102 protein-coding genes and 1 riboswitch (2 of these 103 running past the window's edge) are annotated in these 115,343 nt (G+C 47.3%); of the genes, 59 read left to right on the plus strand and 43 right to left on the minus strand.

Features of this window, described 5'->3' with window-relative positions; translation table 11 throughout:
• The 5 genes from ccoN to D1627_RS06565 all read right to left on the minus strand — a co-directional run.
• Nucleotides 1-1,533: the 5' portion of a cytochrome-c oxidase, cbb3-type subunit I gene (gene ccoN / locus D1627_RS06545; RefSeq protein WP_119431430.1), read on the minus strand. Its footprint begins 654 nt before the window's first position; 1,533 of the gene's 2,187 nt are visible here — the first part of the coding sequence; its start codon is at nucleotides 1,531-1,533; the stop codon falls past the left edge of the window.
• Nucleotides 1,534-1,813: 280 nt separating this feature from the next.
• Nucleotides 1,814-1,990 carry a cbb3-type cytochrome oxidase assembly protein CcoS gene (gene ccoS, locus D1627_RS06550; RefSeq protein ID WP_119431431.1) on the minus strand — a complete coding sequence of 59 codons (177 nt, stop codon included), beginning with the start codon at nucleotides 1,988-1,990 and terminating at the stop codon, nucleotides 1,814-1,816.
• 126 nt (nucleotides 1,991-2,116) lie between these two features.
• Nucleotides 2,117-4,519: a heavy metal translocating P-type ATPase gene (locus D1627_RS06555; protein ID WP_119431432.1), complete on the minus strand. Its 2,403-nt coding sequence runs from the start codon at nucleotides 4,517-4,519 to the stop codon at nucleotides 2,117-2,119.
• Between the two features lie 285 nt (nucleotides 4,520-4,804).
• Complete coding sequence (locus D1627_RS06560) at nucleotides 4,805-5,347, minus strand: plastocyanin/azurin family copper-binding protein (protein ID WP_158607154.1); 543 nt, start codon at nucleotides 5,345-5,347, stop codon at nucleotides 4,805-4,807.
• A gap of 27 nt (nucleotides 5,348-5,374) precedes the next feature.
• Nucleotides 5,375-7,072, minus strand: coding sequence for a L,D-transpeptidase family protein (locus D1627_RS06565; RefSeq protein ID WP_233555531.1), 1,698 nt, complete (start codon nucleotides 7,070-7,072; stop codon nucleotides 5,375-5,377).
• Between the two features lie 502 nt (nucleotides 7,073-7,574).
• Between D1627_RS06565 and D1627_RS06570 the strand changes: the two genes are divergently transcribed.
• Nucleotides 7,575-9,377, plus strand: coding sequence for a M1 family metallopeptidase (locus D1627_RS06570; RefSeq protein ID WP_119431835.1), 1,803 nt, complete (start codon nucleotides 7,575-7,577; stop codon nucleotides 9,375-9,377).
• A gap of 139 nt (nucleotides 9,378-9,516) precedes the next feature.
• On the opposite strand, the gene D1627_RS06575 is transcribed toward D1627_RS06570, so the two are convergent.
• Nucleotides 9,517-10,008, minus strand: a complete 492-nt coding sequence (locus tag D1627_RS06575) for a YciE/YciF ferroxidase family protein (RefSeq protein WP_119431434.1) — start codon at nucleotides 10,006-10,008, stop codon at nucleotides 9,517-9,519.
• A gap of 304 nt (nucleotides 10,009-10,312) precedes the next feature.
• Here D1627_RS06575 and D1627_RS06580 point away from each other — a divergent pair, with 304 nt between their 5' ends.
• Nucleotides 10,313-11,218: a cyanophycinase gene (locus D1627_RS06580; RefSeq protein ID WP_119431435.1), complete on the plus strand. Its 906-nt coding sequence runs from the start codon at nucleotides 10,313-10,315 to the stop codon at nucleotides 11,216-11,218.
• A gap of 10 nt (nucleotides 11,219-11,228) precedes the next feature.
• On the opposite strand, the gene D1627_RS06585 is transcribed toward D1627_RS06580, so the two are convergent.
• Complete coding sequence (locus D1627_RS06585) at nucleotides 11,229-12,158, minus strand: isoaspartyl peptidase/L-asparaginase family protein (protein ID WP_119431436.1); 930 nt, start codon at nucleotides 12,156-12,158, stop codon at nucleotides 11,229-11,231.
• 174 nt (nucleotides 12,159-12,332) lie between these two features.
• Here D1627_RS06585 and D1627_RS06590 point away from each other — a divergent pair, with 174 nt between their 5' ends.
• The 3 genes from D1627_RS06590 (at nucleotide 12,333) to D1627_RS06600 (ending at nucleotide 15,222) form a co-directional block, all read left to right on the plus strand.
• A complete protein-coding gene (locus tag D1627_RS06590; protein WP_119431437.1) occupies nucleotides 12,333-12,707 on the plus strand; it encodes a DUF3127 domain-containing protein in 375 nt (124 codons plus the stop codon).
• Nucleotides 12,708-12,825: 118 nt separating this feature from the next.
• Nucleotides 12,826-13,446, plus strand: a complete 621-nt coding sequence (locus tag D1627_RS06595) for an AlbA family DNA-binding domain-containing protein (protein ID WP_119431438.1) — start codon at nucleotides 12,826-12,828, stop codon at nucleotides 13,444-13,446.
• A gap of 330 nt (nucleotides 13,447-13,776) precedes the next feature.
• Entirely contained in the window at nucleotides 13,777-15,222 is a 1,446-nt protein-coding gene (locus D1627_RS06600; protein ID WP_119431439.1) for a PhoH family protein, read from the plus strand.
• Nucleotides 15,223-15,306: 84 nt separating this feature from the next.
• Here D1627_RS06600 and D1627_RS06605 read toward each other — a convergent pair whose 3' ends face one another.
• Nucleotides 15,307-15,861, minus strand: coding sequence for an SRPBCC family protein (locus tag D1627_RS06605; RefSeq protein ID WP_119431440.1), 555 nt, complete (start codon nucleotides 15,859-15,861; stop codon nucleotides 15,307-15,309).
• Between the two features lie 256 nt (nucleotides 15,862-16,117).
• Between D1627_RS06605 and D1627_RS06610 the strand changes: the two genes are divergently transcribed.
• The 6 genes from D1627_RS06610 (at nucleotide 16,118) to D1627_RS06640 (ending at nucleotide 22,895) form a co-directional block, all read left to right on the plus strand.
• The gene (locus D1627_RS06610) at nucleotides 16,118-16,516 is read left to right on the plus strand and encodes a YkvA family protein (RefSeq protein WP_233555532.1); all 399 of its coding nucleotides are present in this window, start codon (nucleotides 16,118-16,120) and stop codon (nucleotides 16,514-16,516) included.
• 236 nt (nucleotides 16,517-16,752) lie between these two features.
• On the plus strand, nucleotides 16,753-19,026 hold the full coding sequence (locus D1627_RS06620) for a S46 family peptidase (protein WP_119431443.1): 2,274 nt from the start codon (nucleotides 16,753-16,755) through the stop codon (nucleotides 19,024-19,026).
• Nucleotides 19,027-19,122: 96 nt separating this feature from the next.
• Entirely contained in the window at nucleotides 19,123-19,932 is an 810-nt protein-coding gene (locus tag D1627_RS06625; protein ID WP_119431444.1) for an alpha/beta fold hydrolase, read from the plus strand.
• A gap of 132 nt (nucleotides 19,933-20,064) precedes the next feature.
• Entirely contained in the window at nucleotides 20,065-21,243 is a 1,179-nt protein-coding gene (locus D1627_RS06630; RefSeq protein WP_119431445.1) for a dipeptidase, read from the plus strand.
• A gap of 15 nt (nucleotides 21,244-21,258) precedes the next feature.
• A complete protein-coding gene (locus tag D1627_RS06635) occupies nucleotides 21,259-22,005 on the plus strand; it encodes a class I SAM-dependent methyltransferase (RefSeq protein WP_119431446.1) in 747 nt (248 codons plus the stop codon).
• Nucleotides 22,006-22,265: 260 nt separating this feature from the next.
• Nucleotides 22,266-22,895 (plus strand): hypothetical protein, encoded by a 630-nt coding sequence (locus tag D1627_RS06640; RefSeq protein WP_119431447.1) that lies wholly within the window; start codon nucleotides 22,266-22,268, stop codon nucleotides 22,893-22,895.
• 87 nt (nucleotides 22,896-22,982) lie between these two features.
• On the opposite strand, the gene D1627_RS06645 is transcribed toward D1627_RS06640, so the two are convergent.
• Nucleotides 22,983-23,858, minus strand: coding sequence for an SDR family oxidoreductase (locus tag D1627_RS06645; RefSeq protein ID WP_119431448.1), 876 nt, complete (start codon nucleotides 23,856-23,858; stop codon nucleotides 22,983-22,985).
• 125 nt (nucleotides 23,859-23,983) lie between these two features.
• Here D1627_RS06645 and D1627_RS06650 point away from each other — a divergent pair, with 125 nt between their 5' ends.
• Nucleotides 23,984-24,388: a nuclease A inhibitor family protein gene (locus D1627_RS06650; protein ID WP_119431449.1), complete on the plus strand. Its 405-nt coding sequence runs from the start codon at nucleotides 23,984-23,986 to the stop codon at nucleotides 24,386-24,388.
• A gap of 61 nt (nucleotides 24,389-24,449) precedes the next feature.
• Here D1627_RS06650 and D1627_RS06655 read toward each other — a convergent pair whose 3' ends face one another.
• Nucleotides 24,450-25,337, minus strand: coding sequence for a DNA/RNA non-specific endonuclease (locus D1627_RS06655; RefSeq protein ID WP_119431450.1), 888 nt, complete (start codon nucleotides 25,335-25,337; stop codon nucleotides 24,450-24,452).
• A gap of 150 nt (nucleotides 25,338-25,487) precedes the next feature.
• Entirely contained in the window at nucleotides 25,488-26,942 is a 1,455-nt protein-coding gene (locus tag D1627_RS06660; RefSeq protein ID WP_119431451.1) for a phytoene desaturase family protein, read from the minus strand.
• Nucleotides 26,943-27,021: 79 nt separating this feature from the next.
• Between D1627_RS06660 and D1627_RS06665 the strand changes: the two genes are divergently transcribed.
• The 3 genes from D1627_RS06665 to D1627_RS06675 all read left to right on the plus strand — a co-directional run bounded on the left by D1627_RS06665 (nucleotide 27,022) and on the right by D1627_RS06675 (nucleotide 29,727).
• Nucleotides 27,022-27,852 carry an SDR family oxidoreductase gene (locus D1627_RS06665; protein WP_119431452.1) on the plus strand — a complete coding sequence of 277 codons (831 nt, stop codon included), beginning with the start codon at nucleotides 27,022-27,024 and terminating at the stop codon, nucleotides 27,850-27,852.
• Nucleotides 27,853-27,953: 101 nt separating this feature from the next.
• Complete coding sequence (locus D1627_RS06670) at nucleotides 27,954-29,192, plus strand: BaiN/RdsA family NAD(P)/FAD-dependent oxidoreductase (protein WP_119431453.1); 1,239 nt, start codon at nucleotides 27,954-27,956, stop codon at nucleotides 29,190-29,192.
• A gap of 82 nt (nucleotides 29,193-29,274) precedes the next feature.
• Nucleotides 29,275-29,727: a ferritin-like domain-containing protein gene (locus D1627_RS06675; protein WP_119431454.1), complete on the plus strand. Its 453-nt coding sequence runs from the start codon at nucleotides 29,275-29,277 to the stop codon at nucleotides 29,725-29,727.
• A 410-nt stretch (nucleotides 29,728-30,137) separates the two neighbouring features.
• On the opposite strand, the gene D1627_RS06680 is transcribed toward D1627_RS06675, so the two are convergent.
• Nucleotides 30,138-31,970 carry a DEAD/DEAH box helicase gene (locus D1627_RS06680; protein WP_119431455.1) on the minus strand — a complete coding sequence of 611 codons (1,833 nt, stop codon included), beginning with the start codon at nucleotides 31,968-31,970 and terminating at the stop codon, nucleotides 30,138-30,140.
• 671 nt (nucleotides 31,971-32,641) lie between these two features.
• Between D1627_RS06680 and D1627_RS06685 the strand changes: the two genes are divergently transcribed.
• The 10 genes from D1627_RS06685 (at nucleotide 32,642) to D1627_RS06730 (ending at nucleotide 47,792) form a co-directional block, all read left to right on the plus strand.
• Entirely contained in the window at nucleotides 32,642-33,178 is a 537-nt protein-coding gene (locus D1627_RS06685) for a hypothetical protein (protein WP_119431456.1), read from the plus strand.
• 171 nt (nucleotides 33,179-33,349) lie between these two features.
• Nucleotides 33,350-36,748 (plus strand): UvrD-helicase domain-containing protein, encoded by a 3,399-nt coding sequence (locus D1627_RS06690; protein WP_119431457.1) that lies wholly within the window; start codon nucleotides 33,350-33,352, stop codon nucleotides 36,746-36,748.
• 168 nt (nucleotides 36,749-36,916) lie between these two features.
• On the plus strand, nucleotides 36,917-39,148 hold the full coding sequence (locus D1627_RS06695) for an ATP-binding protein (protein ID WP_119431458.1): 2,232 nt from the start codon (nucleotides 36,917-36,919) through the stop codon (nucleotides 39,146-39,148).
• 43 nt (nucleotides 39,149-39,191) lie between these two features.
• Nucleotides 39,192-39,626 (plus strand): VOC family protein, encoded by a 435-nt coding sequence (locus tag D1627_RS06700; RefSeq protein ID WP_119431459.1) that lies wholly within the window; start codon nucleotides 39,192-39,194, stop codon nucleotides 39,624-39,626.
• 58 nt (nucleotides 39,627-39,684) lie between these two features.
• Nucleotides 39,685-42,588, plus strand: coding sequence for a PD-(D/E)XK nuclease family protein (locus tag D1627_RS06705; protein WP_119431836.1), 2,904 nt, complete (start codon nucleotides 39,685-39,687; stop codon nucleotides 42,586-42,588).
• 106 nt (nucleotides 42,589-42,694) lie between these two features.
• Nucleotides 42,695-43,306: a hypothetical protein gene (locus D1627_RS06710; protein ID WP_119431460.1), complete on the plus strand. Its 612-nt coding sequence runs from the start codon at nucleotides 42,695-42,697 to the stop codon at nucleotides 43,304-43,306.
• Nucleotides 43,307-43,625: 319 nt separating this feature from the next.
• Nucleotides 43,626-43,826, plus strand: coding sequence for a hypothetical protein (locus D1627_RS06715; protein ID WP_147383231.1), 201 nt, complete (start codon nucleotides 43,626-43,628; stop codon nucleotides 43,824-43,826).
• 443 nt (nucleotides 43,827-44,269) lie between these two features.
• Nucleotides 44,270-45,721 carry a M48 family metalloprotease gene (locus D1627_RS06720; RefSeq protein WP_119431462.1) on the plus strand — a complete coding sequence of 484 codons (1,452 nt, stop codon included), beginning with the start codon at nucleotides 44,270-44,272 and terminating at the stop codon, nucleotides 45,719-45,721.
• A 160-nt stretch (nucleotides 45,722-45,881) separates the two neighbouring features.
• On the plus strand, nucleotides 45,882-46,907 hold the full coding sequence (locus tag D1627_RS06725; RefSeq protein WP_233555533.1) for an N-acetylmuramoyl-L-alanine amidase family protein: 1,026 nt from the start codon (nucleotides 45,882-45,884) through the stop codon (nucleotides 46,905-46,907).
• Nucleotides 46,908-47,186: 279 nt separating this feature from the next.
• Nucleotides 47,187-47,792 (plus strand): hypothetical protein, encoded by a 606-nt coding sequence (locus D1627_RS06730; protein WP_119431464.1) that lies wholly within the window; start codon nucleotides 47,187-47,189, stop codon nucleotides 47,790-47,792.
• An 18-nt stretch (nucleotides 47,793-47,810) separates the two neighbouring features.
• Here D1627_RS06730 and D1627_RS06735 read toward each other — a convergent pair whose 3' ends face one another.
• Nucleotides 47,811-49,073 (minus strand): alkaline phosphatase family protein, encoded by a 1,263-nt coding sequence (locus tag D1627_RS06735; RefSeq protein ID WP_119431465.1) that lies wholly within the window; start codon nucleotides 49,071-49,073, stop codon nucleotides 47,811-47,813.
• 188 nt (nucleotides 49,074-49,261) lie between these two features.
• On the opposite strand from D1627_RS06735, the gene D1627_RS06740 reads away from it, so the two are divergent.
• From D1627_RS06740 to D1627_RS06765, 7 genes are all read left to right on the plus strand, one after another.
• On the plus strand, nucleotides 49,262-51,139 hold the full coding sequence (locus D1627_RS06740) for a M1 family metallopeptidase (protein ID WP_119431466.1): 1,878 nt from the start codon (nucleotides 49,262-49,264) through the stop codon (nucleotides 51,137-51,139).
• Between the two features lie 139 nt (nucleotides 51,140-51,278).
• Nucleotides 51,279-52,055 (plus strand): MBL fold metallo-hydrolase, encoded by a 777-nt coding sequence (locus tag D1627_RS18505; RefSeq protein WP_233555534.1) that lies wholly within the window; start codon nucleotides 51,279-51,281, stop codon nucleotides 52,053-52,055.
• A 12-nt stretch (nucleotides 52,056-52,067) separates the two neighbouring features.
• Nucleotides 52,068-52,655: an MBL fold metallo-hydrolase RNA specificity domain-containing protein gene (locus D1627_RS18510; protein ID WP_262697026.1), complete on the plus strand. Its 588-nt coding sequence runs from the start codon at nucleotides 52,068-52,070 to the stop codon at nucleotides 52,653-52,655.
• 104 nt (nucleotides 52,656-52,759) lie between these two features.
• On the plus strand, nucleotides 52,760-53,485 hold the full coding sequence (locus D1627_RS06750; protein WP_119431467.1) for a tetratricopeptide repeat protein: 726 nt from the start codon (nucleotides 52,760-52,762) through the stop codon (nucleotides 53,483-53,485).
• A 111-nt stretch (nucleotides 53,486-53,596) separates the two neighbouring features.
• Nucleotides 53,597-54,325 (plus strand): tetratricopeptide repeat protein, encoded by a 729-nt coding sequence (locus D1627_RS06755; protein ID WP_119431468.1) that lies wholly within the window; start codon nucleotides 53,597-53,599, stop codon nucleotides 54,323-54,325.
• Nucleotides 54,326-54,420: 95 nt separating this feature from the next.
• Nucleotides 54,421-55,296, plus strand: coding sequence for a methylated-DNA--[protein]-cysteine S-methyltransferase (locus tag D1627_RS06760; RefSeq protein ID WP_119431469.1), 876 nt, complete (start codon nucleotides 54,421-54,423; stop codon nucleotides 55,294-55,296).
• A 136-nt stretch (nucleotides 55,297-55,432) separates the two neighbouring features.
• Nucleotides 55,433-56,311: an OmpA family protein gene (locus tag D1627_RS06765; protein ID WP_119431470.1), complete on the plus strand. Its 879-nt coding sequence runs from the start codon at nucleotides 55,433-55,435 to the stop codon at nucleotides 56,309-56,311.
• Between the two features lie 78 nt (nucleotides 56,312-56,389).
• Here D1627_RS06765 and D1627_RS06770 read toward each other — a convergent pair whose 3' ends face one another.
• Together D1627_RS06770 and D1627_RS06775 are read right to left on the minus strand one after the other, a co-directional pair.
• On the minus strand, nucleotides 56,390-56,863 hold the full coding sequence (locus D1627_RS06770; protein ID WP_233555536.1) for a DUF2062 domain-containing protein: 474 nt from the start codon (nucleotides 56,861-56,863) through the stop codon (nucleotides 56,390-56,392).
• Nucleotides 56,864-56,930: 67 nt separating this feature from the next.
• On the minus strand, nucleotides 56,931-57,152 hold the full coding sequence (locus D1627_RS06775; protein ID WP_147383233.1) for a hypothetical protein: 222 nt from the start codon (nucleotides 57,150-57,152) through the stop codon (nucleotides 56,931-56,933).
• Nucleotides 57,153-57,269: 117 nt separating this feature from the next.
• Here D1627_RS06775 and D1627_RS06780 point away from each other — a divergent pair, with 117 nt between their 5' ends.
• Nucleotides 57,270-60,044 (plus strand): outer membrane beta-barrel protein, encoded by a 2,775-nt coding sequence (locus D1627_RS06780; protein WP_119431472.1) that lies wholly within the window; start codon nucleotides 57,270-57,272, stop codon nucleotides 60,042-60,044.
• 105 nt (nucleotides 60,045-60,149) lie between these two features.
• On the opposite strand, the gene D1627_RS06785 is transcribed toward D1627_RS06780, so the two are convergent.
• Nucleotides 60,150-61,259 (minus strand): AI-2E family transporter, encoded by a 1,110-nt coding sequence (locus D1627_RS06785; RefSeq protein WP_119431473.1) that lies wholly within the window; start codon nucleotides 61,257-61,259, stop codon nucleotides 60,150-60,152.
• 88 nt (nucleotides 61,260-61,347) lie between these two features.
• Here D1627_RS06785 and dbpA point away from each other — a divergent pair, with 88 nt between their 5' ends.
• The 7 genes from dbpA to D1627_RS06820 all read left to right on the plus strand — a co-directional run bounded on the left by dbpA (nucleotide 61,348) and on the right by D1627_RS06820 (nucleotide 70,823).
• The gene (dbpA, locus tag D1627_RS06790; RefSeq protein WP_233555537.1) at nucleotides 61,348-62,763 is read left to right on the plus strand and encodes an ATP-dependent RNA helicase DbpA; all 1,416 of its coding nucleotides are present in this window, start codon (nucleotides 61,348-61,350) and stop codon (nucleotides 62,761-62,763) included.
• Between the two features lie 75 nt (nucleotides 62,764-62,838).
• Complete coding sequence (rmuC, locus tag D1627_RS06795; protein WP_119431475.1) at nucleotides 62,839-64,182, plus strand: DNA recombination protein RmuC; 1,344 nt, start codon at nucleotides 62,839-62,841, stop codon at nucleotides 64,180-64,182.
• A 159-nt stretch (nucleotides 64,183-64,341) separates the two neighbouring features.
• A complete protein-coding gene (locus D1627_RS06800; RefSeq protein ID WP_119431476.1) occupies nucleotides 64,342-66,168 on the plus strand; it encodes a M2 family metallopeptidase in 1,827 nt (608 codons plus the stop codon).
• A gap of 174 nt (nucleotides 66,169-66,342) precedes the next feature.
• Nucleotides 66,343-67,005: an SIR2 family NAD-dependent protein deacylase gene (locus tag D1627_RS06805; RefSeq protein WP_119431477.1), complete on the plus strand. Its 663-nt coding sequence runs from the start codon at nucleotides 66,343-66,345 to the stop codon at nucleotides 67,003-67,005.
• Nucleotides 67,006-67,203: 198 nt separating this feature from the next.
• Nucleotides 67,204-69,486, plus strand: a complete 2,283-nt coding sequence (locus D1627_RS06810) for a TonB-dependent receptor (RefSeq protein ID WP_119431478.1) — start codon at nucleotides 67,204-67,206, stop codon at nucleotides 69,484-69,486.
• A gap of 183 nt (nucleotides 69,487-69,669) precedes the next feature.
• On the plus strand, nucleotides 69,670-70,290 hold the full coding sequence (locus tag D1627_RS06815) for a trimeric intracellular cation channel family protein (protein WP_119431479.1): 621 nt from the start codon (nucleotides 69,670-69,672) through the stop codon (nucleotides 70,288-70,290).
• A 71-nt stretch (nucleotides 70,291-70,361) separates the two neighbouring features.
• Nucleotides 70,362-70,823, plus strand: a complete 462-nt coding sequence (locus D1627_RS06820) for a DoxX family protein (protein ID WP_119431480.1) — start codon at nucleotides 70,362-70,364, stop codon at nucleotides 70,821-70,823.
• 22 nt (nucleotides 70,824-70,845) lie between these two features.
• Here the strand turns inward: D1627_RS06820 and D1627_RS06825 are convergent, their stop codons facing one another.
• Nucleotides 70,846-71,151: a ferritin family protein gene (locus tag D1627_RS06825; RefSeq protein WP_119431838.1), complete on the minus strand. Its 306-nt coding sequence runs from the start codon at nucleotides 71,149-71,151 to the stop codon at nucleotides 70,846-70,848.
• A gap of 87 nt (nucleotides 71,152-71,238) precedes the next feature.
• Nucleotides 71,239-71,823: a riboflavin synthase gene (locus D1627_RS06830; protein WP_119431481.1), complete on the minus strand. Its 585-nt coding sequence runs from the start codon at nucleotides 71,821-71,823 to the stop codon at nucleotides 71,239-71,241.
• Between the two features lie 214 nt (nucleotides 71,824-72,037).
• On the opposite strand from D1627_RS06830, the gene D1627_RS06835 reads away from it, so the two are divergent.
• The 3 genes from D1627_RS06835 to D1627_RS06845 all read left to right on the plus strand — a co-directional run bounded on the left by D1627_RS06835 (nucleotide 72,038) and on the right by D1627_RS06845 (nucleotide 73,967).
• On the plus strand, nucleotides 72,038-72,697 hold the full coding sequence (locus D1627_RS06835) for a protein-L-isoaspartate(D-aspartate) O-methyltransferase (RefSeq protein WP_119431839.1): 660 nt from the start codon (nucleotides 72,038-72,040) through the stop codon (nucleotides 72,695-72,697).
• Between the two features lie 100 nt (nucleotides 72,698-72,797).
• Nucleotides 72,798-73,337: an acyl-CoA thioesterase gene (locus D1627_RS06840; RefSeq protein ID WP_119431482.1), complete on the plus strand. Its 540-nt coding sequence runs from the start codon at nucleotides 72,798-72,800 to the stop codon at nucleotides 73,335-73,337.
• The gene (locus D1627_RS06845; protein WP_119431483.1) at nucleotides 73,338-73,967 is read left to right on the plus strand and encodes a hypothetical protein; all 630 of its coding nucleotides are present in this window, start codon (nucleotides 73,338-73,340) and stop codon (nucleotides 73,965-73,967) included. It begins immediately after the preceding gene.
• 77 nt (nucleotides 73,968-74,044) lie between these two features.
• Here D1627_RS06845 and D1627_RS06850 read toward each other — a convergent pair whose 3' ends face one another.
• From D1627_RS06850 to alaS, 3 genes are all read right to left on the minus strand, one after another.
• Nucleotides 74,045-75,157: a TlpA disulfide reductase family protein gene (locus D1627_RS06850; protein WP_119431484.1), complete on the minus strand. Its 1,113-nt coding sequence runs from the start codon at nucleotides 75,155-75,157 to the stop codon at nucleotides 74,045-74,047.
• 9 nt (nucleotides 75,158-75,166) lie between these two features.
• On the minus strand, nucleotides 75,167-76,624 hold the full coding sequence (gatB, locus tag D1627_RS06855) for an Asp-tRNA(Asn)/Glu-tRNA(Gln) amidotransferase subunit GatB (RefSeq protein WP_119431485.1): 1,458 nt from the start codon (nucleotides 76,622-76,624) through the stop codon (nucleotides 75,167-75,169).
• 74 nt (nucleotides 76,625-76,698) lie between these two features.
• A complete protein-coding gene (gene alaS / locus D1627_RS06860) occupies nucleotides 76,699-79,335 on the minus strand; it encodes an alanine--tRNA ligase (protein ID WP_119431486.1) in 2,637 nt (878 codons plus the stop codon).
• Nucleotides 79,336-79,534: 199 nt separating this feature from the next.
• On the opposite strand from alaS, the gene D1627_RS06865 reads away from it, so the two are divergent.
• Complete coding sequence (locus D1627_RS06865; RefSeq protein WP_119431487.1) at nucleotides 79,535-79,882, plus strand: MerR family transcriptional regulator; 348 nt, start codon at nucleotides 79,535-79,537, stop codon at nucleotides 79,880-79,882.
• A 23-nt stretch (nucleotides 79,883-79,905) separates the two neighbouring features.
• Nucleotides 79,906-81,021, plus strand: coding sequence for a DNA-processing protein DprA (dprA, locus tag D1627_RS06870; protein WP_119431488.1), 1,116 nt, complete (start codon nucleotides 79,906-79,908; stop codon nucleotides 81,019-81,021).
• 7 nt (nucleotides 81,022-81,028) lie between these two features.
• Here dprA and D1627_RS06875 read toward each other — a convergent pair whose 3' ends face one another.
• From D1627_RS06875 to D1627_RS06885, 3 genes are all read right to left on the minus strand, one after another.
• Nucleotides 81,029-81,958, minus strand: a complete 930-nt coding sequence (locus tag D1627_RS06875; protein WP_119431489.1) for a ketopantoate reductase family protein — start codon at nucleotides 81,956-81,958, stop codon at nucleotides 81,029-81,031.
• An 11-nt stretch (nucleotides 81,959-81,969) separates the two neighbouring features.
• Nucleotides 81,970-82,971, minus strand: coding sequence for a cation diffusion facilitator family transporter (locus D1627_RS06880; RefSeq protein WP_233555538.1), 1,002 nt, complete (start codon nucleotides 82,969-82,971; stop codon nucleotides 81,970-81,972).
• Nucleotides 82,972-83,185: 214 nt separating this feature from the next.
• Nucleotides 83,186-83,473, minus strand: coding sequence for a GIY-YIG nuclease family protein (locus D1627_RS06885; RefSeq protein WP_119431490.1), 288 nt, complete (start codon nucleotides 83,471-83,473; stop codon nucleotides 83,186-83,188).
• Nucleotides 83,474-83,718: 245 nt separating this feature from the next.
• Between D1627_RS06885 and D1627_RS06890 the strand changes: the two genes are divergently transcribed.
• Nucleotides 83,719-84,147: a hypothetical protein gene (locus D1627_RS06890; RefSeq protein WP_119431491.1), complete on the plus strand. Its 429-nt coding sequence runs from the start codon at nucleotides 83,719-83,721 to the stop codon at nucleotides 84,145-84,147.
• Between the two features lie 37 nt (nucleotides 84,148-84,184).
• Here the strand turns inward: D1627_RS06890 and D1627_RS06895 are convergent, their stop codons facing one another.
• Nucleotides 84,185-84,385: a hypothetical protein gene (locus D1627_RS06895; protein WP_119431492.1), complete on the minus strand. Its 201-nt coding sequence runs from the start codon at nucleotides 84,383-84,385 to the stop codon at nucleotides 84,185-84,187.
• A 162-nt stretch (nucleotides 84,386-84,547) separates the two neighbouring features.
• Here D1627_RS06895 and D1627_RS06900 point away from each other — a divergent pair, with 162 nt between their 5' ends.
• Nucleotides 84,548-85,294 (plus strand): pseudouridine synthase, encoded by a 747-nt coding sequence (locus D1627_RS06900; protein ID WP_119431841.1) that lies wholly within the window; start codon nucleotides 84,548-84,550, stop codon nucleotides 85,292-85,294.
• Here D1627_RS06900 and D1627_RS06905 read toward each other — a convergent pair.
• From D1627_RS06905 to D1627_RS06935, 7 genes are all read right to left on the minus strand, one after another.
• Nucleotides 85,284-85,637 (minus strand): hypothetical protein, encoded by a 354-nt coding sequence (locus D1627_RS06905; RefSeq protein WP_233555539.1) that lies wholly within the window; start codon nucleotides 85,635-85,637, stop codon nucleotides 85,284-85,286. The two genes, D1627_RS06900 and D1627_RS06905, sit on opposite strands and share 11 nt — an antisense overlap.
• A 26-nt stretch (nucleotides 85,638-85,663) precedes the next feature.
• Nucleotides 85,664-86,602, minus strand: coding sequence for a DnaJ C-terminal domain-containing protein (locus tag D1627_RS06910; protein WP_119431493.1), 939 nt, complete (start codon nucleotides 86,600-86,602; stop codon nucleotides 85,664-85,666).
• Nucleotides 86,603-86,762: 160 nt separating this feature from the next.
• A complete protein-coding gene (locus D1627_RS18645; RefSeq protein ID WP_317125197.1) occupies nucleotides 86,763-87,392 on the minus strand; it encodes a YqaE/Pmp3 family membrane protein in 630 nt (209 codons plus the stop codon).
• Nucleotides 87,393-87,555: 163 nt separating this feature from the next.
• The gene (locus D1627_RS06920) at nucleotides 87,556-88,257 is read right to left on the minus strand and encodes an N-formylglutamate amidohydrolase (RefSeq protein WP_119431494.1); all 702 of its coding nucleotides are present in this window, start codon (nucleotides 88,255-88,257) and stop codon (nucleotides 87,556-87,558) included.
• Nucleotides 88,251-89,498: a carboxylate-amine ligase gene (locus D1627_RS06925; protein ID WP_119431495.1), complete on the minus strand. Its 1,248-nt coding sequence runs from the start codon at nucleotides 89,496-89,498 to the stop codon at nucleotides 88,251-88,253. Before D1627_RS06925 ends, D1627_RS06920 begins: the two co-directional genes overlap by 7 nt.
• Nucleotides 89,491-90,963 (minus strand): RimK family protein, encoded by a 1,473-nt coding sequence (locus D1627_RS06930; protein WP_119431496.1) that lies wholly within the window; start codon nucleotides 90,961-90,963, stop codon nucleotides 89,491-89,493. Before D1627_RS06930 ends, D1627_RS06925 begins: the two co-directional genes overlap by 8 nt.
• A gap of 2 nt (nucleotides 90,964-90,965) precedes the next feature.
• Nucleotides 90,966-91,688 (minus strand): peptidase-C39 like family protein, encoded by a 723-nt coding sequence (locus D1627_RS06935; RefSeq protein ID WP_119431497.1) that lies wholly within the window; start codon nucleotides 91,686-91,688, stop codon nucleotides 90,966-90,968.
• A 159-nt stretch (nucleotides 91,689-91,847) separates the two neighbouring features.
• Between D1627_RS06935 and D1627_RS06940 the strand changes: the two genes are divergently transcribed.
• Nucleotides 91,848-92,534 (plus strand): MCP four helix bundle domain-containing protein, encoded by a 687-nt coding sequence (locus tag D1627_RS06940; protein WP_119431498.1) that lies wholly within the window; start codon nucleotides 91,848-91,850, stop codon nucleotides 92,532-92,534.
• Nucleotides 92,535-92,583: 49 nt separating this feature from the next.
• Here D1627_RS06940 and argH read toward each other — a convergent pair whose 3' ends face one another.
• From argH to D1627_RS06980, 8 genes are all read right to left on the minus strand, one after another.
• Nucleotides 92,584-93,921 (minus strand): argininosuccinate lyase, encoded by a 1,338-nt coding sequence (gene argH / locus D1627_RS06945; protein ID WP_119431499.1) that lies wholly within the window; start codon nucleotides 93,919-93,921, stop codon nucleotides 92,584-92,586.
• 69 nt (nucleotides 93,922-93,990) lie between these two features.
• The gene (locus D1627_RS06950) at nucleotides 93,991-95,064 is read right to left on the minus strand and encodes a M20 family metallo-hydrolase (protein ID WP_119431500.1); all 1,074 of its coding nucleotides are present in this window, start codon (nucleotides 95,062-95,064) and stop codon (nucleotides 93,991-93,993) included.
• Nucleotides 95,064-95,852: an acetylglutamate kinase gene (argB, locus tag D1627_RS06955; protein WP_119431501.1), complete on the minus strand. Its 789-nt coding sequence runs from the start codon at nucleotides 95,850-95,852 to the stop codon at nucleotides 95,064-95,066. Before argB ends, D1627_RS06950 begins: the two co-directional genes overlap by 1 nt.
• Nucleotides 95,853-95,959: 107 nt before the next feature.
• On the minus strand, nucleotides 95,960-96,910 hold the full coding sequence (locus D1627_RS06960; RefSeq protein WP_119431502.1) for a Rossmann-fold NAD(P)-binding domain-containing protein: 951 nt from the start codon (nucleotides 96,908-96,910) through the stop codon (nucleotides 95,960-95,962).
• The gene (locus D1627_RS06965; RefSeq protein WP_119431503.1) at nucleotides 96,910-98,064 is read right to left on the minus strand and encodes an aspartate aminotransferase family protein; all 1,155 of its coding nucleotides are present in this window, start codon (nucleotides 98,062-98,064) and stop codon (nucleotides 96,910-96,912) included. The genes D1627_RS06960 and D1627_RS06965 overlap by 1 nt, the downstream gene beginning before the upstream one ends.
• 86 nt (nucleotides 98,065-98,150) lie before the next feature.
• Nucleotides 98,151-99,155, minus strand: a complete 1,005-nt coding sequence (argC, locus tag D1627_RS06970) for an N-acetyl-gamma-glutamyl-phosphate reductase (protein ID WP_119431504.1) — start codon at nucleotides 99,153-99,155, stop codon at nucleotides 98,151-98,153.
• Nucleotides 99,143-100,345: an argininosuccinate synthase gene (locus tag D1627_RS06975; RefSeq protein WP_119431505.1), complete on the minus strand. Its 1,203-nt coding sequence runs from the start codon at nucleotides 100,343-100,345 to the stop codon at nucleotides 99,143-99,145. Before D1627_RS06975 ends, argC begins: the two co-directional genes overlap by 13 nt.
• 27 nt (nucleotides 100,346-100,372) lie before the next feature.
• Entirely contained in the window at nucleotides 100,373-101,059 is a 687-nt protein-coding gene (locus D1627_RS06980; RefSeq protein WP_119431506.1) for a GNAT family N-acetyltransferase, read from the minus strand.
• Nucleotides 101,060-101,626: 567 nt separating this feature from the next.
• Here D1627_RS06980 and D1627_RS06985 point away from each other — a divergent pair.
• Nucleotides 101,627-101,914: a hypothetical protein gene (locus D1627_RS06985; RefSeq protein ID WP_119431844.1), complete on the plus strand. Its 288-nt coding sequence runs from the start codon at nucleotides 101,627-101,629 to the stop codon at nucleotides 101,912-101,914.
• On the opposite strand, the gene D1627_RS06990 is transcribed toward D1627_RS06985, so the two are convergent.
• Nucleotides 101,911-103,167, minus strand: coding sequence for an aspartyl protease family protein (locus tag D1627_RS06990; protein ID WP_119431507.1), 1,257 nt, complete (start codon nucleotides 103,165-103,167; stop codon nucleotides 101,911-101,913). The two genes, D1627_RS06985 and D1627_RS06990, sit on opposite strands and share 4 nt — an antisense overlap.
• 138 nt (nucleotides 103,168-103,305) lie before the next feature.
• Nucleotides 103,306-104,661 carry a voltage-gated chloride channel family protein gene (locus D1627_RS06995; RefSeq protein WP_119431508.1) on the minus strand — a complete coding sequence of 452 codons (1,356 nt, stop codon included), beginning with the start codon at nucleotides 104,659-104,661 and terminating at the stop codon, nucleotides 103,306-103,308.
• 46 nt (nucleotides 104,662-104,707) lie between these two features.
• Nucleotides 104,708-104,776: riboswitch (Fluoride riboswitch) on the minus strand.
• 349 nt (nucleotides 104,777-105,125) lie between these two features.
• Here D1627_RS06995 and D1627_RS07000 point away from each other — a divergent pair.
• Genes D1627_RS07000 through D1627_RS07010 form a run of 3 tightly spaced genes read left to right on the plus strand, consistent with a single transcriptional unit; the run spans nucleotide 105,126 to nucleotide 108,332 of the window.
• Entirely contained in the window at nucleotides 105,126-106,865 is a 1,740-nt protein-coding gene (locus D1627_RS07000) for a sodium:solute symporter family protein (RefSeq protein ID WP_119431509.1), read from the plus strand.
• Nucleotides 106,805-107,257 carry a GNAT family N-acetyltransferase gene (locus tag D1627_RS07005; RefSeq protein ID WP_119431510.1) on the plus strand — a complete coding sequence of 151 codons (453 nt, stop codon included), beginning with the start codon at nucleotides 106,805-106,807 and terminating at the stop codon, nucleotides 107,255-107,257. Before D1627_RS07000 ends, D1627_RS07005 begins: the two co-directional genes overlap by 61 nt.
• A 1-nt stretch (nucleotide 107,258) precedes the next feature.
• Nucleotides 107,259-108,332 (plus strand): alanine racemase, encoded by a 1,074-nt coding sequence (locus D1627_RS07010; RefSeq protein WP_119431511.1) that lies wholly within the window; start codon nucleotides 107,259-107,261, stop codon nucleotides 108,330-108,332.
• A 120-nt stretch (nucleotides 108,333-108,452) separates the two neighbouring features.
• On the opposite strand, the gene D1627_RS07015 is transcribed toward D1627_RS07010, so the two are convergent.
• Nucleotides 108,453-109,376 (minus strand): universal stress protein, encoded by a 924-nt coding sequence (locus tag D1627_RS07015; RefSeq protein WP_119431512.1) that lies wholly within the window; start codon nucleotides 109,374-109,376, stop codon nucleotides 108,453-108,455.
• 146 nt (nucleotides 109,377-109,522) lie between these two features.
• On the opposite strand from D1627_RS07015, the gene mbhE reads away from it, so the two are divergent.
• From mbhE to mnhG, 7 genes are all read left to right on the plus strand, one after another.
• Complete coding sequence (gene mbhE, locus D1627_RS07020; RefSeq protein WP_119431513.1) at nucleotides 109,523-111,829, plus strand: hydrogen gas-evolving membrane-bound hydrogenase subunit E; 2,307 nt, start codon at nucleotides 109,523-109,525, stop codon at nucleotides 111,827-111,829.
• Nucleotides 111,826-112,362: an MnhB domain-containing protein gene (locus D1627_RS07025; RefSeq protein WP_119431514.1), complete on the plus strand. Its 537-nt coding sequence runs from the start codon at nucleotides 111,826-111,828 to the stop codon at nucleotides 112,360-112,362. The genes mbhE and D1627_RS07025 overlap by 4 nt, the downstream gene beginning before the upstream one ends.
• Before the next feature lie 6 nt (nucleotides 112,363-112,368).
• Nucleotides 112,369-112,734: an NADH-quinone oxidoreductase subunit K gene (locus D1627_RS07030; protein ID WP_119431515.1), complete on the plus strand. Its 366-nt coding sequence runs from the start codon at nucleotides 112,369-112,371 to the stop codon at nucleotides 112,732-112,734.
• A 243-nt stretch (nucleotides 112,735-112,977) separates the two neighbouring features.
• Complete coding sequence (locus tag D1627_RS07035; RefSeq protein WP_233555540.1) at nucleotides 112,978-114,279, plus strand: proton-conducting transporter transmembrane domain-containing protein; 1,302 nt, start codon at nucleotides 112,978-112,980, stop codon at nucleotides 114,277-114,279.
• A 10-nt stretch (nucleotides 114,280-114,289) separates the two neighbouring features.
• A complete protein-coding gene (locus D1627_RS07040; RefSeq protein WP_119431517.1) occupies nucleotides 114,290-114,787 on the plus strand; it encodes a Na+/H+ antiporter subunit E in 498 nt (165 codons plus the stop codon).
• Nucleotides 114,784-115,053 (plus strand): monovalent cation/H+ antiporter complex subunit F, encoded by a 270-nt coding sequence (locus D1627_RS07045; protein WP_119431518.1) that lies wholly within the window; start codon nucleotides 114,784-114,786, stop codon nucleotides 115,051-115,053. The genes D1627_RS07040 and D1627_RS07045 overlap by 4 nt, the downstream gene beginning before the upstream one ends.
• A gap of 6 nt (nucleotides 115,054-115,059) precedes the next feature.
• On the plus strand, nucleotides 115,060-115,343 hold the 5' portion of the coding sequence (gene mnhG / locus D1627_RS07050; protein WP_119431519.1) for a monovalent cation/H(+) antiporter subunit G. 157 nt of this gene lie beyond the right edge of the window; 284 of the gene's 441 nt are visible here — the first part of the coding sequence; its start codon is at nucleotides 115,060-115,062; its stop codon lies beyond the right edge, outside the window.

Here is a 115,343-nt window from a genome sequence, read left to right on the forward strand (position 1 = left end):
CCAGGCGTGCCAGTGACCGGCATTGTTACTAACCGTCGGTACGATTACTGGAGCTTCGGTGCGCTCATTGGCAATCAGCTTGCCCGCTTTTGCCGTTTTCACGAGGTTATAAACCATCAGGAACACGCCGCTCAGGTAAAATAATCCGCCAATGCCCCGCAGGTAGTACATCGGTACAATCTGAAGCACGGTTTCCAGGAAGTTTGGGTATTGCAGCAAGCCGTCTTCCGAGAACTGCTTCCACATAAGGCCTTGCGTAAAACCTGCCCAGTACATCGGTATGGCATAGAAAAGTATACCCAGCGTGCCTAGCCAGAAATGCGCATTTGCCAGTTTAACCGAGTGCAGCGGCGTTTTGTAGAGGCGCGGGAACAGCCAGTAAAGCATGGCAAAGGTCATAAAGCCGTTCCAGCCCAAAGCGCCCACGTGCACGTGCGCCACAATCCAGTCGGTAAAGTGCGCTATGGCGTTCACGTTTTTAAGCGAGAGCATCGGTCCCTCGAAAGTAGCCATGCCATAGGCGGTTACGGCCACTACCATAAACTTCAGGATCGGGTTCTCGCGCACTTTGTCCCAGGCGCCGCGCAGGGTTAGCAGGCCGTTAATCATGCCTCCCCAGCTTGGAGCAATCAGCATAATAGAGAACACCACGCCCAGCGATTGTGCCCAGTCGGGCAGTGCCGTGTAAAGCAAGTGGTGCGGGCCAGCCCAGATGTAAATAAAAATTAGCGACCAGAAATGAATGATAGACAGGCGGTATGAGTATACCGGGCGGTTAGCAGCCTTGGGCAGGAAGTAATACATTAGGCCCAGGAATGGCGTTGTCAGGAAGAAGGCGACGGCGTTGTGCCCATACCACCACTGCACCAGTGCATCCTGCACACCAGCGTAGCCAGAATAGCTTTTCAGGAAGTTTACCGGCATCTCATAAGAGTTAACAATATGCAGCACGGCAACAGTCAGGAAGGTGGCGATGTAGAACCAGATGGCTACATAGAGGTGCTTTTCGCGGCGCCTGGCAATGGTGCCAAACATGTTCCAGCCGAATACCACCCAAATCAGCGTAATGGCAATATCTATCGGCCATTCCAACTCGGCATACTCCTTGGAGGTTGTGATGCCCAAAGGGAGCGTAATAAGGGCGGCAAGTATGATCAGTTGCCATCCCCAGAAGTTTATGCGGCTCAGCTTGTCGCTGTACATCCGGGATTTGCAGAGGCGCTGTAAGGAGTAATACACACCCATAAAGATCGCGTTGCCCACAAAAGCGAAGATCACGGCATTGGTGTGCAGTGGCCTGATGCGCCCGAAGGTAGTATACTGGTTGCCCATGTTCATCTCCGGTTTGGCCAGCTGAAAGGCGATGAGCGTACCGATGATCATGCCGGCCAGGCCCCAGAAAACCGTAGCGATACCAAAATCCCGAACAATCTTGTTGTCATAGAAAAAGGTGTCGGTCAGGCCGGGGTCTTTGCCCGCTGGCACTTTCTCGCTGGGCGCGTTCTTTAAAGCTTCTGCTACATTACTTGACATGTGCGGTGTCCTACAATTAGTTAAGTGATAATATTAGCGGTGTTTGGCCATAGACCGACAGCAATCTGCCACGCTGTGTTATACTTGGCGGCACCAGGTCTCTGACAGGTCAAAGTTGCTTAGGAATGCTTGCTAAAAAGATGACGAATGTCATCGGGAGGATTGATTGATATCAGCTACGGGCTATATTCTGAAAATGCCTTTGTGAAGGCAGTGTTGCTAACCCTTAGCGCAGGTTTTACCTTGGAATAAACCATTGACCATGAGTTGACTATTAAATTTATATTTTGCTTTTGAGGGATTTGGAATCATCTGGCGCTTCATTCTCGAAAAGCATGCGCACGGCAGGTGTATAATCGTCTTCGTATTGGCCAGATCTTACTGCCCATAGAAAAGCGACAAGAAAGCCTGTGGCTACTGTTATACTTATTCCTATCAGCAGAAATATGATTAGCATAGGTATTAGCTTTTATAGTTGCGTTGAAAAATACAGCATTAGTGTTAAATATTATATTAAAATACTTGGATATAAATTATTGGTATACAGGTGTTATTGGGTTTTATGCATCAGCACAAAGTTTACTTATAAGCCAGCCCTTTTAGCAGCAAAGCGTACTGAAAGCGTGGCAAACACGATGACGCTGATAGAGCTGATCGGCATAAGTATGGCCGAAACAATAGGCGTAAATAGGCCTTGCACCGCAAGCGTAAGACCCACCACATTGTAGACCAGCGATACACCAAAGCTGGCAAGTATAATCCGCATGCTTTCTTTAGAGAAATCTATAAAGAGACTAAGCTTAGCAAAAGCGCTGGCATCAAGGATGGCGTCGCAGGACGGTGAAAAGTTGGTGATGCTGTTAGTCAGTGCTATGCCAACATCGCTTTGCTTTAGAGCACCTGCATCGTTTAAGCCATCTCCTAGCATGAGCACGTGGCGTTGCTGTCTTTTCAACTGCTTAATATACTCTAGTTTCTGCACCGGAGACTGGTTGAAATTAAGCTCCGCAGCCGTGCCCAGCAGTGCCTGCAAACGCTGTTTCTCAAAGGCATTATCGCCAGAGAGTACGGCTAACCTATCAATCTTAAGGCCTTTCAGTACTTCCTGTAAACCTTGTCGGTATACATTTTGGAACGTATAGTGGCCCATTATCACACCATCCAAGGAAACATAAACCGCGGTTTGGGCAGCATCTGCCGTATTGGGTACTATGCCGAGGTAAGCCGCAGAGCCTGCACGAACAAAAACACCCTTGACCTCTCCTGACAACCCTTTTCCGGAGATTTCTTTGAATTCACGCACAGTTTTTACTTCGCCTTCTAATTCCTGAAACAAGCGCTGACTTAGGGGGTGCGTGGAGTGGCTGAGCAGGGATTTTACAATCATTTCCTGGAGGGCACTCAGTTTTTTCCCTGTATAGCAAAGCTCGGACAGGCTCGGCTCCGTTAGCGTGCCTGTCTTATCGAAAACCAGGGTATCGACTTTCGCAAGCGACTCTACCACCCCCGTATTTTTCACAAATAATTTGTGCTTTCCAAAGATGCGCAGCGTGTTGCCCAGCACAAACGGTGAGGAGAGTGAGAGGGCACAGGGGCAGGCAATGATGAGCACGGAGGTAAATGCCTTCAGTGCCATACTTGTATCGCGGGGTACCCAAAATACTAAAGCGCCAGACGCAACGAGCAGTGTAACAATAATAAACCATTTGCCGGCCGTGTTGGCATAACTCTCCATACTTGTTTCCTCCTTTTTAGAGAAAACCGCGTTATTCCAAAGCTGCGTCAGGTACCCCTGCGATACTTCCTTAACCACCTCCAGTTCTATGCGCTCGCCCACCTGCCGCCCACCCGCATAAATAACCTCGCCGGCCACTTTCTCAACGGGCTCAGACTCACCGCTTACAAAGCTGTAATCTATGAGTGCGTTGCCTTGCAAAAGTATGGCATCCGCCGGAATCAGCTCCTGGTTTCTGATCCTGATCCTGTCTCCGATTTCAAGGCTGCGCACGGCTACTGACTCTTCCTGCCCATCTTGTTTAAGCTGTGTTACAGACACAGGAAAGTACGATGTGTAATCTCTGTCGAAGGAAAGTGTGTCATAGGTTTTCTGTTGAAAGTATTTCCCGATCAGCATGAAGAATACCAGGCCTGTAAATGAATCCAGGTAACCGGCACCTGTGTTGCTGACAATTTGGTAAAGGCTGGTAACGAATAGCGCCAGCAACCCCAGGGCAATTGGCAGGTCTATGTTTACCATCCGCTGCCGGATGCCTTGCCAAGCCGAATTGAAAAAGCCTTGGCCACTATAAAAAAATACAGGTAGCGAAAGTATAAGGCTCAGGTATCCGAAGAAGCGCCCATACTCGTGCTGTACTTCTTTGCCGACGGACAGATACTCTGGGAAAGCAAGCAGCATGACGTTGCCAAAGCAAAAGCCGGCAACGCCTAATTTAAAGATCAGGGAATAATCTGTTTTGGATTTCTCCTTTCCATCTGTATCGGCTAAAGTTATGGAGGGCTCGTAGCCAATGCGGGCTAACAGTGCAACTACTTCGCGCAAACTCACTTTAGGATGATGATACGTAATAGCCACTTCTTTCCGCATAAAGTTCACCGTAGTTTCGGTAATGCCAAGGTTTAGCTTATAGAGGTTTTCCAGTAACCAGATGCAAGAGCTGCAATGCATCTGAGGGATGTAGAAAGTAAGCTTGCTGATTGTATCATTCTTGAAATCCAGCAACCGGGCTTCCACGTCGGCATCATCTAGGTAAGCATAGCGCGCGTCACTCAATCCTTGCTTACCTGCAATACCAGGCTGAGTTTCTAGGCTATAATAGGTGCACAGGTTGTTCTCCTGCAGCAGCTCGTAAACGTTTTTGCAGCCGGCACAGCAGAACGACTTCTGGTGAGCCAGCAATTGTTCATTATAACAAGGCTCGCCACAGTGGTAGCAGGTTAGTACGTTATGCTGGGTTGCTGTGCTCATACCTATACTTTTAGCGGTTAAGCCCAAAGGTATAATCACTGAAGCCCAGATAGGATGACCAATGTCATATTATAGCATGACGTTGGTCAGTGTGTGGCTTGAGCCTGCCCTGTATCTTTGTAAGTATAGAATGGCAGCATGGTAGGCTTTTTTTGCATGTTAGCTCCATTTTAGAAGCAGAAGTTTATTTAATATGGTGCTGGCGTGTTGTGTAAACCACACAATACGCAGAAAGGCAGACTGCCATGCAGTCTGCCTTTCATACTTTTAATGATTAGAAATATGTTACTTTACTATTAAAACACCATTCATCTTGCTCCAATGGCTTGGGTAGGTGCAAACAAAATCGTACGAGCCCGGCGCTGTTGGTGCTGTAAACTCCATCTCTACGGTTTGCCCAGGCAGCGCTATCGGCGAGCTTGCCACCACCAGATCATTTTCTGGTACATATCCTCCTGAAGCACCTACTTTATCGCCGGCTAATGCAACCTGCTTAAACTTGCCAGGGGCAGTAAAAACCACATTGTGCACCATAGGCATGTCTACACCCTCGTTTACAAACGTGAGTTTAACAAGAGCACCAGCCTTTACTTCCAAGGTGTCCTTGCTGAATTTTATTTCATCCAGGGAGTTGCCAAGCGCATGCAGGCTGAGTTCCTGGATTTTCTGCAAAGTAGTGTCCTGGTCCTCGTTTAGCGGGGCGCTGGCAGCTGTGGCCGAATCGCTCGCCATGTCGTTTACATTTAGATTGCCATCAGCCTCAGGGGGGCTACAACTCCAAAGAAGCAGCAGTAACAGAGGCATTAAAGTATGAAATCTCTTTTTCATGTGCTTCTCCATCATCGTGAAATGTTCTTACCCGAAATATTCTTGAGCCAGCTTTTTATCATGGCCATAAATATCCTCTCTGAAATGGATTTCACCTTCCTCATCAACCCAGCTTGTAAAGTATACTAGGTATACTTGCACGCTTTTAGGTAAAGTTACCCAGGTTTCCTCGCTACCGTGCATTGTTTCATGAATGCGCTGGTCTGTCCACTCTGGCATGTCTTTCAGCATATAACGGGCTAATTCCTCTGGCTTCTCTAAACGCACACATCCATGGCTGAAGTCTCGGTTAGTTTGGCTGAACAGCGCATCAGCTGGTGTGTCGTGCAGGTATACGGCATACTCATTAGGGAACAGAAACTTAACAAGACCAAGAGAATTGGTGCGTCCCGGTTTTTGACGAATCCTATACTTAAAGTTACTTTCGGTTACCTCCGACCAATTAATAGAATACGGAGAAACCTGAGTGGCGCTCTTGTCTTTGGTAACGATCTCCATGTTTTGAGACGCAAGCCAGCCTGGGTTCTTAAGCATGTGTGGCTTTATTTCGTTTTGCACAATGCTGTTTGGCACGTTCCAGTATGGCGCCATAACCACATATTCCAGCTTATCACTGAAGATTGGGGTAGAATGCATGGTTTTACCTACAATAACGCGCATCTCATACGTCTTCTTATACTTACGCTCCGCTTCCGGGTCGTTGTCCGGGTCTTCGTAGATATACAGTTTATACTCTGGTATATTTACCCAGATATATTTTTGGTCAAGGCTTTTAGGTACCATGCGCTTTGGAATCCATCGCCAACGCTCCATATTAATCATAATTTGGCGTATGCGGTCTTCGATAGGCACGTTCATGGTCGCCAGCGTGTTGCCGCCAACAACGCCATCCTCTTTAAGCCCGTGCAGTTTCTGGAAATGCTTCACTTGCTGTTCAAGCTTGGCATCATATACGCGCAGGGCTTTGTTGTTTGGGTCATACTTTTTACCTGGGTTAAGGCGCTGGCGCAAAGCAATAACCGCAGCAGATGTGTCTCCTTTCTCGAGAACCTTTACCTTGCCGAGGTCCACTTTAGGCCATCCGCCTTTTTCTTCCAATGCACGATACTCTTGTAACTTATCACGAAGACGGGTATAACCGGCATGTAACGCTTCAAACTCATAGTATGGGTAGGTGCTTTCGCGTTCCTTCAGGATGGTTTGCAGCGCCTTATGAAGCTTGATTTTATTGCGTTTCACATCCCACTTCACGCTATTGTCTTCTAGTTGTGGGTTAGCGCGGCCACGGTAAAAATCCGAAGCGTAATTAAAGTATGATGCCGTTAGGCCAAGGTCAATTTCCTCCTGCACTTTCAGGCGCGTTGAATCCATAGGGTCCAGTTGTTCATACTTCTTGAAGAGCTCCTGGAAGTTAACTAGTTTATACTTTTTAGGGTCAAGGCCTTCAGCGCTTGCTTTATCTATCACGCTAAGGAATTTTTCTGCTTCCGGCACCAGGTCATTGTCTCGAAACCAGGCCAGCGTATAGTCGCGGTCGCCGTAGAACAAGTACATCAGTTCCTCCTGGTTTTTGAAAGCAGCTTGTTTCTTGAGGTAGGCTTTAATGGCCAAGCTATCGGTGGTTGCCTGTGGCAGCTCTTTGCCCCCTAACAGGTTAGAAGCAATTTCACCGAGGCCTTTTTTTTCCGATGTGTTTTTATCATCACTGCCATTGTTACAGCTCATCAATACTGTTAAGAGTATAGGAGCCATCAGGCATTTCGACATCTGTTTATACATATAAGGGCTAATTATCTATTAAAACTTATTCTGATACTGCAGTTAAGCTCACATGCTATACCATTACTGTAGATGATTACCGAAGTCTATTGGTAAAGTGCAATTTATATGCCTGCGAGTTGGTTTTTCTGGCGTTTCAGCATTATGTACTTCTAAATGATACAAAAAGTTATAAGTCTAGTATCTGCTGGAAAATCAAAATTCGCTTAGCTTGCCCAAGCTAAGGGTCATTCTCTCTTTCGCCCGCACAAAACATTTCTTAGCTTGTACCTGTGTGATAAATGCAGGAGCTGTTTTTAGGATTAAGGCAGAATCTTTAACTTACACCAGAATATATCAATCTAAACCTATGAGATTTCACCACCGTTGCTTATTTGGCTTAGGCCTTGCCGGCAGCTTACAGCTTGCGGCTTGCTCTACCCAAAACGCTAACTCAGACCAACAAACTATGACTACCGAACAAAGTGCCCTGGCCAGTGCCTCGGCTGATGTCCATAGCTTTGCCCAGCCCGCCGAGGCCGTGGCTCAGCACTTGGACCTTGATATTACCGTTGACTTCAGTAATAAAATATTGAGTGGCACGGCTTCCTACCTTATCGAGAATAAAACTGGTACGGATAGGATTATCTTTGATGCCCGCAACCTGCAGATCGAAAAAGTATATCTGGGCGATAATCAGGAGGAAACGACTTTTGAGCTTGGTGACGAAAAGGAGTTTTTGGGCCAGCCTTTGATCATTAAGATCAAGCCGGATACCAAGAGGGTTACCATAAAGTATAAAACCTCCCCGGATGCAGCTGCCCTGCAATGGCTTAACCCACAGCAGACTGCAGGCAAAAAACATCCTTTCCTGTTTACACAGTCGCAAGCCATACTTGCCCGCACCTGGATTCCGATTCAGGACAGTCCGGGCATACGCATTACCTACAGCGCGAAAGTGAAAGTTCCGAAGGAGCTGCTGGCGGTTATGAGTGCAGAAAACCCAGTGCAGAAGAACGCCAACGGCGAGTATTCTTTTGAGATGAAGCAGCCAATACCGTCTTATTTAATGGCACTGTCGGTAGGAGACTTGGTTTTCCGGAAAATAGGTGACCAAACGGGTATTTACGCCGAGCCTGCCACCATTGATGCCGCTGCCTATGAGTTTGCGGAAATGGATAAGATGCTGATAGCAGCCGAAAAGATATATGGTAAGTACCGATGGGACCGCTACGACCTGCTGGTGCTTCCACCATCTTTTCCGTTTGGAGGCATGGAGAACCCGCGCCTGACTTTTGTAACGCCTACCGTGCTGGCTAAAGACCGCTCACTTACAAGCCTAATTGCTCATGAACTGGCACACAGCTGGAGCGGCAACCTCGTTACCAATGGCACTTGGGATGATTTCTGGCTGAACGAGGGCTTTACCGTATACTTTGAGCGCCGCATTATGGAGGAGATCTATGGCAAAGACTACGCGGACATGCTGGAGGTGTTGGGCTATCAAGACCTGAAAGGCACCATAGAAGATATAGGCCCGGACAGCGAGGACACGCGCCTGAAACTTGACCTGGAAGGCCGCGACCCGGATGAAGGCCTTACGGATATCGCTTATGAGAAAGGAAACTTCTTTTTGCGAAACATAGAAATGGCTGTGGGCCGTGAGCGCTTCGACGCCTTCATCAACAAATACTTTGACACCTTTGCTTTCCAGAGCACCAACACCGATAAATTTCTGGATTTTCTGCGCACCGAATTAATAAAAGGTGATGAGCAACTAGCAGAGAAGATTAACATTGAAGGCTGGGTTTACTCACCTGGTCTGCCTGAAGGATTTGAAGCGCCAACCAGCAGCCGTTTTGCTAAAGTTGAAGCAGCTTTTCAGAGTTGGAAAAACGGTAAGCCTGCGGCACAGCTTAGCACAAAAGATTGGTCGAGCCACGAATGGCTGCATTTTATAAGAATGCTACCTGAAACCATGAGCCAGGCACAGCTTGCCGAGCTTGACAAAGCTTTTAACTTCACTAATTCGGGTAATTCGGAGGTGCTGGCTGCCTGGTTCATTCATACCATCCGGAACAACTATACTACGGCGGATCAGGCACTCGAATCATTCTTGACTAATGTTGGGCGCCGCAAGTTCCTCGTGCCAATCTATAAGGCATTGATTGCTACGCCTGAAGGCAAAAAGAAAGCCTTAGCCATTTATGCCAAGGCTAGGCCAAATTACCATGCCGTATCCACGGTTACGCTGGATGAGATGCTGAAGTAGCAAATTCATACTTAACGCAATAAAAAAGGGTGGCCTTGTAAACGGTCACCCTTTTTTGGTTTTTGAAAGGCTCTGTACCCTTCTTACCTGCTGGTTAAGCCAGGCGAAGGTACAGAGCCTTTCCAGTATTTTTTGAGCCTTACTTTTCAGCTTTTATGTTAACGGCCTCTTCGGCAATTGCTGTAAGCTTTTGGTCTGTGTTCTTTTCCTCTTCCAGCGTAATACCCAGTTGGTCCGCCACATCATTCAGCTTTAGTTGCTTGGCGTAGGTGCAAACGGTGCCATAGGCTGCAATTTCATAATGCTCTACACGCTGAGCACAAGCAATAAGGGCTGCATCCATCACGCTTGAATCGGCTTTCTCGCTCATCATTTCGTCGCACTCCCGGATAATGCCTTCCATGGCCTTACACTTTTCGCCGGATGGCTTCTCTCCTATCATTTCAAATACCTGCTCAAGACGCTGTATTTGGTCTTTTGTCTCATTTAAATGCATTTCGAAAGCTTGCTTCAGCTTATCTGATGAGCATGCTTTCATCATTTTTGGCAAAGCCTTGGTTATTTGCTGCTCTGCATTATAGATGTCTTTTAGTTCGTGTACCAAAAGATCGTTTAAGTTACTTAGTTTCATAGCTTGGAAAGGTTACGCGTTAAAAATCCCATTTAAATAAGATGTTCAGACCTACTATACGACTGCCTAGGGTGCGAGTTTAGATAATAGAATTTATTATTAGTAAATCGACTAAATTTGACAGCAGGAGAATCTTAAAATATAACATTATATATATAGCTGCATGTTTATGGCTCAGCCGGCTGCCAGAGGCACACACTTTAGGTCTGATCTGACTATTAAATTGAAACGATTTTGGCTAAAAGCTGTAATCATAGTGTGAGTGTATTAAGTGAACCCATTAATTAAATTACCTATAGCACCCGTGGAGATACCTAAAGGAAAACTTATAGCAGTGGGAGGCAACGAAGACAAGGGCTCCTATCCTAACCCCGGAAAAAAAAAGAAGTACTACCTCGATTTTTTTGAGTTAGGCATCCTAAAGCGCTTTCTGAAAGAGATTCCTAAAAAACAGCCGCATATTGAAGTAATCACTACAGCTTCTATGATCCCAGAAGAAATCGGGGAACGCTATGTCAGCGCATTTGGGATTTTGGGTGTTGAGAACGTAAAGCTCATGCACATACGCAACGAGGAAGACGCCGCCAATAAAGCTTACATTAAGCGCATAAAGCAATGCGATGGGGTAATGTTTAGTGGCGGAGATCAATCGCGGATAACGCGCATGTTTCTAAACACAGAGATTCTGGGGGTATTGAAACACCGCTACATGAATGAGGATTTTGTGATAGCAGGCACGAGCGCGGGCGCCATGGCCATGTCGAGAGAGATGATTAAGGGTGGCAGTGCTACAGAGTCTTTATTGCGGGGCGCTGTAAAGATGGGCCAAGGCTTGCACATGATAGATGGTGTGATTATCGACACCCACTTTGTGATTAGAGGCCGTTTCGGCAGGTTGATGGAGGCGGTTGTGTCGCATCCCAAAACTGTAGGCATCGGACTTGGAGAGGATACAGGTGTATTAATAACTGAGGGCCATATGATTGAAACCATCGGCTCCAACCTTGTAGTGATAGTGGATGGCCATGAGGTTAAGTACACGAATATCAACGAAGTGGAAAAAGGTCGCCCTGTTGCCATTGACCATATGGTAATGCACGTGCTAGCCAAAGGCAACCTATTTGATATGCACGCACGCAGATTTTATCAGGATGAGGAAGCCTATAAGCATGCTCAGTTGTCATTAGCTTCGGCCAATGGCCAAGGTTAGTCGGCAGGTTTTATTTATAGATTGCTGTAAATGTTTTTTGGTCAGCTGTTTTGCTGGCTCGGTACATGCCTTCCGAATTAAATGGCAAGGCAATTTCACCAGCATTAGTAACTGCAATCAATCCTCCTTCTCCACCCAAAGCCACCAGTTTTTTCATAACCACTTCCTCGCAGGCCTGTTGCAAAGTATAGCCTTTGTACTCCATCAGGCAGGAAACATCATAGGCCACTACGGCTCGCATGAAGTACTCTCCGTGCCCGGTGCACGAGATGGCGCACGTTAGGTTATTGGCATAAGTCCCTGAGCCAATGACAGGTGTATCGCCGATACGGTTATAGCGCTTATTTGTCATGCCGCCAGTGGAGGTGGCAGCAGCTACATTTCCGTGTACATCCACAGCCACAGCGCCTACAGTGCCGAATTTCTTGTCATGGTTCTCGCTATGGTCTAGTTGGTAAGTATCTGAATCGCGAACCTGGCTCCATTGCTCAAATCGGAATGTATCGAAAAAATATCGCTCAGGGGCAAACGCAATCCCATGGTTAAGCGCAAACTCTTCCGCGCCATATCCGCTCAGCATCACATGCTCTGAATGCTCCATAATGGTGCGCGCCAATAGAATCGGGTTTTTTATACTTCTAACGCCGGCAACTGCACCGGCTTTAAGCGTTTTACCGCACATAATGGCAGCATCCATTTCGTGCTTGCCTTCTTTTGTAAATACACTACCCCTGCCTGCATTAAATAAAGGGCAATCTTCCAGGCTGCCTACTGCTAGCGCAACGGCTTCCACGGCTGATTTACCCTGGGTCAGTGCCTTGTGGCCAAGTTCTATGGCCTCCTGCAAGGCGGCTTTATAGGCTGTCTCCTGAGTGGACGTTAACGAGGACCTTGTGATGGTGCCCGCTCCTCCATGGATAGCTATTGCGGTTTTGTTCATATTAGGTATATACCAATCTGGATGTGCTCCCCTTTACGCCATGCTTGTTCTCACCGTTTTGCTATCCATACTTTTTTAGCATTTTTGTGCACCTGTGCCTGGGCTTTGAACCCATTTCCGGTGAAAATTAGTTATCTTTGTATAGAGTAAAACAACCTATTTAATTATTTCATTATGTCTTTTGATATCCAAGGTAAGCTGTACGAAATCTTTGAGGAGCAGCAGATCAGCGACAAATTCAGGAAGCGCGAGTTTGTGCTGGAAATTCCGGATGGCTCTTACACGCAGTATGTTAAGTTTCAACTGACGCAGGATAAGTGCAACCTGCTTGATTCATATAAAAACGGCGACGAGGTGAAAGTTACGTTTAACCTAACGGGTAAGCCATTCACCAAGAACGGCCAAACGATGTACTTCACCAACCTGCAAGCTTGGAGAATGGAGCCAGCCGGCAGCGAGTTCGGAGGTGCACCAGCCGGCAATGCCGCCCCACAGCAGGATGCCCCGTCGTTCTACAGCAGCGACGCAGACAATGATCTGCCATTCTAAGAACCTGTTTTTATTTTTATAGACGGAAAGCGAGCTTTTTTAAGCTCGCTTTTTGTTTGTTTATTATCAGTACTCACTTTAAGTCCGGCTGTTGAGCTTGGCATCAGATAACTATACTATGGATGAACTGCAGCGCCTCATCACGTATGGGGAGAACGATAAGGTGGATTTTAAACAGCGCGTTACCAAGCCCGATAAAATTGCCCGCACCATTGTGTCATTTGCCAACACACGGGGTGGGATAATACTGGTTGGTGTGAAAGATAACGGGTATGTATGCGGTGTGGATCCGGAAGAAGAAAAACATACCATTCAGCTTGCCGCAGACTTTTACTGCAACCCACCCGTGCCGATCAGCTATGAGGAGGTTGAACAGGAAGACCGAACAGTTCTGAAAGTCATCATTCCGGAGAGCAGCCGCAAACCGCATTTTGCAAAACTTAAAGAAGATGACTGGCGCGGATACGTGCGCGTGAACGATACCAGCGTGCAAACTAGCAGAATGGTGAATAAAGTGCTTGAGTCGTCTACGCCAGCTTTTGAGCAATTGCCGCTAAACCGCCACGAGCTTAGTGTAATTGATTATCTAAAACTACACCCCCGGATTACCTTGAGGCAGTTTATGAAAATGGCTAACCTTTCAGAGCGGCGCGCCTATCGTATCATGGTTAAGTTGGTGATACATGGCTACCTGCTATTGCACGATAAAGAGAAAGAAGAATTCTACACTTTGGTTTAAGCGCCTATCCAGCGGTAAAGTATGTGGAGCACCTTAAAATCGGATGCGTTTATACTTTGAGCGCACTCTTAATAATAAATTTTATACTTTTCAAAAAAACATTTCATTATAAAAAAGTTAAAAGCCTGCGCATAACATTTTAACTATCAGACATATATAGTATTTATTCGATGTTTTGGCTCTCAACAACTTGTTTCTAAAGAGATAAGGCTCACTTCTTGAGGCGTCCGGTAATGGGTTTGGTACGTAAACCTTAGTAAGCGATTAACCAGCGCAATGCTGCGCGTAGCTTAGTAAACAAGCAAAGGTTTCACCCTAATCCTTACGCTCATGCCAAAAGCAACTAAAGAATCGAACGCCTCCACCCCTTCTGGCGCCAAACCTTCTCGCAAATCTGGTAACCCCAGTAAAGCAGCCAAAACCTCTACCAATTCCCTGAATGGCCAGCAGCCTGTAGTGAGCAGGAAAGTTTTTGTTTTAGATACCTCCGTCATACTTTATGACCACAGCGCCATCCAGAATTTCCAGGAGCATGACGTTGCCATTCCGATAACAGTTTTAGAGGAACTTGATAACTTTAAAAAGGGCAATGATATCAAGAACTTTGAGGCGCGTGAATTTATTCGTTTCATAGATAAGTTGTCGGCTGAGCACCGCTTGCAGGAATGGCTCCCTTTGAATGGTAAGAACAAAGGCTTTTTTAAGGTGCTGATGAACCATGAGACGACAGAGGTAAACGCTATTAATATCTTCGGGGATAAAAACGACCACCGCATACTTAACTCGGCACTACGCCTGCAGGAAGAGAAGCCAGAGAGCAAAGTTGTACTTGTCACCAAAGACATTAACCTCCGCCTGAAAGCACGGGCACTAAATATTACATCGGAGGATTACGAAACCGGAAAAATTCAGGATGTTGCCGGCCTTTACACCGGTAACGATACCATTGAAGACGTGCCAGCCGCTGCCATTAATGAGCTTTACGAACACAATACATGCGAACCGCATAAGGTGCTGGAGGCCGCCCCGACAGATAACCATTTCTTCATCCTGAAGAGTTTTAAAAATTCTGTACTAGCCTTTTATAACGCCTCCGAAAATCTGTTGGAGCGTGTTGATAAAATATCTGCCTATGGCATTAAACCACGCAACGCCGAACAGGCTTTTGCCTTGCACGCGCTCCTGAATCCTGCCATTAAACTAGTAAGTATACAAGGTGTGGCTGGTACTGGCAAAACCTTACTGGCCCTGGCCGGAGCCCTTGAGCAGCGCCGCGAGTATAAACAGGTATACCTGGCGCGCCCGGTTGTTCCGTTGAGCAACAAAGACATTGGTTACCTTCCCGGCGATATCAAATCAAAGTTAAACCCATACATGGAACCCCTATGGGACAATCTGAAATATATACAGAATCAGTTTCAGGAGTCGAGCAAGGAGTTTCAGAAGCTGCGCGATATGGTGGAGCTCGAAAAGTTGCTAATTACGCCGCTGGCCTACATCCGTGGTCGCAGCTTATCCAATATTATTTTTATAGTAGATGAGGCTCAGAACCTTACGCCGCACGAGGTGAAAACCATTATTTCGCGGGCCGGGGAGAACACTAAGATTATCTTTACAGGAGATGTTTACCAAATTGATACACCTTACCTGGATTCGCAGAGTAACGGCTTATCTTACCTGATAGATAGAGCCAAAAACCACCCGCTCTACGCTCACATCACCTTGCTGAAAGGCGAGCGCTCAGAACTGGCAAACCTGGCTAACGAGCTGCTGTAGAGCAAGAACATGCGCCTGACTTGATTTTATACTTTAAATTTAAAATTTGCTCTTTTAGCGATTTAAACGGAGAAACTGCTGTTATTAAAGCGATGCCCTCTTCTTGCCTTTGCTATGAATCAGAGTCTTCAGGCCTAATAAGCCTTGCGTAGTTTCCTGCTCCATCTTATACTTATAAAGCAGCCCGGAGATTCTCTCCAAAGGGGTGGGGCCAAGTATAAGTTGCTGCTGCCATACTACTTTGGTGCTATCGCCTCCGTCTGTTAACTTGAATGACCCTTGGATAGCTTTGTCACTGTTGGTGCTTTGGCGCTGGTAAGAGATGCTGTCGGGATCTATGCTTTCGGTAAAAATGATGGAGCCGTTGCCAGCTCTGTCGCCGCTCCATTGCAGCCGCGATCCTTTGCCGCGCAGGGGGCCTGCGTAAAGGTGGATGATGCTTGGATCGTGTTTCTTGCTTAGCACGCTCCAGTTAGCCCATTGGGTTGGGTCGTTTAGGTATGGGTATACTTCTTCGCGGGGTTCTGGCAGGTAAATGGCCTGTTGCACATGAATTTGGGTTGGCAACAGGTAGCTGGCGCCAAAGGCAGCTGCACACAAAAGTAGCAGCAATAACAGCACTGTTCGGAGCAGCTTCATCGTGTAACGTCAGGTTAATTAGATGTTTGTATTATAAACAGGAATAAGTGCACCAATTTTAAGGACGTTTAGTGAGCTAAACAAGCGGTTTAGGTATAATTATTTTTTAATTTAGGGCACTAAATTTGTAAGAGACAAATGCAGGCAGCTTTTAGCCGCCGACTCACGTACAGGTGAATAAAATTTTAACTTAACATATTATGTATATATGCTGAACGATTGGATAAAGAAAGGTATGAAATTCTCCCAAAACCCCATGTTCAAAAAGTTCACGGGTAAGGCAGGTGCGCTCCTTTCTAAGCCCATGAAACTGGGCTTGCTGCTTACAACCGCCTATGGCAAACTGGTAAACGTAGACAGTAAAGAAAATGGTTTTGAGCAGCTGAAGCGTTTGATGCAAACTTTTATCCGGTTGGTTCGGGCTTATATGCGCGGCGATTACCGTGATGTATCTAAAAAGTCGTTAGTGCTGGGGGTGGCTGTGCTGCTTTACCTGGTTACTCCACTGGATATCATTCCGGATTTTATACCCGCCTTTGGTTTGCTGGATGACATAAGCTTGATGGCATGGTTTGTTGATGCTTTCAGTAAGGAGCTCACCAAGTTCAGGGAGTGGGAAATCGATACTACTTATGAGCATATAGGCGGATTCTAATTAACTACCGGCTCATTATTAATACAGTACCCTCCTTTACAATAAAGTTTATTTATTGTAAAGGAGGGTTTCTTTTTGCGCTTCAATAAGTATAAATGCCTCTTCTGGCTGCTAGTATGCCTTAGCCGCTCCTTCATTAAATAAGCACTTATCCATACAGGCTGGTACCTTAATTGCTCTGTCTGGATTAAATAGCTAACTTCAGCGCAAATTTTCATACAACATTAATAACATCCATGATCAGCAAACGCATATTATCTTTTTTTGCGGCTGCTTTCCTGAGTATTGGCATAACTGCTGCCCGCCCCGACGAGGGCATGTGGTTACCGATGCTTCTGAAACAGCTGAACGAAGCCGAAATGCAAAAGAAAGGCATGAAGCTCACCGCCGAGGACATTTACAGCGTCAATCAGTCGAGTTTGAAAGACGCCATCGTGTCGTTTGGAGGGTTCTGCACCGGTGAGATGATTTCTCCGGAAGGACTGTTGCTTACCAACCACCACTGCGGTTACGGCGCTGTGCAATCGCACAGCACCGTGGAAGACGATTACTTAACCGATGGCTTTTGGGCCATGAACCGCGCACAGGAATTGCCAAACCAAGGCCTGACAGCCACGTTCATCGTGCGGATGGAAGACGTGACCAAAGACATTTTAGCCGGTACCGATGCCGCTAAAACAGAAGCGGAGCGTGAGTCTATTATTCAGCGCAACATTTCTAAGGTTGGAAAAGCGGCCACCGCAGGCTCTCATTACGATGCCGTTATCAAGCCATACTTCTATGGCAACGAGTATTACATGTACATCACCGAAACGTTTAAGGATGTGCGCCTGGTAGGTGCCCCGCCTTCGTCTATCGGTAAGTTTGGTGGCGATACGGATAACTGGATGTGGCCACGCCATACCGGCGACTTCTCGCTGTTCCGCGTGTATGCCGGCCCTAACAACGAGCCAGCCGATTACTCGCCGGATAACAAGCCGTACAAGCCAAAGCATCACCTGCCTATTTCCTTAAGTGGTATCCAGGAGAAAGACTTTACAATGGTATTTGGTTTTCCGGGAAGAACCAATGAGTACCTTACCTCGCAGGCTGTAAAAGAGATTTACGAGGTTTCTAACCCTGCCAAGATTAACATTAGAGAAACTAAGCTGAACATCCTGGACAAGGATATGAAAGCCTCTGCCGAGGTGCGCATCAAGTATGCCGCCAAGTATGCCAGCATTGCCAACTACTGGAAAAAGTGGATCGGTGAGAACCGCGGTATCCGTAAGGCCAACGCCATTGAGGAGAAGCAGAAACTAGAGCAGCAGTTTGCCGGCTGGGTCGCCGCTGACCCGTCGCGCAAGGCAAAGTATGGCAATCTGCTCGCTGAGTTTGAGAAAAACTACAATGCACTGGAGGGAGTCACCATTTCCCGCGATTATATCAACGAAGCCGCTTTTGGCGTGGAGATCGTGAAACTGGCCAATAACTTTACCAAGCTGCAGGAGCAATTGGCGCAAAAGGCCCCGCAAAACGAGATCGATGCCCAAGTGGCCAGGTTGGAAAAGTACTCGGCTGAGTTCTTCAAAGACTATAATGCCCCATCAGATAAAAAGGTATTTGCCGCCTTGCTGAGCCTGTACTACAATAACATAGACCAGCAGCTGCACCCAACGGCCTTTGCCATGGTGCGCCAAAAGCATAAAGGCGATTTTTCAACGTATGCCGATGATGTCTTCAAAAACTCTGTGTTTACCTCAGAGGCTGGCGTGAAGAAAGCTTTGGCTGATGCCAAGGCCGGTAAGGATGTGTTCAAGAACGACCCTGCATTTATACTTGCAAGCAGCATAGCCGATTACTACCGCGTTAATATTATGCCGACCTACACAACGGTAAACGATAACCTGAACCTGCTGTACCGCACGTATATGGCTGGCCTGCGCGAGATGCAAAGCGATAAGAACTTCTATCCGGATGCCAACTCTACACTGCGCGTGGCTTACGGCGTGGTAGAGCCTTACGAGCCCGTAGATGGCGTAAAGTATAAATACTATACTACGCTGGAAGGAATTATGGAGAAAGCCGCTTCTGGTGCTGCCGAAGACTATGCCATTCCAGCTAAGCTGCGCGAGCTTTATGAGAAGAAAGACTATGGCCGCTACGGCATGAACGGCGAGATGCCGGTTGGTTTCATCGCCTCAAACCATACCACAGGCGGAAACTCAGGCTCACCGGTAATCAATGCCAATGGTCAGCTGATCGGCACTAACTTCGACCGTAACTGGGAGGGCACCATGAGCGACATCGTATACAACCCGAACCAGGTGCGTAACATTGCCGTGGATGCCCGCTACATGCTGTTTATAGTAGATAAATTTGCCGGTGCTGGCCATTTAGTGAATGAGATGACACTGGTAACCGACGATACCTCTGGCCTGCCGCAGGTTGATGCACGCAAAACCAAAGAAAAGCCTTCAAAAAAAGATAAGAAGCGCAAGAAAAAAGAAAAAGCAGAAGTTGGCCAATAGGCTCTCTTTCTGTTAAGTTTAAAATCCCCGGTCGATTCTTCGGCCGGGGATTTTTGCTTTCACGGATCTGTTGTAATTTGAGCAAAAGCTTACCTTATGTCTACGTTTCATACTTCTGAGCAGCTGCTCTGCTTCCAGGACCATCAACTTCAGGTTAAAACCTTCACGCCGGAGCATATAAAACCGGAGTTACCAAAACTGGTGCTGCTGCACGACTCGCTGGGGTGCATTAGCCTTTGGCGCGATTTCCCCGAGAAGCTGGCAGAACGAACCGGACTGGAAGTAATGGTGTACGACAGGCGCGGCTACGGCAACTCCACTCCTTTTGCAAATACTGCCCGACAACCGGATTACCTGGCGCGCGAAGCCGATGCACTGCATGAATTGCTGCAGCAACTTGAAATCTCCAAAGCCATACTTTTCGGGCATAGCGATGGCGGAAGTATAGCTTTGCTTGCCGCCGCGAAATACCCTGAAAAAGTAGCTGGGGTTATCACCGAAGGGGCGCATGTATTTGTGGAGGAGATTACCTTGGCTGGCATACGTTCCGCCGTGGAAGCCTATCAGCAAACCAACCTGCCTCAGAAACTGCAAAAGTATCACGGCGATAAGACCGATGCCGTTTTCCATGCCTGGGCCGATATCTGGCTTTCTGACCGATTCCGGGATTGGAATATAGAACTTTTCCTGCCTGCCATACTTTGCCCAAGCCTGATCATTCAGGGCGAGGAAGATGAATACGGTACGCTGGCCCAGGTCGAAGCCATTGTGGAGCAGGTTAAGGGTAAGGCTCAAAAACTGATCATACCCAAGGTTGGCCATACGCCGCACCGCGAAGCAACGCAGCAGGTGCTTACGGCTACAGTGGATTTTATACTTCTACGTGTGCTTGCAAGCCAAACATAGCCCTTTAATGTTCGGATTCTCCGGATAAAAAAGCTATATTTAATAGTTATACCTTTGCTAACCGCAGGCCTCCAGGTATACTTAAATCATACCTAAGACTATAAAAATGTGCTTTTTGCACAACGCCATACTATGAGAAAACAACGCCTGACCTTACCCTTAGCATTGCTTGCAGCCATCCTTAGCAGCACATCAGTTCTTGCCCAGGATTACAAGAAAATCCATCAGGATGCCATACTTGTAGACACGCACAACGATGTGCTAATCGCAGTTATGGAAGGCCTGGACATCAGCAAAGACTTGACCGGCAAAACCCACTCAGACCTGGCCAGGTTTAAGCAAGGCGGCGTGGATGCGCAGTTCTTTTCGGTTTGGAGTGATGAAACCGGCACATTTGCCTATGCCAACCAACAGATAGATTCTTTACAGGCGATTGTGAAGCGCCACCCTGACCAGCTGATGTTGGCAAACAACGTCAGTGATATTCGGAAAGCGGTGAAGGCTGGTAAAATGGCTGCGCTTATCGGTGTGGAAGGCGGCCACATGATCGAAGACGACATTAAAAAGCTGGAGCAACTGCATAAACGCGGTGCCCGCTACTTAACCCTTACCTGGAACAACTCTACTTCCTGGGCAAACTCTGCCATGGATGAGCGCTCTGGAAAGTTAAAGGATTCTGAGAAAGGATTGAACAAGCTGGGTCGCAAAATCGTGCAACGTATGAACGCGCTGGGCATGATGGTGGACTTAAGCCATGTGGGCGAAAAAACGTTTTGGGACGTAATGGCGATCACTAAAAAGCCTGTGCTTGTGTCGCATAGCAGCGTGTATGGCATCAACCCTGTTTTCCGGAACCTGAACGATGACCAGATCAAGGCTGTGGCAAGGAATAAAGGCGTGATTCAGCTAAACTTTTACTCCGGTTTCCTGGACCCCAATTTTACTACCCGGCTGGATGATTTCAACAAAGCGCATAAACCTGAGATAGACTGTTTAAAGGCGTCGGGCCAAAACAACGAGGCTGTCATGGATTTCCTGGCTAAGACCTATCCAAAGGAAGTTATGGAGCTGCGCCCCCCGCTCTCGCTGCTGCTCGACCACCTGGATTACGTTGTGAAGCTTGTTGGCGTGGATTACGTGGGCATGGGCTCAGACTTTGACGGCATCAGTTCGGCACCGCAGCAACTGGATGGCGTGCAGGATTACCCGCTGATAACCAAAGAGCTTTTGGCCAGAGGCTACACCGAAAAGGAAATTCAGAAGATTCTGGGTGAGAACCTGTTGCGTGTTTTTAAAGCAAATGCCGGTTAATTTATACTTACGAGCATGGCAACGCCAAAAGATAACTTCTCAGCGCAAGCCGCAGCGTACGCTGCCTTTCGGCCGCATTACCCAAAAGAGCTTTATGATTTTCTGTACAGTCTGCCGGGCGCAAAACAGGCTGCCTGGGATTGTGGCACCGGAAACGGACAGGTAGCCGTAGAGTTGGCCGAGAAGTATGAAAATGTTTATGCCACCGACATCAGCGAGGCGCAGTTACAGCGAGCACCCGAGCGGGCCAACATAAAATACATACTTTGCCAGGCCGAGCAAACGCCCTTGCCAGCTGCCTCTGTAAATATAATAACGGTAGCGCAAGCAGTGCATTGGTTTGACTTTGAAAAGTTTTATACTGAGGTGCAGCGTGTGGCACGTCCAGATGCCTGGTTGGCCATTTGGGGCTACGGACTTTTGCAGATCTCTCCAAGTATTGACCCAATAATTAACCGCTTCTACTTTGATATTGTTGGCCCCTATTGGGATACTGAGCGTAGCTACCTGGACCAAAAGTATACTTCTATTCCCCTCCCTTTTCCGGAGCACCCTGCACCTGCATTTGGCATAGACCTACGCTGGACGCTCAATCATTTTATGGGGTACCTCAGCTCATGGTCAGCTGTGAAGCATTACGAGCGAAAGCACGGCAAATCTCCTCTGCCGGACCTCCAAAGACAACTACAGCAAGTGTGGCCAGATAATGCAACACAGGCTATTGAGTTTCCGATCTTTATGCGGCTTGCTGCCGTTTGTTGACTAATTCCTCTACCCCTCACTCCCATACTTTCCTCCCTTTTTTGCGCTCATCCTAACGCTGCCCGTGTCATCAAATCTTCAAGCTTTAGTATAGAATAAACATTTTAGCTGCTTAACGCTTTAAGCATAATTAAATTTTTAACAAGCCCTGGTGACTAGCATCGCCAGGGCTTTCTTGCTTTTAGAAGAAGCATAATTAGCTTTTGCAAATATTTCTAAAAGTATATACATTTGAGTTTATACACTTCTAAAACAAACTTATGAAACAGCTTTTACTCGCAGTACTTCTTCTTTTACTTGTTATTCCGGTCAGCCTTGCTCAGGATATCATCATGAAGCGATCCGGTGAAAAAATAGAAGCAAAAGTGCTGGAAATCACACCCACGGAGGTCAAGTATAAGCGCCACGCCAGCCCCGATGGACCTGTTTATACAGTGCTTAAGAACGACATCTCCGTGATTCAGTATGCTGACAACACGAGCGAGTCTTTCGAGATAACGGATGTTGCACAGCCCATTGCCACAACCCAGCCTATAGAATCTTCTACTCCTGTTGTGCTTCCGTCTAGCGCTGGTAATAATGTAGACCTTTACGCTAAAGGCCAATCCGATGCAATAACTTATTATGATGGGTACAAGCCAGCCAGTACGGGGACGCTGGTTACAAGCTTGCTTAGTCCTTTGATCGGTTTGATACCTGCCGTAGCCTGCTCTGCCACAACGCCCCGCGATCATTCTTTGGATGCACCCTCGCATGAGCTGCTGGCCCAGCCCAACTATAAAACGGGTTACAAAAAAAGGGCGCGTAAAATTAAATCAGGCAAAGTTTGGAAAAACTGGGCTATTGGGCTTGGTGTAAATGTGGTGCTTGCCGTACTTATCGCTCAATAGATTTAGACTATGCATCTATGCTAAAACAGAGGGGCCTGGCAAACTAGTATTGCCAGGCCCCTCTGTTTTGCTTTATTAAAGAATTCACTACTGCCCTTTGCCGCGCATTTGCTTTTCCATGGCATCCCACATTTCCTGCGGTATCTGATCGAAAGAATTGAACTCTCCTGCTCCGTGCAGCCACTCGCCGCCATCAATGGTAACCACCTCTCCGTTAACGAAGGCAGCATAATCTGAAACCAAGTAAGCGGCCAGGTTGGCCAGCTCCTGATGCTCTCCAAATCGCCCAACTGGGATACGCTTGAGCGGGTCCAATTTTTCTGCCAGCTGCTTCGGGAATAGTCGGGTCCAGGCGCCTTCAGTAGGGAATGGCCCGGGCGCAATGGCATTGGAACGGATACCATACTTGGCCCACTCAGAGGCAAGCGAGCGCGTCATGGCAAGTACGCCGGCTTTGGCGCAGGCCGATGGCACCACATAACCGGAGCCAGTCCATGCATAGGTTGTCACGATGTTAAGTATAGCTGCCTCCTGCTTCTGCTCTAACCAGTGCTTGCCTAATGCCAGGGTGCAGTTATAGCTGCCTTTCAGCACAATATCGGTTATCACATCAAATGCCTTGTGGCTAAGCCGCTCTGTGGGGCTCACGAAATTGCCCGCAGCGTTGTTTACCAGCACATCTACCTTCCCAAAGCGTTTAAGCGTAGTTTCCAGCATGGCTTCAATCTCGTTATACTTGCGCACATCGCAGGCAATGGGCAGCACCGTGCCGCCAGTTTCCTCGGATAACTCTTTGGCGGTTTGCTCCAGCACATACAGCTTACGGCTGCAGATTACGGCATTTGCCCCTAACTCAAGAAAATATTTGACCATGGAGCGGCCCAGTCCCGTGCCTCCACCAGTTACGATGATAGTTTTATCTTTTAGAGCGCCCTCTTTTAACATAGGTTCAGCTTTAATCATACGTATAGGTTTATTAGTGATGCCGGAGGAAAGCCCGTCGATCCTCCATTTAAACTAAAGATAAGCATACTGATGCATTTAATGCAGCAAAACCACTTCTTTTACAAACTGAACAAACTAAAACTATGGAAATCGAAGAATTGAAAAAAGAACTGATGCAGGCCAGTGAAGGCTTACTGATGCAAAGCGAAACAGACGCCCCTTTTGAGTTTTATTACCACGAAAAGCCGGAATCGGAGCCATTTACCGAAGATACCATAGTAGAGTGGGACGGCAAACCCGGAGGCGCTAAAGTAGAGATAGTAGCAGTGGAGGAATTTCTGAAGAATATGACTCACCCTGATTCGGATGCCGCTCAAGAACAACACGAGAATGCTGAACGATTCAGGTTGCTGCAAGTTAAACTTAAAGAATTACTGCAGGATGTTAAAGTGTTTAAAATAAGCCAAGTATCGATGCCTGTTTACCTGATCGGAAAAACTGAAAACGGCGATTATGCCGGGCTCAAAACGCTTGTAGTGGAAACCTAAAAACACAGGGCCTCCGCTAAGTATAACGGAGGCCCTGTGTTTTTTAAAGTCGCTGTAATTACTACTGCGTTGGGCCATTGTCAACCTGCGCTTCAATTACATTCTGCACCGATGTAGACACATTTGAGAGTAAGTTATACCCCATTTTTGCCTCAATGGCATCTACAGTGGTGCGGTAACTACCCCAGCTACTGCTTGCCGAGTTAGAGTTTGGTGTATCTATGGCAATTACACGTGTGCTGGTAGTCACGCGGCTCACATCGTTGGTGCCAACAGGTAGCACTACAATTACTTTCCAGACACGGTTCGGTACTGTTACTTTTCCTCCGGCAATGGTCGTAGCGTAGCCGTTGCTTCCGTCTCCTCCGGTGCCGTAGCTTCCCATAATTACATAGAGCTCGTTACCTTGGTTTACTAGCGTGCGGCAGTAGTTCTCCAGGTTGGCCCAGGTTTTCTGGTTGTTGTTCGGAGCCTGCGGGATCATGTTAGTCATCAGGAAGGTAGCTGAATTATCTGCCACAGTTAAGGTTCTGTCTGCGGATGGGCAATTATGTCCCCTATCAAATCCGCTGCCTGTGTAGTCTGTTGAGGTTACTTTGTAAAAACTGCTTGGCAATGAGGTGTCCGAGCGAAAATCGTCCTGCCGCGGCGCCGACCCGAGCCATGCACTGCTCAGGTGCCAGCTTACCCAGTTGGGTGTGCCCCGGTAGCTGTTGTAAGACATGCTGTACTGCGGTTTGGTAACAAGGTAGTTCGAGTAACTGGTGCCCGCACCGCTTGGGTTACCCATGGCCAAGTTACTGTCCTGCGTGGCACTTGCGTTAGCAGCCACACTCATACCCTTCAACTCCTGAGAGTCAGTGTCTGGTTTTACACTATCTTTAGAACAGGAAACCAACATCCATCCGGTTAAGGACAGGTACATTACACGTTTTAAATACTTTAACATAGACATATAGGTTTATTATTATACATCAAATATGCTATGAGTTGCGGAGATTTATGTTACCGGTATGTAAATATTTTATGAAACTCCAATAATCTTTATTGTGGTATAATTTGCAAAGGTTTAATACTACAATAAGGCCAGTTTTTGCTGCTAAAAATGATCCTGAAGTAACTTCTCTACTGCAATTATCCCACTCAAACAGACGCCCGGTATGCCCTGCCCGGGGTAGGTTGAGTCCCCACAGATGTAAGCTCCGTCATGATCAAGCCGTGCATCTTTCATCTGCCAAGGTTTTATTTGCTTGTATTGCGGATAGCCGCCTACCGCTCCATAAGCACGGTGTGTCCAGAAGTTCCAGGCGCCCGGCGTGGCAGAATGCTTTACAAGTATAGATTTTAGATCAATAAGTCCTGCTTTGCAAAGTGCCGTAAGTATGGCATCTTCCAAAATGTACTTTTGTTCTATGCGTAGATTTTCCGGATCGGGTACGTGCGTGCTGATGCTGGCAACCATCTGTCCGGCCGGGGCGCGTAAGGTATCGTTAGGGTCACTGAAACTGATGAAGAAGCTTTTACTGCCTATCAGCGGTAAACCCTCTGGCACGTGTACCTGGTGGTGCAACACCGCTGGCGGCTGCTTTAACTTAAGCACTAGTCCCATGGTAAATGCTCCGTTCAGTTTTTCAGAAGGGAGTATATACTTCCCTAATTTGCTTTTTAATCGTTCATTTTTAAATAGCTGAAGTGTGTTGTTTAAAGGAATGCCTGAGATTACATACTTGCTTTGGAAGGTTTGATTATTCGTTTTGATCCAGTACATCCTACCTGTTTTTTTTACAGACTCGACCTGCTGTCCATACTTTATCTCGCCATTGTTTTCTGTAATGTAAGCTTCTACAGGCTTCACAAGGTTTATTAAGCCGCCAGGCACATAGTAGTTGCTGTATAACGTATAGCAGAGCGCTGTAGCACCGAACAGCTCGTTAACTTCGTGGATGTGATTCTGCGCGGTAATTAGCAATTGTTCATTTACAAAGTCTAAAAAGGGTTTGTTTTGCAGCAAATCATACTTCCGCAATACGTCTTCCATTGTCCTGAAAGCCGCAGGTAATAAGGCAAGCTGGCCAGGCCGGGCCCTGCACACAGAAAGTATAAGGTCTTTGGTGTTTGAGATCGGGAAGCTGCGTTGCTGCAGCGAGGCTTGCCATACCTGCTGGCTCACCTTAAAGCAATGCTGCCAGAATGGCCGTTGGTTATACTTCCCGAAAACACGTTCAGCCTCCGCTAACCACGCCTCAAGGTTTCGATAACGCGTCAGCATTTGCCCTGAGGGCAGATGCACTTGCATGGGGAGTTCCAGTTTCTGCGCTTTGATTTGTATACCTGTTTTATCGAGTAGGTAGCGCAGCGGCATGTTTTGGTCAAGGCCTACAAGTGTAGTGGCGCCTGTCTCAAACCAGTACCCTTTACGCTTGTAACTGCTGGCGCAGCCCCCTGGGTACTTTGCCTGCTCCAGCACACATACACGGAGCCCTTGTCTTGCAAGTAGTGCCGCCGCCGAAAGTGAGCCAAACCCTGAGCCTATTAAAACAACATCATATTCCATTTATACTTTTCTTTGTACCCGGAAATGATTTTCTAACAGAAGCCATTGCTTTTTGTTAGTAGCACATGTAATAATAACTATGGATACGAAGCAAACAATAAGTATTATGGGGTGTGGCTGGCTCGGCTTACCGCTTGCCGAACAATTGCTGCAGCACGGCTACACTGTAAAAGGGTCTACCACTACACCGGGCAAAATCGAGTCGCTATTGTTAAAAGGCATTACGCCGTATCTTCTGGACCTAAGCGCCGATACGTTAGATGAACCCGCCCTAATGGATTTTCTGGATGCGCGCGTGCTTGTATTGAACATTCCGCCTCACCTGCGCTCAGATGGTGGGGAAAGCTATATGCACCAAATGCATCTGCTGTTAAAAAAACTTTTAGCGTCATCGGTAAGCAGGGTGCTTTTCGTTTCATCCACTTCGGTGTACCAGGATCTCAACCGCGTAGTTACCGAAGAGGACATCATTTTTACCGAGGAGCAGCAACCTAACCACATGCTTTTGCAAGCCGAGCAGCTATTTCAGGAGCGTGAAGACTGGATGACAACCATTGTGCGCTTCGGTGGCCTGGTTGGGGGCAGCCGGCAGCCGGGTCGGTTCTTAGCCGGAAAAACAGGTGTGCCAAACGGAGATGGCCCTGTAAACCTTATCCATTTAGATGACTGCGTGGCCATACTGCAGCGCATAATTGAGCAGGAAAAATGGGGCCAGGTTTATAATGCTTGTGCCGATAGCCACCCTTTGCGTAGGGAGTTTTACAAGGCCGCTGCAGAAGCGCTTTGTCTCACGCCGCCTGTTTTTGCAGACATGTCCGAAACAGAGTTCAAACTGATCAATAGCCAGAAGTTAAAGGATGACCTGGCTTATCAGTTTATTCACCCCGACCCTATGACATTCTTTTCGTAAATTTGCGCAGTGCCAATTTTAAAGCCATTCCTGAATGCAGTTGCCATGTTAGCTTCAGGTGCGGGGCATTTTGCTTACATAACTAAACAAAAAACATAAGAATGCAGGTAGCAGTGATAGGTGGCGGAGCAGCCGGTTTTTTTGGAGCTATTGCATGTGCCGAAGCTAACCCGAACGTAAAGGTGCTGCTCCTCGAGAAGTCCGGCAAATTGCTTTCCAAAGTGCGCGTTTCCGGAGGGGGGCGCTGTAATGTCACGCATCACTGCTTTGTGCCTACGGTCTTCTCCCAGAATTACCCGCGAGGCGCTAAACCGCTTAAAGAGGCTTTGAAGGTTTTTGGTGCCCAACAGACGGTAGATTGGTTTCAGCGGCGCGGCGTGGCTTTGAAGGCTGAGGCAGATGGGCGCATGTTCCCGGTAACTGACTCTTCTGAAACCATCATAGACTGCCTGATGCGCGAAGCCAAACATGTGGGTGTGCAGATCAGGACCAATGCCGGGGTTCAGAGTATAACTCCAATGCAGGATGAAGACGGCAATCAAAAATTCATACTTCATTTGCTAGGCGGTGAAAGTATAGCCACTGATAGAGTAATGGTAGCCACAGGCGGAAACCCCAAGAGCCAAAGCTATGATTGGTTACGCCAACTTGGGCATACGATAAAAGAGCCAGTACCCTCTTTGTTTACTTTTAATGTGCCGGGCTCACCTTTAAAAGAGTTGCAAGGCGTTTCTGTGCCTCATGCCCGCGTACGAATTGCAAGTCAAAAGCTGGAGTATGAAGGGCCATTGCTCATTACTCATTGGGGCTACTCCGGACCTGCAGTGCTCAAGCTTTCTGCCTGGGGAGCGCGGTATTTTCATGATCAGAACTATACTTTTACTGGCCTCATAACTTGGGATGCTGGATTTACAGAGGAAAACTTACGGGATCAGCTGCATCAATTCCGTACGGCTCATCCCAAAAAGACAGTCGCCAGCAATGCTCTTTTTGGCCTGCCCCAGCGGTTATGGCGTGGGCTGTGCCAGGTGTCGGAGATTGAAGATGATACGCGTTGGATGGAAATGCCGGCAAAAAGCACGAACAAGTTAATTGAGGCGCTTTTGCGCATGCCGGCAGAGGTAAACGGAAAAACAACTTTCAAAGAAGAGTTTGTTACCTGCGGCGGAATAGATTTAAGCGAGGTAAACATGAAAACGTTGGAGAGCCGCAAACAATCAGGATTGTTTTTTGCAGGTGAAGTACTTGATGTTGATGGTATTACCGGTGGTTTTAATTTCCAGGCAGCTTGGACTACCGGATACCTTGCGGGCCAGCAAATAGCCTCTTCCTTCTCCTGATAAATTCAGCTGCCTTAGTTTGGCAACAAAAAAGATTCCTTAGCAGTATTACAGCATATAGAAACTAATATGTGTAATAACTATGGAAATTAATAAAGAAGTTTACTCTACCGTACACCACCTTATCGAGCGTTGTAAGGATGGCGCCAAAGGTTATAAAACGGCTGCTGAAGATGTGGAAGATAAAGACCTGAAAGATCTTTTTAGAAAGTATGCCGTGCAACGCGACAGCATGATTACCGAACTGCAGGATCAGCTGCACAAAATGGGCAAGACCGACGACGAGTCCAGCTCAATTGAAGGCACTATGCACCGCGCTTGGATTGACATCAAATCGGCACTCACTTCTAAAGATAGACATCGTGTACTGGAGGAATGCGAGCGTGGCGAAGACTATGCTGTGAAAGCCTACAAAGAGGCTCTTGAAAAAAACTTGCCAGGAGATCTCAAGCCAATTGTAGAGCAGCAGTATAATGACGTAAAAAGCGCTCATGATCATATCCGCTCCTTGCGTGATGCATCTAAAAATGCTTAACACCTGAAACTTAAAAAAGGAGCTGTAATAGGCTCCTTTTTTTATGTCCGCTTGGGTAGCTTTTTTCAGTAGTACACTTTTTTGAGTCTCTTCTTTGCAATCCGCGAAGTTATGCAGCGCAGGTGATAGTTTAATAGTGCTTAAAAAGCAATAAGGGTAACATCCGTCTGATGTTACCCTTATCAAATCTAACTGTATAAACAGTTAGCTTAATCTTCCAACCTTTTTATGATACTCCTTTTACGGCCTATGCTAAGCCTAGGTTATTAAATTTTTAAATTATTTTTAAATCAAAAAGGCCGACGTTTCAAGTCGGCCTTTTCTTTCAACTTTAAAAGGTTTTAAACTTCTAAAGCTGTAATACTATAATATACGGCAGTACTCTGCCTGAGTTACAATTTCAACAGAAATTAGAATCTTCTTTTGCGGAATCCGCCGCCACCGCCGCTTCTTCTATCGCCTCCACGATCTCCGCCACGATCACGATCTCCGCCTCCGCGTCTGTCGCCGCCACGGAATCCGCCACGGTCGCCACCACGATCACGATCACCACCGCGGAAGCCACCGCCGCCTCTACGGCCGCCACGGTCTCTGTCACGGTCACCACCGCCGCCAAAGCCGAAGTCTTCGCCTCCTTCTTTCGGGCCTGAACCTTTCTTCTGCGATTTCTCTACAACAACCATACGGCCATCATATTCCACGCGTCCGATGCTTTCTACAATTTCTGCGGTATATTCAGTAGGAACTTCAACAAAGCTGAACTTATCATACAGGTCGATATCGCCTACGCGTCCTTCCGGAATGCTGGAGTTCTGAGCTAACAGATCGATCAGGTCACGAGGGTGTACACGGTCTTTCTTGCCGATCGTGATGAACAAACGGTCCATGCCTTCCTTAGCTGCGCTAAGGCCTTTTTCGGCTTCAGCACCTTTTTCCTTAACTTTCTGCTCCTTTAGGTTCATTTTCAGAAGCGCAGCAGCAAGATCAAGCGGCGTATAACCATCAGTTTCGTTTACGAAACGCTCGATGCGTGCAACATGCTTGGCAAGGTGTCCTTTTTCAAGTACTTCCTTCACCTTGTCAAAGAACAAGTTCGTGCGGATCTCATTCACATCTTCCAGTGATGGAACTTGCTGCAACACGATTTTGGCTTTCGTGTAACGCATGATGTCCTTAAGCTTGTAACCGTCTGAACGGCCACCCACGAAAGAGAATGCTTTACCTGACTTACCGGCACGACCTGTACGGCCAATGCGATGTACATAAGACTCTTCGTCCTGCGGCAAATCGTAGTTGAAAACGGCTTCCACATTGTCCACGTCCAGGCCACGGGCAGCAACGTCTGTCGCTACCAGTATTTCCAGGGTGCCATTACGGAATTTATTCATTACAGCAGAGCGCTGGTTCTGGTTAAGGTCTCCGTGCAGGGCATCAGAGAAATAACCGCGTGCCTGAAGGCCACTAACCAGGTCATCGACCATACGTTTGGTATTACAGAAGATGATAACCGACTTCATGTTGTACATATCCAGAAGGCGGGAAAGAACTTCCTGCTTCGCGCTGTTACGTACTTCAAAGTAAGCCTGGTCAATGTTTGTTACCGTAAGTTCCTGGTGTACTACCTTAACTAGTACAGGATCGGTTTGGTAACGCTTTGTCATTTCCATGATCGGCTTTGACATAGTAGCCGAGAAGAAGATCGTCTGGCGATCTTCCGGGATGCGCTCCAATACATACTCAATGTCTTCACGGAAGCCCATGTCAAGCATTTCGTCCGCTTCGTCAAGTATGATTTTCTTCACACCGTCCAGCACCAAAGTGCCACGGTTAATATGGTCCATTACGCGGCCTGGCGTACCGATTACAATTTGAACGCCCTGCTTAAGTGCACGCAGCTGACGGTCGTAGCTTTGGCCGCCATAGATTGGCACCACGCTGATGCCTTGCTTATACTTTGCCAGTTTCTGAATTTCACCGGATACCTGGATAGCCAACTCACGCGTAGGGCACAGAATAAGTGCCTGTACGCTTCTGTTGTTGGTGTCAATAGATTCGATGGTAGGGATGCCGAAAGCGGCAGTTTTGCCTGTACCTGTCTGGGCCTGGCCAATAATGTCTTTACCTGCTAAAACAACCGGGATTGCTTCTGTTTGGATGGGAGAGGCTTCTTCGAAACCCATGTCAGCGATTGCACGCTGTACTTCCGGCGAAAGCGGAAGCTCTTCAAATCTGATTTTGTTCATCTAATTTTTTAATAACTGATATATCTGGAGGCAGCCTGGTAATCAACCATTCTCTACTGTATACGAGAGCGACAAATAAATAAAAACAACTAGGTTAGCCAACAGAGGAATATCCAGTTATCTGTAAATCAGACTGTTCCAAATCAAGCCGCAAAGGTAGGGATTTTTTTTGGTATTAGCTAAATATATCTAATCATTATTAATGTGTTCTACTGCAATTAACATAAAGTGCACTTAACCCTAAAAATTGCACCGTTTACTCAGTATTATATAAAATATTTATATAATTAAATTTTATTAGTAACTTAGTGATTAAGTTAAATAAATTATTAAAATATGGTAACTCTTTAATGGTGTACTCGTAATAACAGGCTATTAACCCTTAATATCAATACTTTAACCATAAATTTAATTTATAGGCGAATAAATAGAATAAATCAGCCGTAGTATACTTTATCGCTCCAAAATCATTTAGTAATCACACAGTTTTTCACCCGTATGTACCGATCAGATTTTTGCACCAGCGCTTGTCTGTTTTATTATTTGCCCCATACGTGTAACCACATTTAATAGCACCCAACATATTTAGCCGTTGCCGAGGTAGGCATGAGCTAGCTATTTAACCAAGACTTATAAAAATATATATCCCCTAACCCCTAAGTCCCTATTCTATGTTACACTTCTCCAAAATCTCAACAAAAGGTAAAGACTTTAACATGATCGCCTCAGGCGCATTGGCTTTTAAGATTCATAATAAAATCCTGAAAGACGAAACGTTCCAGAACGGTGCGAAAATTACGCGCAACATGCTACTTGGCAGTGTGCCAGCCCGCAATCTAAACGCCGACCGCCGTAACGTGTTCTATGTGATCCTGTCGGATGTGGATAGAACGAATATTGAGGCACTCTGCGAAATGATTGCGCAAGAGCGTAAAAAGGGAAGCTACGCAGTTTGCCAGGTAATACCAGTGTATTACAACGAGCCTTCTTTTAAAGCCTTGAAAATGCTTCGTCATAACTTCGATGAGGTTATTGAACTTAACAAATTTAACCTAGGCAGCAGCAAAGCCCTGATGAGCGCCGAACAGCAGCATTGCCTGATTACGGACTACTCCTTATCTATGGCCCGTATCATGTATCATGTCTGCGTGAAAGATTTTGTGCCTCTCAAACAAGAAACCAAAGGCGAGTTGGTGTACGCAAATTAAGCTACGTTATACTTTCTATACTCCGAAGGCCTCTGCTATTTGCTAGCAGGGGCTTTTCTTTTATAGCTAGCTTTACCTCTGCTGCTTATGCATGCTGTGCTAATATATATAGTCTATTGCTTGGTCGGTGGCATGCCAATGGTGTATCTTTAAAGTATAGATATCTCGCAAATGCCATCAGTTTTCAAAATCTACTCCTCCTCTGCCGGCTCCGGTAAAACCTACCACCTAACCAAGGAATACCTGAAGCTGGCGCTACACACGTCAGACCCGGACTATTACCGCTCTGTGCTGGCGATAACATTTACCAACGATGCCGCTGGCGAAATGAAAGAGCGTATACTGGGTGCGCTCCGAGGTTTCAATGATAAGTGCCTGACAGAGAAAGAAAAGCAGAAAAGTGAGGGGCTGCTTGATGGCATAACACAGGATCTTCAGCTGGAATACCCTGACGAAATGCTGGATAAAGAGGAAGTACGCCGGCGAGCCGCTAGTTTGTTCAGGCAAATTCTTTATAATTACTCTGAGTTCAGTGTTAGTACCATCGATAGTTTTGTGAATAAAATTGTGCAGGCCTTTACGCGCGAGCTTAACATTCCGCAGAATTTCGAAGTTGACCTGGACTCTAACTCTCTGCTAAGTACAGCCGTTTCGCTGCTGCTTGATAAAGTGACAGACTCGAAAGACGATCTTCTGTCGCAGACGCTGGAGCAGTATGCCCTGGAGAAAGCCCGCGAGGGTAAAAGCTGGGTGATGCTGCCCGAGGACCTGATGGATTTTGCGCGCAACCTGCTCAACGAGCAAGTATACGAAGCCATCACAGACCTGCAGCAGCTCAGCCTAGAGGACTTTAAACTGGTGCGCGAGCAGCTTTTTTTGGTGCAGCAGCAGGTATCCGAAATAGTGCAGGAAGCTGCGCAGCAAGCCATGCAACTCTTTGAGCAGGCCAACGTCTCCCCTGCCGACCTATTCCAGAGCACACGAGGCATCTACTCATACTTTAACAAGTGGTTGCAACACGTAGACCTGAACTATGGCAACAATTACGCGCTGCAAACCATTGAAAACGATAAATGGTATGCCGGCAAAGCCACCAGCTATGCTAAAGCGCAGATTGATAGTATAAAACAGCCGCTAACCGAGCTGTACTTTCACATTGAAAGTATAAAAGAACAATACGCGGCAACCTTCACGCTGATCCAGCAGATTGTGCCGCACCTTTATAAAATCTCGCTCCTAAACGAGCTGGAAAAATGCCTGCAGGAAATAAAGCTCGACCGCAATACTGTTCACATTTCAGAGTTCAATAAACGAATCATTGATATTGTGTTAAAGGAGCCAGTGCCGTTCATCTATGAGCGGCTTGGCGAAAAGTATAAGCACATCCTGATCGATGAGTTTCAGGACACCTCCGTTTTGCAATGGAACAACCTACTGCCGCTGGTAGACAATGCGCTGGCTTCGGGCCACTTCAGCATGGTGGTAGGCGATGCCAAGCAAGCTATATACCGTTGGCGCGGTGGCGAGATGGAACAGATTCTGCACCTTTACAAAAATAATACCCGTCAGCTTTACGAAAACCGTAGGCATGGCCCGCTGATCAAGGAGAGGTATGAGTCGGTGGACCAGGCACTGCAACCCAATAACCTGAGCACCAACTACCGGAGCCGCTCCGAAATCATCGATTTCAACAACGAGCTTTTCACCTTTATCAGCCAGGGGCATCCGGAGTTTGAGATGTTTACCTCGATTTATGATAAGGACTTTGCGCAGCAGGTGCCGGCTGGCACCGATAAAAGCGGCGGCCACATCCAGGTGCTCTTCACGCACGATGACGATACCAACCAAGCCTATGACCTCAACAGTTGTGCCCGCACGGAGCAACTGTACCCTGAATACAAGCATGAGAAGCTGCTAACCTACGATGAGAGCACGCTGAACATGGTGTTGCAGCTGGTTACGCTGGCCCAGGCAGATGGGTACGCATTAAAGGACATTGCTATACTTTGCCGCACCAACAGTAAGAGCAAGCTTATTGCTAACTTTCTGAAAGAGCGCAAGTATGACATTATCTCACAGGACTCGCTCTCGCTTCAGTTTGCTGAGGTTATAAATCTGGTGATTGCCTTGTTCCGAGTGTTTAACCGGCCAAACGATACGCTGGCTAAATCGGAGGCGCTATACCTTGTGTGTAAGGTGGCGCTTGATACCATCCCGGATGTAGAAATGACCAAAACCATTGCTGCCATTGCCAACGATAAGGAAAACCAGCAGTTTTTTGACCAGTTGCGGGTGCTTGGATTTGATGTGAAGGAGCGCGAAACCGGAAACCTTTCCATTTATGAGCTCACAGAAAAGCTAGTCCGCATTTTTAACCTGCTCGGTAAAAACAACGAGAGCGAGTACCTCTTCCGGTTTCTGGATTTGGTGCTGGAGTATAGCCTGAAGCACAGCAATAACCTCAATAACTTTTTAGCTTACTGGGATGTGCAGAAGGACAAGCTGAGCATCAACACGCCCAAGGACCGCAACGCAATTACCATTACCAGCATCCATAAATCGAAAGGGTTGGCCTACCCCATCGTGATCATACCTTTTGCAGATTGGGGCACCGAGCCAAAACGAGGGTCGCTGATGTGGAGCCAGCTGCCCGACAGTATTAACGTTACGGGTAAACTGCGCAGCGTGGCAGTTAACATAAGTTCCAAACTGGAGACTACTGTTCTCACCGATCAGTACCATACAGAAATGGATAAGACCTTCATCGAGAACATGAATATGCTGTATGTGGCGCTTACCCGCCCAATCGACCGCCTTTACCTAATCGGGAGCGCAAAGGACTTGCTGGAAGAACGTAAAGCCCCCAAACTAGACGGGCCAGTTAAAAACGTGAGCCACCTGCTCTACCGCTACCTAGTGCACAAAGAGCTCTGGGAATTCGGAAAGCACTGTTACCAGCTGGCTCTGGGCGCACCCAAATCAGGAAACACCCAGGAGCATAGCAACCGGACGTACTACCTGGATCACCTCACCTCCACTGACTGGGAAAAGCGCCTCAAGATTAAGCAGCACGCCAACAACGTGTTCGATTTTGAAACGCAAACCGAGCAGCGCCAGCAAAATAGAAAACTGCATTACGCCCTGGCCCGTATTGCATTTGCCACAGAATTAAATAAGGTGTTGCAGCAAATGGTGTACGAAGGCATTATCAGCGACCGTGAAAAAGCTGGCCTAGGCAAAAGGCTGCAAGCTGTGGTAAACCACCCAAAGCTGAGCCCATACTTTGGAAACCAAATAGCTGTGGAGCACGAGAAAGAGATTTTAGATGCCCGCGCATACTTATACAAGCCCGACAGAATTGTGTTTGCTGGCAGTAAAGTAGTGTTGATGGATTTTAAAACACCGCCTCCTGAGCCAGATCACAAGTATAAACTAGATCATTATGCCGTCCGTTTCAGGCAGCTTGGGTATAAAGATGTAAAGTGCGTACTCTATTATTTTGATACCGAGGAAGTGATAACGTGGCAATATGGCGACCGGCATGCCGAGCAATTGGGGGTAGGCTTTTAGGTTAACTCCAAAAAGGCCTATAAATATTTATTGGGTAAAGGCACAAACAAACCGTAACTTACCCAAACTTGCCCTACAACTAATTTACAAATAACTCCAAAGGCAAGTGCAAACCAATCAAATTTGCGCCAGGATACTGCAAATTTGTACTAGCATACTAATAGTTGCATGCAGAATTATAAAGACCTACAAGTAGACTTATCTAACTGTGACCGTGAACCAATACATATTATTGGCCGGATACAGCCCCATGGCTTTTTGATGATACTCGACCAGCATACACTTCATGTAGAGCAGGTAAGTGTCAACGTCGCTGATTTCCTGGATATGGCATCAGACAGCCTTTTAGGCAAAAGTCTAGCATTGTTGTGCTCTGAAGAAGGATATTTGATACTTCAAAAGCAACTGCGCAATGCGATGCAGCCAGACCCGCAATTGCTGCAAATAAACGGCAAAATGTTTTTCGGTTTTATACATGAGTCGAAAGGTAAGCTAGTTGTAGAATGTGAACCTGCTGTGCAGCTGGAAGAGCAACAACGACTGGAAAATAGTTACAGGTTTTCCCAATTTCTGACAGAGCTAAGCCTGAAAGAGGATATGGTGGGCCAGTCGCAGCTAGTGGTAGAGCAAGTGCAGGAAATACTTGGCTATGACCGCGTGATGCTTTATACTTTTGACAAGCACTGGAATGGTGAGGTGATTGCTGAGAAAACCATAAATGGCGTTCACTCTTACCTGCATCATCATTTCCCGGCCAGCGATATACCAAAACCAGCGCGTGAGTTGCTTAAACAAAAAACGGTGCGCCAGATACCTAATGTTCATGCCGCCGCCGTGGACATTGTGCCTTACCTAAATCCTACCTCTGGAGAGCCTTCCAATATTTTGCGCTCCGAATTAAGAAACCCATCGGAGATACATTTGGAGTATCTTCAGAACATGGGAGTAAGTGCCACGCTGTCATTCTCAGTGATTGTAAAAGGTGAACTTTGGGGTTTAATTGCATGCCACCATATGCAGCCCGTTTGCATCGATTACTGGAAACGCCAGCTTTGCCACTTGATGGCGAAAAGCTTTGCCAACGCACAGATGAGCAGCCGCGACAAGCTTAATTACGACACACTCGCATCCTATAAAAAACTGGAAGAGCAGTTGGTAGACCAGGTAAACCGCTCAGAGAATATAATTGACGGCCTATTTAAGGGCGAAGTAAACCTTACAAGTTTAACAGACTGCGCTGGAGCCGCCGTGTATATAAACAAGCATTTAACTTTAGAAGGCAATACACCTTACGAAAGTGAGATAATGCAAATTATTGACTGGTTAACGGAGAACAACACTGACAGAGTATTTAGTTCTGAGCACCTTTCGGAAGTAATGCCAGCCGCCTATGCCTTTCGGCATAAAGCCAGCGGGTTACTTGCCCTGGAAATCTCTAGATACAATAAAGAGTACATTTTATTCTTTAAACCTGAAATTAGCGAGACAAGGATTTGGGCCGGAAACCCCGAGAAACCGCTGCAAGAGGCTGGTTCTTACATACATCCGCGGAAGTCGTTCCAAAACTGGGCAGAGGTAGTTAAGGGAAAATCAAACCCCTGGACGATGAATGAACTGGAGGTAAGCCAGATGCTACTGAAAGATATCACGGCTATTATACTGCGCAACCAAGCTAACCAACTCACGCAGTTTAACCGTGACCTTAATATGTATGCCGGCGAATTGCGGACGCGTAATAGTCGGCTCGAGGATTTTACGAATATTATTACGCATAACCTGCGCTCTCCGCTCCGTAACATCCAAGGGCTACACGACTTATACATAGCCGAGCCAAGCCACGAAACCGCTTCAGAGATTTTGCCACGCATTGCCCGTATGGTTGGCAACATCTCTAATACCATCGACGACCTAAACCTGATCTTGAAAACAACGATCAACCAAAATATGTCGCAGGCGCCGGTGCACCTGGCAGCAATACTGGACAAGGAAATCCAAAACCTGGAAACTGAGATTCAGCAAAGCGGAGCCGTGATATATAATTCGCTGGAGGTAGAAACACTAAACTTACCCAAAGTATACCTGGAGAGCATTGTGCACAACCTGCTTTCGAATGCTATAAAGTATCGGAACCCGGATAGAAAACCAGTAGTTGAGCTGCGTACTTGGCAAGACGACACCACAGTATACTTATCTGTTTCTGATAATGGACTAGGCATGGACCTGAACAGAGTTGGCCCAAAAGTTTTTGGACTGTATAGAACATTCCATCCTCATAAAGATGCAAAAGGACTAGGCTTATACCTGACGAAAATGCAGGTAGAGGGCCTCGGCGGTACTATAAACGTTGTAAGTGAACCTAGCGAAGGCACTACATTTACGGTTAGCTTGCCGAAGCACTAGAATTGTAAACGCTATAAGCAAATCCAACTAAATACCTAGCAACATGGAACCAAGGCTCACACTAATTACACTTGGCGTCAGAAACCTGCAGCGCGCAAAAGAGTTTTACCAGCAGGTATTTGGGTGGCTGCCCGCCGAAAGCAGCACCGAGAGTATTGTATTTTTCCAGCTTGATGGTCTGCAGCTAGCCTTGTTTCCGCAGGAGTCCTTGGCTGATGATGCTGGTATATCGGCGGAAGGAAGCGGTTTCAGAAGGTTTACGTTGGCGCATAACGTTGGCTCTGAGCAGGAAGTAGACGACCTGGTTGCCCAGCTGGAAGAGCGCGGTGCCACCGTTTTAAAACAACCTGAAAAAGTGTTTTGGGGCGGGTACAGCAGCTACATCTCCGACCCGGATGATAACCTGTGGGAAATAGCTTACAATCCGTTTTTACCAACAGCAGAGGGCAGTAAAGATAGAAACCCATCAATCCACTAGCCTGTTGCGGCTAAGGCAGAATTGCAATCACTTATTCACCCATTCAACAGTATTGTTAGTGCAGACTTTCCTGGAGCTTACCGCCAAGTATATTTACGAAAAGTATAAAGAGCATATTAGTGAGCTTTGTATCGTGCTTCCTTCTCGGCGTGCGAGCTTTTTTTTCAAAACCGCGCTGGCCCAGGCTGCCGATGAGGCCATCTGGTCGCCGGAGGTGCATGCCATGGAAGACTTTATTCGGAGCCTTTCCAAGACTGATGTACTGGAGCCGATAAACCTGCAGCTGGAGTTGTTTGACCTGATGCGCGAGCAGGATCCAAAGCTGGATTTCGATAATTTCGTGACCTGGTCCGGAACGCTGCTGGAGGATTTTAGCCGCATCGATCAGAACCTGGTTGATACCGGTAAGTTGTTTGAGTATTTGGGCGAGGCGAAGGCGCTGGAGCGCTGGGATCCTAAATTTCTGGGCAAGGAGCTCTCTCCTACCCTTAAAAAATACTTCAGCCTCTGGGATAACATTGAGAAGACATACCATAACCTGCAAAAGCGCTTGCTGGCAAACAAGCAGGCTTACACGGGTATGGCTTTCCGGAAGGTTGCCCGAAATATTGAGAATATTGCCAAAGAAACGGAGTGCCATCAATTTATCTTTATCGGACTCAACAGTCTGAGCCGCTCTGAGGAAAAAATTATCCGGACGCTGCTGAAGCACGAGAAAGCCGAAGTGCTCTTTGATTCGGATGATTTCTACATGGAGGAAAACAGCGCAAACAAAGCTGGCGGGTTTCTGCGTAGCTACAAATCTGGCTGGGGTTTACCCGAGTGGCGCTGGCAGCAAAACCTGCTGCTAACCGATGAGAAGGAAATAAACGTGATTGGCGTGGCAAATGCCAGCATGCAGGGTAAGCTGGCGGGCCAACTGTTGCAGGAGATCAGGCAAACGTACAAACACAGCCAAACGGCTATTGTGTTGCCCGATGAAACGCTGCTACTTCCTGTGCTGCACTCCATACCCGATGATATTCCGACGTACAACGTTACCATGGGCCTTAGCTTTAAGGGCACACCACTGTACAACCTCATCGACTTGCTGTTTGAGGTGCACCTAACCGGCGTTACGCAGTTACAGAACACAGGCTACAAAGTATACCAGTACCACCACCTGAGTGTTACCAAGTTGCTGACGCACCCTTTTATCCGAAGGTATGAACTCTACCTGAACGACCAAGCGGAGCAGGAGCAATTTCATGGCATGATCCAGAAAGTACTGGATAAGATGGTGAAGGAGAACCGCGTATTGGTTACTGCCCAGGAGTTGCTGGAGCTTAGCAACCATCACCCGCTCTTCGAGTCGCTATTCCGCACCTGGCGCGACTGCGACGACATTATACTTGCCATGTATGAGCTGATCGAGCTGTTGCGCGAAGTATATACGCACGGGCGTAACAGCATCGAAACAGAGTATCTCTACATTTTCTATACTTTAGTAAAGCGCCTCGATACGATCTTCGATTGCCGGGAGCATAAGATTTCGGTGCGCAGCTTCCGTAAGTTTTTGTACGAGCTGATCTCACAGACGCGCCTGCCGTTTAGTGGCGAGCCAATCTCTGAGGTACAGATCATGGGTATGCTGGAAACGCGCGCCCTCGATTTTGAGAACCTGATCATACTTTCGGTGAACGAGAATGTGCTGCCTGCACCCAAGCGGCAGGAGTCGCTGATGCCGTATGATGTGCTGCGCGAATTTGGCCTGCCCACTTACGCAGAAACTGAAGGCACCATGGCGTACAACTTTTACCGCTTGCTCCAACGCGCAAAGCGCATAAACCTGCTGTATGTATTGCCTTCTGATACGTATGGATCCGGCGAAAAAAGCCGGTTTATACTTCAGCTCCAAAACGACCTGGCTTTACGCAACCCGGGCATCACCTTCCGCGACCTGACCGCTGCTGTGGAACAACAGGAGACCCGCAAGTATGAGCAGGACATCCTGATAGCTAAGACACCAGAAACTATTGCCCAGTTGCGTGCCGAGCTGGAGCGCGGCCTCTACCCTTCCCATTTCAACATGTATGTTAACTGTTCGCTGCAGTATTACTTCACGCGCATTGCCAAAATGCAGGAGATGGATGAGGTGGAAGAGCAATTGGGCGCTGATCAATTTGGCACCATTGTGCACCAGGTATTAGAGGATTTCTTCAGGCCGCACGAGCAATCCGGCGAGCCAATACAGGCGCACCATGTGGAGCAAATGCTGCAAGCCTTGCCTGAAAAAGTGAAGGCTGAGTTTAGCAAGGTTACACTGGGTGCTAAACCGGAGCGCGGCATGAACTACTTGCTCTATAAAGTAGCCGTGGAAGTGCTGGATAAGTACCTGCAAAACCTCAAACGCTCCGATGAACTGCCGCTATATGTGCTACGCCTGGAAGAAACTTTATCGGCTACGCTTCCGGTGCAGGTTGGCGATGAAACCATACATGTGCGCGTGGCAGGAAAAGCTGACCGTATCGATTTGACAGGCCATGAGCTACGCGTGATCGATTACAAAACAGGGAAAGTAGAGCAAAACCAACTGCGCGTGAAAGCCGAGGATTTGGAGCTGCATTTCCTGACGGATACGAAGTATGCCAAGGCGCGGCAGTTGTGGCTATATGAGTATGTTTTGCTGCGCACGCTGCAGCAAGAGCCGCAAAAAATTCTGCGCAATGCCCAACATGTGCTATTGCAAAGTATAAATGCAAAGTCAGGTATACTTTCTTTCAGGAACCTGGATGCGGGCGTGCTTCCTTCGGATCTTAATTTTCGAGCCACGGATGGGGCGGAGCCAGACTTCATGCTAAAATCAGAAGAACTACTAAGCACGTTCGTAAACCGCATGCTGGACCCAGAAGAGCCCATCCGCAAAACCAAGGACTTAGATGTGTGCCAGTGGTGCGCCTATCGGGGTATCTGCGCCAGGTAATTTTAAAAGGGTTGATTTAGAGCGGTTTATTCGTATATTTAGTCAGGTGCATGCAACGTAAGCAGCAAAGTATGGCTCTTGATAACATACCCAATCCTGAAACCCTATGAATAACAAAATTACACTTGCCCTAGCACTGCTGTTACTTGTATTTGTTTCTATAAGCTGCCAGAAAGATGAGGACGGGGAACCTGAGGAGCAGTTAATGCCGCTGCAGGTTGGTAATGAGTGGGTATACGACCTCACCGATTTTGATAACGCCGGCAACGTTTTAAACAAAAACCGAATTTACCGAGCAGTGTCCAAAGACACGCTGATTAACCGCGCAACTTACTATGTTTTAAACGATAGAACCATTGTCCGGAACACCCGTGAGGGTTATGTATACTATAGCATTGCCGGCAACATGGATGTGATACTTTACCAGAGTGCCTCCTACGGAGGGATTGGCTACGGTTATCAATACCCGAACTATCTCTTGTATGTGCTAACTTCCAGAAGCACGGAGCAAGCGCCTATTGTTGGCTCGGTCTTTAATTTATCAGGTTACGCCTTCGAGATAAAGCGAGAGTATCAGCAAACGAATTCCTCTACCATTACTACTATCCAGAAAGACTATGTTGCGCCGGGCGTTGGGCTGGTGCGCTCCGATACCTACTACGGCGACTCTAACGTGCTGATGCGCAGGCAGGAATTGGTAAGTTATCAACTGCGATAACCTCAAAGCAAAGCGCATATGCTAACGTTTAGGTGGTTTCGTACGTCCGTAGGCATCAATGTAAACTAACCATATCATATGTAACAAACTTTTATACTTTTTCTCTTTCTTTTACTTTGTTGCCCTCCCCTACTTTTTGCACAAGCCAATTTCCAACCTGGCTATGTCGTAAATCTCACAGGCGATACGCTGACTGGTTACATTGACTATCAAGAGTGGCTTCAAAATCCTGATGTCGTTGCTTTTAAAGCAGATTTATTGACAAGCGGAAATAGCACCTTTACAGTTAAAAAATTGCTTGTGCATTGAAATTACAGGTATGGAGGCTTACCGGCGTTATGTAGGTCTGGTGAGCATGAACCCAGTTGATATTAGCCGTTTGCCGATAACCAGTCAGCCTGAGGTTGTAACTGATACAGTTTTCCTGATGCAGGTTGCCACTGGCCCAATCATAAGTCTGTATAAGTACACTGATGCAGTGTTTACCTCGGCTACACACTATCACTCAAACCGGGGCTGAATAAAGATGTGGTGTTAAACGCTGCGCAAATAGGCTTTAATTACCTATTTAACAAACAATAAATTCTTGGTGCATCCGTAAAACAGAAAGCGCAGGTTATTTGGCCTGCGCTTTCTGTTTATACTTACAGTTAAATAAACCACTCATTTAAGATCGGCATCTATTACTTTGTAATAAAAGGCTGTAGCGGCTGCCCGTTTTGGCTGGGCTGTATCCAATTGTATCTGCTCATTCCTATTATAGAAAGTATACAGCATTGCAGCATTTTCTTTTAGGCACTTTCTGCTTGGCAGTTGGTGCAATGCTGGTGTTCTGTATCAGCAGCCAGAGCCTGTTGCATCTGTAACTATTCATTTTCTCGTACGTTGCTAGTTAAAAATTAAAGTTGCTTAATATTGATGGGTTTACAATCAGGTTGTTAAGTTACCCAAACTTAGATTCTCATGACTAAACATACTTCTATTGCATTAGCGACGGCCGTGTTGCTAATGTTTAATTCTTGTGCCACCAACCCAGTTACTGGCAAAAAGGACTTAGTGCTGATGTCGGAAGAGCAGGAAATCGCGCTTGGCAAGCAATCAGACCCGGCTGTGCTTGCACAATTTGGCCTTTACGATAATCAGCAGCTACAGAAGTTCATACAAACGAAAGGCGAAGCGATGGCTGCAGTTTCGCACCGCAGCAACCTGAATTATCAGTTCAGAATTGTAGACTCGCCGGTGGTTAATGCATTTGCCCTGCCTGGTGGGTATATTTACTTTACAAGAGGCATTTTAGCGCACTTCAATAACGAGGCACAGTTCGCGGGCGTGTTAGGCCACGAAATTGGGCACGTTGCGGCGCGCCATTCTGTGCAGCAGCAGACCAAGGCAACGCTAGCTCAAGTTGGCTTAATTGCGGGCATGATTATATCGCCGGAGTTTGCGCAGTTCGGAGATGCAGCCTCTCAGGGGCTGGGTTTGTTATTCCTAAAGTTTGGCCGGGACGACGAGCGCGAGTCAGATCGGCTTGGTGTTGAGTATTCTTCTAAAATAGGCTATGACGCCGAAGAAATGGCAGACTTTTTTCTGACGCTTAACCGGTTGCAATCTCAAAACGGGCAAAGCATTCCAGATTTTATGTCTACGCACCCAAACCCAGCCGACCGTTACGAAACCGTAAATCAGCTTGCCTTCGATTGGAAAAAGAAACTGAACCTGACAGTGGCAGATATTAACCGTAACAGCTATCTTAAGCTAATCGACGGGTTAGTTTATGGCGAAGATCCGCGACAAGGTTTTGTAGAGAACAACTCTTTTTACCATCCAGAGCTAAAGTTTAAGTTTCCGATACCAGCCAACTGGCAACATCAGAACTCGCCGATACAATTCCAGATGGCTCCCAAAGATGGCAAAGCGATTATGAACCTAACATTAGCCCCTGGTGAAACTCTAGAAGCTGCCGCGCAGCAAACCCTAAAGCAATATAGTCTGCAAGTAGTTGATTCTAAAAGCACCACTGTAAACGGCCTGCCTGCACTGGCAGTAATTGCTGACCAGCAACAGCAAGCGCAGCAACAACAAACACAAGTTATCCGAACACTTACTTATTTCATAAAGTATGGCGGAAACATATACAGCATTATGGGTATTTCAACGGCTAACGACTTTAACAACTACTTACAGTCATTCACAAATACCATGGAAAACTTTAGTGTACTCACCGAGCCCGATAAGCTGAACAGGCAACCTGAGCGCATTAAGGTTGAAACAGTGAGCCAGGCCGCTACCCTAAGCCAGATTTTCCAGCGTAACAACATCAAGGAAGACCGCATGCAGGAACTGGCTATACTCAACGGCATGGAGCTGAGTGACCGCGTAGAAAAAGGAACCATGATTAAGCTGTTTTCAAAATAAGCAAGTATGCTAAAATAGCCACGCTCGCTTGTTATTATTGGATAGTTGGATCATTAGAACCGTATTTTTCAATGCTTCCTTTCTGATTTTCTTTTATCCCTCCCAATTTTTTTATACTATCGCTTTGTAAGCGTTGAGCGGGATGATAACATTTAAAGATTTGCGTACATATTTACTATTATTACTCCTTTGGCTGGGCATTGCTGATTTGCATGCCCAAAATTATCCCAAGGTAATTGCTAAAACTGGCGATGGTGTCTATGTGTTATTGCGCCGGCATGGCCTTGACCCTACTGCGCACTTTAAAGCATTCGTAGACCTGAATAAAAAGAACATTGGCGAAGGCAATAGCCTGTATGCTGGCCGCGCCTATCTGTTGCCCTTAGCAAACCCTGCTGCCTCTGATGCTCCTGGGGCAGCCAAGAAAACTACAAGTGCCAGTGTATTGGAGGTGCCCCTCTTTGGGAAAGATTACGAGCGGGTTAAAATTATTGATCGCAAATTGCAGGGTGCGGTATATTACCTGATGGCGGGTCATAGCGGTCCTGATCCCGGTGCAGTAGGTAAGTATGGCCCATACATGCTGAGCGAGGATGAGTACGCTTACGACGTTACGATCCGGTTAGCGCGAAGGCTGATGGAACATAGCGCTACGGTATACATGATCATCCAGGACCCGGACGATGGCATCCGGGATCAGACAATACTCAAAATGGACCGGGATGAGGTGAGCTATTCCGGCAAGCCTATTCCCTATGATCATAAACTGCGCCTCCGCCAGCGGGTAAATGAAGTTAATACACTTTATAAAAAGCATACCGGGGCTTATCAGCGTATGCTCTCAGTGCACGTAGACAGCCGAAGCAAGGGGCAGAACATTGATGTATTTTTCTACCACCATGAAAACAGCCCTTCGGGATTGGCCTTAGCTGAAAGTATACATAAGGTATTTACAAGTAAGTACCAACGGTATCAGCCTAACCGCGATTACTTCGGGAGTGTTTCGCCGCGCAGCAGTTTGTATGTGGTTAAGTATAGTCACCCGCCCACTGTTTTCGTAGAGCTCGGAAACATACGTAGCGAGAAGGACCAACGCCGATTCGTTACACCTAATAACAGACAGGCGCTTGCCAACTGGATTTGCGATGGAATTTTAGCTGATTATGCAAGCCATAAAGACAAATAATTGAGACATTCTAGTGCTTTAATTAGATAAGCCCTTTTAACACACATAGTGTTGAAGGGGCTTTTTTAATGTACTTACAACTGAATATAAACCCATTTAACGATTGCAAGTTGTGATTGAGTGCAATGTTATCCACTTGCCTTTTTAAGATAAATACATCTGCAAATCAGTGGTTTACCATGTTTTTAAACTAGCAGTATGTGGGATCGTTTAGTATAAGGTAATGGTTTATGCCAAAGTAGTGCAATAACCAATAGTGGATTTAAATGAGCAAGGTCTATGAAAAGATTTACAGTAATTACATGCCTGCTGGCCATAATCAGTTTTACCGCAACAGCACAGATAGAGGAGCAATTTAGGCAGCGAGGGCCGCAAACAACCGCGGCTGTGGCCTACGATGCCGTAAAAAAAGGCAACTGGATTGTTGGCGCTAACATAGCTGACATCGGTTTTAATTTTGATTCAGATTTTTTTACCCTCAATCTTAATCCGCGCTTTGGCTACTTTGTCAGCGATAATGCTGCCTTGGGCGCGGAGCTACAACTTGGGCTGGATATATATAATGGCGGCGAGACTTTTCGGTATGGTGTTACTCCGTTTGCGCGTTACTATTTTCCGGAGGGAGCCGCCCCTACACACCGCTGGTTTGGAGAGGCGCTGGTTGGCATTGGCGGCAGCTCCGAAGAGGACAGCGAGGGCGATAAAGTATTCTCTGGTGTATTCGGGCTGCGGGCAGGCTATGCGCATTTTGTTGCATCAAACGTAGCTCTTGAAGGTATATTGGGTTATACACAAACCAGTTCCGATATATCCGTTGGTAATGGCTCATCAGGGCTTAACCTGGCATTTGGCCTGCAAGTATACCTCCCGGGGCGTAACCAATAAACAGTAGTAAGCGCCTTTTTACTTCAGGATCTGTTTGGCAACGTGATTGTTCCCATCAATCTTATGCGTGTACTTTAACCCGAGTATTTTGGCCACGATAGCGTATACCTGTATGTTTTTAAATGAAGCCACCTCCATACCTTCTTTAAAAGCGGGGCCCCAGGCATAGAATGTTGTATGCATATCTTTCACTACATCCGGGTCGAAACCATGATTGCCAGGTGCTGGCTTACGCTTTGAGAAATTAAAAACGGTAGGAGCATCGGTTAATAAAAGTATGTCTCCCACACGCTTGTAGTCATCATCCTTTTTGCCGTAGTGTAAACGGCGGGGCATGTTTTTGCGGGTATAAACCTTGTACTTGCCGTCTGCTTCTTTCTTCAGCTTACGGTAAGTTGGTTTAATGGCATTTTTATCCTTGGCATGCAATTCCACAATCATTCCATCCCCAGAAACCATAAACTTAGCTGTATCTATGGCTGCTGGCATGGGCAGGTAATTTTGTTGGTCGATATTCGCCATGCCGTGATCTGAAACAAATATGTAGTTTACGGGCAATCCAGTCTTGGCAACGGCATCCGTCAGTTGCTTAATCTGTTTGTCCAGCTGCAGCACGGCTTTCTCGGTTTGGGGCGCGTCTGGGCCGTAAGTATGACCTGCATGATCAACATCAGAAACGTAAAACGTAATGAGGTGCGGCCGCTCTGCCTCAGGTAGTTTCAACCATTCCACCACTGTCTTGATACGCTGCTCTAACGGAATTTTTTCGCTGTAAGTATACCAGTAAGTTGGTCGGATACCCTGTATCGGCGCCTCTGAACCTACCCAGTAATAGCTCGCGGAAAGCATCTTGTTCTGCTCAGCCAGCACCCACAATGGCACGCCGCCATACCAGCTACCGTCCTCTACTTTCTCTCGATCACGGATAGTATAGTGGTCTTTTCGTTGCGGGTCGTAAAAGTAGTTATTTATTAAACCATGCGTGGCCGGGTACATGCCTGTAACCAAAGAATAATGGTTCGGGAAAGTTTTCGATGGAAACGATGGGATCATTGATGCTGCCGCTACACCCTGCGCACGCAAAGCCTGGAGATTTTTAGCCTGAAATTTGTCGGCGTAATCATAGCGGAAACCATCAGCGGAAATCATGATCACATAAGGTTTCTTTAACTGCGAGTCGCTGTTGCGCCGGCCTTGCTCTATATGCTGAAGGCTATCCGGTTGCGCTACCGCAACAGAAGCCAGAAAGAGCGCTAGAAATATTAGTTTGATGCGGATCATGCCGCTAAGTTAATCTGCTTTCTACTAATACCACATACTTATAGTTTATTTAAATGTTAAACCATTGGTTACTGTTTTTAAGCGAGGTATGAGTAGCGGCCAGTAATAGGTTTAGTTTATAAGCCATCTAAGCATGCTGCGCTGCAAATGTATAAAAATGCTAGCTTTGCACTTTAATAAAGCTAGATATGATCATTAGAAAACTTATACTGTCCGGTACACTACTGGCTGTTAGCCTGGGCGGCTTTGCGCAGCAATTGCCAATGCCACGCAATATTGAGCAGGCATATACTAGAGGTACGCGCGCAGAAGACGGGAGGCCAGGAAAGAACTATTGGCAAAACACCGCCGACTACCGCATCAAGGTTGATTACCATCCAAAAACCCGGCTGCTTTCGGGCACAGTAGAGATTTCCTACACAAACAATAGCCCCGATACACTGAAGCAGATATTATTTAAACTGTACCCAAACGTGTATCAGAAAGGAGCAGCGCGTGCCAGCAGCATTTCACCATCAGATGTATCGGAAGGCGTGCAGATTTCTGAATTGCGCATCGATGGCAAAGCGGAAGATATAAACAAGCTGCGCGTGAGCGGCACAAACCTCCCGGTGCCTGTTAAAGGGCTAGCTCCGAATGGTAAAAGTATGATTACGATTAAGTATAGCTATACTTTAAATGAGGGCTCGCATAACCGTACCGGTCAGGTTGATGCCGATGGTGCCGCTTTTATCGCTTATTTCTTTCCGCGCGTGGCTGTTTACGATGACATTGATGGCTGGAACCGCAACCCTTACAACGGCTCGCAGGAATTCTACAACGACTTCAGCAACTTCCATATAGAGATCACGGTACCTAAAGATTACCTTGTTTGGGCAACCGGCGACCTGGTAAATGCCAAAGACGTGCTACAGAAAAAGTATGCAAAGCGCCTAGAGCAGGCCGAAAAGAAAGATGGTATACTTTACGTGATCGATTCCACCGACTTGAAGCAAGGGAACATCACCGCCCAGAAAGCGAGCAACACCTGGGTGTTCGACGCGAAAAACGTAGTTGACTTTGCCTTTGCCACCAGCGACCATTACCTGTGGCAGGCCACCAGCCTGGTGGTAGACCCAAAAACAAAGCGCCGCACCCGCGTGGATGTAACGTATAACCCGACGCATAAAGACTTTGAAGAAGTGGTGCATTTCGGCCGCAAAACCGTGGAAGCCATGAGCTATACATTCCCGAAATGGCCCTTCCCGTACAGCCACATCAGCGTGTTCGATGGCCTGGACCAGATGGAATACCCAATGATGGTAAACGACAACCCACTCGATGACCGCGCCGATGTAATCATGCTGACCGACCACGAGATCTTTCATACTATGTTCCCCTTCTACATGGGCATCAACGAAACTAAGTATGGCTGGATGGACGAAGGCTGGGCAACCATCGGTGAATGGATCGTTACCCCGATTATCGACAAAAGTATAACCGACGACTATGGTGTAGCACCGTATGGGGCTCTAGCCGGAACCGAGGTAGATTTGCCGATCAGCACGCTGACCACGCAGCAGAGCGGAACCAGCATGTTCCTTAACTCCTACCCAAAACCAGCGCTTGGCTATCTGTATGTAAAAGATATGCTGGGCGATGCTCTATTTGAGAAGGCGCTGCACTTTTATATTGAGCAATGGAATGGCAAGCACCCGCAGCCCTTCGATTTTTTTAACGCAATGAATACCGGAGCCGGCCGCAACATGGACTGGTTCTGGCAGCGTTGGTTCTTCGATGGCGGCTACCCGGATTTGGCGATCGCCAAGGTGCAGGAACAGAACGGTGGCTACCAGGTTACCGTGGAGGCGGTTGGCTCTAAGCCAGTGCCTGTCAACCTGATCGTAACTTACACCGATGGTACCACGCAAGAGCTGCACAAGGATGTATCGGTTTGGGAGAAGGGAAATAAAACCACATTGCTTACAGTGAAAGCCGATAAAGCCGTTAAGAAATTTGAATTGCGCGGCACCCACATTCCGGATAGCAACAAGGCAAACAATGTATATGAGGTAAAGCAGCAGTAGCGTACCGGCAAGTATAAAAGCAAGAGCCACACTTAGTTAAATAAGTGTGGCTCTTGCTTTTACAAGTTTTAAGGAGGTCGTTCCACAAGATATGTCCGTATAAAAACATATATGTTTCACACCCTAACCTTCTCCTACAATGGCTGCTTCCTCCTTTCCTGTTACGTTACAATTTTATGGCGGCGCAGGTACTGTTACAGGCTCTAAAATGATGCTGAAAACCAAAAACCACCAGGTGCTCATCGACTGCGGGTTGTTCCAGGGGCTGAAAGAGTTGCGGCTGAAAAATTGGGAAAGTCTTCCGGTCGACTTTACTAAGCTGGACGCAGTTATACTTACGCACGGCCACCTTGACCATTGCGGGTACTTGCCTGTGCTGGTAAAGAATGGTTACAGCGGCCCGATTTATGCCACCCAGCCCACCCGCGATGTAACCGAAATCATACTTCGGGACAGCGCCAAGCTGCAGATGGAGGATGCCGAGCAGGCGAACAAGGGCGGCTACTCGGTGCACCATCCGGCCAAACCACTCTACGACGAGAATGACGTGGATATAACAATGCCCCTATTTGTGCCGCAGGATGAAGGAGAATGGGTTATTATTAACGAGGATTTTAAGTTCTGTTTCCGGAAAAGCGGTCACATGCTTGGCTCTGCCATTATTGAGCTAAAATGCCAGAACCGCATCTTTGTTTTTACGGGTGATCTAGGGCGAAAAAAGCCATTGCTTATGCACCCGCCTGCTTTTATTAAAAAAGCTGACTACCTAATTGTAGAATCCACTTACGGGGACCGCCTGCACGAGGAGCGCTCCCCATATGAACAGTTGCAGGAAGTGGTGCAATATACGTATGATAAGGGCGGCATACTGGTTATTCCGAGTTTTGCTGTGGAGCGTGCACAGGAGCTGCTTTAGTTATTAAACACCCTGCGAGAGAATAAAAGCATCCCACAGATACCCATTTACCTGGATACCCCGATGGGAATTAATGTAACCGAGCTTTACCTCCACCACCGCGGCTGGCACATCCTGACCGACGCCCAGTGCCAAACCATGATGCATGATGTGCACACCATTCGTGAATTTGAACACACGCTGCACGTGCTTGACACAAAAGGACCAAAGATTATCATAGCTGGCAGTGGTATGGTTACGGGCGGCCGCGTACTTTTCTACCTAGAAAAGCTTTTAGGCGACGAGCGGAACACCATACTTCTCTCTGGTTTTCAGGCTCCCGGCACGCGGGGCAGCCTTCTGGCTAGCGGCACCAGCGATGTGAAGATTCATGGCAAATATTACCCAGTAAAGGCCGAGGTACTGCAAATAAACTCGCTTTCGGCTCATGCCGACCAGGCTGATTTATTGTGGTGGATGGGCCATATTAAAAATAAACCGCAGCAAGTCTTTATAAATCACGGAGAGCTTCAGGCAAGTGAGACACTGCGATTAAAAATCAAAGATGCCTTCGGGTGGCCTGTAACCATCGCCGCTATGGGCGAGACCTATGATTTATAGCCATCGGTGTACTTATTTCAATTTTAAGGAAACTTATTGTTACCTCCTACATTGCACTTATCGGCTGGCGTCAGCGTTACCTGTTGGTAACAAGAAGTATAAGTATGAAAAAGTGGATTGTGGTTGTTGGTTTGATGGGAATGATGTTTAGTGCCTGCCAAACGCAAAATGCCTTCACTGAAAATAATAATGAGCCTGCACAGGTCTCCCTGACCATGCGCGATGTGATTCCGGCCATGGCACCCAAAACCCCTGAGGTAAAAGCGCAGCAACAGCAATTTCTTAAAGTCAATGTGAGCAGGTTTAAGAACCGGAAGCTTGCCAGCGATTTTTATGTGCTGCATGGGCAGCGAACTTTTAATGCGAACAAGCTGGACTCCGCTACTATCTTTTTTAACCGCGCCTGGCTCATGGATAGTACCAATGCCGATGTGTTTTGGGGGTACGGCCTAATCTATGGCAAACAGGAAAAGTATGACAGAGCGTTATTTATACTTTACCGGGCCTTGGAAAACGATACGGATAACCCGCGACTGCTCACCGATATAGCCACCACCCACTTGGCCCGCTTTTACCAGCAGAGCACACCTGAGGACCTGAGCCAAAGTAAAAAATTACTGGAGCAGGCAATTGAGCTAGAACCTGAAAACGCTGCTGATACCTATTATAAACTGGCGGTAAACAGCTATTACCTGCGCGACTATGCCGAAGCCTGGACTTATCTGCACCAAAGTATAAAAGAGGATAAATCCAAAGCTGACGAAACGTTTATAGGGGCCTTACTGGAGAAAGAGCGCGACCCCAAAGGGCTTTACACTGCCAGTAAATAGGATCCAAATCCAGTGTTTTTACCCAACGTTATACTTTGTCAGTTACCAGAAAACAATATCTTTGCTGGAATCTATATAGAGAAAAATCGATACATTCCATAAAAACGCTTTATGAAGAAGATAGTTTTAAGCTTGCTGGCTATTGCGTGCAGCCTTTCTTTTAGCATGGCTCAAGAGCAACCGGCAACGCAAAGTATAAAAGTACAGCCTATGTTTGGCGGCAAAAGTAAGTCCGAGGCCGAGCAAAAGCAGGACGAAAAGTTTCTGACAAGCTGCGATAAAAACTTTTCGACAAGGCAAGAGGCCAGCAAGTTTTTTATGGAGCGTGGCTGGGAGTACCTGAATGAAGGGCAGACGGATACAGCCATGTACCGCTTTAACCTGGCCTGGCTGCTTGATCCAGGAAACAAGGATACATACTGGGCTTTCGGTTTAGTTACGGCAGCCAAAGGCGATAACGGGCAAGCCATCGGCCTGTATGACAAAGCCTTGGCAATTGACCCTAAAAACTCGCTGTTGCTTTCTGATATGGCTACCTCATACCTAGCACTTTATAAAGAGAAGAAAAAGAAAAAGACCCTTAAGAAAGCTGCCGGTTACCTGGCCACTGCTACTGCTCAGGACCCTGCCAATGCCTATGCGCTTTATAATACCTCGATGGTTAAGTATTATGAGAAAAAGTATGCCGAAGCTTGGGATTACCTGCACAAGAGCCGCGCCATTAACATGACTCAAATTGACTACGGGTATGTTATGGAGCTTGTGGCTGAGATGCCCGATCCACAGGGCTTCTTTAAACAAACAGCCCCTGAATCTGCCACAGATACAGCACAAAATTAAGTCTCGAATCCCCTGACTCTCCGGTAGGGGATTTTTTTATACTAATTAGCAAGTATCGGATTGTTTGTGTAAACCCTTTTTATGTACTTTGATATATGAGCCATTACCAAACAGTAGCCAAAGCTTTAGCCTATATTAGGGAGCATGCGCTGGAGCAGCCGGAGCTCGAAATTGTTGCTGCGCACGTAAACATGAGCACCTACTATTTTCAGCGTGTTTTTACGGAGTGGGCGGGCGTAAGCCCTAAAAAGTTTTTGCAGTTTTTAACCTTGCAGTATGCTAAAGCGGTGCTTGCGGAAACCACGAGCCTGGCTAAGGCGGCTTGTACTGTCGGGCTGTCCAGCACCAGCCGTTTACACGATCTTTTCCTGCGGATTGAAGGCATCACACCCGGGGAGTTTAAACGGCAAGGCTTAGCGCTGCGATTGTCTTACAGCTTTGGGAACTGTGCTTTTGGTGAGTACCTGGTCGCCTCCACTGAAAGGGGAATCTGCCACTTGCATTTTTACCAAGACGCGCTGGCGGCTTTAGATGAGCTTCAAGCTTCCTGGCCTAATGCTGCGCTAAATGAGCAGGCTGCCGCGATGCACCAACAGGTTGCAGACCTATTGCAAAAAAGAATCAACCCGGAACAATCTAAATTAAGCCTACACCTGAAAGGCACGCCTTTCCAGTTGAAAGTATGGGAAGCGCTGCTGCGAATTCCTGAGGGAAAATTCACGTCTTACGCCACACTGGCGCAGCATATCGGTCAGCCTAACGCGAGCCGGGCCGTGGGTACAGCCATTGGCAGCAACCCGGTTGCTTACCTTATCCCCTGCCACCGCGTCATTAAAAGTGTGGGCGGCATTGGCGAGTACCGCTGGGGCAGTGAACGCAAAATGGCCATGCTTGGGTGGGAAGCAGCTCAGCAACATAACAGTTTCGAGGAAAGCATGCCCTCAAATCTCCCCTTGTTTCAGCAGCTTTAATTGTTCAGCCCTAGCCTGGTTTATACTTTGGCAAGAGCAAAAACTAAATAACAGCGATAATTCTAAAAGAGGCCTGTTAATCTTTCGGTTTTGCTATATTTGTTTTACCCCTTAGTAACTTATAAAGAAAACGAATATGAAAAAACAATTGGTAAGAGCCTCTGTGTTTTTGCTGGCAGGCAGCATGACATTTTCGTCGTGCGTGGTGTCCAAGAAAAAGTATGATGACCTGATGGCACGCAAAAACGCGCTGGAGGTAGATAAAGCCGGCTTGGAGGAAGACAAGGCAACTTTAGAGCAACAGAAAGCGGCTCTTGAGTCTGCTAAAGCTGACCTGGAGCAAGAACGCGCGCAGCTGGAGCAACAAAAACGCGAGTATCAGGAAAACCTGGCTAAAGCTCTCAAGGAAGGGAAAACCCTCGGTGAAAACCTGAATATGAGCAAGTCGCAGATCGAGCGCCTGAACGCTGACCTTAAAGCCCGTGAGCAGCGCCTGGCGGAGCTACAGCGTGTGCTTGATGAAAAAGAGGCAGCTGTAACCAACCTACGTAACCGCGTTAGCAATGCCCTGCTCGGCTTCAACGATAAAGACTTAACGATAAATGTGCGCAACGGCAAAGTATACGTTTCGCTGGCAGAGCAACTTTTATTTAACTCCGGCTCAACCAAAATCGACCCTAAAGGCGTAGATGCGCTTCGTAAACTGGCATCGGTGCTGAAAGAGCAGCAGGATGTAAATGTACTGGTTGAAGGGCATACAGATGATGTTCCGATCGCTAAAGGCACTGTAGGCATGCAAGATAACTGGGACCTAAGCGTGCTTCGCGCCACGGAGATTACGCGCATACTTGCCAACGCCGGTGTTGACCCAACACGCGTAACGCCATCAGGCCGATCAAAGTATGTGCCACTGGATGAGACTAAAACTAAAGAGGCGCGCCAGAAAAACCGCCGAACCGAAATTATCCTGACGCCTAAACTAGACGAGCTGTTCCAGATTTTAGAGACTACCTGATCAGGACAGTAAAAACCATAAACAAAAGAGCCAGGCTGTTGCAGTCTGGCTCTTTTGTTTATGGTTTTATTTTGAGATTTATACTTGCGGTGTAAAGTCGGAATCTAAACTTCCGGTAACCGGGCGCGGCAAGACCTTCCGGAACACGGGTACAAGTATAAAGTATAAGGTGGCTCCTATTGGTGTAGCAAGCGCCGCCCATGTAGCAATTCCTGCCAGGTTAGCCAACCATAGTTTGCTTAGGGCATCCAGCCAATCTGTTTGAAACATAACTTGCATCTCACCCAGGCTGAGCCGAAGTTCTTCCATCCCAAATAAATTAATGCCCAAACGGATGAACGGAATGGCAAGCAAAATCTGCAAGGGTTGCACCAGGTAGCTTACCAGCACAGTGGCTGCGATATTTAACCTAAAGCGCGCGGCAACCGCAGTGCTCAGCAGTGTTGTCACGCCAATGGCCGGAATGGTGCCAATCACGCTGCCTACGGCAACAGTGGCAGAAAGATTTTGAGGCGTCATACCCTGGCGCAACAAATTAGCGACTGGTTGCACAACCCGGCGCTTAAAAAAAACCGATATGACTTGAAGGAGTGACAATGATTAAAAATAAAAGTGCGAGTTATCTGGCTACAAACGCATAAACAGGAGAGCTAAGTATAAGTTCAGCCGGGTTTGAGATGGCAATTGCAGCGGGATTATCATTAATACGCAAAGTATGGCTAAAGTAACCTATGCCGTTCATACGATTATCTAAAAAAGAATTTGGCTTTATTTTATCGCTTTTTTGGCGGGTAGCTCCAGAAGCCAAATGCCTGAGTAGCAAATTTTTATTTCTGATCAATGGGCTTGTTACAGCAAGAGTGCGATAAGTTTGAAAAAATATAATTTATCGCATTAAACTATATTTCATTAGATATGTCAAATGCCTGATATATCCATTTTGACCCTATAGCAAAACATGAAGAGGTTACTTTCAGCACTTATACTGGTAATGGTAGCAGTGCAGGTTTACGCACAAAATGCGGCAGTGTACGGCACTGTACAAAGCAGCAGCGATAATACAGCACTTCCGGGTGCGAATGTGGTGCTTATAAAAGCCACCGATGCATCTAAACTGGCTACAGTTAGCGGCCCCGATGGCAAATTCCGCTTTGAAAGCGTTGGCACCGGCCAGTATACTGTTGAAATCAATTATATCGGATTCGAAAAGTATAACCGTTCCATTCAGGTGCAGGGTACAGCCTTAAACTTGGGCCAGCTCGCGCTGAAAGACGGAAGCACCTCGATAAAAGAAGTTCAGATTATTGGCCGTGCCCCTTTAGGTGAGCAGAAAGGCGATACTACCCAGTTTAACGCGAAGGCTTTTAAGACAGCGCCGGATGCCAGCGCTGAGGAACTTGTCACTAAAATGCCTGGCGTAACCATTCAGGATGGCAAAGTGCAGGCCCAGGGCGAAGACGTGAAGCAGGTGATGATCGATGGCAAGCGCTATACTGGCGAGGATGTTAGCTCAGCGATGCGTAACATCTCTGCGGATATGGTTGAAAGTGTTCAGGTGTTCGATGCCCCTAGCGACCGGGCAGCATTCAGCGGCTTTGACGACGGGAATAGAATAAAGACTCTGAACTTTGTAACCAAACAAAGCAAAAAACAGGGCTATGTAGGTAAGGTTTCTGCTGGCTATGGCACCGACGAGCGGTACATGGTGGGTGCAGCCGTAAACTATTTTAATAACAACCAGCGCATAACGGTAACAGGCCTGACCAACAACATCAACATGTTCGACTTTTCGGTAGGTGAAACTCCCGGAGGTAGCATGAGAGGGCGCCGTGGAGGATTTGGCCGCAGCACCCCGAGTGGCATTACTAAAACTGACAACTTCGGGATAAACTACAACGATATGTGGGGCAAGAAAGTGGAGGTTAGCGCTAACTACAATTATAACCAACGCGAAATTACCAACAACCGCTATACTTTCCGTGACTATGTAAACAACGACACCACGTATGTAGAGAATAGCATAAACCGCAGCAAAGACGATGCCCACCGCTTGAATTTCAGGTTGCAGTACAACATCAACGAGAATAACCGCTTGCTAATTACCCCAAGCATTACACTGCAGCAGAACAACGACCTGACAACACGTTTTGCCAATACCTTTGCCGGAGACAACACCCTCACAACGTCTAACAACTCAACCTCAGCAGATGCAACATCGCTGAGCGTTAACAACAACATCCTCTACTCCCACCGATTCGGCGATTCAGGGCGTATTTTAACGGCTAACTTCAGCACTAGCTATGGCGCTTCTGACAGTGATACATACCAATTGCAGGACACAAGAAACCTGGACAATGAAGAACGAAACGTTAATAAAGATCAATACTTCAAGCAAGATCAGAATAACTTGTCCTGGTCTGGTAACTTAGACTACTCTGAAAAACTGGGTGAGAACTCACGACTGCAACTGGAGTATGGCATTAGCAACCAGATAAACGACGCTGACCGCAGAACTTTTGATTTAATGGAAGACAGTGGAGAGTACACAGGCTTTAACCCGTCGCTGAGCAATACCTTCGAGAGTAATTACCTTTCGCAGAGCATCGGGCCAACATACCAGTACCGCACCGATAAAGTAAGTATGCAGGTTGGCGCGCGTTACCAATATGCCACGCTTGACAGCGAAAGCGAGTTTCCGGTGGCAGACCCTATTAAACGAAACTTCTCAAACATACTTCCTTCAGCGGAGTATGAGTACAAATTCTCTAGATCTAAGAACCTGCGCATCAGCCTGCGTACCAATACCGATGTGCCATCGGTTAGCCAATTGCAGGAAGTGCTGGATATATCAAACCCGCTTCAGCTCAAAACAGGTAACCCAGAGCTAGACCAGGCATACCAGAACAGAATCAATATCCGTTACAGAAACTTTAGCCCGGAAACGAACAGGGTTTTCTTTGCAGGATTGTTTGGTACCATCACCCAGAACTACATCGGTAACAGCGTTTATACTAACGGATTTGTGCCAGTAGATCTGCCAGAAGGCTATGAACTGCAGCCTGGTGCCCGATTCACCCGCCCGGTTAACCTGGATGGTTACTGGAACGTGCGCTCGTTCGTGAACTATGGCCAGCCCCTGAACTTTATCAGCTCCAACTTTAACATGTTCGGTTCTGTAGGCTTCACCAGAATACCAGGCGAGATTAATGGTGTGATCAACTATGCAAACACCACCAACTTTGGTGGTGGCTTAAACATCAGCAGCAACATCAGCGAGAAGGTTGACTTTAACATCTCCACAAATTCGAACTACAATATTGTAAGTAACACAACCTCTGGTAATCCAAATAACAACTACTTTACCCAGAATACTAGCCTGCGCTATAACTGGATAATGTGGAAAGGCCTGGTTTACCGCACAGAGATGAGCCACCAGTATAACTCAGGTTTATCGGAGGGTGTAGACAAAAGCTACCTACTTTGGAACATGAGCATAGGTAAAAAAGTGTTTAAAAACCAGAAAGGCGAGGTTAGCATAAGCGTGAATGACCTGCTAAAACAAAATGTAAGCATAGAGCGGAGCATTTCTTCTGACTATGTGGAAGATGTGCAGTCTACGGTGTTGCAGCGCTTCTTTATGTTAACGTTTAGCTACAACATCAACAAGTTTAAAAGCGGTGCCGCACCTGAGGAGCAAGACCGGCGTGGTGGCTGGGAAGGTCGCCGTAACTAAGGTTTAACCCATCGGACTGTAAAGCCTGAGCTTAGAAATGAGCTCAGGCTTTTTTGTTTAAACCTTGCAGCCATTGGCATTTACTATCAAAACAAGCTCTAAGGTTTAACTCTTGAACTTGCTTCGGAACCAGTCGATTATCTTTTTAGCCGTAAAGGCATGCTCTTCTGTTCCTGCTGTGCCTAACAGAAAAGCAAACGGCGCGAATGGAGGTGTATGGTCGCAATAGACTTTTATCATGCCTAAAAAAGGAACTGCCACAAACATGCCTGGCAAGCCCCAAAGCATACCGCCGACTACAATGCTTAGTATAGTGAACATCGGGTTTATGTTTACGCTGCTGCCTGTAATATTTGGCGTGAGTATGTTGTTTTCTGTAAACTGAATTATCAAAAAGAACACCAACACCAGTAAGGCTTTATGTGGTGAACCCTGAATCATGAATGTGTAAAACAGCGGAATTGCCCCGCCTATAAGCGTACCAAAGTACGGGATAAAGTTCATTATGGCAGAAAGTATACCTAACAGCAACGCATACTCAACACCAATGGCAAGCAGCCCTACGGTATTCAGTGCACAAAGTATAAGAATCACGCTAATAACCCCACCCATGTAATGCCTTGTCACATCTGATACTTGATCAATTATACAGTTGGTTTTGGCGTGTCTTTCAGTAGGCACCACATAAAGTATGAATTTTAAGAATTTGTTGCGGTAATACAGCATCAGAAAGATGTAAACCGGTATCAGGCCGAACTTAGTAATAGTACTTGTTGTGGCAAAGAGCACTGTGCGCAGAAAATTACCGCTGAGCTCAATGGCGCTTGCCAGTTGTGTCCGGAGCCAATGTTCATTTTCGGGTTCGTTCTGACTGAATTCCTCATCAATTGCTTGCTGAAGGCGGTCCAGGTTCAGTAATGCTTTGTTCTGTAGGGCCGGTAGGTCCGTCAGAAAAATCGCTAACTGCTTGTAGAGCAGCAGTAGCAAGCCAACAAATAAAGCCATTGCCGCAATAATTGTGAGAAAGGTAGCCGGGATGCGTGGCAACCCCCATTTCTCAAGCTGCTTTTCAATAGGGTACAAAAGATAGGCAAACAATATCGCCATCGCAATCGGATACAGGAAATCACGCGCTGCTACCAACACATACACAAGCAGTGTCGCGAAAAATAGCAGAAGCGTTAATTGTCTTAGCCTTTCGTAGTGTTTTGCCATACTTACTAATACTCGTTTCAATCCGGTTTGTGTTATGCAGTATCAATCCATTACCATATGTGCAGTTGGCAGAAGCAGGTAAAACCAAATGATTGCAGTACCTTTGTGTTTTACAGACTACTACAAGATGGCTTCATTCGATAACCTGAACCTGCATTCTGCCTTGCTCAAAAGCTTGCAGGAATTAAACTATACTTCTCCTACCCCTATTCAGGAACAAGCCATTCCGCTGTTACTGGCTGGGCATGATGTGGCTGGCCAGGCTGAGACGGGTAGTGGAAAAACCGCTGCTTTTGGCTTGCCGCTGCTACAAAGTATAAACCCGGAACTGCAACAAGTACAGGCTTTGGTTATTGTGCCTACCCGAGAGCTGGCCGTGCAGGTGCGTCAGGAGCTTAAACAGTATGCACGCTATATCCCTAACCTGAAGATAAGCGCATTTTACGGAGGCCATTCATTTCGGATGGAGCAAGACTCGCTGGCACACCCGCCGCAGGTTTTAGTGGGCACCCCCGGCCGCCTAACAGACCACCTGAGCAGAAGAAGCTTAGATTTAAACCGTATTAAACAAATTGTTTTAGATGAGGCAGATAAGCTACTGGAAATGGGCTTTGAGGAGGAGCTTGATAAGCTAATGCGCGCCCTGCCACGCGACAGGCAAACCGTGCTTTTCTCAGCAACCATGGCTGATGACGTCAAGGAACTGATCGAGAACTCATTAACTGATCCTAAATTTGTACAAGCTACTGCCACAGCCCTGCCAGACCGTATTTCATACTTTGGTATGAAGGTACAGGACCCGGAGAAGCCTGAGGCGCTGGTGCGTTTGCTTAAAAGTATAGACGCAGCGGGAACGGTAGTTTTCGTAAACGCGCGTTTAACTACGGAAGAAGTAGCGGCCCAACTGCAACAGCATGGTTTCTCGGCTAAGGCACTGCATGGCAAAATGGAGCAACGCGATCGCGACAAAACCATGACGCTTTTCCGCAACGGCACAACTTCCATACTTGTATCCACGGATCTGGCTGCACGGGGCTTGGATATTGATGTACTGAAGCAGATCGTGCATTTTGAGCTTCCGCAACACGAGGATGCGTATTTGCACCGTAGTGGCAGAACGGGCCGCGCCGGCAAATCGGGTACGGTTTACACGTTACTGAACGCGCGCGAAGTACAAAAGCTTGAATTATGGCCCGATGTGCAGGTCGATACTTGGCTAGAGCCGCATAAACTATCAGCGAAGAAAGAAGCTGTGCAAGCCGCTGTGCCATCTTTTGTAACCCTGCACATTAGCGGAGGACGCAAGGAGAAACTTAGCCCCCGCGATATTGTTGGCGCTCTGATAGCAGAAGTAGGTATGAACGCTTCCGAAATCGGAAAAATAGAGATTCAGGACAGGCATAGTTTCGTGGCCATACCTGAAGAAGTAGCAAACAAAGCGGTATCTAAACTGAACAGTGCCAAAATAAAAGGCAGAAAGTATAAGGTGAGTTTTGTGCGCTAGCACATGGCTATAGCCTGAAAGTATACTTAGCTAATTTGTTTAGCAGCATTTGCTAAAAACTTATACCTTTACCCTATGGAGATCATCATAGGAATTGCGGGTTTTTTAGGAGGCATGGTGCTGGCTTACCTATTGCTCAAGGGTAAGCTAAACAGTTTGCAGCAAATTGCTAACCAGGCTGCTGTAACCCAGGGCGTTTTAGAAGGCCAGGCCAGGCAGCGCACCGCTGAAACCGAGCAGTTAAAGAATCTGCTGAAAGAGGCACAATCCGAAACGCTGGACCTGACCAATGCGCTCACCAAAACCGAAACAGACTACGAGCACTTGAAGTCACGGCTGGTGGAACAAGGCCGTGAACTGGAGCAGTTGCGCGAGAAATTCCTACAGCAATTCCAGAGCATTTCCAATCAGGTGCTTATGACCAACGCCGAGCACTTTAATAAAGCCTCTTCTGAGAACCTGGAGCGCATACTTTCCCCGCTAAAGGAGCGCATTAAGGAGTTTGAAATAAAGGTGGAGCAAACGTATGAGAAAAGCCTCAAGGACAGCATTTCCCTGAAAGAGCAGATCACCCAACTTGCCTCCCTGAACCAGCAAATGAGCCAGGATGCCGTAAACCTGACTAAAGCCTTGAAAGGCGAAAGCAAAACCCAGGGAAACTGGGGTGAATACCTGTTAGAGAGCCTGCTGGAGAAATCCGGGTTGCGAAAAGGCGTGCATTACGAGCGCGAGGAAGTGCGCCAGAACGAAGATAGCAAAGTATACCGCCCTGACGTGATTGTGCGCCTGCCCGAAGGTAAGCACCTGATCATCGACTCAAAAATGTCGTTGGTGGCATACGAGGCCTATTGCAGCTGCGAGGACGAGAACCAGCAGGAAGTATACTTGCGCAGCCACATCAACTCCGTCCGCACACACTTCACTGATTTGGGGCGCAAGAGCTACCACCGCTTGAACGGCATCAACTCTCCGGATTTCGTGCTGATGTACATCCCGATAGAGCCCGCTTTTAACCTGGCCGTTCAGCACGACTATGATTTATTTACCGATGCCTTTGACAGAAACATTGTTTTAGTTACCACCTCTACCCTACTAGCCACGCTGCGTACGGTGGCAGGTGTGTGGCGCCAGGAAGACCAAAAGCGAAACGTTATCAAGATTGCGGAGGAAAGCGGCAAGCTCTATGATAAGTTTGTTGGCTTCGTGGACGACCTTAAGACAGTAGGAAAGCACCTGGAGAACAGCCAAAGCTCTTACAATGCGGCCATGAACAAACTGACTGAAGGACGCGGTAACCTGATTCGCCGGGTGGAGATTCTTCGCGAGTTAGGCGCTAAAACCAGCAAGACCATTGATGATAACCTGTTGCAGGAGGCGCAGCTAACTGAAAGTATAGAAGATGATCATTCTGATGTTTAAATTATTTCTAAGCTGATCAAGTTATCCTTACACGTACTATTACAAAAAGCACCCATTAAGGTGCTTTTTGCCGTTATATGATGCATGTTGTGGGTGCACGGCTCTTGCACCAGCTGGTCAATAATGTTATCTTAGTATATCATAACTTAAAAACAACCCATGAAAAAACTAATCTTCACAGGCCTGACAGCCGCAGTGCTTCTCTCTTCCTGCTCTACCCAAAGCATTACTAAGGAAGGCACTGCGTCAGTTGAAATGACGCAGGTCCAGCAGGAAGCGCAGGCTTTCCTGGATCAATACTCTAAAATCTACCAAGACCTTTATACTAAATCTGCGGAGGCCGAATGGGCTTCTAACACAAAGATTGTGGAGGGCGACTCAACGAATGCCGTGGCAACCCGAAAGGCTAACGAGGCTTTTGCCGCATTTACCGGTAGCGCCGAAAACATAGAAAAAGCCAAGGCCATGTTGGAGAAGAAGGACGAGCTAACACCGCTGCAAGTAAAGCAGTTTGAGGCCATACTTTATGCCGGTGCCAATAACCCTCAAATTATTCCGGATGTGGTGAAGGCCCGTATTAAAGCCGAGACCGAGCAGACAGAAAAACTTTATGGCTTTGATTACCGCATCTACGAAAAGTCAGTATCGACCAACGATATCGATAACACGCTCAAAAGCGAAACAAACCTAAAGAAGCGCCTGGATGCCTGGCAATCCAGCAAAGAGGTTGGACCAGGTCTAAAAGAAGGCTTACTTAACTTGCGCCAACTGCGCAACAAAACGGTGCAAAGCCTGGGCTACGACGATTACTTTACCTACCAAGCTTCGGACTATGGTATGTCGCGCGCCGAGATGATGGACCTGATGCAGCAGATTAACCAAGAGTTGCGGCCGCTTTACCGCGAGCTGCATACGTATGCTCGCTATGAGCTTGCCAAAAAATATGGCGTAAAACAAGTGCCCGACTACCTGCCGGCACACTGGCTGCCGAACCGCTGGGGCCAGGACTGGAGCGCGATGGTAGAAGTGGAAGGTATTGACCTGGACGGCGCCCTTAACCCTAAAGGTGCCGAGTGGCTGGTGAAACAAGGCGAGCGTTTTTATACAAGCCTTGGTTTTGCGAGTCTGCCTCAATCGTTCTACGACAAATCAAGTCTGTACCCGCTGCCGGCCAACGCCAATTATAAGAAAAACAACCATGCATCGGCCTGGCACATGGACCTGGATAAGGACGTGCGCAGCCTGATGAGTGTAGAGCCGAACTCGGAGTGGTACGAAACTACCCACCATGAGCTGGGGCATATCTACTACTACATGACTTATACTAACCCGGATGTGCCGGTGCTTTTACGCGGCGGTGCCAACCGGGCTTATCACGAAGCAATCGGCTCGCTGATGGGTTTGGCTGCCATGCAGAAACCGTTCCTGGCCGAGCTCAACCTCATCGATAAGAACACCCAAACCGATGATGTGCAAACGCTGCTGAAGGAAGCGCTTAATTATGTGGTGTTCATACCTTTTTCTTCTGGGGTGATGAGTGAATGGGAGCACGATTTCTACGCGAAAAACCTGCCTGCCGACCAACTAAACAAACGCTGGTGGGAGCTTAAAAAGCAATACCAGGGTATTGTGCCGCCATCAGATCGCGGTGAAAACTACCTCGATGCAGCCACCAAAACGCATATTAACGATGATGCAGCGCAATATTACGATTATGCCATGAGCTACGTGATCCTGTTCCAGCTGCACGATCATATCGCTAAGAATATCCTGAAGCAAGACCCGCACGCCACTAACTACTATGGTAGCAAAGAGGTCGGTAACTTCCTGCGCGATATCATGTATCCCGGAGCATCAGCTGACTGGCGCCAAATGCTGAAAGACAAAACCGGCGAAGAACTGAGCGCACGCGCCATGGTTGCCTACTTCCAGCCGCTAATGGAATACCTGAAAGAGCAGAATAAAGGCCGTAAGTATACATTGTAAGTTTGTACTTTAAAGTATAAACTGTTCGTCGGCCGCAGCATGCATATGTTGCGGCCGACTTTTTTACTATGGCTACCTTGTATCGGACCTACTTTTATTTGCGTTTAGAAAATAGGCCGCGCAGCAAGCTTAGCAAGCATAATCATTGATAAACAAGATCTTCGACTACAGACTATGAAAAAGAGATTAGTGGTGTTAACCGGAGCTGGAATTAGTGCAGAGAGTGGCATTGCAACCTTCCGCGATGCCAACGGGCTTTGGGAAAGCCATGACGTAATGGATGTGGCTTCGCCGCAAGGCTGGCGTAAAAACCCCGAACTAGTGCTGGACTTCTATAATCAAAGGCGAAAAAACGCACACAAAGCCCAGCCAAACCAAGGCCATAAAGCACTGGCCGAGCTCGAAGCAGATTTTGATGTGCGCATTATCACCCAAAACGTGGATGATTTGCACGAACGCGCCGGAAGCTCCAACGTGGTGCACCTGCATGGCAAACTGTTCGAGAGCCGCAGCACCCTGGACCCCAATCTTGTCTACACCATGCAAGACTGGCAGCTAAACGTAGGCGACAAATGTGAGCGCGGTTCGCAGCTGCGCCCCAATATTGTGTGGTTCGGGGAGCCCGTACCCATGATGGAGCTGGCCATGCAGGAAACAATGCAGGCTGATATTTTTATGGTGGTAGGCACATCCCTGGTCGTATACCCCGCTGCAGGCCTCGTTGATCTTGTAGATGCAGATGTGCCTATCTTCCTGGTGGACCCTAACCTGCCGCTCATTCGGCAGCGGCAAAACCTTTATAAATATGAAGCGAAAGCAAGTATAGGCTTGCCGTAAGTAGCTCACAAACTCAGGCAGGATTTCTTATAAATTATGAAAGTGTTGAAAGCCCGTGCAGCCTTCCTGCGCGGGCTTTTTTTATTGCCCTGCAACAAATGCACATCAATAAAATTTTTATTTATATAATTTGTGTTTTAGACTAATCTAAATTTATAATTTTGCGTAACAAATATCTGAAATAGAAACACCTAAAGTATGAAGTATAAGTTACTGCTAGTTTTTACATGTTTGATTATTAACGTTTTACCGGTTCACGCTCAGTACGCTACTGTAAGTGGAAGTATAAAATCCGGTACCGAGGCTATACCCTTTGCGACGGTGTTACTAAAAAATACTTCCTGGGGTAGCCCGACTGATGATCTCGGAAATTTTGAATTGGCCAAAGTTAAACCAGGCAAGTATGATTTGCTGGTAACCGCGCTTGGTTACAAACCAATTGTTCGGAAGGTTGAGCTTTACCCGGACTCAGTAGTGGTACTGCACCTGAAGCTATTAAGCGCTACCTCCTCGCTGAATGAGGTGGTAGTAACCGGCACTCGCACCCAACGGCGCAGACTCGAAAGTCCGGTTGCTGTGAATGTGCTAGATAGCCGTACGTTCAACATTACCCAATCCAACACGCTTTCCGAAGGGCTTTGCTTTCAGCCCGGGCTGCGCATGGAAACCGACTGCCAAACCTGCAACTACTCACAGCTGCGCATGAATGGCTTAGGCGGAGCTTACTCGCAGGTGCTAGTAAACAGCCGGCCGATTTTTAATTCCTTGATGAGCTTGTATGGATTGGAGCAGATACCGGCCAATATGATTGAGCGCGTGGAAGTTGTGCGAGGTGGTGGCTCCGTGCTTTATGGTTCCAGTGCCATCGCCGGCACGGTAAATATCATTACAAAGGAGCCTGATGCAAGTACTTTCAGTATCTCATCAAACACCTCCCTGATTGATGGGAAAGCCCTGGATAACTTTGTAAATGCCAACGTGAATACGGTGAACGAGGAGCGCACGGCTGGGGTGTCTTTCTTTGCCTCGCACCGCGACAAAGAGGCCTACGATGCCAATAGCGACGGTTTTTCTGAGCTTGCCGAGCTCAAGAATAACTCCTTCGGCTTCAATTCATTCTTCAGGCCAACCGAGCAGGATAAGGTTGATATTAACGGCTGGAGCATTTACGAGGAGCGCAAAGGCGGAACCCGACTGGATGAACCTGCCGATCGTGCCGACCAATCGGAGTACAGGCTGCACAACATTTTGGTGGGCGGTTTTAACTGGGATCACGCTTTGCAGAAGCCTAATGCATCGTACAGCGTTTACGCCTCTGCTCAAAACACCAAGCGTACGCACTATACCGGTATCGACCAGTCTGATGGCTGGGGAAAAACGAAGAATCACAGCGTGCAGGGCGGCTTCCAGTTTAACTATACTTCACCCCTTTTTCTGGGAGGCAAAAACACGTTTACAACGGGTGCAGAACATCAGTATGATTATACGTTTGATGAGATTCCGGCATACACTTACCTGATCGATCAGCGGACGAACCTGACCGGGGTTTTCCTGCAAAGCGATTGGGAAGTAACTCCTGACCTGACTATACTTTCCGGCGTACGCGCTAATAAACATAATAACGTAGACCAGATCATACTTACCCCGCGCCTAAGCGCCTTGTATAAGCTAGGGAACACTACACAAATCCGGGCTTCGTTTGCGCAAGGTTTCAAAGCGCCTCAAGCCTTTGAAACCGACATGCATATTGCCTTTGCGGGAGGCGGCATCTCGCTGGTCAACATCGACCCTAACCTGAAAGAAGAAACCTCGGATAGCTACAACCTTTCAGTAGACTACAACAAGGCCAGTGAGCACATGATCTATGGGTTTACCCTGGATGGCTTCTACACGCGCCTGCACGATGCCTTCGTACTTGAAGAAATCGGTACAGACGCCCAGGGCAACCAGCAATTGTTGCGCAAAAACGGGAGCAACTCCACTGTGAAAGGTATAACAGTTGAAGGCCGACTGAACTATGACCAGAAAGCTCAAATCGAAACAGGCATCACGTTCCAGCAGTCTACGTATGATGCGCCAGTGGCGTGGTCGTCGGAGGTGGCAGGAACACGCAATTACCTACGCACACCAAATACTTACGGCTACTATGTGCTCACGCTATGGCCAGAGAGCAAATTTACTGCATCTATATCGGGTGTTCTCACAGGGCCTATGCAGGTTCCACATTTTGGAGGTGCACCGGGTGTAACCGAGGACGAGATTTTTACTTCCCCTACTTTTGTGGAGAATAATATTCGCCTGGCTTATCGCTTTACAATCAAAGGTATAAACCAGGATTTGCAGCTTAGCACAGGCATACAGAACGTTTTTAACGCGTATCAAACCGATTTTGACCAGGGCAAGTACCGCGATAGCAACTATGTTTATGGTCCGGCACGCCCGCGCACCGTCTTCTTTGGCCTGAAATTTGGTTTGCAATAATTATTATTTTTATGTTGATAGATTGCTGAGGAAGGGCTATGGCACATGCTGTAGCCTTTCCTATTTTTGACGATCTTGGAAAGATACCAAGCTGCATTCCAGCGAAGTATAAATAGAAATCAACGAAACAGGTTTTCTTCTGAAAAGTAATGAGCTTAACTTGCCGTTTAACAAAAGACATGTGTGAGTATACAGTATATTTTAGAATTGATCGGGACGGTGGTTTTTGCCATGTCGGGGGCGTTGGCCGTAAGCGAGAAAGATAAGGACCAGGATTGGTTTGGCGCAGGTTTTACCGGCTTTGTTACCGCAATCGGCGGCGGTAGCCTGCGCGATATTATGCTTGGGAGTTACCCGTTGGTGTGGATACAGGATACAACCTTGCTGTATGTAATAATCGCTGCTATAATATGTAGTGGTTTATTTTATAAATGGCTCCTTAATTTGCGCCGTACCTTCCTGCTCTTCGATACGCTAGGTATTTCTATATTTACGATTGTGGGCATGGAAAAAGCCTTAAGCCTGGGAGCCAGCCCCGAAATAGCTGCCATTATGGGAATGTTCTCGGCGGTGATGGGCGGCGTGATCCGGGATATTCTAACCAACGAGGTTCCTGTGCTTTTCCGGCAGGAGATTTATGCAAGTGCCTGTCTGCTGGGGGCCTCTTTTTATCTCGGCCTAGAGTACCTAGAGGTAGAACGGAATACAAATTTCATACTTTCAGTTTTTCTGATCATTGGTATCCGCCTTCTGGCTGTGCGCTACAACCTAAGCCTGCCTAAGTTCAACCGTTTCAGGGAGTAAGGTTCTTCTGCCTGTATGTTTAGCACCTTTTTCCGGGGCAGCAAGTATACTATAAGTATACTTTGTAGGACATGACCTTAAAAGATAGAATCCTTTTAACCGGAGATACCTGGAGCCTGACAGTCGTGCGGTTTTTTTTGGGCCTAATAATCTTACCGCATGGTGCTCAAAAGCTTCTCGGCTGGTTTGGCGGCCATGGCGCAGCAGCTTTTTTGCAGTTTTTTGAAAGCGTTTCGTCCTTGCCGGGCTGGCTTGGCTGGCTGGTTATAATCATTGAGTTTATAGGCAGCCTCTGCCTTATACTTGGCTTCTGGACCCGCGTATGGGCACTGAGCTTTATCGGCCTGTTCGTCGGGATCATACTTACAGTGCACATCCCGAATGGTTTTTTTATGAATTGGGGCGGCAACCAGGCCGGTGAGGGTTTTGAGTACCACTTGCTAGTTATAGGTATGGCCTGGGCTTTAGTAATTGGTGGTGCCGGCCGCTTGAGCATCGACCAGACCATGGCCTCTGAGGAGCGCAAGTTTTAAGCGTGAAAATAGCGGTAAAACCTTAGTCCTCCGCCTCCTCTCCTTTTTCAACAATATCGCCTTCCGAAAATAGTATGATCTTCATCATCTCGCGCCATTTTGGCTTCTGGCGCAACAAAAACTCCAGGTCCATGCCAAAGTGTTTAAACTCTTCGTTCTGAGCATTCTGCATAATGGCTTTGGCTTGTTCGTTCTTTTCCACTGAGATGCGTTGCTCATACCAGCTGATGGCTTCGGCCTCCTCAATCACGGAAGTTATCATGCGGGCAAAAGTCCGTGTTTCTTCGGATAGTTCGTGCGCTGGTTCGTGATATTGATCTGTTGGCATAGGCTCATAAGTTGGTTTGTAAACACTACCTATGCTAACGTTGCCAGCATCCCGGAGGTTAATTCTTTCAGGCACTTAACAGCGCGCTTACTTTCCTAGCAAACGGGCCACATACTTGCCAATAATGTCAAACTCAAGGTTTACCGTGTCGCCGGGCTTTACCTGGTGCAGGTTGGTGTGCTCATAGGTAAATGGTATAATGGCCACGGAAAAGCGATCTACCTCCGAGTTGAAAACAGTAAGACTGATGCCGTTCACGCAGATGGAACCCTTCTCTACCGTCACGTTTCCATGACTGGCGTCATAACGAAACGTAAACACCCAGCTACCTTGTTCGTCGGTTACGCTTTCGCAGACAGCCGTTTGGTCTACGTGGCCCTGCACCACGTGCCCATCAAAACGGCCATTTGCTAGCATGCATCTTTCCAGGTTTACTACCTCACCCACTTTCAGGCTGTTTAGGTTGGTTTTTTTTAGGGTTTCGTCGATGGCGGTAACCGTGTAGGTGTCTTCGTTTATACTTACCACTGTCAGGCAAACACCGTTGTGGGCCACGCTTTGGTCAATTTTAAGCTCTTGCGTAAAAGGTGCCGTCAGCGTGAAGTGCTTGTTTGTATTATCTTCCCGTATATTGGTTATATGGCCCAAAGCCTCTACTATTCCTGTAAACATCTGTTATAAAATTAATGCCGGATAGTGCCGGCGCCAATGCAATATTTAAAGTGTTCCAAAGTTAACAGCTTTGGCCATCTTATGTTGCCGCTGCCAAATTTATGCATGTAAAGTATAAAATTAGGCGTTTTTTTGAATCGAGATGCTTATTTTCGCAAACGTAGGCCTCAATTGGCTATCTAGCCACTTTATCGAAACTTATCAAACATTAGAAATGCAGACAGATTCGTACAGACACAAGGGCATGCGCCGGGCATTGGTTAAACTCCTGCGTGATAAGGGCATCCGCGATGAGCGCGTGCTGGCGGCCATGGAAACTGTACCGCGTCATTATTTCTTTGATAAGGCATTTCTAGAACAGGCATATCAGGATAAAGCTTTCCCCATTGGTGAGGGCCAGACTATTTCCCAACCATACACTGTTGCTTTCCAATCAGAACTTTTGCAACTCAGGGCCACAGACAAAGTACTCGAGATCGGGACAGGTTCCGGCTACCAATGTACCGTTCTGCTGCATCTCACGCCCCATGTGTATACCATAGAGTATAACCGGCCATTATTCGAGAAAGCACGCCTTTTCTTCCGGAAACATGGGCTCTCGCCGCATACGTTCCATGGAGATGGCTCACAGGGTTTGCCGGCTCATGCTCCCTATGATAAAATAATCGTGACAGCCGGCGCGCCAGTGGTTCCAAAGGAGTTGCTGCGGCAGTTAAGCATTGGAGGCATACTGGTTATACCGGTGGGTGATGAACAGACCCAAAAGATGCTGCGGATAACTCGGGTCGCAGAGAGCGAGTTTACAAAGGAGGAGTTTAACGACTTTAAGTTTGTGCCTTTACTGGGCCGTTCCGGTTGGGATAACCTTGGCTAAAGAGGCGCAGATACACCTCGCATAACCGAGCTTACGCAAACATTATTTCATCATTTGCGGGCATAAGCGTATCTTTGCATCAAAATTATTGCCTACATCAATGCGTAAACAAAAAAAAGTACAAGACTCCTACGTCATTATGACGGAGCTAGTGTTGCCAAACGACACCAACACCCTGCACAACTTAATGGGCGGCAGAATGATGCACTGGATGGATATTGTGTCAGCTATTGCCGCTCAAAAACACTCCAACCGTATCGTGGTAACGGCTTCCGTGGATAATGTTTCTTTCTCTGAGAGTATAAAATTGGGTAACGTAGTTACGCTGGAGGCTAAAGTAACGCGTGCCTTCAACTCTTCCATGGAAGTGCATATCGTAGTGTATGCAGAGGACATTCCGAGTGGCAAGAAAATGATGTCGAACCAGGCATTCTTTACCTTTGTGGCTGTAGACCAATTGGGCAACCCGATTGATGTGCCGGAGGCTGTGCCTGAAACTGAGGAAGAAGTTCGATTATACGATGGAGCCTTGCGCCGCCGTCAGTTGCGCCTAGTACTTGCCGGCCGCATGAAGCCAAGCGAAGCGAATGAGCTGCGCTCTATTTTCGATATCAAAGAAGACGCTGAAGGAGAAGTATAAATGGCTAACTTACAGGCAGATTTAAGCAATGAGTTTCTGAAGAGCTTTATGCCCGAAACCATTTATCTGGTGGAGGATGACCTGTCTCTTCCTGCTCCTGCCCTGCCTGACTCAGAAGCCGCTACTGCTCAGCATCATGTCGTTGCTAAAAAGGTAGATACTGAAGTTAAATTTACTTCAAAAGTAGCACCTACCGCATTGCCTAAGATACCACAGATAGAAGCTGCCCCAGTGCAACAGCAGAAGTATAGAATTATCGGTCAGAACCATAAGGGCATAGCCGTGCTGGTTACGCTGCCTGATGCTGATTTTATGCAGTTGCCGCAGCTAGGTTTTCTTCAGAAAATTCTAGGGGCAATTGGCCTAAAGGCGGATGATGTGGCCTATGTGAATAACATCTCGGGTGAGCTTGCACAGTTTAAAGACCTGCAGCAGGCTTTAGAGGTAAAGTATATTATCAGTTTTGCCAGCCGCGTGAAAACTGATCTGCCTCACGATAAATTCACATTATACAATCCGGTTACCGTTGGCGATGTTCCCATTGTCTTCTCGCATGCCCTGGCTATGCTTGAGAATAACGTGGAATACAAAAAGCAACTCTGGGGAGCTTTGCAGCGTGTTTTCCTGTAAGTGCTCAGTACAATAAGTATAAAAAGAGAAGGCCAGCTACATGTAGCTGGCCTTCTCTTTTTATACTTTGCCTGGCTTTAATTAAGTAAGCTGGCAAGTTTCTTTTCTAGTTCCTCTCCGCGTAAACCCTTGGCGATTATCTTTCCCTCTGGGTCGAGTAAAACGGTTTGCGGAATGGCGCTTACGTTGTAGAGTTGGGCTGCGCTGCTTTCCCACCCTTTCAGGTCAGAAACGTGCGGCCACTGCAATCCATCTTTTTCGATTGCGCCAAGCCACTTGTCCCTCGACTGATCCAGGGAAACACCGAAAATTTCGAAGCCCTTCCCTTTATATTTGTTGTACATCTTTACAACATTCGGGTTTTCCTCACGGCACGGACGACACCAGCTGGCCCAGAAATCTACCAGTACATACTTGCCTCTTAATGACGAAAGCGATTTAGATTCGCCGCCGGGCGTTGGCAAGCTAATATCTGGCGCCAATTGCCCAATAGCCGTGCTGCGGTAAGGCTTTAGCCTTTCGTTGAGCATGGCAGTATACTTTGAGTTTGGCAAATGCTCATTAAATAAAGTTGCCATACTATCGGCAAAGGCAAAATCGTTAACCGGGTCAATCAGGCTGGACGTGCCGAATGCGGACACCACAGATTTAGGATGCTTTGCCAGCAAAGATTTAACCTGCTGTTGCATTGCAAGGTATTGCTCCCTGATTTTTTCCATTTCGGCTTCGTTGCCTTGCTGCTGTGCCTGCGCAAATGCCTGCTCCATGGCAACCTGCTTTTGGCGGTTCTCATTAACTAGCTGGTTCAGTTCCTGAAATAATTTGGAGTCTTCGGAGCCTTCGATCTTTGCAGTGCCATTAATATCTTGCGCATCAGCTTCAATTTCGATCTTGCCTTCTGCTACAACCAGCATCAAGCCGTTTTGCTGATCCAGGGTGATACGGTAAAAGGTTGGTTCCTCCACATTTCCCGTAAAGGCGAAGGTTCCATCCTTTCCTATCTCGGCTGTATCGCGGGGTACAAAGTTTTGCTCCCCTAGCTCAAACAGAAAAACCTGGCCTGAAGAAGCATTATTCAGTTTACCCTGAATGGTATAGCTGTCTTCGCCGTTGGTAGCGGATTTATTGCCTTGGCAGCTTGCAAATAGTGCGGCAGCCGAAGCCACCGCCAGTATGTTTTTTAACTTCATAGGATAGAATTAAGCGTTCAGCTTCTCGCGCAGCAACTGGTTTGTCGCCTTCGGATCGGCTTTGCCTTTCGTTTTCTTCATGATCTCACCCATAAACATCCCGATCAGGGATTGCTTACCGGCTTTGTATTCTTCCACTTTTGCCGGGTTATCGGCCAACACCTGCTCCACAATGGCTGTGAGCTCATCGGCATTTGTTTCCTGCAGCAGGTTTTGCTCTTCCGCCACGCGCTGCGCCGTCATGTCCGGGTGCTCTAGCATGTATGGAAACACCTGCTTGGCGGCCACAGAGTGGCTAACTTTATTCTCATCTACTAAAGCAATCAGCTGCGCAATTTGTTCCGGCTTCAGCGGGAAATCCTTGATGTGCAGCTGCAGCTCGTTTAAGTATGATTTTACAGGGCCCATCACCCAGTTTGAGGCAGCTTTATAGTTTTGAGTGTGCTTTGCCAGCTCCTCAAAGTATAAAGCGATCTCCTTTGCATCAGTCAATACGTTAGCATCATACTCTGGCAAGCCAAGCTCCTTTACAAAACGGTTGTATAACTCTTGCGGCAAACTAGGCATCGCCTCCTTCACGGCGTTCAGCCACTCCTGCTCAATAATCAATGGCGGCAGGTCCGGCTCCGGGAAGTAACGGTAATCGTTCAGGGTTTCCTTGGAGCGCATGGCTGTTGTTGAGCCCGTATTGGCATCAAAGTTTCTGGTTTCGCCGTCTACTTTACCACCATTCTCCAGCACCATAATCTGGCGCTCAATCTCGTGCTCGATGGCGCGCTGCACGTTACGGAAGGAGTTCATGTTCTTAACCTCCACCTTGGTTCCCCAAAGCGTAGAGTCCTTCAGCATCACGGAAATGTTGGCATCGCAACGTAGCGAGCCTTCTTCCATGTTCCCGTCGCAGATATCCAGGTAACGCACCAGGCGCTTAATCTCGATGAGGTAGTTATAAGCTTCCTCCGAATCGCGGATATCCGGCTCCGAAACGATCTCAATCAGTGGCACGCCTGCACGGTTAAAGTCAACAAGCGTTTCAACCTCGCCTGGCAAGTGCATGGATTTACCGGCATCCTCCTCCATATGGATTCTTGTAATACCTATCTTTTTCTCCTCGCCGGCAGCATCTTTTATCAAAAGGTGGCCCTGGGTACAGATTGGTGTTTTATCCTGTGTGATCTGGTAACCCTTCGGAAGGTCAGGGTAGAAATAGTTTTTGCGGGCATACACGTTATACTTTGTGATGTCGCAGTTAGTAGCCAAGCCCATTTTAACAGCCATTTCCACTACGCGCTTGTTTACGCGGGGCAGCGTGCCTGGCAGCGCCAGCGTAATCTCGCTCAGGTTGGTGTTAGGCAGCATGCCATACTCCGTAGAGTCTGAAGAGTAGGCTTTGCTGTTGGTGAGCAACTGGGCGTGCACCTCTAAACCTATAATGGCCTGATACTTATCTCTTATTGCTTTATCCATTGCTTTAATAAGTGATGCAGCTTAATCCACAGGTAAGTATAGCTTGCGGATTAAGCTGCACGAGCATTTAATGATTATCCGTTAATAATAGACTGAACAAGTTCCTGTGCCTTAGCCGGCACGGCTTCGAGGCCTGCTACATCTTTGCCGCCTGCTGTGGCATAAAACGGCTGGCCACCGCCGCCGCCTTTTATTTCCTTGGCAAGTTCGCGCACCATCTGGCTAGCGTTCATACCTTTATCCTGCACCAGGTTATCCGATAGCATTACAGCAATCTGCGGTTTTCCGTCAATCTCGGCGGCAAGTATGAGTACCAGGTTTTCTACCACCTGACGCATATCAAAGGCCAGTTTTTTCAGGTAATCGGCTGAGCTTAGGTTAACGCGCTCGGCAATCAGCTTTACTTCGCCAATGGTCTGGGCTTTGTCTGCCAGGGTATCCTTTAGTGTGCCCAGTTGCTTGAGCTCAAACTGCTCCAGTTGCTTTTGAAGTGCTTTCAGGTCCTCCTGCATTTTTTGCACGGCACCCGATATATTGCTTTGCGTATTTAGCACCTCGCGCACCGCGTTCAGTTCGTTTAGCTGCTGCTGCATGTATTCTTCCGCGCCAGTGGCTGTTACAGCCTCAATGCGGCGCACACCTGCTGCCACAGAGCTCTCCCCGATAATCTTGAAATATCCGATGTTGCCGGTGTTGTGCACATGGGTTCCACCGCAAAGCTCTACAGAATACTCGCTGCCGAAAGTGATCACGCGAACAAAGTCGCCATACTTTTCACCGAAAAGGGCCATGGCGCCTAGCTCCTTGGCTTCATCGATCGGTACATTGCGTCGCTCATCCAATGGAATGGCCTGGCGCACGCGCTCGTTCACGATGTGCTCAATCTGGCGCAACTCAGCATCCTCTACCTTTGCAAAGTGCGAAAAGTCAAAGCGCAGTACTTTCTCGCTCACCAGGGAGCCGCGCTGTTGCACGTGGTCGCCGAGAACGGTGCGCAGGGCAGCATGAAGCAGGTGCGTGGCCGAGTGATTTTTTCTGATCAGGTTGCGGCGTTCGGCATCAATCTCAGCGCTGAAGCCAGCCTCCAGGTTTTGCGGCAACTTAGCGGTGATGTGAAGTATTAGGTCGTTCTCCTTTTTGGTATCCAACACCTCCACGCGCTCATCTCCAGACACTAAGTATCCTATATCCCCTACCTGTCCACCGCTTTCGGCGTAGAAAGGCGTTCGATCAAGTACAAGGTGGTATTCGCTTTTATTCTTGGCCTTTACCTGGCGGTAACGAACTATGTGTGCATCGCTGGTGTCGCAGTCATAGCCGATAAACTCGTTCACAACGTCGGGCTGAAGTATGACCCAGTCGCTTTGCTCGGTGGCAGAAGCATTACGTGAGCGGTTTTTCTGCTGCTCCATTTCTTTGGCAAAGCCTGACTCATCAACCTTCAGGCCTTTTTCACGGGCAATCAGGGCAGTTAGGTCCAGCGGGAAGCCAAAGGTGTCGTATAGCTCAAAAGCCGTTTTCCCATCGATGGTGTTTTGCTGCTGCTTAAAGGTATCCTCCAGTGCATCGAGGCGCTTAAGGCCATTCTCCAGTGTACGCAAGAAAGCATTTTCCTCCTCCTCAATAACGCGCTGCACAAACCCAAGCTGCTGCTTCAGCTCCGGGAATACGTGTGCTGTCTGCTCGGCCAGTACTTCAGTGAGCTTATACAGGAATGGTTTTTTAAAATCAAGGAAGGTAAAGCCGTAACGCACCGCGCGGCGCAGAATACGACGGATCACGTAACCGGCCTTGTTGTTGGATGGCAGCTGACCATCGGCAATTGTGAAGGAAATGGCACGTATGTGGTCGGCTATAACGCGGATGGCGATGTCTTTTTTCTCATCGTCGCCATAAGTTACGCCGGCTTCTTTTGCGATGTACTGGATTAGCGGCTGGAATACGTCGGTGTCGTAGTTAGAGCGCTTGCCTTGGATGGCCATGCACAAACGCTCGAAGCCCATACCTGTATCTACGTGCTGTGCAGGCAGTTTTACCAGCCTGCCATCAGCCAGGCGGTTAAACTCCATGAACACGTTGTTCCAGATCTCCACAACCTGTGGGTGGTCGTTGTTTACCAGGTCCTTGCCGTTTACGGCAGCGCGTTCTTCATCGGCACGCAAATCAATGTGTATCTCAGTGCACGGTCCGCAAGGGCCGGTATCGCCCATCTCCCAGAAATTATCCTTCTTAGACCCCATCAGGATGCGGTCCTCAGCGATCATAGTCTTCCAGATATCGTATGCTTCCTGGTCTTTTACCAGGTTTTCAGAAGGGTCTCCCTCAAACACAGAAACATAAAGCCTGTCCTTTGGCAGTTGGTATACTTCCGTAAGCAGCTCCCAGGCCCACTCTAAGGCTTCTTTCTTAAAGTAATCGCCAAAAGACCAGTTGCCCAGCATCTCAAACATGGTATGGTGGTAAGTGTCGTAGCCTACTTCCTCCAGGTCGTTATGCTTTCCGCTTACGCGCAGGCACTTCTGCGTATCTGCAATGCGCTTGTTAGGCGCAGGTTTGTTGCCCAGGAAATAATCTTTAAAGGGAGCCATACCTGCATTAATGAACATGAGGGTGGGGTCATCCTTTACCACAATAGGGGCAGAAGACACAATCTGGTGCTGTTTGGAAGCGAAGAAGTCCAGGAACTTTTGTCTAATTTCAGCTGAATTCATGTATGAGTGTTAAGCCTTTAGATACTTAGTGCTATACTTGTTGTTTAAGAGAGAAAAATATCTAATTTTTGCCAATCGGAACAGGATTATATAACCTGATACCGCAAGCACATTATAAGCAAAAGTAGCATATTTAGCCGTAATCAGGAACATTTGGCTGAAAATTACACGGCTTTAGCTTTTTAATCACAAGAAACTTATGCCTTACAAGGAAAAAGATATAGAAAAACAATATTACACCATTGGCGAAGTAGCTGGTATGTTTCAAGTAGCCCCTTCGTTGATTCGTTTTTGGGAGACTGAATTTGAGCAGCTTAGGCCGAAAAAAAATAAAAAAGGTAACCGCCAGTATACACCTAAGGATATTGAAACCCTACGCACCGTTTACCACTTGGTTAAAGAGCGCGGCTATACTATTCAGGGCGCCAAAGACGTGATGCGCAACAAGCCTGTGCAGGCCAAAGACAAGATGGAAATCATAGAGTCTTTGGCGAAAGTGCGTACTTTTTTGCAGGGCATTAAGGATCAACTGAATACCAAAGTATAAATCCTGCGTACGTTCTTAACCATATGGTTGATGAGCAGAATATTTATGAAGCAGCCCTCACGAGGTTGCCGGGGGTTGGCGCACAGCTAACACGCCAGCTGGTGAGCTATTGCGGCTCACCCAAAGCTGTTTTCCAGGCTCCACCCGGTAAGCTGTTAAAAATTCCGGGGGTCGGCCCGAAACTGGTTAAAAGTATAGCCGAACACGCACGAACTGCTTTGGTACAAGCTGAGGAGTGCGTTAAACGCGCGACGGAGGAAGGCGTGCAACTGCTATTTTATACATCGCCCAAGTATCCGGACAGGCTAAAACAAGTGCCTGATGCCCCAACGATGCTTTACTACCGTGGCAATGCCAATCTAAACCAGCGTAGGATTGTAAGTATGGTGGGCACGCGCCAGATTTCAGCTTACGGCCAAACAGTTACCGAGCGCATTGTGGAAGAACTAAAGGCTTATAATGTGATGATCGTGAGTGGGCTGGCCTATGGCGTGGATGTAGTAGCGCACCGTGCGGCCCTGCAGGCCGGCCTGCCAACCATAGGCGTAATGGCCAGTGGGCCCGACATAGTATACCCTGCCGTGCACCGCAAGTATGCCGAGCGCATGCTGACGCAGGGCGGCTTACTGACTGAGAATACGTTCGGCACCAAGCCCGACGCCCCGCGTTTCCCGGCGCGCAACCGTATTATAGCCGGCATGAGCGACTGCACCATTGTAGTGGAAGCAGCCATGAAAAGCGGCACCCTGATCACCGCCGATATCGCCCACAGCTACGACAAAGAAGTTATGGCCGTTCCGGGCAACATCACCTCCCCTGTTTCCGAGGGCACAAATTACCTGATCAAGTCATTGAAAGCTGTGGCCTATACTTCGGTGCAGGATCTGGTGGAGTTACTGAACTGGGACCTGGAGGATGAAGCAGCCGCTAAAACTACAGTTGCCGCCTTTAACCCCGCAGATTATAGTGAGGACGAGCTAAAGGTGTTGAGCGTACTGAAACAGACCCGCGAAGAACACATAGATAATCTGAGCTGGAAAGCCCAGTTGCCTGTAAGCCTCTTAGCATCGGTGCTTTTAGGGCTGGAGTTTAAAGGAATTATTAAAGCAATGCCCGGCAAGCGGTTTCAGTTAATTTAGAAGAAGGTTACTGCTGCTTCAGCCCTTTATAAATTTCTTGGTAAAGCGGTACATCCACGCTAAACGTTGCTGCTTCTCTAACGATATAGCCCGTTAACGTTTCCACTTCAGACTGCTTTCCGGCAACCACGTCGCGCTGCATTGAAGAGGTTGCCGTTGGCGGGAGTTTATCTACTATGGCCAAATTTCGCTGCACAATATCTGCCGGCAATTCTAATCCTTTCGCTTTTGCCAGGCTTGCCAGCTCCTCTATCAGTTGCGCCAATTGCGCTTTCAGTTTAGGGTCATTGGTTATGTCCCCCATCGATTTATGAGTAAATGAAGTTAACGAGCCTACTGGTGAAATAAATGAGAACTTTTCCCATACTTTCTCAGCTACTTCCTTAGCGTAAAACTCATGGTTAATGCCTGCTTCTGTAAAAAGCCAATCCAGCTTCTGGCGAGTGGTTTCTGAAAGCTCTGGCTTACCCCAGATAAGCCGGTTATACTTGCCCTGCACCTGCACTATACCTGCCGCTTTTATACTCGAGATAATGTATACGCAGCCCCAAAGCGTAGTGGTACCCGAGAAACGCTCGTGCAAATAATCCATGCCGTCAATTCCATTAAGCAATGGCAAGAGCACCGTGCTAGGTGCAATGTTTGCTGCCAGTTGTTCTGCTACTTGCTCCAGGCTGTAGCTCTTCACACAGAATAGTACTAGGTCCAGTGGGCCAAGTTGCTCTGATCGGTCAGTGATCGTATTAGGATGCGCGGTGAAAGATTCATTGCCCATCTCGATTTTTAATCCATGCTCGAGCATGGCAGCCTTATGCTCGCCGCGGGCTATAAAAATAACCTCATGCGACTCATCGGCAGCGAAGCGCTGCGCCAACTTTCCGCCATAATATCCTCCAACTCCACCAATACCAACAACCGCAATTCTATACTTTTCCATACCTTAGATTTTTAGTACGTGCCGTGCTTTCGGTCTGCTATAACTTTGTCGAAATCCCATTCTACCCTTGCCATAAAAGCTTGCCTTCTCACCTCGCAATCAGTTTTGGTGCAGATGGCGCACGAAGGAGCAATACAAGGGTCGGTGTGAATGAACAGCTCTATACTTGGGTCTATCTTTTCACGGATAACCATGGCCACTGCCTCGACCTCATCATGCGCTTCCAGCACGTTCAAGTACCAAGGCACAGTCAGGTGGCAATCAATATGCAATGTGGAGCCATATTTTATTACCCGGAGATTGTGTATGTCTATCCAGTTTTCATGACGATTTTCGTTTAGTACATTCACAATACGCTTTAAAAGCTCATAATCAGCTTCATCCATAATACCTGCAATGGAGCTGCGCAAAATGCGGTAACCTGTAATCCCGATCATCAAACCAAATAGTATGGCTACTACGCTGTCCAACCAAATCTGGTCTGTTAGGTAAATAAGCACCAGCCCAATTAGAATGCCTGCTGTGGAGTAAGCATCGGTTTGCAGGTGCTTACCACCAGCCTCCAACACCATGGAGTTGCTTTGCTTGCCGCGCCTCTCCGTAAGGAAACCCACAACAAAATTGATAACTCCGGAAGCAGCGATAAGAAGCATACCTATGTCCAGCTTTTGCAAGGGCACCGGCTCTATCAGATTAAAAACCGACTTGAACATAATAGCGCCACCCGCAACAATAATGAGTGAGCCCTCTAGGGTGGCGGCCACGAATTCTATTTTCCCGTGGCCATACGGATGGTTCTCGTCTCGTGGCCTAGCCGACAGCACCAAACTATACAGTGAAAATGCTCCAGCTACAACGTTTATGATAGACTCCAGGGCATCGGTAAGAATGGCATTGGAATTGGTAAGTATAAACGCAGTGAATTTACCGGCAAGTAGTAGCACACCGACCAGCACCACAAACAGCTGAAGCCGAATGTTCTCACTCAGGTTGTTTAGTTTATTCTTGATCAAAGAGATTTCTTTTTTTGACAGCTGGCTTTTGAGGCTTCAATTGAGCTGTTGTAATGGCCCAATTATACAAAGGTAAGTAAACTGTCAGCAATTTCTAAGGTTGTATGGTGTTATGATAGTGCTGCACCGACCACTTTGCTCACGTCCAGACTTTTAACTATAAAAGGCCGAAGCATACGTTGCTTCGACCTTTTATAGCTATCAATTATCTCTTTTAATCGTCTAGCGTATCGCTAAGGTCCAACCAGTTCGGGTTCATTGACTCTATCAAGCTAAAGGTGGAATCCATTGAGCCGCCCTTTATCTGTCTTTCCCTATTCAAGGCTTCCTCCTGTGCTTTGTAGTGTTCATAATACACAAGCTTTGGCTGTTCCCCATGGGTTTGAGTGGTTGTATTAAAAGGTCGGTTTTGGCGCAGGTTATCTGCAATACCTATTTCAACATCGTCCCCGTGCTGGTTACCATAGATATACACAAAGTAATGCGGGTCTTTTGCTTGCATAATAATAGCTTCTTTAGGCTAATATACGCTATACTTGTCACTCCGTTGCGGCTGTGTAAGTATATCAAACTGCAACCATTGTATAAGAATTACCAAGTATATAGCATAGTTATATTTTAAAACAGTAATATGATTATATTGCAAAATAGCATAAGCAAACAATTGAAAGCCAAGGCATATTAACGCCAATTTTGACTCCGTAACGTACGCATTAATGAAAACAAACACCCTTTAACCCTAAGTATATGATGTATACTTTTAAAAAAGACTTTGCCACTGTTGCAGTGGACAAGAAGAATAGCCTGATCGTACTGAAATGGCTCCGCCAGCCAACTGAGGAAGAGTTTAAAGCGACCTTTGCAGCAAGCCTTGAAACAGCCCAAAACTACAACTTACGCAGGTACCTTTCCATCAACACGCTTGGGATTAACATCGACCTTTCCGGGCAGCGGTGGGTTGCAACACTTGGGGCCGAAACAATGCAGCATCTAAGTCTGGAGCGCTATGCCCGCGTATTGCCCCGTGATGCTATACAGGAGATCATCTCGCACAAAATTTACGAGAACCTACAACGTTTGCTGCCCAACACTATGCAGTTCAGTGTATTTTATGAAGAGGAAGCCGCTATGAGATGGCTGTTACAAAGCGAGAAAAAGTATAGTAAGAAGCGATGAATCCTAAGAGCCCTACGTTATTGTAGAATGGAGTAACTTACAGTTCCTCTAGGTCAAAATCTTTGCCTTTCCCATATTTGATTAGGTCGTGCAGTAAGTATACATCCAGTGTTAAGAGGTCTTTGACTTTATAGGTATTTTCCTCCGGCATATCCATTACCTGAAAGTCAAAGGTTTCACCGTAATTTTTAAGCCTGTATTTCTTACCTCTACGGAGGTTATCCAAGGAAATTGCCATCTGTAACGCGCTTCTTTCTTAATTGATTTTAACAAATATACGTTGGTTACCTGCAAAAGCCTTGTATATGGCATATTTATCTGATAGTGCATTTTTACCACGCGTTTGCTCCTGTTATTAGTTTTGGCAGTTTGGCTATCTTTGCCAAAAAAAAAGCGGAACGTGTTAGAGATAATCTATGAGGATGCGTACTATGTCGCTATCAATAAGCCGAATGGTTTGCTTGTGCATCGTACGCGTATTGCTGAAGAGAAGAAAGAGTTTGCTTTGCAATTGCTGCGCGATCAGCTAGGCTACCACCTGTTTACCATACACCGACTGGACCGTGGCACTTCCGGAGTGCTGTTATTTGCGAAAACTTCAGAAGCAGCGGCACCTATAGTGAAACAGTTTGAGGCGCGCGAACCAGATAAAACATACTTTGCAATTGCCCGAGGCTACGCCCCAGAGTCGGAATTGATTGATAACCCTATTCGGCCAGACAAGGACCACAAACACCGCGAGCCGCAGGATGCTCAAACATACTATGAGCGGATTGGTACCGTTGAGCTACCTATATCCGTAGGGCCATACCAAACGGCGCGCTACAGCCTGGTAAAGGTAAAGCCTGAAACGGGTCGTATGCATCAGATTCGCAAGCATTTTGCGCACATACGGCACTACATCATCGGAGACAAACGCCACGGCGATTGGCGGCACAATAAAATGTTCTTGGAAGAGCTTGATAGCCCCTACTTACTGTTGCATGCTGCTGAGCTCCGCTTTGAACATCCTTTTACCGGCGAGAATATACGCATCCAAGCGCAAGTGCCTGAGAACATGTTGCGGCTCTGCCACAAATTTGGTTGGAACAGCGTGCTAGAACAACAACAGGCGTTACCTAAACCTTTGCCCGCACTTACAGATTAAGCATCCGTTTTACCATTTCTACCTGTGTGCGTGCCACTACGTCGTTCTGTGAGTTTGCATTAAGCACCATCAGCATGTATGCCATGGGTGATAGCCGCCAGTCTTGCACCACCTCCCCGTTACGGGAGCGGTAAACGACCTTAAAGTTTTCCTGCAGCGGCAGGTGCATACTGGTGCATACTTCTGTGGCACGGCGTATGGCCTGACTCAATTCGCTAAGGCTTTCACAGCCTTTTTGCTGTAATAGGTCTGATGCATAGCAGGTCAGTTGGGTTTCTGCGATGCTTTCAATAAAATTGTCCAGCGGCGTGTGGCTTCTATTTTGTTCAATCGTCACTAACATAGCTTTCTAAGTATAAAGTTGGGCACCTATACTGCCTTCGCCTGGCGCATATCACGCAGTTTTTCTAGCAGCGCGCGCTCCTCAGAGCTGATAGCAGTTGGCAATGTTACATCTATTTTTACGTAAAGATCTCCGTGCTGATTAGGCTCGCCATACTTGGGCATTCCTTTGCCGCGCAATCGGAGTTTTTTACCACTTTGCGTACCGGCAGGGATCTTTAATTTTAGCGCTCCAGTCATAGTATTCACTTGGGCGTCTCCTCCCAAAATAGCGGTGTACATATCCAACGGAAGTGTTGTGGTAAGGTCATCGCCCTGGCGCTTAAATGCAGGATCAGGTTTTATGTGGATGTTTATATAAAGATCGCCTGGCATACCCCCTGCCGGGCCCGGAGCGCCCTTTCCATTTATGCGGAGCACCTGTCCGTCGGCCACGCCGGGCTTAGTTGTGATGCGGAGTTGCTGGTTATTTACGTTAAGCAAGCGGCTCGTTCCTGTAAATGCCTCGTGCAAGGTTATCTCCATATCGGCCTGGTAGTCCTGCCTTTTTGAAGTACGTGCCCGTTGCCCGCCAAAGCCACCGCCGGCAGCCCCGCCAAAGAATTGCTGAAAGAAATCAGAGAAGCCTCCACCGCCACCGCCGCCAAACATGTCGTGCAGGTCGCTTTCCGAGAAACCGCCCTGGTAGCCTCCGCGCTGTTGCCCACCCGGCCTGCCGTAGCCTCCTCCGTGCTGCTGAAACTGCCGCCAGTTAGCCCCGAGCTGCTCGTACTGTTGGCGTTTCTCTTGATCGCCTAAAACCTCATATGCCTCACTAATGTCCTTGAACTTCTCTTCTGCTTGTGGGTTATCCTTATTCTTATCAGGGTGATACTTTTTAGCCAGGGCACGGTAAGCCTTTTTAATCTCGGCCTGAGATGCTTTTTTATCAACTCCCAGTATTTTGTAGTAGTCCTTGTACTCCATTGGGTAGCCTGTTTATTTTACCGATTATTCTTTAGCGCATCTAGCGCTGAGATGTTGTGTATACTGTAACGTGAACAGAAAAAGGTGGTTTACCATAAAAGCAAAGAGCAGCACCGTGCTATACGATGCTGCTCTTTTATGCATTTTACTTGCGCTTAACCTAGATTGAATCAGTTACTACAAGCAAGGCATGGATAATACCTGGCAGAATGAACAACAAGGTCAAGATAATGTTGATCCAGAATGAGGTTCCGATTCCGTCGTGCAGGAATACAGCCAATGGCGGCAGGAAGATGGCTAGTATGATTTCTACCACCGAAGTACGCGAACGGCTCTGTCGCATGGCCTCTTTCAGGTCTTTCTTTAGCTCTTTCTTTTCAGCTTTCGTCATGTTTGCCAAACGTTCTTTGGCTAAAGCCAACGCTTCGGCTTCTGCAACAGTCATTTCGCGCTTCTCTAATTTTACCTCTTCCTCAACAGCTGGCGTTTTAACTAATGCTGCTGTTTTTGCAGGTGCTTTAACAGCTGGCTTAGCAGTTGCACTGGCTTCTAAAGCAGGTGCTGCTTTAGCTGACTCCTGCTTTTCATTGTTTGCGGCCAGGGCAATCTCAGAAACGGTAGGAGTTGCTGTGTTTTCTGCAATAGCCTCTGCAGCAGGCTTTGCCTTTACAGTGTTATATGCCTCTGGCTTGTCAGCGGAGAACTTATAATATTCGGCTGAGCTACAGGAGAACATGAATTGGCCCGTGGCTAGCACAACAACCAATTGGAGTAGATTTTTAATCTTCATAGTTTACTTTTGAGTTATACATAAAAAGAATGTTCAAACTTAAGGTTTCCACGGCAATTTGCCTACTTTTTTGCTGAAAGGCCAAGTTTAGATTAGATACTTTTAATATTAGTATTTTGTTTTAAAAATTGTTGATTTAAAGCGTTTATTCACCATTTCTAGTTCAACGGTGCATAGCCATAAGCTCAGCTAAGCTTTTTTTTATACATTGCGTTATTGACTCCCAAGCTGCCGGCTCGCCTTCCACAAACTTCTGGTTTACTTCCAACTCTATACCTAAGTACTGTTTTTCGCTGAACTTTTTCCGCAGGTAAGTTGGAAAACCATCGGCAATGCCAAGGTATGGGTAATTAAACCGAACGAGCAGATTTTTATCTTGACGTCGTAATTCCTTTTTCCAGCTTCGGCAAAACTCACGCTCTCCGTGGCGTTTTGGGTCATACAGCAAACCTATGTCTGCGTCACGTTGTTCACCGTTCAGTTCTGGCGTAAAGGTATGCACCGATACATGTAAAACCTGCCTTCCTGCACTAACGAAATCCTGTACTAACCCTTCTACTTCTTGGCGGTAAGGCTGGTAATACTCCCGGATTATCTTTTGCCGTTCCGATTCGGGCAAGGGTTTTGTAAACTCAGAGAATAAATCTTTATGTTTCAAAGACCTATTCAGCTCAACAAGTAGCCGGGAGGTTTCAGCGTAATAAGCTTTATCTGCTAGGTCCTGCATTTGATTGAATAGGTCTAGAGCCCCCAAATCGAAGCCTCTATGCGTGGCGAGTACCTCCTGTTGATTTTCAAAGTGCGCTTTAAAATCAGGCGGAATAGTATTGCCACCATGCTCGCATGTAAGTATCAGTCTCAGCATAGGGTATCAGGTATAAACATGATGCCCTCTTGCAGGCATTTTGCCAACTGCTGGTATACTTGGTTTATCCGTTCTTCGGATGGTTCCTCTCCAAGCGCCTTCAAAATGCGATGCGATAGGTTTCCGTGGGTAAGTATGTGGTGCAGGGCTTGCGCCGTTCCGGGCGTAACTTCAGTATCAATTGTTTCTTTAAGGATGTGCTGCCAAAGCTTTAACGCTGTGGTGCTTTCATTTGCAGTGTAACCGAATAAAGCCAGGAAGTCTGTGTCAAGTATAGATGCATTCTGGCCATTCTTGATAACTTCCAGAAAGATACTTGCAAGCTGGTCCTCATGCCATTTTTTTAGCACTTCCAACCTTACCCATTTTTCTGACATTAAAGCCTTCAGCGCAGCTACAATAGCCTGCACAATGGCAATGTCTGCAACGGGGTTTTCCTGAATATCTAATATCCTGATCTCAATCGTGTTTCTTTCGAACCGTGCAATGGCGCCGCGTGAATTAAGAAACTCTTCTTGCAAAGTGCCCTCGGGGTCATAAAGAGCAATATCTTTATACATTTTTTGAAGAATCTGCTCTTCATAATCAGCCTTCGTAAAAACTGCTTCTGGTATTACCTGGCCAGCTATACTTTTAATCTTCTCCTGATTATTGCGGTATACTTCTAATCTCGTGTCGGCCAGGCCGGTGATTTTCCCATCCAGAACTGGAGATGATGCGCTAAGAGCAGGTATGATCGGGAGTAGCACCCGGATAGCAGCATGAAGTTTGCCGAATTCCGCATCATCAAAAAATGGCAAGTTCAGGTGCGTGCTTTGCAGGTTGGCCCAGCCGTGTCCCCTGCAGTCGAAGATCTTGTTATATGCTTCGTAAACGGCATTATGCTCGTGCGGCCACAGGCTGGTATCCGTGTAGGGGTTCATAAGCGGGTGTGCGCCAGTTGGTAGCAGCATTGCATCATACTTCGCGAGCATTTGGTTGATCTGTTGCACATGTCTTTGAAATGCCTCCTCCAAATGCGCCAAACTTTGCACCGGCCCCTGTGTTTTTAACTCCACTACATGCAATACCAATTCGTTGCTCCAGGCAATATCCCCAAATTCGACATCGGAAAGATACGCACCCACGGCATCGTAAATGAGCTTGTCTGTAATCGGCAGTACGTGCAGGGTATCTTTGTGCACTATCATGTACTCCATTTCCACTCCAAACCCTTCAAAGAGGTGCAGCTTTCTAGTCATGGTTTCTGCCGTTTTTATAGTTATCGATGCGTTGCTTAATAGATTTGATGATGGACGAGTAGAGTTCTTTTTTCAGGATTCGGTCTTCTACACCGGCGTCTATACTTGGGTTATCGTTAACTTCAATTACATAAGCCTTGCCATCAATTTCTTTTAGATCCACACCGTATAGGCCGTTCCCGATTAGGTTAGCCGCTTTTAGGGCTGTATGTAGTACATGAAAAGGCACGTCCTCGAAAGGCACTACTTCCCCATCGCCTTCTTCATCCTGTTTCCTTTTGCCATTCCAGTTATAAATTTGCCAGTGACCTTTTGCCATGTAATATTTGCATGCATAAAGCGGTTGCTTGTCAAGCACGCTAATGCGCCAGTCAAAGTCGGTGGGTGTATACTCCTGCCCTATTATTAACTCCGAGTCATCGAGCAAGGCATCCAGTTCCATTTTCAGACTCTCTTTATCCTTAGCTTTTACCACACCCTGCGAAAACGAGCTGTCAGGCTTTTTAAGCACGCAGGGTAAACCCAGCTCCTCTTCTACCAAATGCCTGTTATCCTTATGGATGATCATGGTCTTAGGAATTGGCACTTTGGCCTTGCCCAGTAGCTCTGCTAAATATACTTTGTTAGTACAGCGAAGTATAGATACCGGATCATCAATAACGACCAGTCCATCGGCGTAAGCCTTCCGAGCAAAGCGGTAGGTATGGTGGTTAACGGCTGTGGTTTCCCGGATAAATAGCGCATCAAACTCTGGTAGCCGGCGATAATCTTCCTTTGTGATGAGCTCAGTGTAAAACCCCATTGATTCAGCTGCTTCCACAAAATGCTGTATGGCTTTGTCGTTCGATGGCGGTGCTTTTTCATGTGGGTCAACAAGTATGGCCAGGTCGTATACTTTGCGAGAGATGCGTGCACCTGAAAAACGGTGGCGTGCAAAGTAACTCTTGGCATAGTTCTTTAAATACTTGCGGTGGTGATCCGGCACTTCGTTTATGGGCACCTGCGAAATACTTTGCAAAACCCAGTGGTCCTTAAGTATGAACTGCGCCTTCAGTAGCGGGGCCTGAAAGTGATCATGCAGCGCTTTGCAGAGCTTTTCGTACTTCTTGGCCAGGTTCTGCCCAAAGTAGATGCTCAGCGTAAATGTTTTGGAACGCAAGCCCTGGAGGCTCTTCTGTATCAGGTCCTCGATCTCGACGGTAATGGCCCGCACAATGGTCGGGCTTTTTAGGTCCTGCATGGTTGTAACGCTCGGAATAGGCTTATGCCCCCGTGCCTCAGACAGCAACGAAACATAGTAACCGGCACTTTGGTAGCGGTACGAGCGGCAGAGGTTAAAAATCCGGGCATTACGGATATCGGTATAAGCTGTATCGGTGAGGTACGTCTGTGCGTCCACAATTTCCGTGTCTTCAATTGCTTCATCCCAGTCTTTGGGATAATCCACAACAACAATTTTACGCATGGTTAGTCTTGCAAGGGTTCGCGTTGAGGTGGCTGAATGGCCAGGAGATTGGCATCGTAAGTAGCCATGCCCAGCATTATAGAGTTAATAAGGTGTGTTGCTTTCACTTCGTAGTAGTTATCTTTAAAGTATGGGTTCTCTCGGTAAGGATCAGCCACGACGATGCTTTTCTGGTCTTCGCCGAAACCACAGAGCACCACAAAATGCCCCATTGGCAAACCCCGGATGTCATCGTAGATAGAGTTACCTTCTTCATCGGAAAACTCGCGGGCGCTTTGGTACAGGTATGTGGCACTGAGGCCAGTAAGCAGCGGTATACCCTGCTCAAAATACTCCCGGAGCAGTTGTTTGTTCAAGTCGCGGCAGCGCAGTTCTCCGCCCAGTCTCAGAAAATCAATGTAGGCATGCGTGGCACGCTGAAACTTACTGTCTTGTTTAAACTGAAGCTGCATTTCCAGCTTATGTATGATCTCCTCGTTGCTCAGTTTTACCCACGTAGGGTCAAAAATGAACATGTTATAGGTATAAATTTCGGCTCTATAGCCGCGTCTCAAAGCATGGCAGGCCAGCAGCACTTCCAGTGTGCCCCCCTCATCCAGCGAAGGAACCTCTTTGATGACCTCGCTGAGCGGAATAGCATCTTTGAAATACCGGTACACGGCATGTAAGCTGGTAGGGCCACAGGTAGAATCGTCTGGCTGCGTATGTATTTTGATCGGGATCACAAGCGGAATTTATACTGACTAATGCAAACTGTGATTTTATACGCTGCCAGGGTTATAAGTTTTAGAATCATTTCAAGATATTACTCACCACTGCTTACAATTTGATTAGCCTTATTCTATTAATTACCTTATATTAAGGTGAGTAACCAATAGATATTTATGAGCTGGACCTTCCGGATTAAGCAACGAGACAGGATAGCCCTTGCCCTGGCTGCAGTGTTTCTGATTATAGTGATGGCAAATTGGTTTGTGAACTATAGTATGACCCAAGTGAGCCAGCAGTTCAGGTCTGTGTACGCTGATAGGCTAGTGCCGGCGCTTGATATATCGGCTATGCAGGAGCGCTACTACCAAAACCGGTTTTTGCTTGAGAAACACTTGCAGAGCGATAACCCCGCAGAACAGCAGGAATTGGCGCATGAAATGACCGCCCTTAATGCAGAGTTAGATTCTCTTATCAGAAAGTTTGAGGCTACTTACCTAACCGAACAGGAAGCTGCTGATTTTAAGCGCTTTTTAACTGCTAATGCGGCCTATAGCAACATGCAGGCTACTATTGTTGGCTTAAGCTCAAATCAGGACAGAGCCAACGCGGAAGATAGGTATAAAGTTGATGGCATGGCTGCTTTTCAGCTGATCATAGAGCGGTTACATGCTTTAAGCAGCATACAGGAGAAAGTAGGGCTGGAATTATACTCTGATGCCGAGCGGCAGATGAAGTCATTGAAAGTGCTTTCTTACCTGGTGATTGCGCTGGCCGTGATTCTTGCCCTGTTAGTAGGCACGTTGCTGCAAACCTCCCGAAAGCTAAACAGGCTGAAGCAGCAACAATTTCATTGGAATTAATAGTAAAAGCCCTTCCCGACTATACTTCCGAAAAGGGCTTTTATACTTTCTAGGCTTGAGCAATGAGCTTTTGGTAAGCGGAGGCCACGCGCTCAAAATTAAAGGCGGCCACAACTTGCTGCATCTGTTTAGCTATTTGTTGGTTGCATAGGTTACCTAGGCTGCCCTCGTGTGTATGCATGGCCTCTGCAGGCGGTGCAAAGGTGCCTGCCTCTATTTGCTCTCCCACCTCCTTGTAAGCATCCCGGAAGGGTATTCCCTGCAGCACAAGCTCGTTTACGGCATCTACACTGAACAAGTATTTATACTTATCGTCTGCCAATATATTTTCGCGCACCTGTACCTGCTCTGCCATATAGGTCATCATTTGCAGGCAGCTGCTTATTTCCCGGAACGCCGGGAAAAGATTCTCTTTCAGCAACTGCAAATCGCGGTGGTAACCTGATGGGAGGTTAATTAACAACATGCTGATGTCTGTTGGCAACGCCTGCAGTTTATTGCACTTGCCGCGCAAAAGCTCAAATACGTCCGGGTTCTTTTTATGCGGCATAATGCTGGAGCCGGTTGTAAGATGATCTGGCAAGGTGATAAACCCGAAGTTCTGGCTCATGTATAGGCACAGGTCCATGCTCATACGGGCAATGGTAGCGGCTACGGCAGCCAGTGCGGTAGCTACCGTTCGCTCGGTTTTGCCCCGGCCCATTTGCGCATACACCACGTTATAGTTCATCGACTCGAAGCCAAGCAAATCAGTGGTAAGTTGGCGGTTGAGCGGGAACGAAGAACCGTAACCTGCCGCTGAGCCCAACGGGTTCTTATCCGTGATCTTGTAAGCAGCCAATAGAAGCTGCATGTCATCAACCAAGCTCTCGGCGTAGGCGCCAAACCATAAGCCGAAGGAAGAGGGCATTGCAACCTGCAAGTGTGTGTAGCCTGGCAGCAGCACATATTTATACTTGTCGCTCTGTGCCTGAAGCACCTCGAAAAGGGATTGCACTTCCTGCACCACTTCCTGCAGCTGATGGCGGAAGTATAACTTTAGGTCAACAAGCACCTGGTCGTTTCGGGAGCGGCCACTGTGGATTTTCTTACCGGCTTCTCCTACCCTGCGCGTCAGTTCAAGCTCAACCTGCGAGTGGATATCTTCTACGCCAGGCTCAATGGCAAACTCACCGGCCTCGATCATGGCATATATATTTTTGAGCTCAGCCTGCAGTAATGTAAGCTCCTCAGAAGTAAGCAGGTTTATGCTTTCCAGCATCTCGATGTGGGCCAGCGAGCCCAACACATCGAAGCGGGCAAGCTCCATATCCAGCTCAGCGTCGCGCCCAACTGTAAACTTTTCTATCTCAGCAGCTACCGCTGTTTTTTTTTGCCAAAGTTTCATACTTGTTCCCTTGTCGGGTGGTTTCTTAAATCGCTGAGAATAGGTACAGCGCAGATGTATACTTAAAATCTAATTTTTAATGATTACTTGCTCTAAGAGCTCAATGTAAGACCTTATTCCTTCTTTGATCTCATGCAGGTAAATATACTCATCGGCCATATGAGACCTTCCGGAGTACCCCGGCCCCATTTTGAGGGACGGGATTGGAAGCAAAGCCTGGTCAGAGGTTGTAGGAGAGCCGTAGGTGGTGCGCCCCATTTTTATGCCAGCCTGAACCAGTGGATGATCCAGGGAAATACCGGAGGGCTTCAGGCGCATGGAGCGCGGTTTAACCTCCGCCTTCACGTGCTTGCGGATAGTGTCCAGCACCTCCTCCATCGAATAAGCATCGGTTAAACGCACATCAACAGTAAATTGGCAGCTGTCTGGTACCACATTGTGTTGAGAGCCAGCCTGAATTATTGTAATACTCATCTTTACGGGCCCCAGGTGCTCAGAAACCTCCGGAAACTGATAAGACTGAAACCAGTTAATGTCGGGCAAGGCTTCGTAAATGGCGTTTATACCTTCCTCCCGGGCAGCATGGCCGGCTTTTCCCTTGGCGATGCAATCCAGGACCAGAAGCCCTTTCTCTGCAACAGCCAGGTGCATTTCGGTTGGTTCGCCTACAATGGCCGCATCCAGTTTGCCTAGCTCCGGGAGAATGAGTTCAATGCCGTCGCGCCCACTAATTTCTTCCTCTGCGGTTGCTGCAAGCACTAAATTATACCGGAGATCGTCTCGCTCATAAAAGTATAAAAAAGCCGCGATGAGCGATACCAGACAACATCCCGCATCATTACTTCCCAAGCCAAAGAGCTTTCCATCTTCAATAGCAGGCTCAAAGGGGTTGCGGGTATAACTGGCGTTGGGTTTCACGGTATCATGATGCGAATTAAGCAAGATGGTCGGTAGTTGTGGGTTGGCGTGCTTGTTGAAACACCAGACGTTATTTTTCTTACGGTTTACCCCCTGAACAGCCTTATCTCTCAAAAAACCAGTAAGCAGGTCCGCAGTTTTGTCTTCTTCCCGGCTCAGCGATGGCGTCGCGATAAGTTGTTGTAAAAGCAACGTGGCTTCTTCGAATAGTTGCTGTAGCTCCATTAGTTCAGGCTTAAGGTAGTGCCGCTGTAGCTTGCTGTGTTTATACTTGTAAGTGCCTCAGCCTCGCAAATCAGCACTTCTGCAACTCCTTGCTTTAAGGCTCCAAAAGCGTTATCGAGTTTCGGGATCATGCCGGCATGCACCACACCCTGGGCTTTCAGCTCATTATACTTATGCAGGTTTATATCAGGAATTACAGAGTTATCATCCGTTGCATCCTGCAACACGCCTTTTTTCTCGAAGCTATAAACCAATTGCACGGTATGCCTTGCAGCCAACGCGGTTGCCAAAACAGAGGCAATGGTATCAGCGTTTGTGTTGAGTATACTGCCTTTGGTATCGTGGGTGAGCGGGGCAAACACGGGCGTTAGGCCTGCGGCAAAAAACGCTTCCAGCGCTTGAATATTTATACTTTGGGAACCTGCCACGTCTCCAGCATAACCGTAATCTATCTCACGAACTGGGCGTTTGTGAGCAGCAATACAGTTAGCATCGGCACCCGTAAGCCCGATGGCATTACAGCCTACCGCCTGTAGCTTTGCCACTACCTGCTTGTTAACCAAGCCACCATACACCATGGTAACCAAATCTAGAGTTTCAGCATCCGTTATGCGTCGGCCATCCACCATTTTAGGGTTAATGCCTAAGCGTTGACCCATGGCGGAGGCTATTTTGCCTCCGCCATGTACCAATAACTTTGGGCCCGGGAGCTGCGCGAAATCAACCAAAAAACCATGCAGCCGATCCGGGTTATCCAATACATTGCCTCCTATTTTAACTATGACCATCGTTTAGATTTTAGATGATAGACGTTAGATAGTAAATTTATACTTTCAAGGATATGGCCATAAAACCATTTTACAAAGCCTAACTTAAACATCTAACTTTAAATACTTTAAAGTGCTTCCAGCATGCGCTTCAGAACTGCCTGAGCGGCATAGGTCCGGTTGTTGGCTTGCGCCAGCACCAGTGAGTTAGGGCCATCTAGTATTTCATCACTTAGCTCTACGTTGCGCCTTACGGGCAGGCAGTGCATAACTTTAGCGCTGTTGGTAGCCTGTAGCTTCTCTTCCGTGAGCATCCATCCTTCACCCGCTGTCAGCACCTGGCCGTATTGGGTATAGCTCGACCAGTTTTTCACGTACACGAAATCCGCGCCCTCCAGGGCTTCCTGTTGGTTTGTAGTAATGGTAGCGCCTTTGGTAAACTCCTCTGCCAGTTCATAACCTTCCGGGTGTGTAATCACAAGTTCTACATCAGCTTGTCCCATCCATTCGGCGAACGAGTTAGCCACACATTGCGGGATTGGTTTGATATGCGGAGCCCAACTAAGCACGACCTTTGGCTTTTTACCAGCAGGAACGTTCTCTGTAATAGTTAGCATGTCGGCAAGGCTCTGCAGCGGATGCCGCGTGGCAGACTCCAGGCTCACAATCGGGGTTTTGCTAAAATCGATAAACTGCTGAAGCAACTCTTCGCTATAATCCTCTTCCCGGTTCTGTAATTTAGGGAACGAGCGGATGCCGATAATATCGCAATACTCCCCCATAACTGCTGCTGCTTCCTTAATGTGCTCCACGGTTGAGCCGTTCATAATAGCGCCTTCCTGTGTTTCCAGGGCCCAGCCTTCTTTGTCCAGGTTCATCACTATTACATTCATACCCAAGTTAATGGCAGCTTTTTGAGTGCTCAGGCGTGTGCGAAGGCTTGGATTCAAAAAAATAAGCCCTAATGTCTTATTCTCGCCAAAGTGCTTGTACTTAAAGGGGTTACTCTTGAGGTATAGTGCTTCCTGTACCAACGCATCCACGTTGGCAACATCTTGCACAGCGGTAAATTTTTTCATTAAACGGATTGTGGTTCTGTTTGGTAAAGTATGGCTTCAAGGGCTTCGAGCAGACTGCTCACCTCTCTGGATCCGATGCCTAAAGGCGGTAGTAACCGCAGCGTATGATTATTTGAGGATGAACCCGTGAAGATCTGATGTTTCTGAACCAGCTGCTTACGGATGCCAGCACATGGCTGATCCAGCTCAACGCCGATCATCAGGCCTTGTCCACGGACCTCTTTCACGCCTGGTAATTGGCTGAGCTCATCCATCAAACGGTGGCCCATTAGTGCCGCGTTCTGGATCAGGTTTTCATTTTCAATCACCTCAAGCACTGCCAATGCAGCAGCACAGGCAAGGTAATTGCCTCCAAAGGTGGTCCCCAGCATACCATGTTTTGCCTCAATGGCAGGTGACACAAGCACGCCGGCAACCGGGAAACCATTCCCCATACCTTTTGCCATGGTAATCAGGTGGGGTTTTATGCCAGCATGCTGGTGGGCAAAGAATTTGCCAGAGCGGCCATAGCCAGACTGAACCTCGTCGAGTATCAACAGGGCTCCGTGCGCTTCGCAACCATTTGCGATAGCCTGCAGAAAATCTGTTTCAGGGATTTGCACGCCACCAACACCTTGAATGCCTTCTACAATAACCGCTGCCACTTCGGGGCCATGTTCTTTCAGGGCGCTATCAAATGCAGAAATATCGTTGAGGGGTATAAAAATGATGTTATCGGTCTTATTGATCGGGGCTTGTATTTTTTCGTCGTCGGTGGCAGCCACTGCAGCGGATGTACGGCCATGGAATGCTCCCTTAAAGGCAATTACCTTCTTACGACCTGTATGAAAAGAGGCCACCTTCAGAGCATTCTCGTTGGCTTCTGCTCCGGAGTTGCATAAAAAAAGGCTGTATTCCTCGCAGCTGCTTAGCTGGCCCAACTTGGTTGCCAATTCCTGCTGGATGGGTATTTGCACGGAGTTGGAGTAGAAGCCTATATCGTAGAGCTGGCGCGCGATGCGCTTTACATAGTGCGGGTGGCTGTGCCCGATGGAGATAACGGCGTGACCACCGTAGAAATCGAGGTAACGCTTGCCTTTGTCATCCCAAACGTAAGCGCCCTCTGCCCGAACGGGCGTAATATCGAAGAGCGGATAAACATCAAATAGGTTCATATCTGTTGTTAATAATTAGATGTAAGAGGTTAAACAATAGATAAAATACTTCACGTACATAGTTCAGTAAATTAAGTAGTTACACTTTAAAATGCAGATGCTTTTAACTTTAAACCTGCCTGCTCGCTCAACCCGAACATCAGGTTCATGTTTTGTACAGCCTGTCCTGAGGCGCCTTTCAGAAGGTTATCAATCATACTGGTAACAACAAGGTTGCCCCCTTCTTTCTGCAGATGCAATAGGCATTTGTTTGTATTCACGACCTGCTTTAGATTAGGCGTGCTGTCAGCAATAGTTACAAAAGGGTGCCCGTTGTAAAAATCTTTATACAAGGCGGTGGCCTCAGAAAGGTTCAGGTCAGATTTTGTATAGCTCGTGCAAAGTATGCCGCGCGTAAACGGGCCACGGTAAGGCACAAAGTTTATTGCCGGTAATTCCTGATTCTGCATACCCTGCAGCGTTCTCCGTATTTCGTGCAGGTGTTGGTGGCTTAAAACTTTATAGTTTGAGATGTTGCCGCTGCGCCAGCTGTAGTGTGAGGTAGCGCTCAGGCTTTGCCCGGCTCCGGTGCTTCCTGTAATGCCACTAGTATGGATTTCGCTGGTGATTAAATTTTGCTGCGCTAGTGGCAGTAGCCCAAGCTGTATAGCTGTGGCAAAACAGCCGGGGTTAGCTATACTTTCAGCCGTGCGTATTTGCACACGGTTTAACTCTGGCAACCCATAAACAAAAGCTCTATTACAGTCAGTTACAGTATCCTCGTTAAAGCTTTCATTCCAACGGAAGTCCTGGCTTAAATCAATTACTTTTATATTGGCCGGCAGTTCATCGCTTTCCAGGAATTTCTTGGATTCGCCGTGGCCCATGCACAGGAACAGTACATCAATCGCTGGGTTAATCTCCTCGCTAAAGTATACATCGGTATCGCCCAGCAGGTCTTTATGCACAGCATGCACCGGCTTGCCCGCCTGGCTTTTGCTAAGTATAAAAGTTACTTCTGCGTGAGGGTGGTTGAGCAGCAGGCGAAGCAGTTCGCCGCCAGTATACCCGGCGCCGCCTGCTATGCCCACTTTTATACTTACTCCGTCCATGCTGCGGCATTGTTTACGCTGTGGTACATCTTGGTCTGGTTGCCGAAGATTTTGGCAAAGCCTTTCACGTCATCAGAGGTCCATGCCCGATTCATTTCGCCATAGCTGCCAAACTTGTCGCTCATCAGGTCATGTGCGCTTTCAATGCCTTCCACTTGGAAGCGGTATGGGGCCAGCACTACAAAAACTTTTCCCGTCACGTTCTGCTGCGTACTCTCCAGGAAGGCCTCGATATCTCGCATAGTAGGGTCCAGTAACTGACCCTCGTGCAGCCAGTTGCCATACCACGCCGAAAGTTGGTCTTTCCAGTACAACTGCCACTTGGTAAGTACATGCTTCTCTAGCGTATGGTGTGCTTTGATAATCACCATCGGGGCAGCCGCCTCAAAGCCTACGCGGCCCTTAATGCCGATGATCGTATCGCCCACATGTATATCGCGGCCGATAGCATACGGCGCGGCAAGTTCCTGCAGGTGCTGGATAGCCTTTACCGGGTTCTCAAATGCATGATCGTTTAAGCCAACTAGCTCCCCTTTCTCAAAGTGAAGCGTTATGCGCTGCGGCTCATGCTTGCTAAGTTGCGTTGGGTAAGCCTCCTCAGGCAGCGGAAGATGTGAAGTAAGCGTTTCTTTACCGCCAACCGATGTGCCCCAGATGCCTTTGTTAATAGAGTACTGCGCTTTATGGAAATCCATTTCAACGCCGTGGTCCTTTAAGTAAGTAATCTCCTCTTCGCGCGAAAGTCGCTTGTCGCGGATAGGTGTAATGATTTCTACGTTCGGTATGATCGCCTGGAAAACCATGTCAAAACGCACCTGGTCGTTGCCGGCACCGGTACTGCCATGCGCCACGTAATCAGCGCCAACGGCTTTCACGTGGTTGGCAATGGCAATGGCTTGTGTTACGCGCTCTGCGCTTACGCTTAGCGGGTACACGTTGTTTTTTAGGATGTTACCAAATACAAGGTACTTAATACAGCTTTTGTAGAAATTGTCAGTTTCATCAAGGTGGGTGTGTTGTTTTGAGCCCATAGCATAAGCGCGGAGCTCTATTTCCTGCAGCTCCTGCTTGCTAAAACCGCCTGTATCCACAATGGCAGTGTGTACTTCAAGTCCGAGCTCCTGCGCTAAGTAAATAGCACAGTAAGAGGTATCAAGGCCGCCGCTAAAGGCTAAAACTACTTTCTTCATCTTGTTAATTTATACTTTATGAGCAAATTATACTTGTACTGTATTCATTTCAGGTGTTGAAAGCCCGGGTTGCTGCCCAGGCTTTTGGCGGTGGCGCATCCAACGCTCGTTTACGCTGGCATTCTTTGGCGCACTCTTTTTCTCCACTACTTCCAGCGGAATAAAGCTTTGCTCCTTCTCAGGGTCAAACAGCATGGCGGTGCAAAGGCAGTTGCTGCGGTTCTTAAGCTGCAGTATCTCAAAATTCACACAGCTGCGGCAGCCCTTCCAGAATTCCTCGTCGTCGGTAAGTTCAGAGTATGTAACCGGCTTATAGCCCAGACCTGAGTTGATGCGCATGACAGCCAGCGCCGTGGTCAGCCCGAAGATTTTAGCATCAGGATACTTTGTGCGTGATAACTCAAATATTTTCTGCTTGATCTGGCGGGCCAGGCCGCTTTTGCGTAGCTCAGGAGAAACAATCAACCCCGAGTTTGCAACATACTTTCCGTGGCCCCAAGTCTCGATATAACAAAACCCCGCCCAGGTTCCATCGGCATGCAAGGCAATAACCGCCTTACCTTCTAGCATTTTCTGGGCAATATAGTCCGGGGAGCGTTTGGCAATGCCAGTACCTCTCGCTTTAGCTGATGACTCCATCTCGTTGCATATTTGCAACGCATGTATAATATGTTGCCCCTGGGCAACCATCACGATGAATGCAGGTTGATCCATTTTATTAAAAAGGTAGTGCTAGGCTTTTAATGGCACAGCGCTTTGATCAGCTTAAATATTTGTGATTTGAGATAACGTATGAATATGGCGAATATGGCAAGCCTGATAGCTGCCTAACATAATTCGGGATTCATAAAATGCTGGATTGATGACCACCACATAGGCAGTCGGGAAAGCTGCAGGCTAGCGCCTGTAGCGGACCACAGCGATAGCGGCCCTAAAAACTACTCCCGTAGAAAGAGCAGAAAAAGTCGCACGCTCCTGATCTGGAGTGTGTTTTATCATGTTTGATGATAAAATCGCCTTTTTTTTCATTTCAGTTATAGCAGTTGGGTTTGTTTATACCCTTTAGTACACCGCAAATGTTTCGCAATTGTTTTCTAAATTACAAGCTTCCTATAATTATTCATAAAATATTCATACAAAAGCCCAAAAAGATATTATAATTTGTTTTTAGTTAAAGCTTTGTGGCTGAAATTCGAAGTTGCCGCTATTTGGTGTGCAGCAAAAGATTTAACTTGCAGCTGTATGAGCAGGTGCCTATTAAGTATCGGCAACAGAATTTACATGAAAAATTTATCCATCAGAGTTATTATTGGCATCCTGTTTTCCGCAATCGGGATGGTTTCTTTGTTTATTACCCGCGAGGCCCTGACGGCAGCTATTTGGCTAAGTTTCGGCAATGGACTAATACTGTCGGACCTGAAGTTTACGCAAACCGATGAAAAAGGGAACGCCTATCAAAAACCAGTACCTAAGCTAAGAATGTATACGGCCATATTCCTTATCGTACTTGCTGTTATACTTTTAGGCCTGCAGGTTGTTATGGACCTCCAAAGCGACGTAACAGCCTAAATTCGGCTTTGCAGCACAAAATCAACATTCAGGATTTCCTGTTCGCGTTTCAGGCGCAACCGCAGTTTACGGCCAGGCTTGCTTTCAAGCATTTCTAATAGTTCCTGCAACGTAAGATCGGTGCAGTCGCGGCCATTAATGTGCAGCAGCTGATCCCCGGCTTGCACGCCAACCTTGTTTGCCGGCGAATCGTCCACTACATTGGATACGACATAGAAATTGGTTCCTGGTAAGGGGGTGCTTACCTCAAACCCAGCCATGTTGTAGCTAAATGGCTCCTTAAATTTATGGTTCGGAATGAGCGTGATGCGCTGGTGCGGGTAATCGAAGATAACGGTAAAGCGCTTAAGTATATCAGAGCCCATGTTACCGTTACGGTCAGCAATGTTCAACGCTAGTTTTATACCTTCCTCATCAGGGTACGAGGCCGTAAGGTTCTCTAGTTTATACTTGCCCAGCCTGAAACTGCTTAGCCGTCCAATTTTACCGTTGATATCCCCGCTCAAACCACGCCCCAGGTATGCTTCCATAACCTTAGGCGGTAAGCTCAGCTTCTCGTTAGTAGGCAGGTACAACGACAGCGAGTGGCTTGCCCCGGTATCAACGATCAGCTTTACATCCAGCGTATCGCCGTTATGCTGTTTCACCGTGCCCACCATGTATGGCTTGGTGCCTTCTATCATAAGCGGGTATTCTTCTGCCTTGCGCTTCTTTCTTAGCTTAACATCTGGCCTGTAGAGCGTTAGCATTTTAGTGCTGTAGTTAATCTTTACTATAAAATTCTTGAATATGTCGTAGCCGATTATACCATGCACAGGCATGCCCATTCTGGTTGAGAGGTTAAAGACATCTTCCATCAGCACGTAAACCGAGTGGTTATCGCCCTTAATCCCATCCATGTACATGTGGTTTCCCGTGCTGAAGAACGCATCGATATCATGCCCCTCTCCCAACCCTTTTATGGTTATTTTACTTGCATCCTTAAGGTCAAGCGAGTCAGAAAAGTACAATCTTGTTATAAGTGTGTTGCGCACACCTGAGTCAAGTATGAAATTCAGCGGCTGAGACGTGTTTATCTGCACTGGTATAACAACGAGGTTATGTACCAGTTTAAAAGGTATGTTGATCTTTTTACGGTTCGAAGTAAAGTAAACCGTATCACTGTCAGTGGTAGGCTGCAATTGAGCCAAGGTGCCTAACGGTATCAGAAGGAAACAAAGCCCAAGCAGCGTCAGGTATACAGCTCTTTTCATAAGTGAGTGCTCTTGGTGGAGTGATGGACGCTACTAGTATTACAAAAAGTATACGTAAATCATTCAACAAATATGCACTCATGCCACTGATATGCAGAAAGTTATATTTAAGACTATATAGTGTTTAAACACTGCTTTTCATGTAGCGTTCTTTTTTCGGCGCATTTTTTTGTGATGATCGAGGGCGCTAAGCGATTTTCCTTTAAACCGGCCATAAAACAGATGCTTCGGCGAGCCAATTATCTGTGAACCATAAATGCCCGAGTGCCCCGAAAAAAGATAAGCCGTTACGCAGGCCAGTGCCATGTACTCCGCGCTATCCGCCCCAAACAGCTCTATAGCCATGATAGTGCAGGTGAGCGGCGTGTTAGTTGCACCCGAAAAAACTGCTACAAAGCCCATACCGGCAAGCAGTGCCAGTGGTAACGGAATTGCCGTTGATAAGGCATTACCGAGTGTGGCGCCCGTATAAAACAGTGGAGTAACCTCTCCTCCTTTAAAACCAGCCCCAAGTGTAAAGGCTGTAAGTATGATTTTGACGATTGCATCGTACCATGGCAGCTGATTATCAAATGCACCAAGTATGGTTGGGATGCCCAACCCGATATACTTTGTAGTGCCCATCAGCCATACAACAGTAGCCACAACGGCGCCACCAAACAGCGGCCGCAGAGGCGGAAACGTTACTTGCTCCTTAAATAGCCTTGTGAAAAAATGCGTTGCTTTGGCAAAGATCATTCCGGCTAAACCAAAAATAGCTCCGGCCAGCAAAGTATAACCTATGCCTAATGCTGAAAGGTGCGGCACTATTGGGATACCATACTGCGTATGCCCCACACCCCACGCCAGGCAAGTATAATCGGCAATGATAGCAGCCAGAAAACTTGGCAGTATTGCCTCGTAGCGGATGCGGCCCAGCACAAACACTTCCAGCCCAAAAACCGCACCTGCCAATGGCGTACCGAACAAGGAAGCGAAACCAGCGCTGATACCAGCTATAATTAAAAGTTTCCGGTCGCGGGGACGAAGCTTAAATACGTAGGTAAGTTGATCGGCCAACGTGCCACCCATTTGCACAGCTGTGCCCTCACGGCCCGCCGAGCCACCAAACAAATGCGTGACCAATGTTCCAAAAAGAACCAAAGGAGCCATCTTGAAAGGGATGATCTTGGCAGGGCGATGAATTTCATCGAGCAGCAGGTTATTGCCGCCATTGGCGCGCCCACCATAGTAATGGTAAAGCAGTCCCACCAGCAAACCACCCAGTGGTAAAAGCCAAATGATCCACGTGTGCGTTTCACGGTACGTTGTCACCCAATCCAGCGAAACCAGGAAAAAAGCAGAAGCAGAGCCCGCCAACGTTCCTACAAGCATGCACATGAGCAGCCACTTGAGCAGGTAAAGTATAGCAGTAGCTTGCTCGCCAAGCGAGAGGGCTTTGCTCAATAGTTTCTTGAAAGCTGATTTTTGGGGTGTAGGTGCTGGGTTTTTCATGTATAGCTGCTAACAAAGTTACAGCAAGGCCGCATTATGCGTGCGTCTTGCAGTAGGAGTCATCAGCGCTGCCCGGGCAGGCGGTTTCAGGTGGCACCCCATCACCTTGTGGCACAAAGTTAAGAATAGTGGCTAAAAGTTACAATACCACTGGCGCACACAAAGGTTTTACCATCGAAGCTCCCGTTTGTTAAAGGATAGCTAATCTGTCTTCTGGTTTGAAGTATTCGCGGTAAATCTAAATAGAACTCAACTAATAATTGTTTCTGCTTTTTGACAAGCAAGCGCAGCAAGCCTATTTATAAATTCAGATTAATTTTGCACAAAAACGATGCAATAGTAAAGGTGTAATTAGCGCTTCCGGATTGAAAAGCTGTAAATAATGAGGGTGTAAGGGCAGAATTGACTATCTTCAAGTAAAACATTCTACCTATACCTAAGTCAGACTTATACTTTTCCAATAGATGCATTACATTGACCTTTCGATCTTCGTGCTATACATGCTGGCTATGCTTGGCGTGGGCTTTTACTTTCTTAGAAAAAACGAAGGCGCTGAAGATTATTACGTGGGTGGTCGCTCCATGAGCAGTAGCCACATCGGCCTCTCCGTGGTTGCGACGGATGTTGGCGGGGGCTTTTCCATTGGCTTGGGCGGGCTGGGTTTTGCCATGGGCCTTTCTGGTGCCTGGATGCTTTTTACAGGTCTTCTGGGAGCCTGGCTGGCTGCTGTGTTCCTGATTCCTAAAGTCAAGAACAATCCTGCCTTCGCCAATTTCTTCACATTTCCGCAGATCTTCGGCTACTATTTTAATGCACGCGTGGCGCTGCTTGCCGGTATTATTTCTGCCATTGGCTATACTGGCTTTACATCTTCCCAAATATTAGCGGGCGCAAAGCTGGCCAGCGGCACCTTTGTTGACCTTGACTTGAATACGGCCCTGTTGATAATGGGCATCATTGCGGTGGTTTATACCGTTATGGGTGGCCTGAAAGCCGTTATCTATACTGATACTATCCAGTGGGCCATACTTATGGGTGGGTTGGTGTTTATAGGCATCCCGGTTTCCTTTTTAGCTGTGGGTGGCATGGATACGCTGGAGTTCTCGAGAATGCTACGTATGGATTACCTTTCCGCACAATCCACTAAAAGTATGGCTGCCATTCGCGCTACCTTGCCTCCTGAGTTTTTAAGCCTTACAAATATTTCCTGGCAGCAAATCGTGAACTGGGCTATTACCATTATACCGATCTGGTTTGTGGGCATGACGCTGTATCAGCGCATCTATGCGTGCCGCGATGTAAAAACAGCCAAGCGTGCCTGGTACATTGCCGGGCTGTTTGAGTGGCCGATTATGGCTTTTATGGGCGTAAGCCTCGGAATTTTAGCGCGGGTGGGCGCCGAGCAAGGCATGTTTGATGCCTTGGGGGCCGGCGCGGTGGTAGACCCCGAAACAGGTTTACCCATGCTGCTGCGCTCTGTACTCCCCGTTGGTTTAATGGGCTTGATGCTCTCTGCATACTTTTCTGCCATACTTTCCACGGCTGATAGCTGCCTGATGGCCTCTTCCGGCAACATCGTGACAGACGTCTTAAGTCACTTTTTTAAAATAGACCCGGAGTCGCCGAAAACCCTGCGCCTTTCGCAGTTGATAACATTATTGGTTGGTGCCTTTGCCCTGTGGCTGGCCACCATGATGACCAACGTGCTGGACCTGATGCTCTATTCCTACGCCTTTATGGTTTCTGGTTTGTTTATACCCGTGCTTGGTGCATTGTTCTGGAAGCGCCGCAGTAGCTTGGCCGCTTTTTGGGCTATGCTGATAGGCGGTGTAGTAACCGTAGTGCTTCAAGTAAGCATGCTAGCTTTGCCTGGCTCAGACGCTGATTTGCTAACATTAGCCGATACACTTAAGCCATACTTTGCACCGGAGCTCCAAACTACCTGGTTGAACCTGAGTGAGTTTGAGCTCAGGGCTTTGCTTGAGCGAACACTTTCGGCCAACAGCATCGTACATATCTCCTGGCTTAACCTTACATTTACCTTGCCTTACAACTTAGACCCGAACCTTTTCGGGCTAACGGCTTCTCTTATCCTTTATATTTCGTTAACAATACTGTACCCTGATATAACAAAGAAAAAAACATGGCAGACAACAACAGCATCAGTTACCATACCTATACCCCAACCGACCACGCCTCGCTAAACCGTGACGAGGTGTTAGACTTCCTTTTTGAGCACCTGGATGAGTATGGCGATCAGCGGCAGGACATTGCCAAGTGCATGGATTATGCTCTCTCTGATGCAGAGGGTAAAGGTGGCTCGGTATTAGTTGCCCGCGAAAACGATAAAGTGGTGGGAGCCCTTATTCTGAACAATACCGGCATGAAAGGGTATATACCAGAGAATATCCTGGTGTATGTTGCTGTGCATGGGAGCACGCGTGGCAAAGGCGTTGGTAAACAACTTGTGCAAATGGCCATCGATTTGACCCAAGGCAGTATAGCCCTGCACGTGGAGCCGCATAACCCGGCCCGCAAACTTTACGAAAAACTAGGATTCACGAACAAATATTTAGAGTACAGACTAACAAGATAACATGGCAGTTTTAAAGCTGTACCACAACAAATTACTCCATAATTACAAACACCTGGATCAGGTGTTTCAGGAACACGGCATTGATTGGGGCATTGTAACTAAGTTACTCTGCGGCCACGAGCTATTTCTGAAGGAGGTGCTGGCCTTAGGCGTAAAGGAAATCCACGACTCCAGGGTTTCAAACCTTAAAACCATTAAGAAAATGGCCCCTGAGGTACAGACCGTGTATATAAAGCCTGCCCCGAAGCAAAGTATTCCTGACATTATAAAGTATGCCGATGTTAGCTTCCAAACGGAATTGGAGATCATACGCCTGCTTTCTGAAGAAGCCGTTAACCAAGGCAGGCTCCATAAGATCATTATCATGATTGAAATGGGCGATCTACGCGAAGGCGTGATGGGCGAGGAGCTAGTAGATTTCTACGAGAAAGTGTTCAAACTGCCCAGCATATCCGTAATTGGCTTAGGGGCTAATTTTAATTGCCTGCACGGCGTAATGCCTACTCAGGATAAGCTTATCCAGCTCAGTTTATACAAGCAGATCATCGAGACCAAGTTTAACCGCAACATCCCTTGGGTTTCTGGAGGCACCTCGGTTACTATTCCGCTATTGTTTAACCATCAGCTGCCAGCCGGCATCAACCACTTCAGAATTGGCGAAGCATTGTTTTTTGGCTTGAACCTCTTCACCAACGAAACGTTTGAAGGCATGCACGACGATGTTTTCGAACTTTTTACCGAGATCATCGAGCTGACTGAAAAGCCGATGATACCAAGCGGCATACTGGCCGATAACCCGAGTGGCGAGAGCTTTGAGATAGATGAAAGTCTATATGGCAAAACATCGCACCGGGCTATACTTGATGTGGGCCTGCTAGATATTAACCCAAAGTTCCTGATTCCGAAAGATGCAGGTATAAGCGTCATAGGTGCCAGCTCGGATATGCTGATCGTGGAGCTTGGCGACAATGAGCAAAACTTTAAAGTTGGAGATGTGCTGCGGTTTAACCTGCGCTACATGGGTGCACTCAGCATTTTAAACTCACGCTATATCACTAAGGAAGTAGTAAAGTAATTACTAGTGCAATTAATTTAAAAAGCCATAGCTAAGTGTAAAGCTATGGCTTTTTTATTGATGGGTGTAAGTAATTTAAATTGAGTCAACCGAAATCATTGCGCTGCTAACATCAGGAGGTTATGGAGACAGAAGCGCATCCAAAAAGCCCATATCCTCTTCCTTGTTTTTGAACACCAGTAGCGGAATGTCCATATCATACTTCAGGACTTTCTCGGTTACGCTTCCAATAACGAAGAGGGCTGCGGCAGAAAGCCCTTTTGCCCCAATGACCAGCATATCAGCACGGTTGCGCTTTGACTCCAGCACCACTAGTTGCCCAATATCTGTATTATCGTCCTGCCGTACCAGTACAAGTTCGGCCCGTTCGGTCAGTTCCGGAAACTTGCTTAGCAGGTTTTCATACTTTTCCCGTGCAAACCCCTGCATGCGTTGATCAAATGACTCATACGTCATGCCGAGCGTGCGGTAGCCTGTTGGCACCTGGTAAATATGCAGGCAGATAACATGGATATCCGGCTTCGCTAAGGCAGAATGCAGTACCCGATCCAAAGCCATCTCACTATACTTCGAGAAGTCCAGGCTTACTACCACGCGTTGTAATTTCGGCTCGAAAGTTTCCGGTACGAACAGCACCCCTACCCTTCCGGTGCGCAATATTTTCTCAGCTAGCACGCCACTTCCCCGCAACCTCAGCTTACGCCCTACCAGCATAAGGTCGATCTGTTTCACTTTTGCCCAGTGCAGCAGTTCCTTTAGCGGAGTGCCCTCCTCTATCAGAACCTCAACCTGCGTTTGGGGCAGACCCTGAAACGCTGGCCCTACTTTTGTCATTATGTCCTCCCGGATTCCCTCATCGGTAGGCAGGTTACCCCGCTCCATGCCTTGCAAAAACTCACTAGGTAGGTCAAGGCTCTTCTCTACGTGTATAAAGTATACTTTCTCCACCTGGAGCTCAGCACACAAAAAAGCCGCATATGGGATCAGGGTAGCATCCATTGGCGTTAGGTCCAGGGCTACCATTAGTCGGTTTAACGTGTTCATGGCAATGCGTTTAGCGTTGAAGATTCCGAAGACACCTCCTGTTATGGAGCCATTAGCGGCTACAGCGCAACCAAATGCAGGGAGTCAGGTAAGTGTATTTATGCATACGGTATTGTGCAAAAAAATATACGTTTAGCTAAACATTCATGCTCTTCGCAATTCTAATAGGTGTATTGTTTGCCTTTATAGCCCCGCTAGTATATCGGTTGCTAGGCAGGTATGTTGCTATACTTATGGCGTTGCTTCCGCTAGCGCTATTTTCATATTTCATCAGTTTATACCCTCGTGTTGTTCAGGGAGAAGTAATTATTGCAAATTATACTTGGGTGGAGGCGCTTGCTATTAACTTACAGTTCAGGCTGGATGGCTTGAGCTTAATCTTTGTGCTGCTTATCACGCTCTTTGGCTTTCTAATTATGATTTACGCCAGTGCCTACCTGCAGGGAGACCCCTTGCTGGGGCGGTTTTACCTTTACCTGACGTTGTTTATGACAGCCATGTTAGGTATTGTTACGGCGGATAACATCTTTTGCCTGTTTCTCTTCTGGGAGTTAACCAGTGTCAGTTCTTATTTACTGATAGGCTTCAATAATACCAACAAACAAGCACGGGTGTCGGCATGGCAGGCGTTGTTGGTAACCGGTGGCGGCGGGCTCGCCTTGTTTGCCGGCCTTATCCTTCTGAGTATAGCTAGCGGAGCTCATACTTTCACAGGCTTATTGGCTCAAAAAAACATACTTGCTGATCATGCATCGTTCTTGCCGGCCTTTGTGTTGATAATGGTCGGCTGCTTTACGAAGTCCGCACAGTTTCCATTTCATTTTTGGTTACCAAACGCTATGGCCGCCCCGACTCCGGTGAGTGCCTATTTGCATTCTGCAACCATGGTCAAAGCCGGCATATATTTATTAGCCCGCTTGGCCCCTATACTTTCCGGCCCGGATGTATGGTTTTATACCCTAGCGGGGGTAGGAAGTATTACAGCCATACTTGGCGCAGTGGTAGCGGTGCAGCACACCGATATAAAAGCCATACTTGCCTACACTACTATTGGCGCGCTCGGGCTCTTGGTAATGATGCTTGGCATTAACTCAACGCTTGCCATAAAGGGAATGTTGGTTTTCTTGGTGGCGCACGCGCTTTACAAGGGCACACTTTTTTTGGTTGCCGGTGCAATAGACCATTGCATGGGCACACGAAACATAAGTCAGCTGAGATGCCTAGGAGAGCATATGATACCATTGGGCATAGCCGCTACGCTTGCAGCGCTTTCCATGGCTGGGATTTTACCTTTTCTAGGGTTTATAGCAAAGGAGATGCTCTACGAAGCAACCTTCACTACACCTTGGCTCTTAGGCATAGCCACATTGAGCGGGCTCGTTTTCGTGGCCATCGCCCTGTTGCTTAGCTATAGGCTTTTCTGGAAGAAGTCCTCAAAGCCCACCCCTCCGCGCCATGCGCTTAGTATAGGCTTATACTTGCCTCCACTGGTTTTGGGGATTGCTGGGCTTACTGCTGGCTTAATGGTTAGCTCTGTACCGTCAAAATTGATTAATGGCGCCATGCAACAGATTGTAGCTAGCCATAGCAATACCTATAAGTTGGCCCTGTGGCATGGATTTACCCCGGTATTCTGGCTAAGCATAGGTACAGTTATACTTGGGGTATCGCTTTACCGCTTTCTGCCTTTTATTCGAATACGCTCAGTTGGGATGCAGCACATGTACAAGTATGGGCCTGATGCCTTATACCATCGTGCATTTGAGCGGCTTCTGCATGGTGCAAAAACATTTATCGCCAAGCTGCAGAATGGATACCTAAGAAGTTACATCATATATATAATCCTGTTTTTTTGCGGACTTCTTTTAATTGTAATGTGGCGCGACCCTTCTGATATAAGCTTTAGCCAACCGGCCGCCTCGCTGAATGAGACCCAGCTATACGAGTTCGTGCTTGTAGCATTAGTGATTGCTGCGCTTATTTATTTGCTGGGCACGCGCTCGCGCCTAACGTCCATTGTAGTAATGGGTTTGGTTGGGTATTCTGCAGCGTTGCTTTACGTGCTTTTCGGTGCGCCGGATGTGGCGGCCACCCAGTTGCTGATAGAGACACTTACGGTTGTGATTTTTGTATTGCTATTGCACAAGTTGCCCGCCTTTACTTACCTCTCACATCAGTTTCAGAAGTATAAGTTTATTGCCATAGCCATATTTTTTGGGGCCGTTATGACTTACGTGATGCTCCTGGTTCAGGCACGGGCCGTGGATTCTGACTTAAAGAAATTTTATGGTGCCGCCAGTTACGAGCAGGCGCATGGCCGGAATATCGTGAACGTAATTCTGGTTGATTTCAGGGGGCTTGATACCCTGGGCGAAATTAGTGTCCTGGCAGTGGCGGCCATCGGTATTTATGCACTGCTTCGCTTAAATTCTGAAAAAGGAGGTAAACCATGAGAACGTTAATTTTCGCGACTGCTATCCGCTTACTAACCCCCTTGTTTCTGCTGTTTTCTGTTTATATTCTTTTTAGAGGGCATCACCATCCAGGTGGTGGGTTTATAGGTGGTTTGATCTGCTCGCTTGCCTTTGTGTTTCATGCGCTTGCTCACGGCTCCGAGCACACTGAAAGTACGTATTTCCGGTTATCCGTTTGCCAATATAAAGCAAATGGCAAGCCCAGCCAACTATACTATGTGTGGAGTTGGATGCAGTTAGCTATCCGCAAAAATCACCGCAACGGCAACCATAAACGTTTTCACGTTATTCGTTTGCGGCCAATTTATCTGATGGCATTTGGCCTGTTACTGGCTGCAGGAAGCGGCATGGTTGGGTTGATTCTTGGAAAGCCCTTTATGACGGCGTGGTGGCTACCCCTGGAGTTACCGGTATTAGGTTCTTTGGGCACGCCTCTCTTATTCGACACTGGCGTGTTTATGTTGGTACTTGGGATGGTGCTAAAAATGGTTTTCACGATGAAAAAAGAATAGGAAACCATGGATTTACTCATGCCATTCATGATTGGAACTCTGTTTTCGGTGAGTTTATACTTGATCCTTCATCGGCACTTGTTTAAACTCATACTTGGGCTCATACTTTTCGGACTCGCAACTAACCTGTTTCTTTTTATAGTGGGCGGGCTAACAAGAGGGAGTACAGCTATAATTCGGGAACAGGAAACTATACCAAAGGAGCCTTATGCCGACCCGGTGCCGCAAGCGCTGCTGCTAACAGCCATCGTCATAGGTTTTGGCATTCAAGCTTTTGCCATAGTCTTGATTCGTCGCGTGTATCAAACCTTTAAATCCAATAATCTGAACGATCTTCGGGGAGACAGAGGCCCCGAAAAAAAGAAACATTAGCATGTCATAACCCAAAAACACCCTATGTCGGCGCACCTACTCCTTGTTTTACCGCTTCTTGTGCCTTTGTGCGGTGCGATAGTGTGCCTTTTATTCTGGCGCCTAGAGCGATGGCAGGCGCTTGTGTCGGGGTTTACACAGATTACCTGGTTAGGATCAACCATTTTTTTATTAAAGAGAATAATTACTGATAAAGCTATAAGCACGCAGATCGGCAGTTGGTCGGCACCTTTCGGTATAACTTTGGTTGCTGATACATTTAGCGCGCTTGTACTTCTGGCTGCTGCGTTAGTTGGTTTGGCCGTCTTTCTATTTTCTGTGTATGGCCTGGATAAATCTCGCCAGCGTTACGGATACTTCCCGCTGATGCTCTTTCTGCAAGTGGGCGTGGGCGGCGTATGCCTAACAGGAGACCTGTTTAATTTGTACGTGTGGTTTGAGGTTATACTAATTTGCTGCTTTGCGCTTTTGAGCCTTGGCGGAACAAAGCCGCAACTGGAGGGGGCCTTAAAGTATGTCACTATAAACTTTATTGCCTCTGGTTTGCTGCTTACCGGGATAGGTGTGGTTTATAGCTTGTTTGGGGCCTTAAACCTGGCTGAGCTAGCACTTATTGTTCGTGAAGGCACTCACCTTAATTTGCCGCTATTGAGTATGGCTAGCGTATTTTTCCTGACAGGGTTTGGAATCAAAGCGGCCATTTTCCCGATGTTCTTCTGGTTGCCAGCCTCATATCACACCTCGCCCATAGCCATTTCTGCATTCATAGCTGGCCTTATCACAAAAGTTGGCATATATACTCTAATACGTCTCTTCACGCTGGTATTTATTACAGACCAGACTTTTATGATGCCACTAATGGCTATACTTTCCGGGGCCACCATGGTGGTGGGTGTAATAGGAGCAGCCGCACAGAACGATTTCCGCCGTATCCTTTCATTCCATATCATCAGCCAAATTGGCTACATGCTCATGGGCCTTGCTATCTATACACCGCTTGCTATAGCTGGCAGTATTTTCTTCATCATTCACAACATACTTGTTAAAACCAACCTATTTTTGGTTAGTGGTGTGGTGGCGCAGTATCATCGTACGTTTCAGTTGCCGAGGCTTGGAGGCGTATACTTGCAGCAGCCATTTATTGCTTTGCTTTTCTTTGTATCGGCGCTAAGCCTGGCAGGCACGCCCCCGCTTTCAGGCTTTTGGGGAAAGTTTATGCTGGCAAAGGCTGGCTTTGAGGCAGGTAACTACCTTCTTGTTACGACATCGCTCGGTGTGAGCCTGGTTACGCTTTTCTCAATGACGAAGATTTGGAACGAAGTATTCTGGAAATCGAAGCCCCGCAAGCCTTCCACTTCTATCCTATTAACCCAGTCGGATCGTTTGCGCATAGCGTTGCTTTACGTGCCGGTGGTTTTCCTGCTTTGTTGTATTCTCGCCATTGGAGTGTATGCCGGGCCGCTGATTGAGTTGGCTATGCGCGCTTCTCAGGACTTGCTTCATATCGAAACGTATACAGATACAGTATTAGGGAAAGCCAGATGAACGATATGCCATGAGACTATTTGCACTTCATAGCGCTATTGCCTTCGTGGTGATTTACTTACTCTTTAAGCAAGGCTACGTGCCTATGCCTTATACCGCAACCAATGCGATCTGGCTTTATGGCATGTTGTTCTTTTGTCTTTGGCTAAGTACGTACTTTTACAGGAAAACATACTTTGCCAAGCTCCCCAAATTTTTTGTGTTCGTTTTCGTATTTATAAGATACCTCTTGGTAGCGAATATCAAAGTGGCTTACGACATCGTTACACCGCATTATTACATGCGCCCCACCATACTTGCCATCCCGCTAAAAGCAAAAACTGATCTGGAGATAACCTTGCTGGCAAACATTATTACGCTAACGCCCGGAACTTTAAGTATCGATGTAAGCAAAGACCGCAAAGTATTGTATGTGCATGCCTTATATGTCAAGAACAATGATGTTGACCGTATTAAGAGAAGTATTCAAAATAACATTGAACGCAGGATTCTAGAACTAACCGCATGAGTGCATTTGAGGTAACGCTAACTATAGCGATGGTTGTGTTAAGTCTGTGCCTGGTGCTTACGGCTATTCGATTTGCAATTGGCCCAAGCCTGCCGGACCGCATTATCGCGTTCGATTTAATTGTAGCAAATGTGATTGGCATTATTGCCATATACACGGAGTTTACAAATAATCAGAATTTTATAGACGTCGCGATAATTTTGTCGCTGTTTGGTTTTTTGGGCTCAATAACATTTTCTTATTACCTGATGCGCATTAACAAATAACAAACCATGGAATCAAATATTGATTGGCTACAAGTTCGGGAGATTATAAGTTGCGTGCTCATTCTAATAGGGGTTGGTTTTATGCTTACCTCTACCATTGGGCTGCTAAAGTTCCCTGATTTTTATATAAGGATGTCTGCCATCACAAAGGGAGCCACCTTGGGGTTAGGCTTGATATTGCTGGGGATGGGAATTTATTTTGACGAGCCGGGAACCTTGTTGAAGGTGTTAGCTATCATTGCATTTACGTTCTTAACAGCTCCGGTGGCAGCACACGTAATTGGGCGTAC

The organism is Pontibacter oryzae, assembly GCF_003576375.1.
Taxonomy (GTDB): domain Bacteria; phylum Bacteroidota; class Bacteroidia; order Cytophagales; family Hymenobacteraceae; genus Pontibacter; species Pontibacter oryzae.

What these genes read in the sequence shown, in the direction of transcription:
- ccoS (WP_119431431.1), bottom strand. Translation starts at nt 1,990, where the DNA reads ATGCTAATCATATTTCTGCTGATAGGAATAAGTATAACAGTAGCCACA.
- D1627_RS06555 (WP_119431432.1), bottom strand. Translation starts at nt 4,519, where the DNA reads ATGAGCACAGCAACCCAGCATAACGTACTAACCTGCTACCACTGTGGC.
- D1627_RS06560 (WP_158607154.1), bottom strand. Translation starts at nt 5,347, where the DNA reads ATGAAAAAGAGATTTCATACTTTAATGCCTCTGTTACTGCTGCTTCTT.
- D1627_RS06565 (WP_233555531.1), bottom strand. Translation starts at nt 7,072, where the DNA reads ATGAGCTGTAACAATGGCAGTGATGATAAAAACACATCGGAAAAAAAA.
- D1627_RS06570 (WP_119431835.1), top strand. Translation starts at nt 7,575, where the DNA reads ATGACTACCGAACAAAGTGCCCTGGCCAGTGCCTCGGCTGATGTCCAT.
- D1627_RS06575 (WP_119431434.1), bottom strand. Translation starts at nt 10,008, where the DNA reads ATGAAACTAAGTAACTTAAACGATCTTTTGGTACACGAACTAAAAGAC.
- D1627_RS06585 (WP_119431436.1), bottom strand. Translation starts at nt 12,158, where the DNA reads ATGAACAAAACCGCAATAGCTATCCATGGAGGAGCGGGCACCATCACA.
- D1627_RS06590 (WP_119431437.1), top strand. Translation starts at nt 12,333, where the DNA reads ATGTCTTTTGATATCCAAGGTAAGCTGTACGAAATCTTTGAGGAGCAG.
- D1627_RS06595 (WP_119431438.1), top strand. Translation starts at nt 12,826, where the DNA reads ATGGATGAACTGCAGCGCCTCATCACGTATGGGGAGAACGATAAGGTG.
- D1627_RS06600 (WP_119431439.1), top strand. Translation starts at nt 13,777, where the DNA reads ATGCCAAAAGCAACTAAAGAATCGAACGCCTCCACCCCTTCTGGCGCC.
- D1627_RS06605 (WP_119431440.1), bottom strand. Translation starts at nt 15,861, where the DNA reads ATGAAGCTGCTCCGAACAGTGCTGTTATTGCTGCTACTTTTGTGTGCA.
- D1627_RS06610 (WP_233555532.1), top strand. Translation starts at nt 16,118, where the DNA reads ATGTTCAAAAAGTTCACGGGTAAGGCAGGTGCGCTCCTTTCTAAGCCC.
- D1627_RS06620 (WP_119431443.1), top strand. Translation starts at nt 16,753, where the DNA reads ATGATCAGCAAACGCATATTATCTTTTTTTGCGGCTGCTTTCCTGAGT.
- D1627_RS06625 (WP_119431444.1), top strand. Translation starts at nt 19,123, where the DNA reads ATGTCTACGTTTCATACTTCTGAGCAGCTGCTCTGCTTCCAGGACCAT.
- D1627_RS06630 (WP_119431445.1), top strand. Translation starts at nt 20,065, where the DNA reads ATGAGAAAACAACGCCTGACCTTACCCTTAGCATTGCTTGCAGCCATC.
- D1627_RS06635 (WP_119431446.1), top strand. Translation starts at nt 21,259, where the DNA reads ATGGCAACGCCAAAAGATAACTTCTCAGCGCAAGCCGCAGCGTACGCT.
- D1627_RS06640 (WP_119431447.1), top strand. Translation starts at nt 22,266, where the DNA reads ATGAAACAGCTTTTACTCGCAGTACTTCTTCTTTTACTTGTTATTCCG.
- D1627_RS06645 (WP_119431448.1), bottom strand. Translation starts at nt 23,858, where the DNA reads ATGATTAAAGCTGAACCTATGTTAAAAGAGGGCGCTCTAAAAGATAAA.
- D1627_RS06650 (WP_119431449.1), top strand. Translation starts at nt 23,984, where the DNA reads ATGGAAATCGAAGAATTGAAAAAAGAACTGATGCAGGCCAGTGAAGGC.
- D1627_RS06655 (WP_119431450.1), bottom strand. Translation starts at nt 25,337, where the DNA reads ATGTTAAAGTATTTAAAACGTGTAATGTACCTGTCCTTAACCGGATGG.
- D1627_RS06660 (WP_119431451.1), bottom strand. Translation starts at nt 26,942, where the DNA reads ATGGAATATGATGTTGTTTTAATAGGCTCAGGGTTTGGCTCACTTTCG.
- D1627_RS06665 (WP_119431452.1), top strand. Translation starts at nt 27,022, where the DNA reads ATGGATACGAAGCAAACAATAAGTATTATGGGGTGTGGCTGGCTCGGC.
- D1627_RS06670 (WP_119431453.1), top strand. Translation starts at nt 27,954, where the DNA reads ATGCAGGTAGCAGTGATAGGTGGCGGAGCAGCCGGTTTTTTTGGAGCT.
- D1627_RS06675 (WP_119431454.1), top strand. Translation starts at nt 29,275, where the DNA reads ATGGAAATTAATAAAGAAGTTTACTCTACCGTACACCACCTTATCGAG.
- D1627_RS06680 (WP_119431455.1), bottom strand. Translation starts at nt 31,970, where the DNA reads ATGAACAAAATCAGATTTGAAGAGCTTCCGCTTTCGCCGGAAGTACAG.
- D1627_RS06685 (WP_119431456.1), top strand. Translation starts at nt 32,642, where the DNA reads ATGTTACACTTCTCCAAAATCTCAACAAAAGGTAAAGACTTTAACATG.
- D1627_RS06690 (WP_119431457.1), top strand. Translation starts at nt 33,350, where the DNA reads ATGCCATCAGTTTTCAAAATCTACTCCTCCTCTGCCGGCTCCGGTAAA.
- D1627_RS06695 (WP_119431458.1), top strand. Translation starts at nt 36,917, where the DNA reads ATGCAGAATTATAAAGACCTACAAGTAGACTTATCTAACTGTGACCGT.
- D1627_RS06700 (WP_119431459.1), top strand. Translation starts at nt 39,192, where the DNA reads ATGGAACCAAGGCTCACACTAATTACACTTGGCGTCAGAAACCTGCAG.
- D1627_RS06710 (WP_119431460.1), top strand. Translation starts at nt 42,695, where the DNA reads ATGAATAACAAAATTACACTTGCCCTAGCACTGCTGTTACTTGTATTT.
- D1627_RS06715 (WP_147383231.1), top strand. Translation starts at nt 43,626, where the DNA reads ATGGAGGCTTACCGGCGTTATGTAGGTCTGGTGAGCATGAACCCAGTT.
- D1627_RS06720 (WP_119431462.1), top strand. Translation starts at nt 44,270, where the DNA reads ATGACTAAACATACTTCTATTGCATTAGCGACGGCCGTGTTGCTAATG.
- D1627_RS06730 (WP_119431464.1), top strand. Translation starts at nt 47,187, where the DNA reads ATGAAAAGATTTACAGTAATTACATGCCTGCTGGCCATAATCAGTTTT.
- D1627_RS06735 (WP_119431465.1), bottom strand. Translation starts at nt 49,073, where the DNA reads ATGATCCGCATCAAACTAATATTTCTAGCGCTCTTTCTGGCTTCTGTT.
- D1627_RS06740 (WP_119431466.1), top strand. Translation starts at nt 49,262, where the DNA reads ATGATCATTAGAAAACTTATACTGTCCGGTACACTACTGGCTGTTAGC.
- D1627_RS18505 (WP_233555534.1), top strand. Translation starts at nt 51,279, where the DNA reads ATGGCTGCTTCCTCCTTTCCTGTTACGTTACAATTTTATGGCGGCGCA.
- D1627_RS06750 (WP_119431467.1), top strand. Translation starts at nt 52,760, where the DNA reads ATGAAAAAGTGGATTGTGGTTGTTGGTTTGATGGGAATGATGTTTAGT.
- D1627_RS06755 (WP_119431468.1), top strand. Translation starts at nt 53,597, where the DNA reads ATGAAGAAGATAGTTTTAAGCTTGCTGGCTATTGCGTGCAGCCTTTCT.
- D1627_RS06760 (WP_119431469.1), top strand. Translation starts at nt 54,421, where the DNA reads ATGAGCCATTACCAAACAGTAGCCAAAGCTTTAGCCTATATTAGGGAG.
- D1627_RS06765 (WP_119431470.1), top strand. Translation starts at nt 55,433, where the DNA reads ATGAAAAAACAATTGGTAAGAGCCTCTGTGTTTTTGCTGGCAGGCAGC.
- D1627_RS06780 (WP_119431472.1), top strand. Translation starts at nt 57,270, where the DNA reads ATGAAGAGGTTACTTTCAGCACTTATACTGGTAATGGTAGCAGTGCAG.
- D1627_RS06785 (WP_119431473.1), bottom strand. Translation starts at nt 61,259, where the DNA reads ATGGCAAAACACTACGAAAGGCTAAGACAATTAACGCTTCTGCTATTT.
- dbpA (WP_233555537.1), top strand. Translation starts at nt 61,348, where the DNA reads ATGATTGCAGTACCTTTGTGTTTTACAGACTACTACAAGATGGCTTCA.
- rmuC (WP_119431475.1), top strand. Translation starts at nt 62,839, where the DNA reads ATGGAGATCATCATAGGAATTGCGGGTTTTTTAGGAGGCATGGTGCTG.
- D1627_RS06800 (WP_119431476.1), top strand. Translation starts at nt 64,342, where the DNA reads ATGAAAAAACTAATCTTCACAGGCCTGACAGCCGCAGTGCTTCTCTCT.
- D1627_RS06805 (WP_119431477.1), top strand. Translation starts at nt 66,343, where the DNA reads ATGAAAAAGAGATTAGTGGTGTTAACCGGAGCTGGAATTAGTGCAGAG.
- D1627_RS06810 (WP_119431478.1), top strand. Translation starts at nt 67,204, where the DNA reads ATGAAGTATAAGTTACTGCTAGTTTTTACATGTTTGATTATTAACGTT.
- D1627_RS06820 (WP_119431480.1), top strand. Translation starts at nt 70,362, where the DNA reads ATGACCTTAAAAGATAGAATCCTTTTAACCGGAGATACCTGGAGCCTG.
- D1627_RS06825 (WP_119431838.1), bottom strand. Translation starts at nt 71,151, where the DNA reads ATGCCAACAGATCAATATCACGAACCAGCGCACGAACTATCCGAAGAA.
- D1627_RS06830 (WP_119431481.1), bottom strand. Translation starts at nt 71,823, where the DNA reads ATGTTTACAGGAATAGTAGAGGCTTTGGGCCATATAACCAATATACGG.
- D1627_RS06835 (WP_119431839.1), top strand. Translation starts at nt 72,038, where the DNA reads ATGCAGACAGATTCGTACAGACACAAGGGCATGCGCCGGGCATTGGTT.
- D1627_RS06840 (WP_119431482.1), top strand. Translation starts at nt 72,798, where the DNA reads ATGCGTAAACAAAAAAAAGTACAAGACTCCTACGTCATTATGACGGAG.
- D1627_RS06845 (WP_119431483.1), top strand. Translation starts at nt 73,338, where the DNA reads ATGGCTAACTTACAGGCAGATTTAAGCAATGAGTTTCTGAAGAGCTTT.
- D1627_RS06850 (WP_119431484.1), bottom strand. Translation starts at nt 75,157, where the DNA reads ATGAAGTTAAAAAACATACTGGCGGTGGCTTCGGCTGCCGCACTATTT.
- gatB (WP_119431485.1), bottom strand. Translation starts at nt 76,624, where the DNA reads ATGGATAAAGCAATAAGAGATAAGTATCAGGCCATTATAGGTTTAGAG.
- alaS (WP_119431486.1), bottom strand. Translation starts at nt 79,335, where the DNA reads ATGAATTCAGCTGAAATTAGACAAAAGTTCCTGGACTTCTTCGCTTCC.
- D1627_RS06865 (WP_119431487.1), top strand. Translation starts at nt 79,535, where the DNA reads ATGCCTTACAAGGAAAAAGATATAGAAAAACAATATTACACCATTGGC.
- dprA (WP_119431488.1), top strand. Translation starts at nt 79,906, where the DNA reads ATGGTTGATGAGCAGAATATTTATGAAGCAGCCCTCACGAGGTTGCCG.
- D1627_RS06875 (WP_119431489.1), bottom strand. Translation starts at nt 81,958, where the DNA reads ATGGAAAAGTATAGAATTGCGGTTGTTGGTATTGGTGGAGTTGGAGGA.
- D1627_RS06885 (WP_119431490.1), bottom strand. Translation starts at nt 83,473, where the DNA reads ATGCAAGCAAAAGACCCGCATTACTTTGTGTATATCTATGGTAACCAG.
- D1627_RS06890 (WP_119431491.1), top strand. Translation starts at nt 83,719, where the DNA reads ATGATGTATACTTTTAAAAAAGACTTTGCCACTGTTGCAGTGGACAAG.
- D1627_RS06895 (WP_119431492.1), bottom strand. Translation starts at nt 84,385, where the DNA reads ATGGCAATTTCCTTGGATAACCTCCGTAGAGGTAAGAAATACAGGCTT.
- D1627_RS06905 (WP_233555539.1), bottom strand. Translation starts at nt 85,637, where the DNA reads ATGTTAGTGACGATTGAACAAAATAGAAGCCACACGCCGCTGGACAAT.
- D1627_RS06910 (WP_119431493.1), bottom strand. Translation starts at nt 86,602, where the DNA reads ATGGAGTACAAGGACTACTACAAAATACTGGGAGTTGATAAAAAAGCA.
- D1627_RS18645 (WP_317125197.1), bottom strand. Translation starts at nt 87,392, where the DNA reads ATGAAGATTAAAAATCTACTCCAATTGGTTGTTGTGCTAGCCACGGGC.
- D1627_RS06920 (WP_119431494.1), bottom strand. Translation starts at nt 88,257, where the DNA reads ATGCTGAGACTGATACTTACATGCGAGCATGGTGGCAATACTATTCCG.
- D1627_RS06925 (WP_119431495.1), bottom strand. Translation starts at nt 89,498, where the DNA reads ATGACTAGAAAGCTGCACCTCTTTGAAGGGTTTGGAGTGGAAATGGAG.
- D1627_RS06930 (WP_119431496.1), bottom strand. Translation starts at nt 90,963, where the DNA reads ATGCGTAAAATTGTTGTTGTGGATTATCCCAAAGACTGGGATGAAGCA.
- D1627_RS06940 (WP_119431498.1), top strand. Translation starts at nt 91,848, where the DNA reads ATGAGCTGGACCTTCCGGATTAAGCAACGAGACAGGATAGCCCTTGCC.
- argH (WP_119431499.1), bottom strand. Translation starts at nt 93,921, where the DNA reads ATGAAACTTTGGCAAAAAAAAACAGCGGTAGCTGCTGAGATAGAAAAG.
- D1627_RS06950 (WP_119431500.1), bottom strand. Translation starts at nt 95,064, where the DNA reads ATGGAGCTACAGCAACTATTCGAAGAAGCCACGTTGCTTTTACAACAA.
- argB (WP_119431501.1), bottom strand. Translation starts at nt 95,852, where the DNA reads ATGGTCATAGTTAAAATAGGAGGCAATGTATTGGATAACCCGGATCGG.
- D1627_RS06960 (WP_119431502.1), bottom strand. Translation starts at nt 96,910, where the DNA reads ATGAAAAAATTTACCGCTGTGCAAGATGTTGCCAACGTGGATGCGTTG.
- D1627_RS06965 (WP_119431503.1), bottom strand. Translation starts at nt 98,064, where the DNA reads ATGAACCTATTTGATGTTTATCCGCTCTTCGATATTACGCCCGTTCGG.
- argC (WP_119431504.1), bottom strand. Translation starts at nt 99,155, where the DNA reads ATGGACGGAGTAAGTATAAAAGTGGGCATAGCAGGCGGCGCCGGGTAT.
- D1627_RS06975 (WP_119431505.1), bottom strand. Translation starts at nt 100,345, where the DNA reads ATGAAGAAAGTAGTTTTAGCCTTTAGCGGCGGCCTTGATACCTCTTAC.
- D1627_RS06980 (WP_119431506.1), bottom strand. Translation starts at nt 101,059, where the DNA reads ATGGATCAACCTGCATTCATCGTGATGGTTGCCCAGGGGCAACATATT.
- D1627_RS06985 (WP_119431844.1), top strand. Translation starts at nt 101,627, where the DNA reads ATGAAAAATTTATCCATCAGAGTTATTATTGGCATCCTGTTTTCCGCA.
- D1627_RS06990 (WP_119431507.1), bottom strand. Translation starts at nt 103,167, where the DNA reads ATGAAAAGAGCTGTATACCTGACGCTGCTTGGGCTTTGTTTCCTTCTG.
- D1627_RS06995 (WP_119431508.1), bottom strand. Translation starts at nt 104,661, where the DNA reads ATGAAAAACCCAGCACCTACACCCCAAAAATCAGCTTTCAAGAAACTA.
- D1627_RS07000 (WP_119431509.1), top strand. Translation starts at nt 105,126, where the DNA reads ATGCATTACATTGACCTTTCGATCTTCGTGCTATACATGCTGGCTATG.
- D1627_RS07005 (WP_119431510.1), top strand. Translation starts at nt 106,805, where the DNA reads ATGGCAGACAACAACAGCATCAGTTACCATACCTATACCCCAACCGAC.
- D1627_RS07010 (WP_119431511.1), top strand. Translation starts at nt 107,259, where the DNA reads ATGGCAGTTTTAAAGCTGTACCACAACAAATTACTCCATAATTACAAA.
- D1627_RS07015 (WP_119431512.1), bottom strand. Translation starts at nt 109,376, where the DNA reads ATGAACACGTTAAACCGACTAATGGTAGCCCTGGACCTAACGCCAATG.
- mbhE (WP_119431513.1), top strand. Translation starts at nt 109,523, where the DNA reads ATGCTCTTCGCAATTCTAATAGGTGTATTGTTTGCCTTTATAGCCCCG.
- D1627_RS07025 (WP_119431514.1), top strand. Translation starts at nt 111,826, where the DNA reads ATGAGAACGTTAATTTTCGCGACTGCTATCCGCTTACTAACCCCCTTG.
- D1627_RS07030 (WP_119431515.1), top strand. Translation starts at nt 112,369, where the DNA reads ATGGATTTACTCATGCCATTCATGATTGGAACTCTGTTTTCGGTGAGT.
- D1627_RS07040 (WP_119431517.1), top strand. Translation starts at nt 114,290, where the DNA reads ATGAGACTATTTGCACTTCATAGCGCTATTGCCTTCGTGGTGATTTAC.
- D1627_RS07045 (WP_119431518.1), top strand. Translation starts at nt 114,784, where the DNA reads ATGAGTGCATTTGAGGTAACGCTAACTATAGCGATGGTTGTGTTAAGT.